The following is a 115,343-nucleotide window of genomic DNA, read 5'->3' as shown; positions in this document are numbered from 1 at the left end:
GTAGTAGCAGCAACTGATGGTCCTATGCCACAAACTCGTGAGCACATCTTATTAGGTCGCCAAGTAGGTGTTCCTTACATCATCGTGTTCTTAAACAAATGCGACATGGTAGATGACGAAGAGTTATTAGAATTAGTTGAAATGGAAGTTCGTGAACTTCTTTCTCAATATGACTTCCCGGGTGACGATACACCAATCGTACGTGGTTCTGCATTACAAGCATTAAACGGCGTAGCAGAATGGGAAGAAAAAATCCTTGAATTAGCAAGCCACTTAGATTCTTACATTCCTGAGCCTGAGCGTGCTATCGACCAACCGTTCCTTCTTCCAATCGAAGACGTGTTCTCTATCTCCGGTCGTGGTACAGTAGTAACAGGTCGTGTTGAGCGTGGTATCATCCGTACTGGTGATGAAGTTGAAATCGTAGGTATCAAACCGACTGCGAAAACTACCGTAACCGGTGTTGAAATGTTCCGTAAATTACTTGACGAAGGTCGTGCAGGTGAAAACATCGGTGCATTATTGCGTGGTACCAAACGTGAAGAAATCGAACGTGGTCAAGTATTGGCTAAACCGGGTTCAATTACTCCACACACTGATTTCGAATCTGAAGTGTACGTATTATCCAAAGAAGAAGGTGGTCGTCATACTCCATTCTTCAAAGGTTACCGTCCACAATTCTATTTCCGTACAACTGACGTAACCGGTACTATCGAGTTACCGGAAGGTGTGGAAATGGTTATGCCTGGCGATAACATCAAAATGACCGTATCCTTAATCCACCCAATCGCGATGGACCAAGGTTTACGTTTCGCTATCCGTGAAGGTGGCCGTACAGTAGGCGCCGGTGTGGTAGCTAAAATTATCAAATAATTGATAATCAACCTGATAAGAAAGGCGTATCGAATGATACGCTTTTTTTTCATCATGTTGATAAAACGAATCTGATGAAAACACAATAAAAAATGACCGCACTTTATTGTATTTAAAGTGCAGTCATGATTTTAAATATTTTTACTGAACTAGAATCTGCTATTTCTTCCAATTCTTCAGCGCATCTGCAAAGGCATTGCCCATCGCATTATTTGCTCGCGGATTGCTACGGTCTTGGCGGGCATTATCAGAACGCGGTTTTGCGGATAAAGTGCGGTCAGATTTTCCGTCATTTTTCACCGCACTTTCATCTAAACGCATGGTTAATGCAATACGACGACGCGCCACATCCACTTCCAATACTTTCACTTTTACGACATCACCTGTTTTCACCACTTGATGCGGATCTTCCACAAATTTATCGCTGAGGGAAGAAATATGAACCAAGCCGTCTTGATGTACGCCAATATCCACAAAGGCACCAAAATTAGTCACGTTGGTTACCGTACCTTCTAAGATCATACCTGCTTTCAAATCTGTGATTTCTTCCACGCCCTCAGCGAAGGTGGCGGTTTTAAATTCACCGCGCGGGTCACGTCCCGGTTTTTCCAATTCTTTAAAAATATCCTGAACGGTCGGCAAACCAAATTGCTCATCGGTAAACTGTTTTGCATCAAGCTGGAGCACTAAGCCTGCATTGCCCATTAAATCCTGAATCGATTGTTCCGTCGCTTGTAGAATTTTTTCTACCACCGGATAGGCTTCCGGGTGTACACCGGAGGCATCTAACGGATTATCGCCTGCAGCGATACGCATAAACCCAGCGCATTGCTCGAAGGCTTTAGGGCCTAAACGTGGTACTCTTTTCAGTTGTTCACGGCTGTCAAAACGCCCGTTTTCATCACGGTATGTCACAATATTCTGCGCTATCGTTTTGGTCATACCCGCCACACGAGCCAATAATGGCACAGAGGCGGTGTTTAGGTCCACGCCTACGGCGTTTACACAGTCTTCCACCACCGCATCCAATTTACGCGCTAATTGGCTTTGATTTACGTCATGTTGATACTGCCCCACGCCAATGGCTTTTGGCTCGATTTTCACCAATTCCGCCAATGGATCCTGCAAGCGACGAGCAATGGACACGGCACCACGCAAGGACACATCCAAATCTGGAAATTCCTGCGCTGCCAATTCGGAAGCGGAATAGACGGAAGCACCCGCTTCGCTCACCACCACTGTTTGTGGTTTATTTTCTTTAATTTCCTTGATCACATCTTTGGCGAAACGCTCTGTCTCGCGAGAGGCAGTCCCATTCCCGATTGCAATCAATTCCACGTTGTGTTGTTTAATTAATTGGAAAATAGACAACATCGCACGCTCCATCTGCCCGGTATGCGGATAAATGGTATCGGTTGCCAATAACTTACCGGTGTTATCCACCACAGCCACTTTCACGCCGGTACGTAGCCCCGGGTCTAACCCCATCGTGTTCTTGGCGCCTGCCGGCGCAGCCATTAAAAGTGCGGTCAGATTTCGGGCAAATACATCAATGGCTTCATCTTCCGCTTTCTCACGTAAGGTCGCCATGAGTTCCGTTTCTAAGTGCAAGGCCACTTTAATTTTCCATGTCCAAGCAATCACTTGCTCACGCCATTTATCGGCAGGTTGACCATTAAAACGAACCCCTAAATAATCACGAATAATCTCTTCACAATAGCTTTGGCGACTGCCCTCTTCCGCTTCCGGGTCCGCATTCAAACTTAATTGTAAAATGCCTTCATTGCGACCACGGAACATCGCCAAAGCACGGTGAGACGGCACATTTTTAAGCAGCTCTTGGTGATCAAAATAATCTTGGAATTTTGCGCCTTCTGTCTCTTTGCCCTCAATCACCTTAGAAACGATAAGTGCATTTTTGCTTAAATAATCACGCACTTTTGCCAACAATCCTGCGTCTTCGGCAAAACGTTCCATCAAAATATAACGGGCACCGTCTAATGCAGCCTTAACATCTGCCACGCCTTTCTCCGCATTCACATAATCAAGTGCGGTGGTTTCCGGAACTGTTTTTGGCTCGTTCCAAAGTAAATCCGCCAATGGCTCAAGCCCAGCTTCAATGGCAATTTGGCCTTTAGTACGGCGTTTCGGTTTAAACGGCAAATACAAATCTTCCAACTCGGTTTTGCTTTGTGTAGTTTGAATTTTGTCACGTAATTCATCCGTTAATTTGCCTTGTTCTTCAATGGATTTCAGAATGGTTTGGCGACGGTCTTCCAACTCGCGTAAATAAATTAAGCGGGTTTCAAAATGACGCAATTGCGTATCGTCCAAGCCTCCGGTGGCTTCTTTGCGATAGCGGGCAATAAAAGGAATCGTGTTGCCATCGTCTAATAATTGAATGGCGGCAAGAATTTGGCTATCACGCACATTCAATTCCTGCGCGATAAGTTGACTGATTTGTTGATTTAACATTCTGTGTACTTCTTAGTGGTGAAAAAAACGGACATAGAATACTGTTTTTGGACGAGAGGCTCAAATGTTTGTTCCTTTTTCGGTATAATTTTGTGGCACTTGAGGAATTTAACATGGCAAAATCAAATTACATCACCCGTCAAGGCTGGAACGTACTTGACCAAGAATTAAAATTTTTGTGGAAAGAAGAACGCCCTAAGGTAACGCAAGCGGTATCTGACGCGGCGGCATTAGGCGACCGCAGTGAAAATGCAGAATATATTTACGGCAAACGTCGCTTACGCGAAATCGATCGTCGTGTGCGTTTTCTCACCAAGCGTTTGGAAGTCTTGCAAATCGTGGATTATTCACCAAAGCAAGAAGGTAAAATCTTTTTCGGCGCTTGGGTAGAGCTGGAAAACGAAGACGGCGAAGTCAAACAATATCGGCTGGTCGGTTGCGATGAGTTTGACCCGGCAAAGAATTGGATTTCAATTGATTCTCCGGTAGCACGAGCTTTAATTGGCAAAGAGGAAGACGACGAAATTACCGTAGAAACACCTTCCGGCAAAATTCAGCTGTATGTGAATCGCATTTGGTATGAAAAGGTCTGAAATAAAAAGTGCGGTCAAAATCCACCGCACTTTTTCTTGACTAGCTCTCCTTCCCCTCTTCCTGTGCTGAAAAATCCTGCATCATTTTATGCATTTTTTTACAGTTTCGGGCAAAGGCTCGACAATACGGACAAATCGCCAAGTGCATATAAACCTGACTGTTTTTGAGCAATGAAAGCGGCTTTTCTTGGTTTTCCGAGATTAATTTGGTGACATTTTGACATTTCATGATTCCCACCTTATTTCTTATTATCAAACCAATTACGGGTTAAACAGGCTTGCAACTGTAAACGGGCGCGATATAATAACACATGTAAATTTGACGTAGATAAATCGCACTCTTGGCAAATTTGTTCACTTTTCATTTCAAAATATTCACGCATCATAAATACACGGGCTTGCTGAGCAGGCAAATGTTCCAAACAGGCTTCAAAAATTATCCAAAATTCTTTTTTGTACAGCTGCTCAGACGGCTCTTGCCACGTTGTTGGCAGAAAATTATTACGATCCCAATGACCGGTCTGATCAAAAAACACATTTGGATCCTCATCTTCATCACCATCATATACTTCCGACACAGTTAGCGTACGACGTCGATAATTAATCAAATCAATAATTTGATTCTTTAAAATAGCAAAAAACCAGGTTTTTAATGCCGCGGCACCTTTGAACGAATCGGCGTGTTGATAAGCCTTGGTTAAGGCTTCCTGAACCACATCTTCGGCTAAATCTTCATCGCGCAGTTGTAATACGGCAAACTTTAACATTTGTTGTCGGATAGTTTGTATTTGCTGCGATGAAATATTTTTAAAAGAGAATTGCATGGTATAAGTCCATTTTATGCGACACAAATAATGCGGCTATCATAGCGTTAAGTATTAGGCAAATAAATGATGCAATAGCACGAAATCAAAATAACTCTATGATTTGAGTTAAAGTTTATAAGAATTATCACAAACCCAAAACTTTGGATATGCCCATTAGACGGAACAATGCCTAAATTTCTTACAAAAAATTTTAATTTTTTAGAAGAGACATAAAACCCCAAAAAATATCCCTATGATTTGAAAGGAATTTTATAAAAGAAAGGAATAAAAAAAGTGCGATCAATTTTGACCGCACTGTTGAAGTTGGAATAAAAACACATCCAAAAAATTAAATGTGTCTTATTTTTGCAGGATTAGAATGTAATATTAAGATTTGTCCAGAAACGACGACCATCTTCTACCGTCCAACTTCCGCCGTTGGTATCCACACGCTCGCCAATTTCATTACCAATATTTAATACCGCAAAGTTAAGGGAGACATTTGGATTAAATTTGTAAGTTGTACCAAAATCTACCGTTGTATATCCACCACGGGTACGATAAGCGTTTCGACTGTCTCCATTACGCGGATTTGCCCAAATTTGTTTGCCTTTATAAGCAACTCGGGTATAGGCGCTTAAGCTATCATTCACCATCCAATTAAGTTTTCCGCTGGCTGCATGCTTAGGCGTATTATCTAATGGCAATCCTCTTAAACTCACGCCTGAAGCCGAAATGTCTTCATCAGATTTACGTTTTGAGTGCTGATATGTATAAGATAAATCGACGTTCCAATGCTCATTAAACGGAATGTGGGAACTTACCTCGACACCTTTAATATTGGCTCGACCGACATTGCTGTATTCATAAAGTTTTGCGCCGGTAAGCGGATCCTCCGGATTTCCGGTGTAATGGCTGGTGAGTTTATTCTTAAAATCCGTATTAAACAAGGTTACCGTCGCATTGGCGCCGCTATCGTGATGATAAACAACACTAATCTCTTCGTTTACGCTGGTTTCCGGTTTTAAGTTTGGATTACCGTAAATCACACCGGCACCCGCTTCTGTGGCAGTGACATAACTTTCGCTTAATTCACGAATACTTGGCGCGCGGAAAGCCTTAGCAATTCCCCCTTTTACACTAAAGTTATCATTAATATGATAAACAGCGTAGGCTCTTGGGTTCCAATGCGCACCAAATTTCTGATGATGATCTAAACGAGTACCCAATGTTAATAGGAATTTATCCGAGAAATTAATTTCATCTTCAACGAAAAACGCATACTGATGAACTTTATTTTCTGTATTTTGATAAACCGGTACCGAACGGGTTTGCGTTCTTCCATTCACCGTTCTTGTCACTCGGTTTACTTTGATAACGGAATCATCTTCCAATTTTGCATTTTGATATTGCCCGCCAAACACAAAAAAGTGATTTGCCACAGGTAACATGAACTTCGCATCAAATACGGTATTAGTAATTTCAGGTTTACGAGAATCCATCACCCCATTCGTGGTCACTTCACGTTTTGCTTTTTCTTGATATAAGCTCAATTCCGAACTCATCACATCCCAATCGGCCTGATGAGTCAAAGACCAATGATTTCTGCTGGCACGAGTTGAGCTCGGTTTATTTTGAGCCACACTGGTACCACGAGTTGTGGTAAGGGCTAAGGATTTTCCCGGAGTTTCATATTTTTCTAATAGATGGCGACCACCCTCTAAAATAAAAGTTTGTTTATCTGTTGGAGTAAAGGAAAGTTTGGCATTGATATTACGATTTTTATTACGGTTAGAACCACCGATAATATCATCTTCAGGGCGATAGTCTGCACCGCCATAAACTTGAAGACCTAACTTATCTTGAACTAATGGACCTGAGACAAAGAAATTACCATGATGTCCATTACCAAAAGTGCTCTTACCATGTGCGGTAAAACCGACAGAAGCAGAGCCTGTCCACGCTTTGGTGACATTTTTAGTAATAATGTTGACGACGCCGCCCATCGCATCAGAACCATACAGAGAAGACATCGGTCCGCGCACCACCTCAATACGCTCAATCGCATTCAGCGGCGGAATGAACGCGCCTTCAAAACCACCATTACCATTTGGACGGGACTCACGGGTATTCTGGCGGCGACCATCCACCATAATCAATGTGTAATCAGCCGGTAAACCACGAATAGAAATATCCGATTTATTCACATTACTACCGCTAACATTTACACCCGGAATATCTTGTAGCGCCTCTTCCAAACGATTAGCCGGGTGCTGTTTAAGCTGTTCCTGATTGACTATACTGATACTGGCAGGAGCATCTTTTAAATCTTGGGATGTACCGGCTGCCGTGACAACGATTGGTGCTAACGTTTCACTATTCGTTTCTTCAGCTAAGACTTGAGTCGAGAAAGCAGAAAAGATAGCAAGACTAATTGGAGAAAATTTCATATACGATTTCATAAAAAGACCCATTTTGGTATTAGTAATAATTCTCTTTTATAATATAAAAAAAGATACGATCTTTGAAGAGAGGCATATTTTCGATTTTAGAACATTTTTTCATATCACCAATCCGACAGTCATATTATTTTCAGTTGAATTATTTTCTTGATGCAGTATCATTTGCGCCCTGCATTTTTGCAGAATCACATATTCACTGGGTTCCCTAACCCCAATTTAAACTAAAAAGGTAAAACAAATGACACACTCATTTTCGATCTTTAATGATCAACAAAAACGTCGAGCGTTAGTTCTGCTCAGTTTCTTTCACATTTTTATCATTGCTGCCAGCAACTATTTCGTGCAAATTCCTTTTGAAGTTCATGTACCACTGACACTATTCGGTGCGCAGGAAGACTTCATGTTTCACAGCACCTGGGGAACACTTACTTTCCCGTTTATCTTCTTAGCCACAGATTTAACCGTGCGGGTGTTCGGTGCGAAAGAAGCGCGTTGGATTATTTTTATTGTCATGATTCCCGCGTTAATTATCAGCTACTTGGTTTCCACTCTTTTTTCCGATAGCCAATATCAGGGACTATCCGTATTAAGTGAGTTTAACTTGTTTGTTTTCCGTATTGCCCTAGCAAGCTTCTGCGCTTATGTATTTGGTCAGTTATTGGATGTGTTGGTGTTTAACCGCTTACGCCAATTGAAAACTTGGTGGATTGCACCAACCAGCTCCATGGTATTCGGTTCAATGGCGGATACCTACTTGTTCTTCGCCATTGCATTCTATGCCAGCAGCGACCCATTTATGGCGGAACATTGGATGGAAATCGGTTTTGTGGATTACCTGTTCAAACTCTTTATCGGCTTATTATTATTCGTGCCGGCTTACGGTGTAGTACTAAACATAATACTCCGTAAAATTAAAGCGCTGACGGCGTCCATGCAAACAGAGCTAGAGTTGCCACAAAATCAACAAATCTAACGGATAAACAAATGCCCTGAACAATCAGGGCATTTTGCTTTTTAAGGAAAGGTTATTTTTGTGCTAAAAGTGTGGTCGGTTTTTCAGGTGTTTCTTCCGTTGTCAAATTAGGCATCGACATGGCAGACTTTAAACCTTCTTCACGTAATTGTTGCGCCGCCGCTTTATCACCCATTTGCTCAAATACATAAGAAGCCATAGTGATGTCATTCGGCTCTAATTGGTCTTTATTAGCAATCAGGTTTTTAAATACTTCATCCGCTTTGGCAAAATCATTGTTACGCACATACAAATACCCCAATGCACGATTGGCGAGGCATTGTGCCGTCAGGTTGGCATTTTTTGCCCATTTGTTAACCACTTTCACCAATTTGCTATTGTCTTCCGGTTGCAAACGGCCAATTTGCTTGAATAACTCTTGAGCTAACGGACTGTTGTCGTCATCATCCAATTTTTTCACTAATTCCAACGTTAATTCATAGGCCGATTCATGATCATTGGCATCAATTAGACGACGAATTAACCCGAGTTTGACATAAGAATCGTTGCGACGTTTGCGTGGTTGTTCATCCCACCAATCCAATAAACCGTCCACACCGTCCTCATTCATTTTTTCATCTAACAAACCATCTTCCACCTGACGTTGCAACGTTTCAAACTCTTCGGCGGAATACAAACCGGATTTTTCCACTTGTTCAAGAATATTATCCAAGGCCTGATAGGCTTTTGATTTCAAATAAATATCCACTGCAAGCTTCAACACTTCTTTGTTACGACCGGCCATAATCAACAGACTATCTACTGAGCTACGGGCGGCTGGTAATTTATTTTGTTGCAACAAAATACGGGTGCGGGCAATTTCTAAAATCAGACTGTCTGTGCCGGCGATTTCCGTGGCTTGAATCAAATAACGGTTGGCACTGAACTCATCACCGCGCTGTTGCGCCGCCTCAGCGGCTTTAATGAAGTTCAACACCGGCTCATCGGAATGTTTGGCATTCTTGCCAATGAGTTTTTCCGCTTTGGAATAATCGCCTTCATCCATGCGCATTAAACCTTCCAAGGTTTGTTTCTGCGCTTTCACCCGCTTGCGGCGGGAGAACCAACTGTAAGTATTATTACTTAGGCGGCAAAAACGACTGATGGCTGCCTCAATGCTATACACTACCGCCATTGAAACGACGAAGAAAATCACTAAGGTTGTGAGAGACATCTCGACAATGTTATTGGCAGTTTCAATGCGAACATAACCTTGTTTGCCTGATAAATACGGCCCGGCAATTAACCCCGCCAACAATAACAACATTAAAAATAGCACTCTAATCATGGTCTATTTCTCCTATTGTTGCTCGGTTTGGTTAGGGGTGGCAGGTTCTGCACCGGGATCATTTCCCTTCGCCTCGGCATGACCTTCGGCTTTCTCTTCTGTAGCCTTATTTTCTACCGCTTTAGCATTTTCCGGATCTAAATCTTTATCGGTGGAAAGGGTTATTCTTTGTATTTCTTGTGGCTGTTTATCTAACAACTTATCTAAGGCATTTAAACTGCTTAATTGTGTCGGCACATCCACATAAATAGATTGCTCCGCCAATTCATCCAGTTTTTTCAGGAAGTTTTGCGCCACTTCCGTGCTGGTATCAAAATAGGTACGAATCCAAGACGCCACTGTTTCCAAGGATTGCTTATACAAATCATCTTGCTGACGAGGCACGGCTAAAATGGCGATTTGTAAACGCAAACGAATGTTTTCCCGTAAGTAAATATCTTGATTCGGCGCCAATAACGCTTTGCTATCGGCTTTTTTCGGCGTAATACGAATAAAATGATTTAAAAAAGAAACCGCACTTTTTTCCGCATTTTCTTTCCAATCATCTAAAGAATCCGTGAGCTTGCCGCGATTTGGATCTTCATCAAAATTCACATTGAGGACATTCAATTCATCAACATCATTAGCCAATTGAGACAACTGTTGCATAATGGCATTTTGATCCACATTACTTAGCGACAACAAGTTTTTTAAGTCAGTATGAATGGCACTGCGCACCGCCGCGACCGCAGGCAACGCCACTTTAGACAGGGTTTCATCGGCAACTTTTAATAATGACACGCTGGTATCCACATCGTGATCCAACACCAATTTACGCAATGCATTGTTCAATAAGAAATCTGCTTCGGTGAGCAACCAATCATTCGGTTGCTCAGCTTTGCTTTGGTTGGCTAAACGCTGAACTTGTTGTTGCAGTGCAGATAAATGCTGTTGTTTAGCGGCTAATTCTTGATTCAGAGCACTGATTTGGTTGCTTGCCACTTGAGAAGATTCGACTAACTTCGCCAGCTGGCTTTTTTCCGCATCAAAGTTCGGTATATCGATAGGCTCAACCACATTTTTTTGCTGAAGTTGAGTTTGAAGTGCGGTCAGTTTTTGCTGCATTTCGTCAACTTGTTGTTGTCCGAAATAATAACCGGCACCACCTAATCCAAGGGCAATCAAAATGGCTAACAAACCCAAAGCCGAACCGGTTTTCTTCACAATAACGGTTTCTTTCGGTGTAACATCGGATTCTGAGGACCTTATATTCGCTTTCTCTTCATGTTGCATGGTTGCTACTTTATCCTCTGCATTGATTTCAACTCGTTCACTTTCTGTCGCGTCTTGTTTCTCTAAATCAAGATCCTCATTGACATCAATTTTGTGTTCAATTTCCGCGTTATTTTTCGGATGATGCGATTTCTTATTAGCCATATTGATTACCTATAAAAGAGAAATGTTGGTTTAATGACATTGTAATAAAGTTTGTAGTAACGTTTGATTATCCGCACGAGGTGAAACCATCACATTCTGCCAACCTAACGCTTGGGCCAAATGGGAAATTCGTTCACTCACTGTAATAAGTTGACAACTTTTTAACCAATTATGTTCATTTTGCGGCACAAAATCCACTAATTGTGTAAGGATTTCCGCGCTGGTGACCACAATGGTTTGAATCCCCGCTCGCTTACAAAGACTGGTTTGCTCCGCACTATTATAAACGATAGGTTCCCGTCGATAACATTCGACAATATCAACGTTGGCACCACGTTTCTGCGCCTGCTCCGAGAACAACTCCCGTCCACCGTTACCGCGTAAAATTAATACTGTTTTACCTTGTAAATTTTGCATTGCGGCAAGCTGTAACAGCCCCTCGCTGTTTTCTTGGGTTGTAGGATAATGCACCGCCAAGGTTGTCGTCGCCGCAAAATGCTGTGCCGTGCTTTGCCCAACGGTGAAATATTGCAAATCATCACGCCACGCAAAGCCGGTGTTTTTTAACGCCTTATCGGCAAAATCCACCGCACTTTTTGAGACGGCGAACACATAATCACCCGCTTTCAATTGTGCAAATCTGTTCGGAAATTCATTGAGTTCCGCACCGACCTCAATATTAAACAACGGCAAATGGATAGCAACCACTCCGACCTTTGCCAACATATCCACCAACTGTTGCCCGCGTTCATCAGGGCGAGTCACCAAAACGGCCATACCGACGTCCAATACCTATGAGTAAATCGACTGCAAAATTTTGTCGGCACCTTGTGCCAAAAGCTGTTCGGCAATTTGCACACCTAAAACGTCCGCATTTTCCACCGCACTTTTGCCTTCCGCCCGAATAATTTTTGAGCCGTCAACATCACCCACTAAGGCTCTTAAATACAATTGCCCCTGTTGCAACACCGCATAACCGCCAATCGGCACTTGGCAACCACCCTGTAAATGATTGTTCATGGCGCGTTCCGCCAACACACAACAAGTGGTTTCCGCATCAGCTAACGGTGCTAATAATTGTTTTACCTGCACATCATCTGTGCGACATTCAATCCCCACAGCGCCTTGCCCGGCAGCCGGTAAGGATTGTTCGACTTCAATAAAAGAAGCGATGCGATCTGCCAAACCTAAACGAATGAGGCCGGCAGAAGCTAAAATAATCGCGTCATAATCGCCGTTATCTAACTTACTTAAACGCGTCCCCACATTACCGCGCAAAGAACGAATATCCAAATCGGGGCGTAAGGCTTTCAATTGACATTGGCGACGCAAACTCGATGTTCCCACCACTGCACCTCGTGGCAACTCAGAAAAAGTGCGGTAAGAATTAGAAACAAATGCATCACGCGGATCTTCACGTTTGCAAATTACCGCTAAGCCCAACCCTTCGGGAAATTGCATCGGCACATCTTTCATAGAGTGCACGGCAATATCCGCCTCTTTATTTAACAAGGCATTCTCTAACTCTTTGACAAATAACCCTTTACCGCCAATTTTTGCTAACGGCGAATCCAAAATGACATCGCCTTTCGTCACCATTGGTACCAATTCAACGGTTAAATCGGGATACAACTGTTGCAGAGAGTCTTTCACATAATTTGCCTGCCACAACGCCAACGGACTTTGACGGGTGGCAATTTTCAAGGTTTTTTCAAGCATGATAACAACATATTAATCTTATCTAATAGGGCCTTATCCTATCATTGTTAGCTCCAAAAGTCAGTTTCCATTTAATTTTTTTGCTTTCCATTAACACTGGTGATAGAGTAGCCGCCAACTAAGTATTACCGTCGTAAAAAACAGGATGTTACTTGAAACTTGATCTCAATAAAGCCAAAAAACGCGTGGACTATTTAGATAAGTTGCGCATTCAGCGAGCTTTATCCGACACACCTGAATCCTTTCAACAGGTTTTCAAGCTCATCCCGTTGTTGCTCCATTTTAATCATCCTGATTTACCGGGCTATGTCCCTGGTGCGCCAATCGGTATTGCTAATTTTCATCCGAATAAATTCCAACAGGAATACCTTTCGAATATTCTCGCTACCGAAAATATTAAAAACTTTCTAAAAAAACACCGCACTTTTGAGTCGGAAGCCATCCTTGGCGTCTATGTCATGGGTAGCATTGCCTCCATTGCACAAACACCACAATCCGATTTGGATATTTGGCTTTGTCATCAAGAAAACTTGAGCCTGTCGGCACGCGAACTCTTACAACAAAAAACCGAATGTATTCAACAATGGGCAAAGCGATTTAACGTGGAAATTAATTTCTATTTAATGGATCAAAAACGTTTCCGTTGCTTCCGTTATGCTGCGCCTATTAATAGTGAAAATTGCGGTTCGGCACAATACATGCTATTGCTCGATGAATTTTACCGTTCTGTGATTCGTCTTGCCGGTAAACCGTTATTATGGCTACACTTACTCATTGAAAATGAAGCGAACTACGAAGCGGAAATCGAACGCTTAACGCAAACACAACAATTGGATTTAAACGATTGGGTTGATTTCGGCGGTTTAGGCTCATTATCCGCCAATGAATATTTCGGTGCGAGCTTATGGCAGTTATATAAAGGCATTGATTATCCTTATAAATCCCTGCTCAAAATTTTGTTATTGGAAACCTACTCTTGGCATTATCCGAACACCTATTTGATTTCCCGTGAATTCAAGCAAGCTCTGCTGAACGGTGAATTAAAAGAGGAACATCAATTTGACCCGTATTTGGCTATGTTGCAACGGGTAACGGCATATTTAACCGAACAAAAAGAATATAAGCGATTGGATTTCGTACGCTGTTGTTTTTATATCAAAGTCCATGAAAATGAAGTGGAACCGGGCAAAACCAATTGGCGTTTGGATGCTTTACTCAAGCTCACTCAACAATGGGGCTGGAATTGCGGACAATTAGAATTATTAAATCTCCGTCAAAACTGGAAAATTAAACAAACCAAAAAAATGCATAATGACTTAATTAAATTCCTGATGTTAAGTTATCGCAATTTGGTAAATTTTGCCCGCAAATACCAGGTAAATGTCAGCATTATGCCACAAGATATGAGCATATTAACCCGTAAACTTTATACCGCTTTTGAAGAATTGCCGGGCAAAGTCACGTTGCTCAATCCGCAGCTTGCCGTAGATTTATCGGAACGATATCTTACCTTTATTGAAGTGCGAAATAACCGTCAATTTAAAGACGGTTGGTATGTGATTAACCAAACACCGGACATTCGTGGCTTTAGCCGTTCACGCTATACGGAATATAACGAAAGTCTCAATAAATTAATAGCTTGGGCTTATTTCAATCGTCTGCTTACCGCCAATACCGAGCTGTTTATTGCCAGTGAAAACGTTGAACTCAAAACCCTACGTCAGTTTGTCACTGACCTACGTTTAACTTTTCCCATCGAAACACAATTCGCCAGCAATTCCGATCTCAGCCATCCTTGCGAAATTCGCAGTCTTGCGGTCATCATTAATTTGACCCAAGATCCAACCCAACATTTAACGGAAATTAAGCCGAGCATTCAATCCAGTGACTTATTCAGCTTCGGGCCAAATGAAGAAAGTTTGGTCGGTAGCATTGATCTCACTTATCGCAATGTCTGGAATGAAGTGCGGACATTACATTTTGAAGGGCCAAATGCCATTTTGTTGACGTTAAAAGTACTTTCCAACAAAATTTATCGCGGAGCACCGCTACCGAAACAGGTGCAGGTGTTTTGCTATAGCCGTTATTATCGCCGTGCCTTACGTCGCATTGTGACCACCTTAATCAATAAATGCATCAGTATTCAAATCGGCGCCACCCAACCGCCAAAAAATAATTTATTGCGTGTGGCGGGAAAAAACTGGCAATTCTTCTTTGAAGAACGCGGTATTAGTCTGCAAGAAATTCATAATGCCCAGCTCACTAAAACGAGCCAACTTGACACCGCGCTTAACCATAAAGTCAACGCCACTTACCCGGCCATGGTGAAACACCATAAATACCCCCATGAAATCGATATGTTTGCCAGCGAAGGATTTTTACAATTCTTTTTTGAAGATAACCCGAACGGTAGCTTCAACGTGTATATTTTAGATGAGTTGAATCGTATCGAGATTTATCGCAACTGTGATGGCACAAAAGAGAAAAAAATTCACGAAATTAACCGAATTTATCAATCTTCAGGCTTGGATGAAAATGAGAATCCGTATAAAATCGTGCAACGTGATTTCAATTATCCGCAATTTTACCAACTGTTAACGACAAAAGAAGGGTTCACCATCGTGCCGTTCCATAGTCGCCTAGCCTTATCTTAAGGGGTCCACATGAGTGATAAATTAAAAGTATTAATTATTGATGACCATCCGTTAATGCGTCGAGGAATCAAACAACTTGTTGAGTTGGAAGAAGGTTTTGAAGTTGTCGGCGGTGCGGGAAACGGTAGCGAAGGCGTTGATTTAGCATTACAAACCGCCCCTGATCTGATTATTTTGGATCTGAATATGAAAGGGCTATCCGGCCTGGATACGCTGAAAGCGTTAAGAGCGGAAGGGGTAGATGCACGCATTGTAATTTTAACCGTATCCGATGCCAAAAATGACATATTCACCTTAATTGATGCCGGTGCCGACGGTTATTTATTAAAAGACACCGAGCCCGATACCTTGCTGTCCCAGCTTAAACGCATTGCGCAAGGTGAGGTAATTTTAAGCGACTCCATTAAAAACTTACTGCTTGAACGACAATCTTCGCAAGAGCCGATTTACTCCTTAACGGATCGTGAAATGGATGTGTTGCGCTTAATTGCCACCGGTCTTTCCAACAAGCAAATTGCCGGTCAATTATTCATTTCGGAAGAAACCGTAAAAGTACATATCCGCAATCTATTACGCAAACTTAATGTGCATTCCCGTGTGGCAGCCACCGTGTTGTATTTTGAACATAAAAACGGGTAACGCCTTTCTCCATCGAAAATAGCCGGCTTTTATTGCCGGCTATTTTTTAACAGATACCTTGACACCGACTTCAAGAAATTTTTCGGTATTATGTAGCAAATGCACAAAACGCTTGCTGAGCTTGTCGAAGCATTAGTTTTGTGTACTGGGAAGTTGAAATAACTTACACGTCGATAAACTCGGTGACCGTCATTTCAGCTTTGTGCAACGGCCACATAATTTCGAAATTTTTTGAAAATCCACCGCACTTTACATTGCAGGACTTTAGCCTAAAAGGTACACTACTGACGTTTAGTTTTGGGGTAAGTATGAAGCAATCAGGCGATAAAATAACGGGTTGGTTAGCCCGTACAGCAGTATTCTTTTGTCTTTTTTGGCAACCGTTGGCGTGGAGTGAGCATAGCGTAGATTTGCAAATTAACGGGATTAAAGACAAAAAACTCGATGAAAACGTGCGCATTTATGCGAATGCCATTGAAAAAGAAGAAAGGGACGGCTCCGAACGCTATCAGGAGTTGGTTCGTCAGGCGGTGGACAAAGGCTTACGTGCCTTTGGTTATTATGAAAGCAGTATCAACTTTACATTAAAAAATCGCACCAAGCCTAATAAACCGCAACTGATTGCCCATGTCAATGTTGGTAAACCCGTGCGAATTGCCGCCACCGACATCGTTATTGAGGGCGATGCCAAGAGCGATCCCGAATTCGTCAAATTAGAAACACAAGTACCGAAAGCCAACACCATCCTTAATCACGAAACCTACGACAATTACAAAAATAAGCTGCAGCAACTAGCCTTAACCCGAGGTTATTTCGATGCGGAATTTATCAATTCACAATTACAAGTCATGCCTTCCACTTATCAAGCATGGTGGAAACTCAATTTTGATAGCCACAAGCGTTATCACTATGGCCAAATCAACTTCCTATATGCGCAAATTCGTGAAGAATATTTACGCAATATGTTGAATATTAAACCCGGTGAAGATTATTTATTAAGTGATCTTTCCACGCTCAACAACAACTATTCCTCCACCAACTGGTTTAGCTCTGTGTTATTGCAACCGCACCTTAAAGAGGAAACTAAAACAGTTGATTTAGACGTGCTATTGTATCCGCGCAAAAAAAATATCATGAGTGTCGGGATTGGCTACTCTACCGATGTTGGCCCCCGCTTACAATGGAGTTGGACAAAGCCTTGGATTAACGATCGCGGACATAGCGTCAGAAGCAATATCTATCTTTCTTCACCGAAGCAAACCATTGAATTAACTTACAAACAACCGTTGTTAAAAAATCCGTTGAACTATTATTATGAATATTCGACAGGTTTTGAACGCGAAAACAAAAACGACACCAAAACTACCGCATCTACTTTAGCTGCCTTGCGTTATTGGAATCACCCTACCGGTTGGCAATATTCTCTCGGTTTACGGGTGCGTCATGATTCCTTTACGCAAGCCGGTATTTCCGACAAAACCTTACTACTCTATCCAACAGCGTCCTTAACCCGCACCCGTTTACGCGGCGCGTTTCCTGATTGGGGCGACTCACAACGGATTACCGTGGATTTAGGACGTAAACTGTGGTTATCGGACGTGGATTTCTTCAAAATTCAAGGTTCTACCGCCTGGATCCGAACCTATGCGCAAAACCACCGTTTTCTGACCCGTTTAGAAGTCGGCGTACTGAACACCGCCAATATCCACCGCATTCCACCCGCCTTACGTTTCTTTGCCGGCGGCGACCGTAGTGTACGTGGTTACGGATACAAAAAAATCTCACCGAAAGATCGTAACGGCAAACTCATAGGCGGTTCACGCTTGCTTACCGGATCCGTCGAGTATCAATATCAGGTTTATCAGGATTGGTGGTTGGCCACATTTGTGGATAGCGGGTTGGCGGCTAATTCTTTTACTCCGAACGAATTACGTTATGGTACCGGTGTTGGCGTGCGTTGGGCATCACCTGTCGGAGCAATTAAATTTGATATTGCCACACCGGTGCACGACAAAGACAACAGTAAAAATATTCAATTTTATATCGGGCTTGGCGCCGAAATATAAACAGGCAAACGGATAACCTCAATGACAGAACATACGGAACAAGCACCTCAAACCGAAAAACCAAAAACAAAGAAAAAATCCCTTTGGCGTCGTGTTATATGCATCATAAGTGCGGTCATTTTTTTGCCCGTTTTTACGTTGCTTGGTCTGCTCGCTACGCAAAGCGGACAACATAAACTCATCCAATGGACTGATGCCCTGCTTGATGAACTTTCTATTGAACAGGTAGAGGGAAATTTGAGCGAAGGGCTAGTGCTAAAGAATCTCCATTTCCAAACGGCCGGTGTGGACACACAGGTGACGGAAGCGCGCCTACAAATGCAACTAAGCTGTTTATGGCATTTGGATCTTTGTATTGACGATGTCACCTTACAACAACCTACCATTCAAATTGACACAGCTTCATTGCCCCCCTCGGAAGACAAGCCTAACACTGAAAATGCACCGATGAAGCGGATTCAACTGCCTATCGGCATAGCCATTCATCAGCTTGCTATTCACGATCTGAGCCTAATCATTGATAAACATAAAATGACCTTGGGCACCTTTCAAACAGCTGCATCTCTGAATAATGAAACCGGTTTAACGTTGGCACCGACAAACATTCATGATTTTGCTTTTATCAGCGCAACCGGTGATAACACAGAAAACGAAACCAAGCTGCAACCCCAAACATCAAACAAACCCATTGACTGGGCAAGCTTAGAACAAACCCTTAGCCAACCGCTTCTTACCGATTTAGGACAAATCGAGTTGCCTTTTGCTATGCATATTCAAGGTATTCACGGCAAAAATTGGCAATACCAAGCCCTTAACACAAAAGGCGAAAATGAATTAGCGATTCAAGTCACCTCCGCAGAACTCTTGGCGGATGCTACCGATGATAGAGTGCAACTGCAGTCATTTGATGTGAAAAGTTCGCTCGGCGATGTACAGGCAAACGGGCAACTACAGCTTCAAGAAGACTTTCCACTACAACTGAAGCTCAACGCCGATTTGCAAACCTTAAAACAGAAGAATACGGTGTTGTTGCCGGCAACCAAAATGAATTTGGAACTGTCAGGAATGTTAAAAAAACAGACCGCACTTTTGTTACAAACCCAAGGTGCGTTAGATGCTGAACTCCATGCAGAAGCCCAACTTGCCACCCCGAAAACGCCGTTAAACTTGAAATTAGCCATTGCTCGTGGGCAATATCCGTTTGAAGGGAAGGATCCGTTAAAAATAAAAGACGTTAACTTAGCCATAAACGGCGATCTATTAGCCTCTCAAATTCAGTTAAACGGTGCTGTCAGCGGCATGGGCATTCCTGCCAACAGTCTTGATTTACAGGCAGTCGGCCATTTATCCAACATTGAAATAAACCATTTGAAACTTAACGCCTTAGATGGTTCCGCCGAACTAAAAGGCGATGTCAATTGGCGCGACGGCTTGGGATGGGACAGCCACTTGCAGTTAGCCAAAATGAATCTAGGCACTTATTTATCGGCCTTCCCGGCAGTGCTATCAGGCCAATTAAGCTCACAAGGCAAAGCCAACCAAAACGGTTGGCAAGTGGCTGTACCCCAATTAGACATTCAAGGCTCGCTTGCACAACGTCCACTCACCTTGCAAGGAGACTTAACCGCCGATGACCAACAAGGTTTAAATATCCCGCATTTATCATTAACTTATGGTGAAAATAAGATTAATGCGCAAGGGACTATCGGCAAACTATCGGATTTCACTTTGAACATTAACGCGCCGAATTTACGCGGATTATGGTCGGATTTATCCGCAGGACTCAGCGGTAAAATAAAATTAAACGGCGATGTCACTCATCCGTTGATTGATGTGGATCTTACCGGCAATCAGATTGCTTTTCAGCATATGCATTTGAATCAGGCCGTGGTAAAAGGGCAAATCAACAGTGAAGAGCGTATTAAAGGCGAGTTGGATATTCACTTAAACGCTTTCCATTATAACGATATTAAGGTCAATCAACTTACACTTTCCGCCACGGGGGATGAACAAAAACACTCGCTACAATTGATTTCCGATGGAAATCCGCTAGCCGCAAACCTCAATTTAACCGGAAATTTTGACCGCACTTTACAGCGTTGGCAAGGCACCTTAAGCCAATTCATGATTAAATCGGAATTTGGCAATTTCCAAACAAATCATAATGTTGCGGTAACCTTTGATAATAAAACAACAGAAACGGCAATCTCCGCCCACTGCTGGATTCACAGCAACACGGATGTCTGTTTCCCACACGCCTTCAAAATGGGCGCCAACGGTGATGTACCATTTGAAATCAAACGTTTTGACTTCGCGTTAGTGAATAAAATCTTGGCACAGGAGCTACTCACAGGAAATTTGACCGGCAAAGGACGTGTGGCTTGGTTTAGCAATAAGCCACTGTCGGCGGAATTACAGCTGAACGGCAAGCATATCTCCTTTGCCAAAAAACTGGCTCGCCGCACAGTCAAATTAGATTTTCCGCAAATAAGCCTTAACGGAAATTTAGCGAATAATAATCTGACCCTGAAATCGGAAGTGAATATCCAAAACCAAGGCAAAATCAGCACCGATTTAACATTACATGATATTGCCAATGGGCGTAAATTAGGCGGTACTTTTCATATTCACAACTTGGATTTAAGTCTCGCCAATCAATTGTTAGCCAATGATGAAAGAGTCAACGGCGAACTCAAAGCCAACCTGGCATTAGGCGGTAACCTTAACGCGCCAACCTTAAACGGTAGCGTAAATTTAAATAAGCTCACGACAAAAATTCATTCACTGCCGTTCGACATTAAAGACAGCGAACTGGCATTACACTTTGCCGGCACCAGCTCTACCTTAAAAGGTTACTTACAAACGGAAGATAGCCGACTCAATCTTAGTGGCGATGCCAACTGGAAAAATATCAACGATTGGCGCACCCGCCTACACGCCCAAGCGGATCAATTTAAAGTGAATATTCCGTCCATGGCGAGATTAAAAATCAGTCCGGATGTAGAAATTAAGGCCTCACCGAAATTATTAGAATTATCCGGCAACGTGGATATCCCATGGGCTCGAATTGCGATTGAAGCTTTACCTGAAAGTGCGGTGGAGGTAAGTTCCGACGAGGTTATTTTAAATGGTAACGAGCCAAGAAAATTGCCACAAACCATCCCTTCGGAAACGCGAAGCGGCATGGAAATTAAATCGGATTTGAAAATCAAGATTGGCGATGATGTGAGCCTGAACGCTTATGGCTTAAAAACCCATCTGCACGGTTTATTATCCGTTAAGCAAGAAAAAGGCCATTTAGGATTATATGGTGAAGTTAATTTGAAAAATGGTCGCTATGCCTCTTTCGGTCAAGATTTATTGATTCGCAAAGGAGTAATCGGTTTTGTCGGCCAACCATCACAACCTTCCTTAAACATTGAAGCTATTCGTAATCCGGAAGCTATGGAAGATAACAGTGTTACCGCCGGTATCAAAGTCACCGGCATTGCCACTGCACCAAGCGTGACCATTTTTTCAGAACCCGGTATGCCACAAGATCAGGCGCTCTCCTATATTTTAACGGGTCGTTCATTGGAAAGTAGTAGTGATTCTACTTCTAGCGGTTCCGTAGGCGCGGCTCTGTTAGGCATGGGCTTGGCAAAAACCGGTAATGTTGTCGGTGGCATTGGTAAGGCATTCGGTATCAACGATCTCAACCTTGATACACAAGGGGTTGGCGATAGCTCAAAAGTAGTGGTGAGCGGTAATATTACCCCACGCTTGCAAATAAAATACGGTGTCGGCCTATTTGATGGCTTAGCCGAAGTGACATTGCGTTATCGCTTGTTACCGCAACTTTATGTACAATCTGTTTCAGGCGTCAATCAAGCCTTTGATTTACTCTATCAGTTTGAATTTTAGCAAATAACAATCTCCCGAATTATGAATAATGAAAACTTACTTAGCAAAGCCAATGAACTGCACGCCCGACGTGGTGAGGTGCGCGAAATTGCCGCCATCGATCTCGGTTCTAACAGCTTTCATATGATTGTTGCCCGCATCGTCAACGGCACGTTGCAAGTGTTATCACGTCTTAAGCAAAAAGTACAACTGGCAGAAGGTTTGGATGAAAATCAAGTGTTAAGCCAAGCAGCCATTGAACGCGGGGTAAATTGCTTGGCATTGTTTGCCGAACGTTTGCAAGGCTTCCCTGTTGCTAATGTAAGTGTAGTCGGAACTTACACGCTACGTCGTGCCATTAATAACGATGAGTTTTTGCGCCAAGCCGCCAAGGTTTTTCCCTATCCCATTAATATCATTAGCGGCAAAACCGAAGCCAAAACCATTTACGCCGGCGTTTGCCACACTCAGCCGGAAATGGGGCGAAAATTTGTCATTGATATTGGCGGTGGCTCCACAGAGATGATTATCGGTGATAATTTCACCCCTTTAATTTATGAAAGTCGCCACATGGGCTGTGTGAGTTTTGCTAAGAAATTCTTCCCTAACGGAGAGATTTCCGAAGAAAATTTCCATTTAGCCAAGCAAAGTGCGCTTAATAAAATTGAAGATCTGGCATGGGAATATCGCAATTTAGGCTGGCAGTCGGTGCTTGGTTCATCGGGCACCATCAAAACCGTGCATCAAGTCATCTGTGAAAATATCGATCCTAACGGCATCATTACTGCAGCGCGACTTGATCAGCTGATTAAACAAACCTTGCAGTTTTCTCATTTTGATCAACTGAAATTTAATGGTTTAAATCACGATCGCGCCGATGTGTTTGTCCCAGGCTTAGCGATTTTAAGAGCCATATTTGAAAATTTCCAAATCGAAAAAATGCGTTATTCCGATGGCGCGCTGCGTGAAGGCGTCATGTATAGCCTGGAAAAAAATTTTCAGGTGAATAACATTCGCGAGCGCACCGCATTAGGATTAGCAGAACAATTTAATATTGACCAAGCGCAGGCAGAACGAGTGTACCAAACAGCCTCTTTATTATTCGGTCAATATCCTCACTGGCAAAACCAAGAACTTATTGATGAAATGCAAGACGTTCTCTTTTGGGCAGCACGTTTGCATGAAGTGGGCATTGTCATCAACCACAAAAATCTGCAAAAACACTCCGCTTATATTTTATATAATACGGAATTACCGGGTTACGACAACGAGCAACATCGCCTGCTCTCCACGTTAGTACGTTATCACATGGGGAATTTTAAATTGCCGGAGATGTTCAAATTCTCCCGTTATCAGGAACAAGATGTGTTGGCGTTAATTCGGATTTTACGCTTGGCTATTATCCTCAACCGCTCCCGCCAGGCTACAGAAAAGACGGAAAAAATCACCTTAAAAATCGACCGCACTTTACACCATTGGACGTTGCAATTTACGGAAAATTATTTGCAACATAATCCGCTCATCAAAAATGAACTGACGTTTGAAAACCGCTTTTTACAAACGTTGGATCTGAGTTTATCCGCACTGTAAAACATTAAAAAAAATGACCGCACTTTATTAAAGTGCGGTCTATTTATTATGTGTTTTTAACGTTGCTAATTACGCTTTAGGACCAGCCGCAATTAATGCTTTACCTTCTGCATTTGTTGCATATTTTTCGAAGTTTTTCACGAAACGACCGGCAAGATCTTTCGCTTTAGCTTCCCATTGCGCTTTGTCTGCGTAGGTGTCACGCGGATCTAAAATCGCAGGATCTACGCCCGGTAAAGCTTTTGGAATCGCTAAATCAAAGATTGGTAACTCGCCCATTTCAGCTTTTTCGATAGAACCGTCTAAGATCGCATCGATAATACCACGGGTATCTTTAATAGAGATACGTTTACCTGTACCGTTCCAACCGGTGTTCACCAAGTAAGCTTCTGCACCTGCCGCTTGCATACGTTTAACTAACACTTCTGCATATTGAGTTGGGTGTAAGGTTAAGAATGCTGCACCGAAACAAGCTGAGAAAGTTGGTGTTGGTTCGGTAATACCACGTTCTGTACCCGCTAATTTTGCGGTAAAGCCTGATAAGAAGTAGTATTTGGTTTGTTCCGGAGTCAATTTAGAAACCGGTGGTAACACACCGAATGCGTCCGCGGTTAAGAAAATTACTTTGGTAGCATGACCTGCGCGGGAAACCGGTTTAACGATATTATCAATGTGATAAATCGGATAGGACACACGGGTATTTTCTGTTTTGGAACCGTCATCAAAGTCAACAGAACCGTCTGCACGAACAACTACGTTTTCTAATAACGCATCACGACGGATTGCGCGATAAATATCCGGTTCGTTTTCTTCAGAAAGGTGAATGGTTTTCGCGTAGCAACCACCCTCAAAGTTGAAGATACCCACATCATCCCAACCGTGCTCATCATCACCGATTAATTCACGTTTCGGATCGGTAGAAAGGGTGGTTTTACCGGTACCGGACAAGCCGAAGAACACTGCAACATCGCCATCTTTACCTACGTTAGCGGAACAGTGCATTGCACCAACACCTTTAAGCGGTAGGAAGTAGTTCATCATGGAGAACATACCTTTCTTCATTTCACCGCCGTACCAAGTACCGCCGATTAATTGAACACGTTCAGTTAAGTTGAATGCAACGAAGTTCTCAGAGTTCAAACCTTGTTCTTTCCAGTTCGGGTTGGTGCATTTAGAACCATTCATTACCACGAAGCCAGGTTTAAAATCTTTTAATTCAGCCTCTGTCGGACGGATAAACATGTTTTTCACGAAATGTGCTTGCCATGCGACTTCAGTCACGATACGTACTGCAATGCGGTCTTGCTCACTAGCACCACAGAAACCATCAATTACGAATAGACGTTTGCCGGAAAGTTGTTTAGTCACAAGACCCTTCAAGCTTGCCCAAGTTTCTTGGGTCATTGGTTTATTATCGTTTTTCGCCGCATCGGAATTCCACCAAACGGTGTCTTTTGTGGTGTCATCCAACACAATATATTTATCTTTAGGTGAACGACCTGTAAAGATACCGGTATCAACAGCCACGGCGCCGGTTGTGGTCACAGTACCTTTTTCAAAACCTTCTAAGCCCGGTTTGGTTTCTTCTTCAAATAATTGTTCATAACTTGGGTTATAAACAACTTCTTTGACATCGTGAATACCCAGTGCTTCAAGCTCTTTAATAACTTTACTTAAGTCAGTCATAAGATTACCTCTTTAGTGTTAAAAGTGTTAAAAATAAAAACTGGCTCTATTCTATAAAATTTTCTACCTAAAAACTGTTAGCTTGATCAAATATTTGAACATTACTTTATTTTTTTTCGCATTTTAAGGTAAATTATGACCGCACTTACCACGGGAACTTATCATTTTGGTCCTGTTCTAAGTAACACAATTCACTATACCACCCCAAAAGGAACAACATGAAATCAATAAAAGCCATTTTGTTGGCCGTTTTATTTTACATTCCCGGTGTTTGGGCTGCCGACCCGGCAGACTTAAACATCAAATACAGTTCTAATTATTTAATGCCTGCCTATGTACATTTTCGGTCAGACGGTTTTGAATATTCGATTAAAGCCAACATTAACGTGCCGTTATACAATATTCAGTTCACCTCCAGAGGCGCTCAAAGTAGCAATTTTTTCAATATGTTAAGTTATAAAGACATGCGCAATGACAAACCTTATGCAGAAGCGAAAATTGCCAATCGCCAAATTGAATACGGCAAAGTGAAAGACGGCTTAAAAACCGAACCTCTCACCTTGCCAACCTACGATTTATTTACTGTCGCGTTCCAACTCAGTTATTACGACAAACTGCCGAACAACTTCCAAATCACCAATGGCAAAAAACTCTATCCAATGGAGAATGTTACGCTAAACACAACCAAAAAGCAGATTAAATATAACAAACAGGACGTTACCGAAATTACCTATCAGTTTAAAACCGGCAATAAAGACATTGTGGTGAAAAAACATGAAGGAGAAAAATTCCCACGTTTTATTTCCTATAATCGTGACGGCGATGAATACGAGCTGACATTTAGTGAGTTTGTCAAAAAATAAGATTCCCACAAAAAATCAAGCCACCTTTGCAGGTGGCTTTTTGTTGCAAAAAGTGCGGTGGAAAAAACAAATGTTTTTCTGACCGCACTTTAACCTAATAATATTCGTATGAATTTTCAACAATAGTACTGCTAGGATTATTACGATTATCAAACTCTTCAATTCTCACCACATTACCATGGTTATCCAACGTATTTTTCCAGATTTTTACGGAAGATACGCTACCATCACCAAATCCATAAGGTGGAAAATCTTCAAATTGGATTTTATTTCCATTGGTATCAAAAGTCGTCACCTCTCGCCCTCCATGTACGAATTGCGTTTGTTCAACTAATTTGCCATCAATATATTTGTTGATATATTTAAAAGGTTCACCACCAAAAATCTCATTTCGGGTTTCCAGAATATTTCCATGCTCATCATAATGATGGCTATATTTGTTCATCCCATTTTCAAGTTTTTCGCAACCTTCTTCACAAGACTCATCTTCTGTTTTTTCAATGAGTAACAACCCATTTTTGTCATAGGTATTTTCAGATACGATCCGTGTTGGGGAGCCTTCCATTTTCAATGTCTGAATAACTGTTAACGTGCCATCCGGATTATTACGGTAATGATATTCGGTAAAAACATTGTCTCCTTCCTCAAAAGATTTAACCAAGCGCCCTTGTTCATCATAAATAAAGTGTAATACCTGTGTAAAACGCCCCAAAATCTCTTGTTTGGTTTTAAATCCCTGCGGATTAAAATAGGTAATCTCATGTTCATAAACCCTAGACCTATCACGTTCAATCAATTTCCTTTCCCATTTTTTAATCGGGCCCTTGAGATTTAATAAGGCTAAATCAGTTTTTTGGCTAGCAAAAAGTACGGTGGAAAACAGGGTTAAAAGGCATCCTAATAAAATGTGTCGCATAGAAGATCCGTTAGGTAAAGTAACTAAAAAAGTGCGGTGGAAAAAACAAATGTTTTTCTGACCGCACTTTAATTCTAATCTTATTATTTTAATTGCTGTTCAATAATGCCGCCGCCAAGACAAACTTCATTCAAATAGAACACGGCAGATTGTCCCGGCGTGACCGCAATTTGCGGTTCATCAAAAATGACTTTAATGCTTTCGTCATCAATAGGTTCAATGATACAAGGCACATCCGTTTGACGATAACGGGTTTTCACCGTACAACGCAACGGTTCACGAATCGGTTGACGATCGACCCAATGCAATTGTTGCGCGATTAAGCCGGTAGAAAGTAAAGCCGAATGATCATGCCCTTGCGCTACAATCAATTCATTATTCACCAGATCTTTTTCCACCACATACCATGCATCTTCGCTTGCACCTTTCACACCGCCGATGCCCAAGCCTTTGCGTTGCCCCAACGTGTGATACATCAAACCATCATGGCGACCAATAATGTCACCATCTACTGTACGAATGTTGCCCGGTTGTGCCGGCAAATAACGCGCTAAAAAATCCTTAAACTTGCGTTCGCCGATAAAACAAATACCGGTAGAATCCTTCTTCTTCGCCGTTACCAAGCCTAAATCTTCAGCAATAGCACGTACAATCGGTTTTTCAATATCGCCCACCGGAAACAGACTTTGTCCCACTTGCTTACTGCTCAATGTGTATAAAAAATAGCTCTGATCTTTGTTGGCATCCAAACCGCGCAATAATTGTGCGTTGTCATCTGCGCCGCGACGACGAACATAATGCCCGGTAGCGATATAGTTCGCGCCTAAATCTTCCGCTGCGTATTCTAAAAAGGCTTTAAATTTAATTTCTTTGTTACACAGAATATCCGGATTCGGAGTACGCCCGGCCTTATATTCGTTAAGGAAATGCTCAAATACATTATCCCAATACTCTGCCGCAAAATTGATTTTATGCAACTTAATCCCGAGCTTGTCACACACGGCCTGCGCGTCCGCTAAATCCGCGGCGGCTGTACAATAATCGGTATCGTCATCCTCTTCCCAATTCTTCATAAACAAGCCTTCCACTTGGTAGCCTTGTTGTTGAAGAATAAATGCAGAAACCGAGGAATCCACTCCGCCGGACATGCCACAAATCACTTTTTTCGTGGCATTTTGGGCAAGTTGCTCAGCAGAGAGTTTCGGGAAATGTTTTTCGTAAGTTTGTGATTTCATAGTTTAGTAATAAACGTTCCACTAAATAAATAATTGGGCATTCTACCGCAAATCAAGTAAGAGTAAAAATGCCCGACAATTTCGGGCACTTTCATACAGGTTACGACATGATCACTTCATTGAACGTCGAGAAGTTACCGTTTTCCCTCCAATCCCCCAGTTATCCATATCGACTTCCTCAATAACCACCACTGTCGTTTCAGGATTTTTGTTTAACACTTTCTGTAATAAATGGGTGACACCTTCAATTAACTCTGCTTTTTGTTTAGCTGTCGGAGCTTCTGCGCCACCGGTCACTTTAATATTGACATACGGCATACTGTTCTCTCATCACAATGTTAAATAGAACTACTTCACTTCGTAAAACTGAGCTTTCTCTTTTAGTGCGAATTTTTGTTCATATTCTGCCTTGGCGTTTTCATCGCCGGCATCCAATTTAGATTGCAACGTATCGCAAGGCTTATCGCAATCACAGGCTTTCGCAATCCCTAAAGACGATAAACCGCCACAACTGCCTTTGAGGGCTTGACGCTTAACAATGTACCCCAATGCCATGGCTAAGATAATCAGAATAAAAATTCCGAAAGTTACTAAAAATAATTTCATAATCACTCCATAAATAGTCAAAAATTTCACCGCACTTTATGGCTAAAAACGCTATTAAAGTGCGGTCGTTTTTTGCGGTGTTTATTGTTCCAATAATTTTTTAAACTCAGTAGACATTTCTGTACGATAGCCCTTGCCGTCCTTAATAATCATAAAAATCGGCAATTTTTCCTGCTCTGCCACTGCTAAAGCTTTCTGCTCACCTAATACGAATAAACCGGTGGAAAGCCCGTCAGCAGTCATAGAGCTTGGCGCTAATACGGTAATCGATGCCAATGCGTGCTGAATCGGAGAGCCCGTTTTCGGATCAATTTCATGGGAAAAACGCACGCCGTCTTGTTCAAAATAATTACGATAATCGCCTGAGGTTGCCATCGCCACATTATTTAAACCGATGATCTGCTGAGCAGCTTGCTGGCCATCAAACGTCGGGCGTTCAATAGCGATTTGCCACAGTTTATTTTCGGCATTTTTTCCTTTAGTACGAATCTCACCACCGATTTCCACCATGTAGTTTTGCACATTAATACTTTCTAAATAATCAGCCACCTGATCAACACCAAAGCCTTTGGCGATAGAAGAAAGATCCACGTAAAGTTGTGGCACGGCTTTTGTTAAGAAGGATTTACCACCCTCTTCGGTGAGTGACAACTTATCAATGCCCACCCACGCCTGACGCTCGGCAATTTGCTCGGGCGTTGGCTGTTTATCAATGCGTTTTTCCGGCCCAAACCCCCAAAGATTCACTACTGGCCCGACCGTTACATCCAGTGAGCCTTGCGTAACTTTGTTTAACCGAATGGCTTCTTTCACAACTTTAGCCAAATCGGCGGACACTTCTATCGGCGTATTGGTTTGTGTATTTTGGTTAAAGAGGCTGAGCTCCGAATCCTGAATATAAGTGGACATTTTCGCATTCACATCTTTTAGAATGGCTTCAATCTGTTCATGCGCTTGCTGTGATGGGGCGGAAACATTACCGTTACTCAAATATTTAATATGATAGGTGGTTCCCATGGTTTTACCGTTGAGGGAAATAATTTCGATTTCATTTTTCGGCGACTCCGCTTGTTGTGATGTAGTTGGTTGATCGCAGGCACTTAATGCCAATGCCATGGACGCGAGGGCTAACCCGCGGGCGAGAGAGTTAAAGATTTGCACGATACTTTCCTAATATTAAACGGATCACACGCAAACCAACTGATCAATTAGTTTGCGTATGATAAATTAAAATACAAAAATCTGGTAAATATTAACCGCACTTCGAAAAAGTGCGGTCAATTTTTAGTATGTTTTTAACCGAAGAAAGGTTAACCACCGAAGTCATCTAATAAGATATTTTCATCTTCAACACCGAGGTCTTTCAACATTTTGATTACCGCAGCATTCATGACCGGAGGTCCGCACATATAGTATTCACAATCTTCCGGCGCTTCGTGATTTTTCAAATAGTTTTCATAAAGCACGTTGTGAATAAAGCCTGTGTAACCTGTCCAATTGTCTTCCGGCAATGCATCTGAAAGCGCCACATGCCATACGAAGTTTGGATTTTCGGCTTGCAATTGGTCAAAGTCTTCTTGATAGAAGATTTCACGTTTAGAACGCGCACCATACCAGAATGACATTTTACGTTTAGAGTGTAAACGTTTTAATTGGTCGAAGATATGGGAACGCATTGGCGCCATACCCGCACCACCACCGATAAAGACCATTTCATTGTCGGTTTCTTTCGCGAAGAATTCACCGAATGGACCGGAAATGATTACCTTATCACCGGCTTTTAATGACCAAATGTAGGAAGACATTTGTCCCGGAGGTGCATCAGGTTGACGTGGCGGAGGCGTTGCAATACGCACGTTAAGCATGATGATGCCTTTCTCTTCCGGATATGATGCCATTGAGTAAGCACGGATAATATGATCATCCACTTTGGATACATAGCGCCATAAGTCGTATTTATCCCAGTCTTCATGGTACTCTTCCGGAATATCAAAATCTTTATAGTGAACCGTATGCGGTTCTGCTTCGATTTGGATATAACCACCAGCACGGAATGGTACTTCTTCGCCTTCCGGAATAGCCAATTTGAGCTCTTTGATGAAAGTGGCTTTGTTATCGTTAGAAATAACGGTACATTCCCATTTTTTCACACCAAAAATTTCTTCCGGCAATTCGATATCCATGCTGTTTTTTACATTAACTTGGCAGGATAGACGATAACCTTCTTTAGCTTCACGTTTGGTGATATGAGACAACTCAGTCGGTAAGATTTCACCGCCGCCGCTTTTCACTTTGACGATACATTGACCACAAGAGCCACCACCGCCACACGCGGAAGAGACGAAAATGCCTTTGCTGGCAAGCGCACCGAGTAACTTACCACCGGCAGGTAAAGTAATGGCTTTGCTCGGGTCATCATTAATTTTAATGGTAATGTCGCCGGAATCCACTAATTTAGATTTAGCAAATAAAATAATGGCCACAAGCACTAAAACGATAGCAGTAAAAGCTGCAACACCGAGTACAAGAATTGTTGTTTCGTTCATTTATGCACTCCTTATAACTGAATACCGGAGAATGACATAAAGCCGAGCGCCATTAAGCCTGCAGAGATAAAGGTAATTCCCAAACCTCTTAAACCGGCCGGCACATCAGAATATTTCATTTTCTCAGTTAAACCCGCTAATGCAACAATTGCCAGCATCCAACCTACACCTGCGCCGATACCATAAACGGCAGATTCAGCAAAAGTATATTCACGTTGGATGGCAAAGGATACACCACCGAAGATCGCACAGTTTACAGCAATAAGCGGAAGGAAAATCCCCAATGCGTTATACAGAGCCGGGAAGAATTTATCGAGCGTCATTTCAAGAATTTGAACGATACCCGCGATAATCCCGATAAACGTAATAAAACTTAAGAAGGATAAATCTACGCCTTCAACTAAGGCACCATCTTTTAACACATGTTCAAATACAAATTGGTTCGCCGGCACAGAAATGCCAAGCACAACTGTTACTGCAACCCCTAAGCCGAATGCTGTTGACACTTTTTTCGATACGGCAAGGAAAGTACACATCCCTAAGAAGAAAGAAAGCGCCATATTTTCAATGAAGATCGCCTTCACAAATAGGCTAATATAATGTTCCATTGATTATTTCTCCTGTTGCTCAGGTTTCCACGTTCTTAAGCCCCAAATGATAAAGCCGATAATAAAGAACGCACTTGGTGCAAGAAGGAACAAGCCGTTTGGTTGATACCAACCACCGTCTTGAATGGTTTGGAATACTGGGAAACCAAGTAAACGACCAGAACCAATTAACTCGCGTAACGTTGCAACAATTAATAAAATTGCACCGTAACCTAAACCGTTACCGATACCGTCAACAAAGCTCTCAAGCGGACGGGATTTCATCGCAAAAGCTTCTGCACGACCCATCACGATACAGTTGGTAATAATCAAGCCCACGAATACCGAGAGCTGTTTAGATAAACCATAAGCAAAAGCTTTCAATACTTGGTCAACCAAAATTACCAAAGAAGCGATAATTGCCAGTTGTACAATGATACGAATACTATTTGGAATGTAATGGCGAATCATTGAAATAAACATACTGGAAAAACCGGTTACTAAACTTACCGCAATTGCCATAACGATAGCGGTTTGTAATTGAGTTGTTACCGCTAATGCAGAACAAATACCCAAAATTTGCAGCGCAATCGGATTATTTTTTACGATCGGATCAAGCAAAAGTGCTTTTAAATTGCTTTTTGCATCAGCCATTATCTTGCCCCCGCTTTAAATTTTGCTAAGAATGGACCAAAACCATTTTGACTAAACCAATAATCAAAAGAACCTTGCACACCATTTGAGGTTAAGGTTGCACCTGATAAGGCATCAACGCCGTGTTCTTTGTTAGAAGACGCATTTTTAGCAACACGAATAGCCACACGTTGATTATCATCAAACAGTTTCTTATCTACGAAAAGTGCTTGCCAACGCGGATTGGCGATTTCACCACCAAGACCGGCGGTTTCACCTTGATCATAGTAAGTAATGCCTTTGATGGTATTGGCATCTGGGGCAACCGCAACGAAACCGTACATTGTTGACCATAAACCGCGACCGTACATCGGCAATATGACTTGATTGACCTGACCTTGTTCATCTTTTACAAGGTAAACACGTGCTTGATTCGCACGCACTTTAATACCCGCTTTATCTTGCTCAGCAGGAATTGCTTGGCTAAGTGCGGTCGATTTTACCGCTGTTTTCGGGTCAAATTTCTCAACATCTTCTTTTGAAGCCTGAATGAAATCACCACTTTGCAAATCAACTAAGCGTGGTTCGATAAATTTGTTATAGGTATCTCTAATGACGGAAGCACTATCTTCTTTCATTAAACCTGAAACGGTTAAAATATTACGTTGAACGTCAAGCGCTTTTTGCTCATCTTGCTTGGTTTTGAGGGCAACTGCAGCACCAGAAACCACGATGGAACACACAAGACTCAATAACACAACGACGGTTACGGTTCCGCCAACGCTATCTTTATTAAATTTAGCCATTTGTTCTTGCTCTCCGACGTTTGATATTTGCCTGAACAACGATATAGTCGAAAATCGGTGCGAATAAGTTAGCGAATAAAATAGCCAACATCATCCCTTCAGGATAAGCAGGGTTTACCACTCGAATTAATACGCACATAAAGCCGATTAACGCACCATACCACCATTTACCTTTATTGGTGAATGCCGCAGAGACAGGATCGGTTGCCATAAAGAACATACCTAACGCAAAACCGCCTAATACCAAGTGCCAATGCCAAGGCATGGAAAACATGTGGTTGGTGGTTGAGCCGATAAGGTTAAATAAGGTAGAAGTGGCGATCATCCCAATCATCACACCTGCAATAATGCGCCAAGAAGCAATACGTGCAAACACAATAATTGCTGCACCGATAATTAACGCAATGGTGGAAACCTCACCGATTGATCCCGGAATATTTCCTAAGAACGCATCCATCCAAGTGATTGGTTGACCGGTTACGGTGTGCTGTAACGCGTGTTGACCACCGGCAGACCACTGAGCCAATGCAGTCGCACCGGAAAAACCGTCTGCAGCCGTCCACACCAAATCACCGGAAATTTGCGCCGGATAAGCAAAGAATAAGAATGCACGGCCTGCCAATGCAGGGTTCATAAAGTTCTTACCGACACCGCCAAAAATTTCTTTTGCCACTACAACCCCGAAAGTGGTTGCTAACGCAGCTTGCCATAATGGTAAAGTAGGCGGAACGATTAAGGCTAATAAGATAGAAGTAACAAAGAAACCTTCGTTAATTTCATGTTTACGAATCATCGCAAACAACACTTCCCAGAAACCACCCACTAAAAATACCACAAGGTAAATTGGTAGGAAGAAAAGTGAGCCAAGTCCTATTTTAGATAACACGCCTGCATCTTGGGAAAGCCAACCTAACGTATTGGCTAATGCAAAGTGCCAATCATTTACCACATTTTTTGCAACATTTTGGCTAAAGACATCAGCCGCGCCTAATTGACCTAACGCAGTAAGTGATTGTGCACCAACGTTGTACATACCATAGAACATGGCAGGAAATAACGCTAACCACACTAGCACCATCATACGTTTTGAATCTAAAGCATCACGAACGTGGGACGCTTTATGCGTAACTGTACCCGGTGTATATAAGAACGTATAGGTTGCTTCAAACAACGCATACCATTTCTCCAGTTTTCCGCCGGGTAAAAACGCGGGTTCCATTTTCTCAAAAAGATGTTTTAACCCCATTTTTAACCTTCCTTCTCGATTTTATCTAAGGCTGCGCGCAATAACGAACCATATTCATTTTTACCCGGACAAACGAAGGTGCAGAGTGCTAAATCTTCTTCATCTAATTCCAAGCAGCCCAACGCCTGAGCGCTGTCTGTATCGCCCGCACTTAAATCACGTAATAATAAGGTTGGAATAATATCTAACGGCACAACACGCTCATACGCACCAATCGGTACCATAGCACGTTCGCCACCGTTAACTGCGGTAGTCATATTGAATAATTTTTTCGCAAAATGACCTAAGGTCGTACGAGAAATAGAGAATTTATTGGAACCTAATGTAATCCAACCTAAAAATTCTTTTTCGCGACCTTCTTCTAGAACGGACACTTGCAATGCATAACGACCTAAATAATCTACCGGACCTACAGCTTTCATACCACTTAATACGGAACCGGAAATCACACGGTTTTCACCATCTTTTAGTTCATTCGCTGTTAATTGGGAAAGATTTGCCCCCAAACGGGTACACACCAAACGAGGATTTTTAACTTGTGGACCGCCAATTGCGACAACGCGTTCAACACTCAATTCTCCGGTAGTAAATAATCGACCGATAGCAATTACATCCTGATAATTAACATACCAAACGGTTTTGCCAATCCCTACAGGATCGATAAAGTGAATATGGGTCCCGCTTAATCCTGCCGGATGAGGACCTGAAAATTCATTAATCACCACATTACTCGCATGAGATGCCGGGATCTTATTTTCAGGCGCCTTACACAAATGAATATTTCCTTCATGTAAACGACTTAATACGGTTAAACCATTGACGAAATCTTTCTCATATTCGGAAATAATCACCGCAGGATCCGCCGCCAATGGATTGGTATCCATGGCATTTACAAAAATGGAAGAAGGTACGCCGTCTACAGCGGGAACCTTGCTGAACGGACGGGTACGAAATGCCGTCCATAAACCGGACTCTTGTAAATTTTTACGAACCTGCTCTGATGTTAAAGAACTTAACTCGTTGGCAGCATACTTAGTGAAAGAAATGGATTCATCTCCTTCAATACGAATTACCACCGATTGCAACACACGCTTCTCACCGCGGTGAATTGCCGTGATAGTGCCACTCGCAGGTGCGGTAAAGACAACGCCAGGGTTCTTTTTATCTTCAAAAAGCACCTGACCTTTTTTCACCACATCACCTTCGCGAACCTTCATAGAAGGGCGCATTCCCACATACTCTTCACCAAGCAAAGCAACTTCGGTAACGGTGTTTCCGTCACGGATTACCTGCTCCGGTTTTCCTGCAATAGGAAGATCCAAGCCTTTTTTAATCGTAATCATACTGTTTGCACTACTTTTGTTAGATTAAAAATACAGCAATAACCCAATGGCTATTACCTCGTCTTGAGTGATGGTTGTTGAAATGACTAAGAGGAACTAAGGCAGAAACCACAAACGCCCCAAATAATCACTCTCCAACCAATTAAAATAAAACTCAAATTCTGTTTTTTTACTTTTTTAGAGCGAAATCAAAGAAAATCTAACGCCCATAAAAAAAGGTTAAAATATTGCTAAAATAAACGCCCTATTTTAACCAAATAATAACCTTCACGCCACTTTGAAAACGGCTTGTTTGCTTATTTTTCTTGAAAAACCACAGATTCTTTGCAAAAGATCAATTTTTGATTTTTTCACAACTAATCACAAAGAGGTAATCACTGACCAACACCAAGACAATTTGGTGATTTAGGAAAACTCTGCCCTAACGCCAACCATTCTTCTTTGGTATATAGGTGCAATGCCAACGCGTGAATACCGTTTTGCAAATCTTGCGCTAAAAATTGATAGATTTTGCGATGACGTGCAACTTTACTCATCCCCTCAAACACATCACTGACAATCACCACTTTAAAGTGTGAACTGTCGCCACGCCCTGAACTATGCATATGGCTTTCGTTCTCAACAGCCATAAAGTGCGGTCGAAATTCCAACGATAAGCGCGTTTCCAACTCTTGCTGTTTTGACATATTAATCACTCCTAAAATCAATTATTAAGCAGCAAATACTATACAATCCACTATAAGTTTGTAAGAATAGTCTCATTCTGTTCAAACTCATCGAGGATACTATGAAATTTAATGTTAAGACTCTAGCTATCAGCTCTATTTTGCTTTCCGGCGTATTATTAACCGGCTGTCAAAGCGAACCGAATACACTTAGTTTTACACCGGCAACACCGCAAGCCACCATGAATGTTAATCAATCTGCCGTCGTTTTCGTTAGCACGCGCGATATGCGTCAAGCACCTGAAATTTCCAGCTACGTGGCTGACGGTAAAGTAGTTAAATTATCTGCTACACCAAGCGTAACCGAATTATTCCAACAGGTTGAACAACAAAACCTCATCAGTAAAGGCTTCCGTATCGGCATGCCAAACAACTCCAACGCGGCAGTAACTGTGGATGTACAAGAATTCTTTGCCAAAGTAAATCAAGGCAATTTACGTTACGACATCGATAGCAAAATTCAATTGGCGATTCATGTTCAAGGTCGCCGTGGCCAATTTACCAAAAATATCAAGGCCACCCACAACCACTCCGGCGCCTTCTCTGCAAGAAATGCCGAGATTCAAAAAGTGTTAGGTGAAACCTTTAACGAAGTGGTCCAATCTATTTACAAAGACCAAGAAATCACTAATGCAATTAACCAATTTGCAAATTAAAAAATGCCGTTAAAAATGACCGCACTTTACCGATTTAAAGTGCGGTAAAAGTACCCTGTATTTTTAATCAATTGGCTTAACAGATAAAAATTACGCACAAATCCCCACCAAGATTTATGCGTAATTTTTTTATTTATTTTATCACTAATTATACCGGACGTTAAAAAGACGAAAGCCGCTAATTACTTAGCGGCTCTCTAGAATTTGGCTCCTCCTGCTGGACTTGAACCAGCGACATATGGATTAACAGTCCACCGTTCTACCGACTGAACTAAGGAGGAATAGTGGTGCCTCGAGGCGGAATCGAACCACCGACACGGGGATTTTCAATCCCCTGCTCTACCGACTGAGCTATCGAGGCAACTCGTCAGTGGTGCGTATTAAACGTTTTTTTCGATTTCAAGTCAACATCTATTTTTAAAAAATCCGAAATAATTGACTTGTTTGCACATTTAACAAGCGAAACGTATATAAATGCTACATTTATCGAGAATTTTTTATTTCCTATATAAAAAAACAAAGCCCGCTCAACATCCGTCAAGCGGGCAATTAATCTCACGAAAGATCTGGATTAACGTCTTACGCGATAGCTCTTTTGTGCCTTATCCACTTTCACCAGATAATTACGAGCCTGCGCAGACGGATGGCTAGTAGTCAATATGCGATAAACCTGCTCAGGATACAGTTGATTAATTTGCATAATCGCTACATCTTTATCGTCATTGAATACCCGTAACACGGCACCTGCACCACTGTTATAGGCTGAAATCATCGCAAAGCGTTTTGATGTCGGATTGCTGATACCATCTAAATATTTATTTTGTAACAACCATAAATAAGCTGCCCCGGCATCAATATTTTTCTCCGGATCAAATAAATAACTCTTGCTCGGCTGACCACTTAACCCTTTCATTTGGAAAATATCACGTCCTGCGGTATGCGGTACCACTTGCATTAAGCCCATGGCGTTAGCGTAACTAATTGCATACGGGTTAAAGCTGGATTCGGTTTGCATAATCCCGAGGATCAAACTCTCATCCAAGCCATAACGTCGAGCCACTTTACGTACAATCGGAATATATTTTTGTGCACGCACTTCCACATGGTTGGCAATCATTGGAATAACCACAAATTGCACTTGATTACCGTTCGCTAAACGGCGGGTTTGTAATTTATTCTGAATTAAATAAGTGGCAAAATTGCTGGCCGTAAATTGATTGGCAATTGAACCGCCTAAATTATCAATGACCTGCCCAACCAAGAATGGACGATTACTAATCGGCACATCACCGGAAGCAAATAAATCGATTCCATTAGCATCAGAGCCCATTAACAATGTGTGCACGATAGAATTATGCAATCGATTCAAATCCGCTTGCGTTTCAATGGTAATCAAACCTTCGTCAAAACTCACATGGCTACGGGTGTAATATTGATCGGTATATTTCACATAGTCTTTACGACTTGCTACCAATAATTCGTTTACCCCCCAAATGCGGTCAATATTATTCGCAAATTGCCCGGTTAAAATATCCAAGCCGCGCGTATCTTTCGAAAAGGCCTCGTCATAATCTAATCCCTTGTGATGAGAACTTCCGCCACCACAAGCATACAAAAACGGAATTAACGCCAGAATTAAATACTTCTTCATCTTACTTCGCTTCAGGTGGGGTATAGCCTTCAATATGAACATCTTTGCCTTCAAACAGGAAACTTACCATTTCTTGCTCTAACAATTTACGATGCTCTACGTTCATCATGTTTAATTTTTTCTCGTTAACCAACATGGTTTGTTTTTTCATCCATTCGCCCCACGCTTGTTTACTAATGGAATCGAAAATACGTTTACCCAATTCGCCCGGATATAATTGAAAATCCAAGCCTTCCGCTTCTTGTTTTAAACGTTCACAAAATACCATTCTTGCCATAACGATTCCTTACATACTGAGTTAACAAATTCTTCACCGGCGTGGCGAGGCCGATGGGATCGGGATTTTGCGGATCATACCAATATTTGACCGCACTTAATAGCGCGGATTGATATTGATTTTGCTTTTCAGCCACTTTTTTCCAATCGGAACGATCCACATCCTCGGGATTTGTTTGATCGTCAAATCGGGCATAAATCGGATAAATATCCAAATGAAAATGACTGAATGTATGGCGAAATGCCGTCCACTCTTGATATTGCTGAATTCCGTTTGATACCAGATACGCCAATAATTCCTCTTTATCGGCAAATTGCGGAAAACAATATAACCCGCCCCACAAACCGGCATTTTCCCTCTGTTCCAACGCGACTTTACCGTCTTTTTCCAATAGCAAAAAATAACTTTCCCGCTCCGGCAACGCTTTCTTCGGTTTTTTCCCCGGATACACCTGCCAATTTTGTTCGGCATTCGCTCGGCAATTTGACTGCAATGGACAAAGACCACACTTCGGTTTGGAACGGGTGCACACCATCGCGCCAAGATCCATCATTGCCTGATTAAAATCCGCCACCTGAGCATTCGGCGTTACCTCGCCCGTCAGCTGCCATAGGCGATCTTCCGTTTTCTTCTCCCCCGGCCAACCGTTCACCGCAAAATAACGGGACAGCACCCGCTTCACGTTGCCGTCCAAAATGGCATAAGGTGCATTTAAACAAGAAGACAAAATTGCACCTGCCGTGCTTCGCCCCACGCCGGGCAAAGCCAACACCTGTTCAAATTCTGTCGGAAATTTGCCACAGTATTGATCACGCATCACTTGTGCCGCTTTATGTAAATTGCGCGCCCGTGCGTAATAACCTAAGCCCGTCCATAAATGCAGCACTTCGTCTAACGGCGCATCGGCAAGTGCGGTCAAATTCGGGAACGTTTTCACAAATCGCTCAAAATAAGGAATTACCGTCGCTACTTGCGTTTGCTGCAACATAACTTCCGACAACCAAACGCCATATAAAGTTTTATTTTGTTGCCAAGGTAAATGCTTACGCCCAAACTTGTCATACCAAGTCAGTACAGCCTGCGCAAAAGGCGCATTTAGAGTTGATTGTGCCAGCATAACTTCCTAATAATTCAATAAAAGTGCGGTCGATTTTTGTTACGTTTTTTCCAAAATCCCGCCAAATCAAAATCGCCAAAGTTTAACACAAAGCCATCAGCTTGTTGATTCCTTGCCGGCAAAATTGCCAAGGGTACGGAAACAGCCTATAATCAGCCGCTACTTTTAAGTACATTCTATTTTCCGTTATCCCATAAATCACAAAATTTCATGTTAGAAAAACAATCTCAAGAACAGATTCCAACGACCTTTGCCGATCAAAAACGTAAAACCGTCGAATCTGCCGAATTTACCGCCGATGGTCGTTATAAAAGAAAAGTACGCAGTTTTGTGCTACGCACAGGTCGTTTAAGCGATTATCAAAAAAACGCTATGAACCAAAACTGGGCAACATTAGGTTTGGATTATCAACCACACCCGTTTGATTTCAAAAGTATTTATGGAAACGATAATCCCGTTATTTTGGAAATCGGCTTCGGTATGGGCAGTTCCCTTGTGGAGATGGCGGCACAAAATCCCGACAAAAATTACCTAGGTATTGAAGTACATACGCCGGGCGTCGGTGCCTGTATTGCTTACGCGGTGGAAAAAGGCGTGACGAACCTGCGCGTGATTTGTCACGATGCCACCGAAATTCTACGTGACAGCATTGCCGACCAAAGCCTTGGCGGTTTGCAACTATTCTTTCCGGATCCGTGGCACAAAGCCAGACATCACAAACGTCGTATTGTGCAGCCGCACTTTATTGACAGTCTATTGAACAAATTACACGCGGGAGCCTTCATTCACATGGCGACCGATTGGCAAGATTACGCCGAACATATGTTGGAAGTGTTACAGCAATATCCGCAGTTGCGTAACACGTCTGCCAACAACGACTATATTCCACGTCCTGATTTTCGTCCGTTAACCAAGTTTGAACAACGCGGTCATCGCCTAGGACACGGCGTGTGGGATTTATATTTCATCAAACCTTAACAAAAGGAAACTCATCATGGCTATCAAACGTAACCAAAGACAACGCAAAAAAATGCACCTTGCCGAATTCCAAGAATTAGGCTTTTTAGTGAAATGGCAATTCGCCGAAGGCACGTCCGTTGAACAAATCGACAATACCGTTGACCGCTTCATCGCCGAAGTTATTAAACCTAACGGATTGGCCTACGAAGGCAGCGGCTATTTACACTGGGAAGGCTTGGTTTGCTTAGAAAAAATCGGCAAATGTGATGCCAACCATCAAGAATTGGTGAAAAATTGGTTAAGCCAAAATGGCTTGCAACAAATTGAAATCAGCGAATTATTTGATATTTGGTGGGAATACCCGGCCGGCGCATAATTCAAAGATGCTTTTCAATATGTTGTAAAAAAAGGGCGTATGTGATTATACGCCCTTAAAAAACATTGCTAAAAACGACCGCACTTTATGGTTTTCAAATCAAAGTGCGGTCTTTTTTTTAATCCACATTCCCGCTTAAGAAACCACCGCTTTGGTGTTGCCATAATTTGGCATAGAGACCATTTTGTGCGAGTAATTCGGCATGCGTGCCTTGCTCCACGATTTGTCCGTGATCCAACACAATCAGACGATCCATCGCGGCAATCGTGGATAAACGATGAGCGATGGCGATAACGGTTTTGTTTTCCATCATTTTATCCAAACTTTCTTGAATCGCCGCTTCCACTTCGGAATCCAACGCACTGGTGGCTTCGTCCAATAACAAAATCGGCGCATCTTTTAACATCACGCGGGCGATGGCGATACGTTGGCGTTGTCCGCCGGAGAGTTTCACGCCACGTTCACCAACGTGTGCATCATACCCTTTGCGTCCCTGCGCATCGCTTAAAAACGGAATAAAATCCGCCGCTTCGGCACGTTCAGCAGCATCAAACATTTCCTGCTCGGTGGCACTTGGTCTGCCGTACACGATGTTATCACGCACGGAACGGTGCAATAACGACGTATCTTGCGTCACCAAGCCGATTTGACTGCGCAGGCTTTCCTGTTGCACGTCCATGATATTTTGCCCGTCAATGGTGATAGTGCCTTGCTGCGCTTCATAAAAGCGTAAAAGCAAATTCACAATCGTGGATTTACCCGCACCGGAACGCCCAATCAACCCCACTTTTTCACCCGGTTTAATGGTTAAATTGAAATGGCTCAACAAAGGTTTTGCCGGATCATAGGCAAAACTTAGGTCGTTAAATTTAATCTCTCCACGCGTGACATTTAACGGTGGGCAATTGGGTTTATCCAAAATGGTCTGTGGCTTGGTCAGCGTATTCATACCGTCATTTACCGTACCGATATTTTCAAACAAGCGTGCCGATTCCCACATAATCCAGCGCGATAAGCCATGAACACGCAACGCCATTGCGGTGGACGTGGCAATAGCACCGACACCGACCAGCCCTTGTTGCCATAGCAGAACACCGATGATCGCCGTACTTAAAATCAGCACGACATTATTGATGTAGGTTAAGCTGTCTAGCGAGGTTGCCAAACGCATTTGGGCGTGTACCGTGACCATAAATTCTTCCATGGAACGTTTGGCGTAACCTGCTTCACGAGCACCATGAGAAAACAATTTTACGGTGGCAATATTGGAATAGGCATCGGTGATTCGCCCCGTCATTAATGAACGGGCATCTGCCTGACGCTGAGCCGTTTTGGAAAGACGGGGAATTAACAAACGCAAAATGGTGATAAACAGCACAATCCAAACGAAGAAAGGCACGAGGAACCAACTATCCAATGATGCCAACACTAAGCCTGACGTCACAAAATACACCACCACATAAACCAACATATCGGCGATCGTCAGTACCGTATCGCGCACCGCTAAAGCTGTCTGCATGACTTTGGCAGACACCCGTCCGGCAAATTCGTCTTGGTAAAAACTTAAACTTTGCCCCAACATCAGACGATGGAAATTCCAACGCAGGCGCATTGGGAACACACCTTGTAAGGTTTGCAGACGCACGGAGGAGGCTAAAAACAACCAAATAATGCTGAAGACTAACAAGCCCCCCATTCCCATGAGTAAATGTCCTTTTTCCTGCCATAAGGTTGTCGGTGTATAAGCTCCCAACCAATCCACCAACAAGCCCATAAATTGGAACAACATAGCTTCCATCACGCCGTTGCCAATCGTCAGTACCGCTAACAGCAAAATCCAACCTTTCATGCCCTCGATGCTCGACCAAATAAAGCGGAACAAACCGTTTTCCGGCGTTTTCGGCGATTGATCGGGATAGGGGTTCAAGCGATTCTCAAACCAACTAAAAATTTTATTTAACATCACGTCTTTCCTTAAAAACAAAAGGCAACTTAGCTGTTGCCCTAAATGGACGCATTATAGCGTAAAACCTCAACATCGCCTAAACCTGTTCGGCTTTTCGATATTGGCTTGGACTAACGCCGTATAGTGCTTTAAAGGCTTTGCTGAAATGCGCCTCTGATTGATAGCCGACATCCAACGCCACCGACAACACGCTTTTTTGTGTTTTATTTAATAATAACGCGGCTTCTTGCAAGCGTAACTGGGTTAAAAATTTGCCCGGCGCCATGCCGATTTTTTGTTGAAATACCCGCATAAAATTCGCCCGCGACATCGCTGCCAGTTCTGCCAATGCGTCCATATTCCACGCTTGCTGCGGCGCATTAAATAACTGTTGTAGCACCTTGCCCAAGCGCTTATCTTGAAAAGCCGCCAATAATCCGCAATGAAGTAAATTTTCCTGCAATCCATGGCGTAAAATATAAATAAACAACACAGTAACCAAAGCATCAATCAGCGATTTTGCTCCCTGTTGATGGTTATCGGCTTCCTGTTGCATTAATTGAACGACCGATTGCACAGGCGTGCCGTTAAGCGACAAATGCAAATATTCCGGCAAGGCATCAATTAGCAAGGAAGGTTTGCTGTAATAAAACAAACCGCAGAACATTTTCAAATCTGCCGAATTCTGTCCGATGCTATACACTTTAAACAACGTAGAAGCGTTGTCTTGTTGTTGCGGTACATTATTTTCCGACAAGTTTTGGGCCTGCCCGGCGATTAAGTGCGGTCGATTTTGCGGAAGAAAAAATATATCGCCCGCCTGCAAATGAATTTGTCGTTCACCTAACGTGAGCCAGCATTCTCCTTGTTCAATCAAGTGAAATGCGCCCACATATTGGTTTTCGGTGATATTCGGTTGAATTTGCCACTGCCCTTGAAACAGGCAGCGAATGTTCACTTCACCGCTTACCTGCGCCAGCTGAATGAGTTTATCTAAACAGTCCATAATGAGATTTTATGCATAAAAGTTAAGACGAATTGGCAAGTATGATACAAGAATTTGTTTATAATTTGTCTCGAAATTTAAACCTATCCCCCAACTTATTAAGGAGAAAAATCATGTTTGCAGATTGGAAAAATGATGTTGCCCACGTAAAAAAATCTTTCGGCGAATTGGGTAAAAAATATCCGAAAATGTTACAAGCTTACGGCGCACTAGGCGCGGCCGCTGCAGAAGGCAATGTGTTAGATGCCAAAACCCGTGAATTAATCGCGCTTGCTGTGGCTGTTACTACCCGTTGTGAAAGCTGTATCGGCGTGCACGCTGCAGATGCGGTAAAAGCCGGTGCAACTGAAGAAGAAGTGGCTGCCGCATTAGCTATGTCTATCGCGTTAAACGCAGGCGCAGCTTATACTTATTCCCTTCGCGCGTTAGAAGCTTATAACGAGCAAAAATAATACGCCTAACTTTAGTTAGGACTAGAAAACATAATCGGCATCTTCCTGATGCCGATTTTTTTTGGAAAAAATACCGCCAAAACCCACCGCACTTTTCCGGAAGATTTAAGAAAACAGATTCAACGCCTTCATCTGTTCCACCACCTGCGCCACCTCAATTTGCGCCATCAAATGTTTTCCCTTTAACTTCGTTGCCCAAGGCAACTGCGCAGACGGTTTGCCAAATTCTTTTTGCACATTTTTTTCATACACCGACACCACATTGGCAAGATTCCGATAAGGACCGGTACGCAACGGGTTGTGGTAAGCATATAAACCGATAACCGGCGTGCCTTGCGTCGTTGCAATATGTGCAGGGCCGGAATCCGGTGAAAGCACCAAATCCACCTGCCGGATTAATGCCGTAAGCTGTGGAAGCGTTAACTTGCCTGCGGCATTGGTTGGAGCAAAGTCACACAACCCCTGAATTTGCTCAATCATCGCCAGTTCACGCGGCGCGGGTGAGCTGCACAAAATCACGTTGACATTATGTTGGTGGGCAATATTGGCTACTTCCGCATAACGTTCCACTAACCAGTCTTTTTCGGGCTTACTGGAACAAGGGGAAATCAGCAAATTCTTACGGGTTGGATCAATATATTGGCGCGCCGTGATCAAATCATCCTCCGCTACCGGTAAATCCCATTGCGGTTCCGTGCAAGGCACACCCAAATAGTCCACAAACGCCATAAAGCCGTCTAACACATGAGGATTGCTCGGGTCTTGAATCTTGCGATGTGTAAACAACCACTGCCCTTCGCGCGCCCGCTGTTTACCGAAACCGATACGATATTTCGCCTTAATACCCAGGGATAAAATTGACGCACGAAATGCCGTTTGCATATTTAATAACGCATCAAATCGACGATCTTTCAACTGTCGCCACAACTGACACAACCCACGCCAGCCGCTTTTTTTGTCATACACCACAAACTCCACCCCCGACACATGACGAAACAACTGCGCCTCCGTCTTTCCGATAACCCATGTTATTTGGGTGCTTGGCCAATAACGCTGAATCTGTTGCACCGCCGCCAACGCGTGGCAAACATCGCCAATGGCGGACAAACGTAAAATACAAAGGGATTGCGGAGGTTGGGTGAAAAGCGGCATAGATCTCTCGTTGATGTTGAATTTGGGAATTGCGTTATTTTAAAGTAGAATGCGCCCATCCGCTATCTCATTTTCAAGGTCGCAAAATGCTTGAATATCAACTTAAAAACGACTTTTTTCTCTTTAATTTTGAACACCCGGAACCCCATCAGGAAGACTTTTTTAACGCCGATTTTTGGCGCCGACAAAACCGCATTTTAGGATCGGCGCAAGGGCGCGGCACCACATGGTTTTTACAAACGGCGGATCTCTTCGGTGTAAACACCGCTCTGCGTCATTATTACCGTGGTGGCTTATGGGGCAAGTTCAACAAAGATCGTTACCGTTTTCAGCAGCTAAAAAGCACCCGTAGCATTTCCGAATTTAATCTGTTAAATCAATTACATCAGGCCGGCCTACCGGTACCAAAACCCATTGGGGCTCGGGTTCGCAAAGGCAACTTGGGATTCTGTTATCAAGCAGATTTGCTGAGCGAAAAAATCGAAAATGCCCAAGATCTGACCGCACTTTTGCAGACACAACGTCTTACCGCCGACCAATGGCGACAAATCGGCGGATTAATCCGTCAATTACACGATTTACAAATTTGCCACACCGATCTCAACGCACACAACATTTTGTGCCAACAACTGGAAGGCGGGACAAAATTTTGGCTCATTGATTTTGATAAGTGCGGTGAAAAATCGGGAAGTTTTTGGAAGGAAAGCAATTTGCAACGATTACAGCGTTCCTTTAACAAAGAAGTGGAACGTATGCACATTCAATTTGACGGGCAGCATTGGCAGCACTTGATGGAAGGTTATGCAAGCTGATAAATGAAAGTGCGGTGGATTTCTGCGATAAAAAACACCTAAAAAAAACACCGCACTTTTATAACTAATGACCAACAATCGCCGCGTCAACCGCTACTTTTTCGCCGTTATCAAACATCAATGTCAACGGAAAACGTTCCCCTGCGCGCAACGCCTTGGCGGAGTCAAACACCATAATATGCAAACCGCCCGGTTTTAATTGCACCTTACCTTTGGCGGGAATTTCAATGCCGGTGGTTGTGATCATTTTGCCGTTTTGCGTGCCGTGCAATACCAAATTCGCCGGCTGGCTACTATGCACCATCGCAAGATTAACCGCTTGGTTGTCGCTGTTATGAAGCTCCATAAAAATCGCGCTCGGTTCACCCGCCTGCTGGGTCGCAATAATGGTTGGATTCGTCACACTGACTTTTGCCATCACACCAAAAGGCAAAAGTGCGGTCATAAAAAATAACGTTTTGCAAATGCGTTGCATCGTTTTCTCCTTTTTCGCTTTATTGATTTCGTCGGCATTGCCGATTGCCTTTAAAATATAACAGAAAAATGCTATATTACCGCCTACTTTTTCGTATTCTTTTTATTCAATTCTCGTAAAACCTCAATGGCAAATTACTACGATATTACCCTTGCGCTCGCCGGTGTATGCCAAGCAGCAAAACTCGTGCAACAACTTGCATTAAACGGCGATGCTGATCAAGCGGCGTTGGAAACCAGTCTGAAGAGCTTACTCCAAACCGCACCGAACACCACATTGGATGTTTTTGGCGGTGATGTGCGTCATCTGAAATTGGGCTTAACCACACTTTGCGAACAACTCAACGGCAGCGAACCGGAACTAAGCCGTTATTGGTTAAGCCTTTTAGCATTAGCGGGGAAATTGAATAAAACGCCACAAGCCAAGCAGGAACTGGCCCGTCGCATTCAATATTTGCCAACGCAGTTGGAACATTACCAGCTGCTGGACGAACAAATGCTGTCTAATTTTGCCGGTATTTATGTGGATGTCATCAGTCCGTTAGGCCGCCGCATCCAAGTCACCGGAGCCACTCAATATTTACAACAGTTAAGCACACAAAACCGCATTCGTGCGGCCTTACTGGCCGGCATTCGTTCCGCCGTTTTGTGGCAACAAGTGGGCGGCACCAAATGGCAAGTGTTGTTTTTCCGTAGCAAAATCGCCGCCATGGCACAACAAATTCTTTCTTCTCTTTAATATGGAGCTTTAATTTATGCAACTGAGCGCATTAACCGCACTTTCCCCGATTGATGGTCGTTATCAAGACAAAACCGCCCGTTTACGTCATATTTTCAGCGAATTCGGATTATTAAAATTCCGCGTCACGGTGGAAGTTCGTTGGTTACAAAAATTGGCAGCGACCGCACAAATCACTGAAGTTCCTTCTTTGTCAAAAGAAGCAAACGATTACCTTAACCAAATTGTCGCTAATTTTGCTATTGAAGATGCCGAGCGCATTAAAGAAATTGAAAGAACGACCAACCACGATGTGAAAGCAGTGGAATATTTCCTTAAAGAAAAAAGCGCAGCATTGCCTGAATTGGCGGCAATCAGCGAATTTATTCACTTTGCCTGTACCTCTGAAGACATCAACAACCTTTCCCACGCCTTAATGTTAAACACCGCGCGTGAAGAAGTGTTATTACCGGAATGGCAAAATTTAATCGAAAAAATCACCGCACTTGCCGAGCAATATAAAACCATTCCATTGCTTTCCCGCACGCACGGTCAACCGGCATCGCCAACCACCGTGGGCAAAGAAATGGCCAACGTGGTGTATCGTTTAAGACGCCAATATAAACAATTACAACACATTGATATTCTTGGCAAAATCAATGGCGCAGTCGGCAACTATAACGCCCATTTATCCGCTTACCCGAATATTGATTGGCATACCTTCAGCGAAGAATTCGTGACGTCTTTGGGCATTACATGGAACCCGTACACCACCCAAATCGAACCGCATGATTACATCGCCGAATTGTTCGATTGCGTAGCGCGTTTTAACACTATCGTGATCGACTTCGACCGCGACTTGTGGGGTTACATCGCGTTAAATCACTTCAAACAACGTACCATCGCCGGAGAGATCGGCTCCTCCACCATGCCGCACAAAGTCAACCCGATCGACTTCGAAAACTCCGAAGGCAACCTCGGTTTAGCAAACGCCGTGATGGCACACTTAGGCAGCAAATTACCGATTTCCCGCTGGCAGCGCGATTTAACCGATTCCACCGTGTTGCGCAACCTTGGCGTGGGTCTAGGCTATTGCTTAATCGCCTATGCAGCGACCCAAAAAGGCATCAGCAAATTAGAAGTGAACGAAGCTCATTTGCGCGAAGAATTGGATCAAAACTGGGAAGTGCTCGCCGAACCAATTCAAACCGTGATGCGTCGTTACGGCATTGAAAAACCGTACGAAAAACTAAAAGAACTCACCCGCGGCAAACGCGTCGATGCTAAAGCGATGTTTGATTTTATTGAGAAATTAGACATTCCGGCAGAAGAAAAAGCACGCTTGCAACAACTCACCCCGGAAAGCTATATCGGTGCCGCAGTACAGTTAGTAGAAAAACTATAACGTATAAAAAACGGTCGTATCAAATACGACCGTTTTCTTTTTTATTCTTTCTCTCCCCCAAATTCACTGAAAAAATCTACCGCACTTTCTACCTTAAAAACCCAATTTTAATATTGAGAATAATTTGCGTTTATGAGAATATTCTCTTAGAATAAACGCCGTTAAAATTAAACATTTAGGAAACAATCTATTTAAATCACATCATTTAAAAAGGAGTATTTATGAAACTTAACGCATTAAAACTAGCAACACTTACCGCCGCATTGGCATTCTCTAGTGCCGCCTTCGCAGACATCACTGTGTATAATGGTCAACACAAAGAAGCGGCCAAAGCCGTCACCGAAGCATTTACCAAAGAAACCGGTATTAAAGTCACTTTAAACAGTGCTAAAAGCGAACAGCTTGCCGGTCAATTAAAAGAAGAAGGCGACAAAACCCCGGCTGATGTATTCTATAGTGAACAAGTCGCCTCCTTTGCCGGATTATCTGGCTCAGACCTACTCGAACCACTCTCTGCCGACATCATCAAACAAACCCAATACAAAGGCGTACCGGTAGCACCGAAAAAAGACTGGATTGCCTTAAGCGGTCGTTCCCGAGTGGTGGTTTATGACAAAAATAAACTCTCCGAAAAAGACATGGAAAAATCCGTGTTAGATTACGCCACGCCGAAATGGAAAGATAAAATCGGTTATGTGCCAACTTCCGGTGCATTCTTAGAACAAGTTGTCGCTATCACCAAACTAAAAGGCGAACAAGCGGCGTTAGACTGGTTAAAAGGCTTGAAAGAAAATGGCAAACTCTATGCGAAAAACAGTGTGGCATTACAAGCCGTTGAAAATGGCGAAGTACCGGCCGCGTTGATTAACAACTATTATTGGTATGCCTTAGCAAAAGAAAAAGGCGCGGATAACTTAAACACCCGCTTATACTTCATTCGTCACCAAGACCCGGGTGCATTAGTCACCTACTCCGGTGCTGCTGTGTTAAAAGGCTCTAAAAATAAAGAAGAAGCGAAAAAATTCGTCGAATTCTTAGCTAGCAAAAAAGGCCAAGAAGCCCTCGTTGCTGTTAGAGCAGAATACCCATTGCGCGCTGACGTGGTTTCTCCATTCAACATGGAACCTTACGCAAAATTAGAAGCCCCTGAAGTCACCGCAACAACGGCGCAAGACAAAGAAAAAGCCAATAAATTAATTGAGCAAGCAGGATTGAAATAATCTTGTCAGGCGGGCTTGTTATGCCGTCTCAATAAATACTATTAAAGGCACGCGCCCAAACGCGTGCCTTTGTCGTTAAAAAATCAAAAGGACAAGCCCTTGAACCGTAATCCTCCGTTTTGGCTAACCGCCTTGATTATTCTTATCAGTTTGCCGTTGATTTTGCCCTTTCTCTATGTGGTAGTTAGAGCTGTTGATGTGGGTTGGGTGCGCAGTATTGAACTGCTTTGGCGACCACGTATGTGGGACCTGTTGAGCAATACGTTGTTGTTAATGGTGTGTGTGACGACATTTTCTATCATTCTCGGCACGGTTTGCGCCTTTTTGTTAGAACGCTATCGCTTTTGGGGTAAGCCCTTTTTTCAGGTGGCGATGACATTGCCGTTGTGCATTCCAGCCTTCGTCAGTTGTTTTACCTGGATTAGCCTCACCTTTAGCGTCGAGGGCTTTTGGGGCACGATTGGCATTATGACCTTAAGCTCCTTTCCGCTTGCCTATTTGCCTGTTGCCGCCACCTTAAAACGACTGGATCGCTCATTGGAGGAAGTCAGTCTTTCCCTTGGCAAAAACCGCCGTTACACCTTTTGGCACGCCATATTTCCACAGTTAAAACCCGCCATCGGCAGCAGTGTTTTATTAATCGCGTTGCATATGTTGGTGGAATTCGGTGCCGTGTCGATTTTAAATTATCAAACCTTCACCACCGCTATTTTCCAAGAGTATGAAATGGCCTTTAACAACAATACGGCGGCATTGTTGTCGGCGGTGTTAATGGTGATTTGCGCTTTGATCGTGTTTGGCGAAATTTTCTTTCGTGGACAACAAACCCTGTACAACAGTGGCAAAGGCGTTACCCGTCCTTATCCGGTAAAAAATTTAACGGCCGGCAAGCAACTCTTGGCTGTCATTTTTTTCCTAACGATTTTTATCCTCAGCATCGGCGTACCGCTCACCATGTTGATTCACTGGATGATCGTAGGCACGTCCATTGAAAGTGCGGTGGATTTTTCCGCCTTTTTCGAAGCCTTCAGCAATTCTTTGATGGTTTCCGGTTTAGGCGCAGGGCTCACCGTGCTTTGCGCCCTGCCGCTCGTTTGGAGCGCCGTGCGTTATCGCAACCGCCTCACCGTGTGGATTGACCGCCTGCCTTATTTATTGCACGCCGTGCCGGGTTTGGTTATCGCCTTGTCGTTGGTGTATTTCACCATTAACTACGCTTATTCTTTCTACCAAACGTTCCTCATGGTGGTGGTCGCCTATTTCATGTTGTATTTGCCAATGGCGCAAACCACGTTGCGTAGCTCCTTGGAACAAATCTCCGATAACGTCGAAAAAGTGGGGCAAAGCCTTGGGCGTAGTCATTTTTATATTTTCCGCACGCTCACCATTCCCGCTATGTTGCCGGGCATTGCCGCTGCGTTTGCATTGGTATTTCTAAACCTGATGAAAGAACTCACCGCCACTTTATTACTCACCCCGAACGACATCAAAACCTTATCCATCGCCGTTTGGGAATACACCAGTGATGCCCAATATGCCGCCGCCACACCTTATGCCGTGATGTTAGTGCTATTTTCCGGCATTCCGGTGTTTTTATTGAAAAAATATGCGTTTAAATAATAAAGTTAAGCCCTATGCAAATAAATCAACCTTTATTACGACTTCATCACATCAATAAATATTTCAACCAACTTCATGTTCTGCGTGATATTTCCTTGCAGCTAAACAGCGGTGAAATCTTGTTTTTATTAGGCGCATCGGGCTGTGGCAAAACCACCTTATTGCGCACCATCGCAGGCTTTGAGCAGGCTGACCATGGCGAAATTTGGTTAAAAGAGCGGTTGATTTTCGGCGCAAATTGCAACGTGCCGACGCAACAGCGCCATTTGGGTTATGTGGTGCAGGAAGGTGTGTTATTTCCACACATGAATGTATATCGCAACATTGCTTATGGCTTGGGCGATGGCAAAGGTCGCTCCGCGGAAGAGCGAGAACGCATCGAAGAAGTGATGGCGCTCACCGGTATTACCGCACTTGCCAACCGTTTCCCGCACCAACTTTCCGGCGGACAACAACAACGTGTTGCCTTGGCGCGCGCTATCGCCCCGAATCCAGAACTGATCTTACTGGATGAACCGTTCAGTGCCTTAGACGAGCACCTGCGCCAACAAATTCGCCATGATATGTTGCAAGCACTCCGCCAAAGTGGCACCTCTGCCGTTTTCGTCACCCACGATCGCGACGAAGCCTTGCGTTATGCGGATAAAATCGCGGTGCTGCAAAATGGAGAAATCCTACAAATCGCCGATCCACGCACCCTTTATTGGTCGCCACAACACCTCAGCACGGCGACCTTTATCGGCGAAAGCATTGTGTTGCCGGCAACCTTAAATTCACCTTCAACAGCACACTGTCAATTGGGTGACATTGCCGTGATAGACAAAAGCCAAGGACAACAAACAGGCACGCTACTCCTCCGCCCGGAACAATTCTACTTGTCAAAAACACCGCAAAATTCCACCGCACTTTTTAACGCCATCGTCCGCCACGTGGAATTCAAAGGCAAAATAACGGCGATTCGAATTGAAATAAATGGCTTCGAAATTGAGTTAGAAGAACATCATGGAATTGAGTTGTGTGTAGGAGATAGGGTTGACGTTTATTTGTATGGAACGGGATTGTTTTATGGGGAATAAGAACGGTTTTGTCTCATGAGACCTTATACAGGTCTCCCATTTTTATTCCGGCTTTGTTGCTGTTTACAGAAGAAATGATGAAATAGGTAAAAAAGTGCGGTCGTTTTTAAAATCGTTTTTTTATTTTGTGATTCTGATAACGGACAATGACAATATCTATAAAACAGGCTGACTTAAAATTTTACCCTCACCTTGATTATCTTCCCCATAAATCAATCCCTTTGGCTAATGCCCAACCGGCAAAAATAAATTGCGCGGTGCCAATCAACACACCGATGATACTGGCGATAAGAAACGGGAAAAAAGGCATCTTCAGGCTTCCTGCCATAAAAGGCGTGAACTTTGACACCGGCCCTGAAATTCTGGCAAGCACCAACGTAAGAGCGCCTTTGCGTTGAATTAAACGTCTTGCACGTTGAGCGTTCAAACGTAACTTAGGACGTTTGCGGGTAAGTTGATTCAATAAGGCCATACCATAATGGCAACCGATCATATAACTAATGCAGTCGCCACCTATTGCACCAAGCCAAATAAGCAGAATAATCCAATATTGCTCATGTAGCGCAACGGCATAACCGCCCGCGACAAAAAATATTTCTCCCCAAATAAAAAGTGCGGTAGGCAAAAAGGCATCGCCAAATGAGCCAATGAGAAGAATAATCGGCAAATAGGGGGAATAGAAGCATGCCGCCAACCATGCTGGCATTATTGTTTGTCCTTATAATGGCCAAACGGATAGTCAATTTCATTATTCCGCAATTCACCTTTAAAAAAACGTCGGATATTGGCGCGCAAATACACTCCGCCAAGATGGAAAACGCCATCTTGTTTTAAACGACGCGGATTGAACTCAAAATGAATCGGCAACATTCTAAAGCGAAAAGTTTTACTGGCACGGTTAACATAATCACAGTCTTCGCAAAGCCGAATAGAGAGATCAAATCCACCGATAGTACGATGAACAGTTTTTGTACTGAAAATACAGGCGCCAGTACAGGTAGGAAAGAAAAACTGAGTTAACCACATAGTCCAATCAAAAATACCGATACCAAGGCGTGTTAAAAACGCATTGTCACTGCTACCGATACGTCCACCCGCGACCCATACCCCCGTTTTTTCCAACAAAGTAAGAGATTTTTCGAGAAAATCAGGTTGTAACCGAACATCCGCATCTAAAAACAACAAACGTTCATAACTGGCATTTTCTGCGCCGGTGTTACGCCCTAGACTCGTGCCACGCGCATCCATAACGATGGTTTTTAAATCAAGACGATCAGCAAATTTTTGTGCGGTTTCAACCGTTGCATCAGTACTGGCGCTATCAACCACGATAACTTCAAAATCTTTGTGGCTCTGCCGGCATAAATCATCAAGTAAATTGGCGATGTTCCGTTCTTCATTCAAGGTAATAATCACTATACTGCATTGTTGCTTAATCGTCATAATTTCTCCGAATTAATGTTTGGTATTAGCGCCTTTCAAGGCGGGCTATTGTTATATTTTTTATACAAAATCTCACGAAATTTAGTACGGTAAAATGTCCTCTTGCTTACAATCCATTAGATATGTTTCTCCGAAAATCGTTTTATTTTCGATATTTTAAACATAAATAATTAATATAAACTTAACGTGAAGATTGACTAATTCACATTATTAAGCAAAAAAATGTTATAGGTTCTGCGGAGTTTTTTTATAAATATAATTAAGAAGAACAAGTAAAACGTAGATTTCTCATCGAGAAAAACTCGATTTATATCAGTCAAATCAATTTAAGCCATAATAATCTAAAAGCCTTTTTAACTCTACTGCGTCATGACAACGCTTCACCACTTCAAACAAGCTCGAGGCCTCTGCATATTCACACTTCAAATACTGCAACCATTGCTTAATGCGCGCTACATGGTAAAAACCGCTATCATGGCAATTTTCCAGTGCGGCATATTTGCACAGAATTGGCATGATCTCAGACCAGTTTAACGGGGCATCGTTATGTTTTAGTACACGACTTAAATTAGGTATATTTAGCGCACCGCGACCGACCATCAGATCATCGCAGCCGGTCATTGTGAGGCATCGTTGTCCGTCTCCCCAGCGCCAAATTTCACCGTTGGCGATGACAGGAATATTGAGTTTTTGGCGGATTTCACCGACCTTTTGCCAGTTGATGCGATCAGCGCGATAGCCATCCGTTTTGGTGCGTCCATGAATGGCAATTTCGGTCGCCCCGCCTTGTTGCACCGCATCGGCAATGTCATAAGCGAATTCCGTAGAATCCCAACCTAAGCGCACTTTAACGCTGACTGCCTGTTCTTGCGGTACGGCTTGACGGATGGCTTTAGTGGCTTGGTAGATAAGTTCCGGTTGTTTTAACAAAGAAGCGCCACCGTTGCTACCGTTGACGGTTTTCGACGGACAGCCACAGTTTAAATCAACGCCGTGGGAACCTAATTGAATGGCAAGTTCGGCGTTTTCCGCCAACCATTGAGGATGTTGTCCGAGCAGTTGCACGCGCACCGGGGTGCCGCTTGGGGTAAAGCCCTGTTGGTGTAATTCAGGGCAAAGGCGATAAAACACTTTCGCCGGCAGGCGTTGATCCACCACGCGGACAAATTCGGAAATGCACAAATCATAGTCGTTCACTTCCGTTAATAATTGCCGCACCAGCGGATCAAGTACGCCCTGCATTGGGGCTAAAATGACGCGCAAAGGTTATTTCCAGCCTTTGGCTTTGCAAATTAAATCGTACGCCGCTTGAATTTGCTGCGCTTTTTCTTTCGCCATTTCCATCATTTCCGGCGGCAAACCTTTCGCCACCAATTTGTCCGGATGATTTTCATTCATTAAACGACGATAAGCACGTTTTACCGTAGGTTGATCGTCCGCTGCCGTGACGCCAAGAACTTTATAAGCATCGTCTAATGTCGGACCGGAAGACGATTGTTGGGATTGGTGTTGATAACCGCCTTGATAGCCTGAATGTTGCTGTTGATAAAAACCGCCACGGGTAAATTGACGCGCCGCCATTTCCATTGCCAACATTTGCTCAAATTGGACGCGGGATAAACCGAGTTCTTCCGCCACCACAAACAGCACACTTTTTTCATTATCATGCAATTGTCCGTCAGAAAAGGCTGCTTGGAGTTGAACCGATAAAAACGCGCGCAATAAATCGCCACGTTGACCACAACCGAGACGAAATTCACGAATCACCTGACGAAGCGGGAAATCTGTCTGTTTGCCACGATTAAATGCTTCTTGCGCTAAACGGCGACCGGCATCGTCCAATTGCATATGACTCATTAAATGGTTCGCCAGTTGAATGTCTTCTTCCGTCACACGTCCTTTGGCTTTGCTTAAATGCCCAAGCACCGCAAAGGTGGTTTGCATAAAGAGTAACTGGCGGGTAGTTTTATTTTTGAAAAAAGTGGAGCTTACCGTGCCCAGTTCATACAATTTTTTATCGGCGAGGTGGCCAAGAAAAATCCCTGCCAACATGCCGAAAAAACCGCCCAACCGAAAGCCGATAATGGCACCTAAAAATTTTCCAATAAAATTCATTGTCACTCCGTTAAGGTTAAAAAAGTGCGGTAGATTTTCCAAGTAAATTTCAAAAACATCGCTAAAAACAACCGCACTTTAGATTAGTTAGATACCGTACTGCTCACGATAAGCGCGCATGGTCGGCAAATATTGTTGGTATTCCGCCCTTGTTTCAATAAACGCCATTAAATCGGCAAAATCAATAATGGACAGTACGTTGCATTGGTAATCACGTTCTACTTCCTGAATGGCAGAAAGCTCACCGTTACCACGCTCTTGGCGGTTTAAAGCAATTAACACCGCACTTAATTGCGCGTTATTTGCCTGAATCAACTGCATGGATTCACGAATTGCCGTGCCGGCAGTGATCACATCGTCCACCAATAACACCTTGCCGCGTAACGGGCTGCCGATTAAATTGCCGCCTTCGCCGTGATCTTTGGCTTCTTTGCGGTTAAAACATACCGGTTTATCCACATTAAATTGATTAAACAACGCAACTGAAACAGCAGTGGCGATAGGAATGCCTTTGTACGCCGGGCCAAAAATCACATCGTATTGCAATCCGGCAGCTTGCAAGGCAGCGGCATAAAATCCGCCTAAACGGGCCAAGTCCGCACCGGTGTTGAATAATCCCGCGTTAAAAAAATAAGGACTGACACGGCCGGATTTCAAGGTGAATTCGCCGAATTTTAATACCTGACGGGCAAGGGCGAATTCAATAAACTGTTGTTTGTAGGCTTCCATCTTTCGTGTCCCTAATCAGCCAGTGCCGCACGTTGGGTTTGGAAAATGATGTCGCAACCTTGTTTAGCAAGATCTAATAAGGTTAATAATTCCTCGTGACTGAACGGTTCGCCTTCTGCGGTACCTTGCACTTCAATCATGCGACCATCTTCCATCATCACCACGTTCATGTCCGTTTCCGCAGCAGAATCTTCCACATATTCCAAATCACATACTGCTTCACCATCCACAATGCCGACAGAAATTGCCGCCACCAATCCTTTCAACGGATTTTTGCTTAATGTGCCATTTGCCACCAAACCATTCAATGCATCACATAACGCCACGCAAGCACCGGTAATAGAGGCTGTGCGAGTACCGCCGTCCGCTTGAATCACATCGCAGTCCAATGTGATGCAGCGCTCACCGAGGGCTTCCAAATCTACCATGGCACGTAGAGAACGGGCGATTAAGCGCTGAATTTCCAAAGTACGGCCGCCTTGCTTGCCTTTTGCCGCTTCACGTTGCATACGGCTGTGGGTGGAACGTGGCAACATACCGTATTCCGCGGTCACCCAACCTTGTCCCAACCCTTTCAAAAAGCGCGGTACGCCCTCTTCCACCGTGGCGGTACACAACACTTTGGTGTCGCCGAACTCCACCAGCACGGAACCTTCCGCATGTTTGGTGTAATGACGGGTGATTTTAATCGGGCGGGTTTGGTTATTGGCACGTTGATTCGGACGCATGAAAAATTCCTCGTTAAGCAATAAAAAATCGCGCTATTTTAGCACGCAAACTGACAGAAACGAAATTTGGCAGTACAATAGAATGCAAATTTTACGGCACAGAAATGAAGGAATTATTATGATTTATAGCATGACGGCATTCGCCAGTTTGGAAATCAAAAAAGATTGGGGAAATGCGGTTTGGGAAATTCGTTCGGTTAATCAACGTTATCTGGAAACCTTTTTCCGTCTGCCGGAACAATTTCGCAGTCTTGAAAACACCTTGCGTGAATCGCTACGCCAAAAACTCACCCGCGGCAAAATCGAATGTACCCTGCGTATTGATAATAAAAAACAAACTGCCGCCGAATTACACATTAATCAAGAACTCGCCACTCAAGTGTTGCAATCTTTGCAATGGTTGAAACAACAGGCAGGCGAAGGCGAATTCAATTTAACCGACGTATTACGCTACCCGGGTGTAGTAGAAGTGCCTGAGCAGGATGTGGATTTAATCAGTCAGGATTTATTGGTCGCCTTTGAGCAGGTCGTAAGCGAATTTATCGCCATGCGTCAACGCGAAGGAGAAAAAATCCACACGTTACTGACACAACGCCTTGACGCCATCAATGCAGAACAGCAAAAAGTGCGGTCAAAAATGCCGGAGATTTTACAATGGCAACGCGATCGCATTTTGCAACGGTTTGAAGAAGTGCAACTACAGCCGGATCCGCAACGTTTAGAGCAAGAGCTGATTATGTTGGCGCAACGCATTGATGTGGCGGAAGAATTAGATCGTTTGCAATTACACGTCAAAGAAACGCAAAACATTCTGCGCAAAGGCGGTGCAGTGGGACGCAAGTTGGATTTCATGATGCAAGAGCTCAACCGCGAATCCAACACCTTGGCATCCAAATCCATCAATGTCGATGTAACTAATTCCGCCATTGAGCTGAAAGTGTTAATTGAGCAAATGCGCGAACAAATTCAAAACCTTGAGTAATTGATTGATATTTTTTAAGGAAAGTACGATGGCATATTCCCTTTTAACGGCACAACAGGACGACATTATTTGCCCGTTAACACACTACTCGCTGATTGAAATTGCGGGCACGGATGCGGAGAAATATTTACAGGGGCAACTCACTTGCGATGTCACTAAATTGGCAGCCGGTGAATCCACTCTTACCGCCCATTGCGATCCGAAAGGCAAAATGAGCGCACTGTTCCGTTTAATTCGTCAAGATGAACAGACCTTTTATATGCTGTTAAAAAGTGCGTTATTGCCATCGGAGTTGGATCAACTGAAAAAATATTCAGTGTTTTCCAAAGTCACTTTTACTTCGTTAGATTGGCAAATTCTCGGCGCAGCCGGCACAAAAGGCATCGAAAAGTGCGGTCAATTTTCTGCGCAAATTCGCATTGATGTGAATGTGCAACAACCGCGCGTGATTTTACTCAACCCGACCCGCTTAGTCCTCGAACCTACCGTTGAAGCACTGGCTTGGGATTTGTTGGATATTCAAGATGGCGTGCCTGGTTTAGCGGCAGCAACCCAATTAGAATTTATTCCGCAAGCGTTAAACCTGCAAAGTGTCGAACAGGCAATTTCCTTCCACAAAGGGTGTTACATCGGGCAAGAAACCGTGGCGCGCGCCAAATATCGAGGCGCCAATAAACGCGCCCTCTTTATTTTCGCAGCGCAAACGGAAAGTCTGCCGGAAATCGGTTCCGCCCTAGAAATGGCACTCGGCGACAACTGGCGAGCCACAGGAACCATCACAAGTGCGGTCAATTTTCACGGCGTTTTGTGGTTGCAGGCCGTGTTAAATACGCCGTTGGAAGAAGGTCAGGCATTCCGCTTGCCGAACTGCCAAACCTTGCTCGATATGCAACCCTTGCCTTATGAGTTAAGCTGATGAAAGTCGGATTGGTATTGGAAGGCGGCGCCATGCGCGGGATGTTCACCGCCGGTGTGTTGGATGTCTTCTTGGATGAACAGATTCACATTGACGGCATCGTTAGTGTGTCTGCCGGAGCGCTGTTCGGCGTAAATTTGCCTTCCAAACAACGTGGCCGCGTGTTGCGTTACAACAAAAAATACCTCAACGACAAGCGCTACATGGGATGGCACAGCCTGTTCACCACAGGCAATATCGTCAACAAAGATTTCGCCTTTTATCAGCTACCTGTTGAATTGGACGTCTTCGATCAAGCAGCATTCGCCCGTTCGGGCATCGACTTTTACACGGTGTTAACCAACGTGGAAAGCGGCGAAGCGGAATATGTGAAAATCCACGATGCCTTTGAGCAAATGGAAACCCTGCGTGCCACCTCCGCCATGCCTTTCGTGTCAAAAATGGTGGAAATCAACGACAAAAAATATTTAGACGGCGGCATTGCGGACAGTATTCCGTTGCGTTTCTGTCAACAGTTGGGCTACGACAAAATCATCGTCGTGCTCACCCGCCCATTGGATTACCGCAAAACGCCGACCAATCCGCTACTGTTCAACGCTTTTTATCGCCGTTACCCAAAACTGGTCGAACGCCTAACCAACCGCTATGCCGACTATAACCGCACAGTGGAAGACATTATTCGTCTCAACGAACAGGGCAAGATTTTCGTCATCCGACCATCCATCACGTTACCAATTCGACGCATCGAAAAAGATGTACACAAAATTCAAGCCATGTATGATTTGGGCGTAAGCGATGCGCAATATGTCATGAAAGATTTAAAAGCGTATTTGGCGGGCTAAAAAACGTCTCCAAAAATAACCGCACTTTTTACGTTAAATCATATTAACTACAAAGTCTTATTGCAGAGAAATCGCATATTATTTAAACTAGCCAGGCAAATTCAATTTGTAATTTCAGTTATATCGCAAGTTTGTGTATAGGAAATGACAAAGCCCTTCTTTTGAACCTTTTCTCATTGTTATACCTTCCTTGTAAATCTTGCATTCAAATTCAAAGGATTAGAAAATGAACGAAGTTTTACAACAGTTCAAACAACAATATTTGGTGAAATATTGGAATCCGGTTATCGCCGTTATCGCGGCAGGATTAATTTCTGCTTATTATTTCGGTGTTACCGGCACGTATTGGGCAGTCACAGGCGAGTTTACCCGCTGGGGCGGCCATGCGTTACAAACGCTGGGCGTGGATGTATCCAATTGGAGCTATTACAAAATCATCGGTATGCAAGGCACGATTTTCACCCGTGTCGATGGCGTGATGATCTTAGGCATGTTCGCAGGTTGTATTTCCGCGGCCTTGTGGGCGAACAACGTGAAATGGCGTAATCAACCGCACAAACGCCGTATCGTGCAAGCCTTGATCGGCGGTGCGTTAGCCGGTTTCGGCGCGCGCTTGGCCATGGGTTGTAATCTCGCCTCTTTATTCACCGGTATTCCGCAATTTTCCGTTCACGCTTGGTTTTTCACCATCGCTACCGCCATCGGCACTTATGTGGGCGTAAAAGTCACCTTATTGCCTATCTTCCGTGTGAAATTGGAATTGAAAAAAGGCGCGGCAAAATTGCAGGAAAGCGACCCGAAAAAGGCTCAACGCCGTTTTTGGATTGGCATGATCATCTTCTTTGCCTATCTTATTGCTTCCCTTTATGTGATGACCAGTTCCATAAAACTCGGCTTTGCTATGCTTTGTGGCTTGGCTTTCGGTTTGCTTATTGAGCGTGCGCAAATCTGCTTCACTTCTGCCTTCCGTGATCTTTGGGTCACCGGTCGCGCTTACATGGCAAAAGCGATTATTTTCGGCATTCTTGCAGGCACCATCGGCGTGTTCAGCTACATCCAGTTAGGCGTACCGGCAAAAATCATGTGGGCAGGTCCGAATGCCATTATCGGCGGCTTATTATTCGGCTTCGGCATCGTATTGGCAGGTGGCTGTGAAACCGGCTGGATGTATCGTTCCATGGAAGGCCAAGTGCATTTCATGTGGGTGGGCGTCGGCAATGTTATCGGCTCCACTTATTTAGCCTATGCCTGGGACGATCTCGCTCCGGTATTGGCGCTTGACTACGAAAAACTCAACTTACTGAAAGAATTCGGCCCGGTAGGCGGATTATTAGTGAACTACGGTTTGTTGATTCTCTGCTTAATCGCTGTCGTATGGTGGGAAAAACGTTTCCTTGCCAAAGCAAAAGCCAAAATCGCCGCTTTCGCACAGGTGTAAAAGTGCGGTTTGATTTAACGTTATTTTTTATTTCACAGAAGGAAAACACATTATGGCATTTACTGTTGTACAAAAACTAGATAAAGATCCGAAAGACATCACTCCGGATTATACTATCGACACCGTGGGTGAACCTTGCCCGTACCCGGCAATCGTGATGTTGGAAACCATGCCACAATTACAAAAGGGTGAGATTTTGGAATTGATCAGCGACTGCGCGCAATCTATCAACAACATTCCTGTAGATACCAAAAACCACGGCTACACCTTATTAAGCGTAGAACAAGACGGCACGAGATTACGCTATTTGATTCAGCGTTAAGCTCATCTTTTCAAGGCGGAATCACATCCGCCTTTATTATTTATCGCCCTCAACCAAGTGGTATTCTTCTTAAGATTTTCTCACATCAAAAAATTCTCAAAAATCTCGTCTATTTCCGCAACAATTTTTCTAAAAAAACGCTAGAATAAGCGGCTTTTTTGACGCTTATACAATAATTTATCAGGGGGAATCTATGGAAGCGGAAGGTGCGGGAGATTTAGTCCGTATTGTGGTGTTACTTGGTGCTGCCGTGGTAGCAGTGCCGTTGTTTAAACGGATTGGTTTAGGTTCGGTGTTAGGGTATTTGGCGGCAGGGCTAATTATCGGCCCCTTCGGCTTAAAACTGGTAACCGATTCCCACGCAATTTTGCACATTGCAGAATTTGGCGTGGTGATGTTCTTATTTGTCATCGGATTAGAAATGAAACCGTCTCATTTATGGAGCTTACGTCGTCAAATATTTGGGCTGGGCAGCCTGCAAGTCATTCTTTCTGCTGTGTTAATGACCTTGGTTTCCGTACAATTCGGCATTTCTTGGGAAGTGGCGTTTGTGTCTTCTTCCGGTTTCGTACTCACCTCCACCGCCATTGTGATGCAGGTGTTGGGCGAACGTAAACAGCTTTCCACCCGCCCGGGACAAAAAATCGTTTCCATCTTGTTATTTGAAGATTTGCTCATCGTACCGTTGTTGGCCATTGTTTCCTATCTCTCTCCGTTAGAAAAAACTGCTGATGCCATGCCTTGGTGGGAGTCGGCGATTATTGCCATGCTTGCACTTGCCGTACTGGTGTTTATCGGCCGCTTTATTCTTAATCCGGTATTCCGTATTTTGGCGAATTCCAAAGCACGCGAAGTGATGACTGCCGCCGCGTTATTTGTGGTATTAGGTTCCGCATTATTAATGGAGGAAGCCGGCTTATCCATGGCGATGGGGGCATTTGTAGCCGGTGTTATGTTGTCGGAATCCGCCTTCCGCCATCAACTGGAAGCCGACATTGAACCGTTCCGCGGGCTTTTGCTCGGCCTATTCTTCCTTGGCGTGGGCATGGCGTTAAATCTAACGGTAGTAGCTGAAAATTGGTTATTAATTGGTGCAGGTGTTATCACCTTAATGTTTACCAAAGGTCTCTGTATTTACTTGGTTGCCCGTGCTGCTAAAAGTACACACAAAACCGCCATTGAACGCGCATTATTAATGGCACAAGGCGGTGAGTTTGCTTTCGTGCTCTTCTCCACGGCCTTTAATCAAGGTGTAATTGATGAAACGGTTAACGCCAATATGACTGCCGTTGTGGTACTTTCGATGGTGGTAACGCCGATAATGTTGGTGCTTTATGAAAAATTCGCGCCCAAAGCCACTGCAGAGGAATTGGAAGCTGATGAAATTGATGAACAACACCCAACCCTTATCGTCGGTATGGGGCGTTTTGGTCAAATTGTCAATGATCTTTTGCGTTTAAGCGGCTATGCCACCACTGTCGTCGATTTAAATCCGAACATGATCAAAGGCTTCAATGAATACGGTATTAAATCCTACTTCGGCGATGCCTCCCGTCGTGAGTTTTTAATTGCCGCAGGTCTTGAACAAGCGGAAGTATTAGTAATTGCCATTGATAACAAAGAGCAGGCGGAGAATATTGTGCATTTCGCCCGCGAAGTGAATCCGAACATAAAAATTATTGCTCGCGCCTATGACCGCTTCAGTACCTTTGCACTACACGAAGCGGGTGCTAATGAAATCGTTCGTGAAACCTTCGATTCCGCCGTACGAGCCGGCAAACGCGCGCTTGAGGCCTTAGGGATGGAACCTGAATTGGTAAAAAACATCGGAGATTATTATTTTGACGCAGATCGGCACGAAGTCGCCCTCATGTCACAAGTCTATGACCCGAACGTGGGCTTATTCCAAAATCCGCTAATGCGCGACATTGCACGCGAATGTGACCAAAAAATGGCAGCGGAAATTCAAGATATCATTCTACAAGCAAAGGAAAAAGCCGAGGAATAAAACACTTTAGAAAACAACCGCACTTTAGGATATAAAGTGCGGTTGTTTTTTGCGGAGAATCTGAGTGAACTAAACTAATAGAAAAAATTGAATGGCATGAGGAAAATTATTTTAAATCGAAAAACTAAAAGGATTGAGCTTTACTGCATATTACCCAATCCTTACTGTCATTTATAACTTAAGTTATAAGGTTATCCAATTGTTATTATTGGATATTTAACCTACTTTTTCTTACCTTCCGGCATTAAAGAAGAGTGATGGTGAGCAATTAACCACTCTTTGCCATCCCATTGATAGTTAAAACTATAACGTCCGCTGGCTTTTTTACCGGTCTTCTTGTAAACAAAGGAATATAAACCAACGTCAGAAGCTGTGTTACAGCCAATTTGGATATGGCTTTGATCGATGGTTCCTACAGGAGCATTTGCTAAAAAGTGATTAAAATAATCTTCTTTTTCAGCTGCTGTCAGACGAATTTTATTGGAGACAGTCGGTAATAAAACCGAATCCGCCGCATAATTAGCTACGACCTTCTTAGCATCGCCTGTTTTAAGCGAATCATTCCAACGATCAAACAACTGTGCAATTTCTTGTTCAGTAACTGCCTTACATTGCATTGTTGATGCTGCATCAGGCGATTTGGACTGAGTACATGCTGTAAGTAATGTGGTCATTGCCACCGCACTAATCCATTTTTTCATGCCATTTTCCTCTTAAATGTTAAGTTATTGCATCTATATATGATGCAAGACGCATCATATAGGGACAAAAAAATAAAAAATTGATCTGAATCAATATACATATGTTTATATGTACAGGACTGACCTCTTAAAAAATAATCTCACCCTTTCTAATGAACAACGTATCAAATACCCGAAAACTACATAACAAATTTTATCTATAATTCGTATTATATAGCTCATTCATATAAAATCCGCTGGAAACCAACCGCACTTTATGGTATAAAGCACGCCGTTATTTTGCTGTTTAAAAATAACGTTTAATTTTTAATCAATTTACTAAAACACACACATATCAGAAAGGCTAAATCGGGGTGCCAAACGGTCGATTGGCTGGATATGTGGAGGCTAAACCCCAAACAACAGGAAAATTATTATGGCACAAGTTTCTATGCGCGATATGCTTCAAGCAGGCGTTCACTTCGGTCACCAAACTCGTTACTGGAACCCAAAAATGAAACCATTCATTTTCGGACCACGCAACGGCGTTCATATCATCAACCTTGAAAAAACCGTTCCAATGTTCAACGCAGCATTAGCTGAGTTAACCCGCATTGCGAGCAACAACGGTAAAGTATTATTCGTAGGTACCAAACGCGCAGCGACCGATGCAGTGCAAGCAGCAGCATTAGACTGTCAACAATACTATGTAAACCACCGTTGGTTAGGCGGTATGTTGACCAACTGGAAAACAGTTCGTCAATCCATCAAACGTTTAAAAGATTTAGAAACGCAATCTCAAGACGGCACTTTCGACAAATTAACCAAAAAAGAAGCGTTAATGCGTACCCGTGAGATGGAAAAACTTGAATTAAGCCTTGGCGGTATCAAAGAGATGGGCGGTCTTCCGGATGCATTATTCGTGATCGGTGCAGACCACGAACATATCGCAGTGAAAGAAGCAAACAACTTGGGTATTCCAGTATTTGCTATCGTTGATACTAACTCTAGCCCGGACGGCGTAGATTTCGTTATCCCAGGTAACGATGACGCAGCACGTGCAATTCAACTTTATCTTTCTTCTGCTGTTGCAGCGATCAAAGAAGGTCGTGGTAACGAAGCAGCGGTTGCTGAAGAATTAGCGCAAGCCGCAGAATAATTCTGGCGATTGCGATAAGGCGTAAGCCCTTATTAATCAGACGATTAATTAATGAGCAGGGGGCTAAATAGCTCCCTGTATTTTTTAGAGCTAAAAGTGCGGTCTTTTTCCACCGCACTTTAACCGACAGAGGATTTTAAAATGGCTGAAATCACAGCATCATTAGTAAAAGAACTGCGTGAACGTACCGGCGCAGGCATGATGGAATGTAAAAAAGCATTAGTTGAAGCAAACGGCGACATCGAATTAGCCATCGACAACATGCGTAAATCTGGTCAAGCAAAAGCGGCGAAAAAAGCAGGTCGTGTTGCAGCTGAAGGTGTTATCCTTGCTCGCGTACAAAATTGTTTCGGTGTATTAGTTGAAATGAACTGTGAAACTGACTTCGTAGCAAAAGATGCCGGTTTCTTAGGCTTAGCCAACGAAGTAGCTGATTTTGCAGCAGCAAACAAAGGCGCAACCATCGAACAACTTCAAGCACAATTTGAAGAAAAACGTGCTGCATTAGTGGCAAAAATCGGTGAAAACATGACCATTCGTCGTGTTGCTTACATCGAAGGCGATGTTGTAGGTTCTTACTTACACGGCGCGAAAATCGGTGTATTGGTTGCTGGTAAAGGTGCTGACGATGAATTGTTAAAACACATCGCAATGCACGTTGCAGCAAGCCGTCCGGACTACGTTAACCCAAGCGACGTTCCTGCCGCAGTGGTTGAACATGAGCGCAACATCCAAGTGGATATCGCAATGCAATCCGGCAAACCACGCGAAATCGCAGAAAAAATGGTTGAAGGCCGCATGAAGAAATTCACTGGTGAAGTCTCTTTAACCGGTCAACCGTTCGTTATGGATCCGTCTAAATCTGTTGGCGATCTATTAAAAGAAAAAGGTGCTGAAATCTCTAACTTCATCCGCTTAGAAGTGGGCGAAGGTATCGAGAAAGTGGAAACCGACTTCGCTGCAGAAGTAGCGGCAATGTCTAAAGCTTAATCAATAAGTTAAGCCAAAAAAGCAGGTGTAAAAACCTGCTTTTTTATTGTCTGCCGTCCTAAATGACAATTCCGTTATACCCCATTCCCTTTTATTCTAAAATCTCCCATAAAATCCCACAAAGTACGGTGGGAAATCTGCTAAAATAAACGTAATTTTTGGTTAACGCGGAATAGAGGATCGGCTCATCGAAAATTGGCAAAGGGGTTTCGTTCTACATCGCAAATCTTACAGCGAAACCAGCTTATTAGTGGATTTATTCACGGAGGACTTTGGTCGCCTCAGCGTTTTGGCAAAAGGCGCACGGGCAAAGCGTTCCATGCTGAAAGGCGTGTTACAGCCCTTTACCCCCTTATTGCTACGCTGGAGCGGACGCGGCGATTTAAAAGTCCTGACCAAAGCAGAACCGGCGGCCATCGCATTACCTTTGCAACATGTGGCGTTATACAGCGGCTTTTATTTAAACGAGCTTATCTGTCGTGTACTGGAGCCGGAAACCGCCTATCCACAATTATTTCAACAATATTTGCATTGCTTAACCCGCTTAGCCGCCAATCAAGATGTGGAACCCGCATTACGCACCTTTGAATTTCAACTATTGCGTACGCTAGGCTACGGCATTGATTTCACCCACTGCGCGGGTTCCGGTAAAGCGGTGGAAGCGGACATGACCTATCGTTACCGCGAAGAGAAAGGCTTTATCGCCTCATTAATTAAAGATAACTTAACTTTTTATGGCCGCGAGCTACTCGCCTTTGAGCAAACCCGCTTTGAGGAGCCAACAATCTTGTTGGCGGCCAAGCGTTTTACACGCATTGCATTAAAACCTTATTTAGGCGATAAGCCACTAAAAAGCCGAGAATTATTCACACAATACAGTTTATATTCAAAATAACATGGCATTACTTTACACCCAAGGCAAACCTAAAAAAATCACGCAACCATTTACCGCTGATATTCTAGAACTAGACTATCAAGGCCTTGGCGTAGCAAAAATTAATGGCAAAACCTGGTTTATTGAAAATGCTTTACCGCAAGAAAAGGTGGATGTCCGTGTGCTTGAGGAAAAACGCCAATACGGCTTAGGCACAGCGACACGAATTCTGCATCCAAGCCCATTACGCCAACAACCACAATGTCATTATTTTAGCCAATGCGGCGGCTGTCAAAATCAACATGTTCCTATTGAGCTACAACGTTCTGCCAAACAAAAGGCCTTAATGCAACGGCTGAGTCGTTTACAAAGTACACCTATTCAATTTATGCCGTTACTACAAGGTGATGAATGGGGTTATCGGCGTCGTGTGCGTTTAAGCATCGGATTTGACGGCAAGACCCGCAAGTTACAAATCGGTTTGCGCCGTAAAAATTCTCAGCAAATCATTCCGATTGAGCGCTGTTTGGTGTTGGCACAACCGTTAAATAATTTACTGCCCAAATTGACCGCACTTTTTGCTCAGTGGTCGATGCCACAGCAGCTAGGGCATATTGAACTGGTCTCGGCGGACAACGGCGTTGCCATGTTGTTACGCCATATAAAAAACATTGCCGAAAACGACCGCACTTTATTGCTGAATTTCGCCGAACAACATGAACTCATGCTTTTTGTGCAGGAACATGATGTCATCGAGCATTGGCGGGGCGCGCAACCTTATTACGGCTTAGACGATGGTTCGCAACTGCAATTTGATATTCGGGATTTCATTCAAATCAACACCGATCTGAACCGGCAAATGATCACCACGGCATTGGATTGGTTGTCACTGAATGAACAAGATCATGTGTTGGATTTATTCTGTGGTATGGGCAATTTCACTCTGCCGCTGAGTCGCAAAGTGAAAAGTGCGGTGGGAATCGAGGGCGTTTCCGCCATGGTGGAAAAAGCACGCGCTAACGCCGAACGAAACCGCTGTGCCAATGTCCAATTTTATCAGGCGGATTTGGATCAACCGTTTATCAGTCAACCGTGGGCACAGCAACCGTTCAATAAAATTTTGCTCGACCCACCACGTACGGGCGCCGCATTTGCGTTGCAAGCGCTCTGTCAATTAGCAGCAGAAAAAATACTTTATGTTTCATGCAATCCTGCCACCTTAGTGCGAGATACGGAAATTTTGCTCAACGCAGGTTATCAGCTGGACAAAGTTGCCATGATCGATATGTTTCCACATACCGGGCATTTAGAGTCGATAAGTTTATATCAGAAAAAATAAGGATTCGTTATGGTCGCTGTGAGAGGATCTCATTTATTAAATCCTAAGGATTTTGAGATTGAAAAATGGTGCGCTAACTTGAATGTGGCGGAGAATGTCAAAGCCAACTTGATTGCGGCTTGGCGTTATTCGCAGCAGAAAATCACATCGCGTGTCGAACATCAGCAGGAAGAAGCCCACTTGCTGACTTTCGGCGTAGAAATGGTGGAAATTCTCAACAGCTTGAACATGGATGCAGATAGCTTGTTCACCGCCATGCTCTTCCCTATCGTACGCGATCAACTGGTCGATTTAGCCCAAATCGAAGAAGATTTTGGTTCCAACATCAGTAAGCTGGTGCGTGGTGTCATTGAAATGGATAACATCCGTCAGCTTAATATCACGCACTCTGCCAGTAACTTGCAAGTGGATAACGTGCGTCGAATGTTGCTCGCTATGGTAGATGATTTCCGTTGTGTGATTATCAAATTAGCGGAACGTATTGCCTTCTTGCGTGATGCAGAAAAAAATTACACGGAAGAAGAACGCGTTCTCGCCGCCAAAGAATGTGCCAATATTTATGCCCCGCTTGCCAACCGTTTAGGCATCGGACAGCTCAAATGGGAACTGGAAGATTACTGTTTCCGTTATCTACACCCTGAACAATATCGCGCTATCGCCAAGTTATTAAAAGAACGTCGTCTTGACCGCGAACAATATATCGCCGATTTTGTCTCCGAACTTTCAGGTTATTTACAAGAAAATATCCAACAGGTGGAAGTGTACGGTCGCCCGAAACATATTTATAGCATTTGGCGAAAAATGCAGAAAAAGAATTTGGAATTCAGTGACTTATATGATGTTCGTGCAGTACGTATTATCGTACAAAAATTACAAGACTGTTACACCGCACTGGGCATTGTGCACACCCATTTCAAACATCTGCCAAAAGAATTCGACGATTACGTCGCCAACCCGAAACCGAACGGCTACCAATCCATTCACACCGTGGTGCTTGGCAAAGGCGGCAAACCCATTGAAGTACAAATCCGCACCCAACAAATGCACGATGACGCCGAACTTGGCGTAGCGGCACATTGGAAATACAAAGAAGGGGCCACCGCCGGCCGCTCCGGTTATGAAGAGAAAATCGCATGGTTACGTAAACTATTGGCGTGGCAAGACGATATTACCGACTCCGGCGAAGTCATGGCGGAATTACGTAGCCAAGTATTCGACGATCGCGTGTATGTCTTTACGCCAAAAGGCGAAGTGGTAGATTTGCCGACAGGCTCCACGCCGTTGGATTTCGCCTACGCCATTCACAGCGAGATCGGCCATCGTTGTATTGGTGCCAAAGTGGGTGGGCGCATTGTGCCGTTCACCTATCAGCTTCAAATGGGCGATCAGGTGGATATCATCACTCAAAAAAATCCAAACCCAAGCCGAGACTGGCTGAACCCGAACCTCGGCTTTACCCACACGGCAAAATCCCGCGCGAAAATTCACGCGTGGTTCAAAAAACAGGATCGGGACAAAAACATTCCGGCCGGTAAAGAGTTACTGGAAAGTGAAATCAACCGCTTGGGGATCAGCTTAAAACAGGTAGAACAACAGGCATTACCGCGTTACAACCTGAAAAATCTGGATGATTTATATGCGGGCATCGGCGGCGGCGATATACGTATCGGCCCGTTACTTAGCTTCCTGCAAAGTAAATTCATCAAAACCTCCGCACAAGAAGTGGATGAAGAAATCTTACGCCACGTCAGCACCAAAAGTGCCGCCCACGCGCAACAAAAAACCAAACACAAAGATTGTGTTATCGTGGAGGGCGTAGGCAACCTTATGCACCATATTGCGCGTTGTTGCCAACCCATTCCGGGTGACTGCATTGTAGGCTACATCACGATGGGACGCGGTATTTCTATTCACCGTTGCGATTGCGAGCAATTCCTCGAGTTGCAAACCGTCCATCCGGAACGCGTGGTGGAATCCCGTTGGGGTGATAATTATTCCAGCGGTTTCCATCTTAACATTCGCATTGTCGCCTCCGATCGCAACGGCTTATTACGCGACATCACCACGGTGTTGGCAAACGATAAAATCAGCGTACTCGGCGTTTCCACACGTACCGACACTAAACGTCAATTAGCCAATATTGATATGCAAATTGAGCTTAACAATGTAGAAATTTTAAGTAAAATCCTCTCTCGTTTGGAAAAACTGGATGACGTGATTGAAGCCAAACGACTTTAACCAATAAAACTATCATAAGGAAAACCTAATGGACAAAACCACGGGCTTGACCCACTTAATCAAATCGACCCAATATTCCATGAAAGGCTTAAAAAGTGCGGTCAAATATGAAACCGCTTTTCGTCATGAGCTTTTCTGTTGCATTTTCATGATTCCACTTGCCCTATGGCTTGGTGAGGGTGCGATTGAAAAAGCACTAATGATTGGTTCTGTCTTATTAGTGTTGGTTGTGGAATTGCTCAACAGCGCCATCGAAGCTGTCGTTGATCGCATTGGTACCGAACGCCACGAACTCTCCGGTCGTGCCAAAGATCAAGGTTCTGCCGCAGTATTTGTTGCCTTGGTTATCGTGGTGGTGACATGGGGATTTATGTTGTTTAATTAGAAACGTTGTAAAAAATAACCACATTTTTACAATATTGATGGCGCGCGTTTCCCAACGCGTGCCTTGTTCTATATTGGGCTATACAGCCTAAGCGCTCAAAAGGAGACAAACATGAACGACACACAACATATCGACACTATCGTCTTTGACTTAGGCGGCGTACTGATAGATTGGAACCCACGCCATTTATACCGCAAAATTTTCAACGACGAAGTGGAAATGGAACGATTTTTAACGGAGGTATGCAATAGCGAATGGAACGAACAACAAGATGCAGGGCGACCTTGGACGGAAGGCGTTGCCGAGGCTATCAAACAACATCCACACTATGAAGCGGAAATTCGTGCCTATCATGAACGCTGGCCGGAAACCCTAAATGGCGCTATCGACGACACCGTCTCCCTGTTGGAAGCACTCAAGCGTAGCGGCATTCGCCTACTGGCACTGACTAACTGGTCTAACGAAACCTTCCATTTCGCCGAAGAACAATTTCCTTTCTTGACCCAATTTGAAGGTATTTTAGTGTCAGGTTATGAACGCCTAGCCAAACCTGATCCGCGTATTTTCAACCTGCTTATCGAACGCTATCACCTCACACCTCAGCGCACCATATTCATTGACGACAGCCTGCACAATGTAGAAGGTGCCCGTAACGTCGGCTTACACGCCTTACAATTCACCGACGCGCAAAAGCTGAAACAGGATTTAATAGCGTTGGGCGTAAAATTCGACTAAAAACACGTTAAAAAACGACCGCACTTTGCTTTAGCCATGGATAGAAAGTAGGTAGAGTTTATAAAACAAAAAATGAGCTAAAACAACGAGTAACATTTTATTAGGAGGCGAGTTAAACCGTCTCCTTTATTTTTACCTGAAGCCCTGCTATGACCTTGCATTCAGCCTCACTATGTTTACCCTTAATAGCTATGGATTGTAAAAACACTTTAATATCTTGTAATTGAGAAATTTTTTCTTCTACTAACGCCAGTTGCTTAAGCACCAACTTGTCAGCGTAATAATGATTAGCGGTGTGAAATTTAAGTGCATTGAGTTGTTTAATGTCTTCTAGAGAAAAACCGAGCCTACGACAATTTTTAATAAAAATAAGTTGTGTCACGCTTTCTTCGTTATATGATCGATAACCGTTCGCCTGCCGTTTCGGCTCCGGTAAAATACCCTGTTTTTCATAGTAACGAATGGTTTCTAAGTTAATCCCGGTACGTTTACTAAGCTCATTGACTTTCATTTCTTCCTCCGAAAACAATTTTTGCTATTCTAACAAAAAATACTTGACCCCGTAGTCCCTACGGACTTTAAGCTGTGTATATCAGATAAACAAATTAAATAAGCGAGGAAAACGATGTCACATCAGCACAAACATGGAACGCATTCACACTCCCATGCGCCAACAAATAAAAAGATTTTAAGCACCAGTTTGGCAATTATCGGTAGCTATATGATCATCGAGTTTTTAGGCGGATATTATTTTAATAGTCTCGCCCTGATGGCAGATGCCGGGCATATGGCAAACGACAGTTTGTCACTACTACTTGCTCTCATCGCCCTGTTTTTAAATACACAACAACAAAAATGGGCTGCGCTGTTAAACGGTGCTTCACTGATTGTGGTGGCAGTATGGATTTTGGTGGAAGCGACAGAACGTTGGCAATACCCAACGACAATGTTGGCGTTGCCTATGCTAGGCATTGCCATCACTGGGCTCTTGGTAAACATTTTCGTGGCTTGGCTGATGATGAAGGGCGATCATGAAAATTTAAATATTAAAGCCGCCTATTTGCATGTATTAGCTGACCTGTTTGGTTCTCTGATAGCAATTATTGCTGGGCTAAGCGCATGGTTGCTGAACTGGCAATGGGTTGACCTTGTTGCCAGTGGTATTTTAAGCCTACTAATATTACGCAGTGGTATTAACGTTGTTCGTCAGGCAGTAAAGGCATTACAAAATAATGAGGCTAAGTTTGATGTGACACCACACCGGCATTAAAAACATCAATAAAAAAGACCGCACTTTACGCCAATAAAGTGCGGTCTTTTTCGCTTGTATTTTTAGCGTCTAACCTTTCTTGTCCAACAACCGAATATATCGTGTTGCCGATAACCATGCACCGATGTAGCCCATGATGGTGCAGACAACCAACAAGAAAAGGAATTCTACGAAACCGAGACCGTTTAGGTTAAAACTCACGGCGAAGATATCGGTGACGTATTTTACGGCACCGGTGAAATAACCGATAACGAGACCGCTGAAAATCGTTGCCAAGACCCCACCTAGCACGGCGTAAATCATGCCGGTATAAAGAAACGGACGGAGGATAAATTGATCGGTGGCGCCGAGCAGTTTCATCACTTCAATATTGGCTCGGTTGCTGTAAACATCAGAGCGAATGCTGTTACCGATAACCAAAAACACCGCCAACGCCATAAGAATAGTACAGAAAATCGCAACGTGCGCGACCAACCAAGTTAGTGCGGTCAATTTTTCTAACCAATCATTATCCAAACGCACTTCCTGCACGCCTTTGATTTTATCCAACGTAGCACGCAACTCATTGCGTTTTTGCGATTCGTTAAAGACTTTAGTCGGTTTAATCATCACCACAGCCGGAAGCGGATTATCATCCAACACATTCAGTTCTTCATTAAAACCCGACCATTGACGGAATTCATTTAAACTTTCTTGACGGGAAATGTAATTTAACGATTCCACGCCTTCTTGCTGACGAATTTTTTCCACCACCAAGTTAGCATCTTCTTCGGAAAGGTTTTTATGCAAATACACAGTCAGTTCGCTTTCCGGATAAAATTGCGTGGTAGCATGATGAATATTTTTCCACAAGAGATAGCTCACGGTAGGAATCGTTAGCGATACCGCGATTACCAACACTGTGATGAGCGTGGCAAATTTGCGTTGATATAAATCGGCAAACACCGCGCGTAAGGAATACAGGGTTTGGGCGCCAAAAGGCAAACTAAAACGACGAAAACTCATGTTACCTCCTAACGCAAATAACCTTGCTCAAGCACAAGGCAAGGCTTAGGTTTTTGTTGAATAATGCCGATGTCATGGGTGGCAATCAGCACCGTCATACCTAAGCGGTTAAATTCTTCAAATAGATTAAAAATTTCCAAGGAAAGCGCGCTGTCCAAATTGCCTGTCGGCTCATCGGCCAATAATAATTGCGGCTTATGTACGATAGCGCGGGCAATATCTACCCGTTGTTGCTCACCGCCCGACAAATGCGCCGGTGCGTGATTTGCGCGGTCACGCAGACCAACTCGATCCAATGCCGCTAATGCACGGCTTTGCGCATCTTTTGGTGCCTGTCCGGCAATAATTAACGGCAACGCCACGTTATCCACCACGGAGCGATCGGACAACAGGCGATAATCTTGATGTACCATGCCGATTTGGCGACGCAAAAACGGCACTTCATGGCGTGATAAGCGGGTGATTTCATGCCCGTTAAACCAAATATGCCCGCCGTTGGCACGCTCCATACCCATAATTAATTTCAGCAAGGTACTCTTCCCTGCGCCGGAATGCCCCACAAGGTAGGTCATACTGCCTACCGGTAAATGAAAGCTCAATCCTTGTAAGGCAGGCTTCCCACCTAAATATGCCTTACTGACATTTGCAAATCGAATCATATTTAATCTCTAAAAACATTTTAATTTTTAACCGCACTTTATTCTTCTTCATGAGCAAACAAAGCTTCGATAAACTCTTCTGCGTTGAATTCGCGTAAATCTTCAATTTTTTCGCCTACGCCGATATAGCGAATCGGCAAGTTGAATTGGTCGGCAATGGCGAAAATCACACCACCTTTGGCGGTGCCATCCAATTTGGTTAGGCTAATGCCGGTGAGTCCAACGGCTTCATTAAATAGCTTGGCTTGACTAATGGCATTTTGACCGGTGCCCGCGTCTAAAGTGAGCATAATTTCATGCGGTGCGCTTTCATCATATTTTTTCATCACGCGTACGATTTTTTTCAGTTCATCCATCAAGTTATTTTTATTTTGCAGACGACCTGCGGTGTCGGCGATGAGGATGTCGATATTGCGAGCCGCTGCCGATTGCATGGCATCAAAAATCACCGACGCGGAATCGGAGCCGCTACTTTGAGCCACCACCGGAATATGATTGCGCTCGCCCCAGACCTGCAACTGCTCCACTGCCGCCGCACGGAAGGTATCGCCTGCCGCCAACATGACAGATTTGCCCTCCATTTGGAATTTACGCGCCAGCTTGCCAATGGTGGTGGTTTTACCCACGCCGTTCACGCCTACCATTAAAATCACATAAGGCTTTTTGCTGCTATCGATGCTCAACGGTTGCGCCACCGGTTTTAGGATCTCACCCATTTCCAATTTTAATTGTTGATATAAAGCATCCGCATTTTGTAATTGTTGACGGGTGGCATGTTGGGTTAAGTTATTGATAATTTTGGTGGTCGTCGGCATGCCAATGTCGGCAATCAGTAATTGTTCTTCCAATTCTTCGAATAATTCATCGTCGATTTTTTTACCGAGGAAAAAGCTGCGGAAGCCCGCACCGATATTTTGCTTGGTTTTCACCAAGCCTTTGAGCAATCGACTGAAAAAGCCGCCTTCGCTTGGTTTTTCCTGAGTTTCTACCATGTCGGCAACGGCGCTTTCTTCATGCTCTTCCGCTTCTGCGACAGATTCATCTTCAATGTCCACCGCACTTTCGACTTGTACTTCTGCTTCGCTCTCAGAAAGTGCGGTTGAATTTTCTAGCGTTTCTTCAATAGATTGAGTTGGCTCATCTGATGGCGCAAGCTCAGAAGATGGCGCAAGCTCAGAAGATGGCGCAAGCTCAGAAGATGGCGCAAGCGTCCACGCTTGTGCCGCCGGGTTTTCCTCTTGAGAGGTCTCTACTTGAACGTCATGGCTTTCAGGCACAAGCGTGGACGCTTGCGCCATTAATGTATCTTCCGTTAATGTATTTTCGGTCTCTGCTTCATCTGAAAGTGCGGTCGTTTTTTCTGCCGTTTCTTGCACTTCAGATTCATTAGGGAGCTGTTCTGTTGATTCCGGTTCTTTCGGTTCCGTTGATTCTTCCTGTTTATTTTTGCCTAATCCGAACCAAGACCAAAATCCGCCTTTTTTCTTTTCATCCGACATAAATTGCCCACTCTTATTTAAACTTGATAAAATGCCGCCCATTCTAGCAAAAAAACGCATAATTTTCCGATTTATATGAAAAAAGCAACAATGCAACAAAGCACAAAAGGCGAAGTGCGCATCATCGCCGGTTTATGGCGCGGGCGAAAACTGCCGGTATTAACTTCCCAAGGGCTACGGCCTACGGGCGACCGTGTAAAAGAAACGCTATTTAACTGGCTAATGCCCTACATCGTTGACAGTGAATGTTTAGACTGTTTCGCCGGCAGCGGTTCTCTCGGCTTTGAAGCCCTTTCACGCCAAGCGGCAAAGGTGACGTTTCTGGAATTAGAAAAAGCCGTGGCGCAGCAGTTAAGCAAGAATATTCAAACGTTGAAATGTGCCGATCGCGCGCAAGTGGTAAATCAAAATAGCCTGCAATTTTTAAATCAGCCGCAAAATCAACCGCACTTTGACTTGGTTTTTCTCGATCCGCCGTTCAATTTTGATTTAGCGGAACAAGCCATTGCCTTGTTGGACAAAAATCACTGGCTACGCCCACAAGCGTTGGTTTATGTGGAAACAGAAAAAGATAAAGGATTAAATGTGCCGCAAAGCTGGGCATTGTTGAAAGAAAAAAACAGCGGACAAGTGAGTTATCGGTTGTATCAGGTGGAGGCCTAGAATAATGCATTATTCAGGCTTTTATTTAGTCACAATTTTCTAAACTTTCTCCATATAAAATAACATTTCACCCGCAACATATTCTTTTTCATACAAATAACTCCTCCTACCTCTTGATCTCGATCACAAATTTCACACTCTCCATTTGACGGCAAATTGCAAAGGAATGCACTTACAACATTACGCAAACGTTTGCTTATCTTTAGATCTTCGGCTGAAACGTTTCAAAGAACGGTTTTATTAACAACTTTAAGGAGATTTGAATGACCCACATTATCGTTGCAACGCACGGTAAATTTTCGGAAGAAATCGTCAATTCTGCCGCTATGGTGTATGGCGAAGACGAAAATTGCCATGTGGTCACTTTCCTACCGGGCGAAGGTGGAGAGCATTTGGTTGAAAAATACAATGCGATTATCGCCACTTTGCCGGAAAACGAACCGGTGTTGTTCTTAGTGGACTTATTTGGCGGTAGCCCTTATAACGCGGCAGCGCGTGTTGCTTCAGAGCGTGGCGACAACACGGACATCGTCACCGGTATTAGCTTGCCGATGTTGTTGGAAGTGTTGGATGCCAAAGACGGTTCAAGCTTGCCTGAATTGGTGGAAACAGCCAAAGAAGTCGGCGTCGCAGCCGTGAAATCTTTCCGCCAACCGTCCGAAGAAGCGAAGCCTGTCGCACCGGCGCCGGAACCCGCCAAGCCTGCTGAACCCGTTAAAACATCTCAAAATTCCACCGCACTTTCCGGCAATATGAATATTTCTTTATTACGTATTGACGATCGATTGATTCATGGTCAAGTGGCGACATCCTGGGCGAAGGCGGTGAAATGCGAAGCCATTTTTGCGATCAGCGATGAAGTAGCGGAGGATGCATTACGTCGCGAATTGTTGTTACAAATTGCGCCCGCACATTTAAAAGCCTATGTCATTCCGGTGGAGAAAGCCATTAAAGTCTATCACAATCCGAAATACGCAGGTAAAAACATTCTCTGGCTAGTGACAAAACCGGCCGATGTAGTACGTTTAGTTGAAGGCGGTGTCAAGATAGATAAAGTGAATGTCGGCGGAATGACCTATAAAGACGGCAACAAACAACTTTCCGATGCGGTAACCGTTGGTAAGGCAGATGTCGAAGCATTCAAAAAACTGCTTGATTTAGGCATTGATTTATCTATGCAAAAAGTAGCAAGCAACCCGCGTGTGGAACTTACCAGACAAAAACTTGATGCAATTAATTTTTAATAAGGACACAACATTATGACTACAATGGAAATAATTCTCGTGACATTAGTCGCGGCGATTTGCGGTATGGGCAGTGTACTTGACGAACGTCAAACTCACCGCCCGTTGGTCGCCTGTACCTTAATCGGTTTGGTCTTAGGTGATTTACAAACCGGGATTATCGTCGGCGGTACCTTGGAATTAGTTGCTCTCGGCTGGATGAACGTAGGTGCGGCGATGGCCCCCGATGCGGCGCTCGCCAGTGTAATCGCAGCGATTTTAGTAATCAAAGGCGGTCAAGACAAAGGAAGCGCATTGGCCATTGCAATTCCTGTTGCAGCCGCCGGGCAGGTGTTAACCATTTTCGTGCGCACCCTCACCATCTTCCTGCAACACAAAGCTGATGATTACGCAGAACAAGCCAACTTCCGCGGCATTGAATTCTGTCACTTTGCCGGTCTTTCCTTACAGGCTTTACGGGTTGCCATTCCGACATTCTTCGTGGCACTCGTAGCCGGCACAGACACCGTAACTCACGCCTTGAACTCCATTCCGGAAGTGGTGACCCGCGGGTTACAAATCGCCGGGGGCTTTATCGTGGTGGTCGGTTACGCCATGGTGATCAACATGATGCGTGCCGGCGCGTTAATGCCGTTCTTCTTCCTTGGTTTCGTGATTGCCTCCTTCTCCGGCTATAACTTGGTGGGCTTAGGTATCTTAGGCACCTGCTTAGCCATCATTTACATTCAATTAAACCCTCGCTTTAACCAAGCGACTTTGCCACAAACTAGCAGCAAACGTGAATTAGCTGATGATGAACTTGAAGGACTATAAGGAATACGATCATGACTGAACAAACTAAATTAGCATTAACGAAAAAAGATATTCGCAGCACTTATTGGCGTTCCACCTTCCTTTTAGGTTCATTTAACTTTGAACGGATGCAAGCCATGGGTTTCTGTGTGTCCATGATGCCAACCATTAAACGCCTCTACAGCAAAAAAGAAGATCAAGCAGCCGCTTTAAAACGCCACTTAGAATTCTTCAACACCCAGCCTTGGGTAGCTTCTTCCATTATCGGCGTAACTGCCGCGATGGAACAAGAACGTGCCAACGGAGCAAAAGACATTGATGACTCGGCCATCAGCAGCATGAAAGTGGGTCTCATGGGGCCGCTTGCCGGTGTGGGCGACCCGATTTTCTGGGGAACACTACGTCTGGTGCTTGCAGCGCTCGGTGCCGGTTTAGCCATTACCGGTAGCCTACTAGGACCTCTATTGTTCTTTATCGGTATTAACCTTTGCCGTGCCCTAACCCGTTGGTATGGTTTCAAATACGGCTATGAAAAAGGGACAGAAATTGTTAACGACATGGGCGGCGGTCGCTTACAAAAATTGACGCAGGGAGCGTCTATCCTCGGTCTCTTTGTGATGGGCTCGTTGGTGTCGAAATGGACCACCATCAACATTCCGCTAGAATTGTCACGCTATAAAAACCAAATGGGCGAAGAAGTGGTCACGACCGTGCAAAGCGTATTAAACGACTTGCTCCCAGGCTTGGCGGCACTGCTGCTCACCTTCTTGTGTATGTATTTACTGCGCAAAAAAATCAACGCCATGTATATCATCTTCGCGCTATTCGGCGTAGGTATCGTTGGCTACCATTTTGGTATATTGGCATAATTCAACGTCACATAATCATGGCACGCGTCTTCCGATGCGTGCCTTGTTATTTAATGTTATCAAGGGCATACGTCGGGAGACGCGCCATTCATCCAAATCTTCAATCAGTGCATTTTCAATGAAACTTAAAGATCTCATAAAAGCCCCGCCTACCGAAGGCTACATCAAAAATTCATCGAATTTAGTGACCGCACTTTTCATTTTGGCAGGTATTCTTTATTACCCCACCAACGGCTACGGTTCAGTCATTGCCTTAGCGGCTGCGCTTATCGTGTTAGTCGGACAAAAAATGCTCATCGGGCAAACCAACAAAGATTTCGCCGACATGCAATTTGCCGAAAAACAATTCACGCAAACCCAAAATGCCGATTACGCACGTTTCATCCAAGCCCGCGCCACACAAATTTTAAACGACAATAAAGTGTTATCGGAAAAGGGCAAAAAAGAACTCACCCGTTTGCTTAAGTTTGCCGAAACCACTTTGGCAGAAAACACCTCGCCATCATCACCATACAAAGCCGTATTCAGCGACATCGACGGCACACTGCTCAACAGCCAACATCAAATTACACCCAAAACGGAAGAGGCGATTAAAAACATATTAAAACGAGGCATTCCGTTTATCCCCGTTTCCGCCCGCCCGCCTTATGCCATCACGCCTTACACGGAACAGCTTGGCTCGCAACATGGCATGATTTGTTACAGCGGCGCGTTAATTTTAGATAAAAATCTGACCGCACTTTATAGCGTGATTTTGGCACCGCAGGACTTACAAAAACTCAACGAACTTTTAGCCGATTTTGCGCACCTTTCCATCAGCTACTACGCCGGTTTGGATTGGTTTTGCAATGATGTAAACAATGATTGGATCAAGCAAGAAAGTGAGATCACGGGCTTAAGCGCCGAACTGCTACAAGGCAACCTCACGGAAGTACACAAAATATTAGTCATGGGCAACGCCGAAGAAATCCAAACGGTGGAACCCATGCTGAAACAAGCCCTGCCGCATTTAAGCATTCACCGTTCCAAAGACGAATATTTGGAAATCACGAACCCTGCCGCCACCAAAGCGAAAGCCATTCAATTTATGGAACAGCATTTGGGCATTAGCGCCGAGCAAGTCATCGCTTTCGGCGACAATTTTAATGACTTGGATATGTTGCAATACGCAGGCCTTAGCGTTGCTATGGGCAACGCCCCCGATGCCATAAAACAAGTGGCAAAAGAAGTCACCGCCACGAATAACGAAGACGGCATTGCATTGGTGTTAAATCGGGTGTTTGGGAAGTAAAATTTAACATGAAAAACGACCGCACTTTTAAACCCAAAGTGCGGTCTTTTTTTTGATTATTTTTGCACTCTTGCTTGGATTCGTTCCGGGATTCTTAAACCAACGAGAGCGACTAATACGAGAGTCCAAAATAAGGTGACATAGACCAAGGATGAACCTAATCCGAAGCGTTCACTTAATTTAGCGGCAATCACCGGCGCAACACCACCGCCGATAGCGGCAAAGTTATAAATAAATCCGATGCCCGTACTGCGCATTTCTGTCGGGAAGAATTTTGACATATATTTTGGCACTAACCCTGCAATACCTAAATTGGTCGCCAATAAGAAGAAAAGCAACGCACCAAGGGCCAATACGTTATTTTCCGGCAAATAAAAGACCGGGAATAAGAAGAACAGGGAGAGTAACAAACTGTAAATAAAGGTTTTCTTCTCACCTAATTTATCACCAATAAATCCGGCAATCAGCGTGCCAATTAAAATACCAAAGCCTGCCCAAAACATGAGTGATGGAACATTTTCGGCATAGCCGTTTTCTTTCAAATAAAGCGGCAACAATCCCACCACCGGCCAGTTCACGGAAAAAATGGAATAACAGACAAAGAAAATAATGAGCGTAATAGGAAGTTGCTTTTTAGTGAAGAGATCTGTGAGTGGCACTTTATTTACTTTTCCGGCGGCTTTCGCTTGTGCCCATTCTTCACTTTCAGGAGCATGACGACGTACATAAAGCACTAACCCAACCGGCAATAAACCGATAAAGAACGCCACCCGCCAACCATAACTTTGCGCCACCCAAGGAATCACTTGTGAGGCCAAAATATTACCGATAGAAAATCCGCTGACCAAAAACGCGCTAGCTTTGGTGCGTAAGTGTTGTGGCCAGCTTTCAATAGCGTAAGAGGATGAACAGGCGTACTCCCCCGCCATACCCATGCCCACAATCATTCGGAAAATAAAGAGCCAAATGTAGCCGGAAGATAACCCGCAGAGAAATGTCCCAACGGAATACACAATAATTGAGACCATCATGGCTAAACGACGACCATATTTATCGGCAAAACTGCCGAATAACGCACCGCCAAGCGGTCGGGCGACAAACGCCGCCAGAAGTAACGTCGAGGTTTCCGTTGTGGTCATACTAAATTCTCTTTGGATATCCAACAGAACATAGGTAATCAACATGTAATCGAAGCCATCAAAAACATAACCTAACCACGCGGCAAACAATGCTTTCTTTTGGGTTGGATTGACTTCTTTATACCAGGGTAATGTCGTTGCCATAGCAACCTCCTTTTGCATTTATAAATTTTGTGTGTCAGATCACAGAATTTTAAATAACAACAAATTTCTGCTTGCATAAGAAAAGATAGGATGTATGATGTCTTATGTCAACAAAAGAGAATGAGAGCTTGATCACAGTTTTACAAAATAGGTGAGAAATGAAAGGAAATAATAAGAAAGAAGCCAGTCTTGTCTTACAAGATAAGATTAAGACGCTGATAATTAAGCAGAATCTAAAATCCGGTGACTTAATGCCGACAGAAAACGAATTGATTGATCAACTTGGTGTCAGTCGTTCAAGTTTGCGCGAGGCGATTAAATCACTTGAAGCCTTACACATTTTAGATATTCGTCATGGCATCGGCACTTTCGTTAGCGAACCCTCTTTAATTCCGATGATCAGAGGATTGGGCTTTCACACACAATTAAATTTGCATAATGACTTAAATCAACTGTTCAATATTTTAGATATTCGGGAAATTCTGGAATATGGCTTTGCGCCGATGGTGTTGGCAAAAATAACGCCGGAACAGACCGCACTTTTGCAAAAGCATGTAGCCAACATGGAGAAAAACGCTCGGGAACAAAAATTTTCCCCGAAAGAAGAATATCGCATCCATTTGCAAATTTATGAACCGCTAAATAATCCGTTATTAATTCAATATTTGGATGCCTTTTGTGAGATTTATCAACAAGTTGAAAAAGGACTTCCGCCGCTGGTTTTAACCCCGGAAAAACTGGCAATGCAACACCGAGAATTAGTTGATGCCATTGAAGCCCATGATTTGGTGCGTATGCAACAGGCAATATTGCAATATTTTCAAGGAATTAGACAGCGTTTGGCACAAGGAGGAAAACATGAGTAACGGTTTAAATATCGCCCTTATCGGTTGTGGTTTTTTTGGTACGCAATTAGCCGCAGCATTTCATAAAGCCAATGCAAAATTAATTGCGACAACAGACATTAACCCGACTTTAGCGCAATCCATAGCCGAACAATATGGCGGCACAACATTCCTGAGCGTAGAAGAAATGCTTGCCGCTTGTCAGCCTGATCTGGTGATTATCGCCACCCCGAATTATGCGCATTATGCTCCTGCTGTACTTTGCCTTAATGCAAATTGCCATATTTTTATCGAAACACCATTTGCCTTAAGCGCCTCGCACTGCCAACAACTATTACATTTGGCCCAAGAAAAAAATAAGCACATTTTTGTTGGCCATTTATTACGCACATTACCCGGATTATTAAAAGTAAAAGACGCATTAGCACAACAAAAACTCGGCAAGATTACCGTTGTTCGCGCCATGAGACAGCGTTGGATTGACAATGTCCCGAATAAAGAATGGTGGAAACTGGATGCCAATTTAACCGGAGGTGAGCTCGTCCACCAAATTCACGAATTGGATTTATTGTGTTGGTTATTGGGCGACATCGAAGCGGTTTATGCTCAATCGGCTAATCGGGCGCACCAAGACACGCCGGATAGCCGAGATGTCATTCAATTATTGCTTCGTTTTAAAAACGGTATTCTCGGCTCACTGGAAATGGGCACGGCCTATCGCTTACATCAATGGGGCATTCAAATTCATGGGGAAAAAGGCGTCATTGAAGTAAACTTCTTTACCTCCACCGTTATTTTTAATTACCTCAATGAAACCATTGAACATTTTGATTTATATGAAGAATTCGAGCCTGATTTATCCTTAAGGGAAAGTGCGAAAGGCATTCAGCAGTATAACGCGACACATACCCTCTGCCCGTTATGGCTTAGTCGCGCCGCCGAAATTGAAGCAGTAAGCATCGTGGCACACTTAACAAAAGGACAAATCAGCCCGTTAAGCACCTGTTTAGCGGAAGCCATCCAAGTGGCGGAAGCCGCTAAACATTCCATGATCGTAGAAAAACAAGTTTCACTTACAAACTAAACAAGGAGTCTATCATGATTAAGTATGGCGTTGTTGGTGTAGGATATTTTGGCGCAGAATTGGCCCGTTTCATGAATGAACAGGAAGATGCGCGAATCACTATGGTGTTTGACCCTGAAAATGGCGCAACCATTGCAAAAGAATTAAATTGTGTTGCGGCAACATCATTAGAAGAATTGGTCAGTTCACCTGATGTTGATTGTGTTATCGTCGCCACCCCGAATTATTTACATAAAGAACCCGTTTTACTCGCCGCAAAAAACAAAAAACATGTTTTCTGCGAAAAACCGATTGCTTTAAGCTACCAAGATTGCGACGAAATGGTGCGCGCCTGTGAAGAAAACGGCGTGACGTTTATGGCAGGCCATGTGATGAATTTCTTTAATGGTGTTCATCATGCCAAAGAACTGATCAACCAAGGCGTTATCGGTAAAGTGCTTTATTGCCACACTGCACGTAACGGTTGGGAAGAAGAACAACCAACCATTTCATGGAAAAAAATTCGTGAAAAATCCGGCGGTCATTTATACCATCACATTCATGAATTGGATTGCGTGCAGTTCATTATGGGGGGCATGCCAAAAACCGTTACCATGACAGCGGCTAACGTCGCCCATAAAGGGGAAAAATTTGGCGATGAAGATGACATGATCTTCGTCAATATGGAATTTGATGACAATCGTTTCGCCGTTTTAGAATGGGGTTCTGCCTTCCGTTGGGGCGAGCATTATGTGCTTATTCAAGGAGAAAAAGGCGCCATCAAACTTGATATGTACAACACTAAAGGCACACTGCGTGTCGATGGCAAAGACACCTATTTCCTCATTCACGAAAGCCAAGAAGAAGACGACGACCGTACCCGCATTTATAACAGCACGGAAATGGACGGCGCCATTCAATACGGCAAACCGGGCAAACGCACGCCAATGTGGTTGAGCTCCATCATGAAAAAAGAAATGAAATACCTCAACGACATTATGCACGGTATGAAACCAACCAAAGAATTTGAAAAATTACTCACCGGTGAAGCCGCCCGTGCCGCCATCGCTACAGCAGATGCCTGCACCCGCTCCCGTTATGAAAACAGAAAGGTGGCCTTATCCGAAATTCTGAACTAATTTTAGAACAACAAAAATACGTTTAAATCACCTTGTGATTTTCTTACCCTGCTAGGGTTGTCAACATGGCTGACATTAAAAACACACTTTTTAGTGACCGCACTTCCACTCCAAGTGCGGTTATTTTTTTGTGTATTTTTACTTTCCTTATAAAAAGTGTGGCGAAATGACATTTTTTCGTTGGAAAAAGTGTGTTAGTTGCACATTTTTTCCTTAGAAAAAATGTAAAGGCTACGTTAGAATAACGAGAAATTGAATGGGAGGATCAATGATGAAACGCTATATTTTAGATTTATTGCAGCAATGGAAAACTAAGCCAAATCGCAAACCATTAATTATTCAAGGCGCACGGCAAGTAGGTAAAACTTGGGTAATGAAGCATTTCGGTGAGCACGCCTTTGACCAAGTTGCTTATATCAACTTCGATAATAATCCACGCATGAAAACGCTATTCGAAGGCGACTACAATATCGACCGTCTCATCCTCGGCTTAAAAATCGAAAGTGGAGTAGATATTCAGGCAGAAAACACGCTGATCATTTTTGATGAAGTCCAAGAAGTTCCACAAGCGCTTTCCTCCCTCAAATATTTTTATGAAAACGCACCACACTTTTATATTGTTGCTGCCGGCTCATTGCTTGGAGTCTCTCTCCATCATCAAGCTTCCTTCCCTGTGGGGAAAGTGGATTTTATGCCCATTTATCCTATGGATTTCCGCGAGTTTTTACTTGCTATGGGAAAACAGGATCTCGTGCAATTACTGGAAATGCGGGATTGGGCGTTAATCAACGCAATGAAATCCACTTACATAGATTTACTGCGCCAGTATTATTTCGTGGGCGGTATGCCGGAGGCAGTGAAAACCTTTGTGGAAACGCAAAATCTAAATGATGTACGCCAAGTACAGCGTAATTTATTAATGGCATACGAACAGGACATTTCCAAACATATTCGTGATGGCCAAACTGTGCAACGGGTACGTGCACTGTGGAACAACATTCCGGAACAACTGGCGAAAGAAAATAAAAAATTCGTCTATTCCCAACTGCAAAAAGGCGCGCGTAGCAAGGATTATGAAATTGCTCTGCAATGGCTGAAAGACAGCGGTTTGGTACACGCCGTGCCACGCATTAAAAAACCACATTTACCGCTCACTGCCTACCAAGACAACGCCTTCAAATTATTCAGCTTGGATGTGGGCTTACTCGCAGCGCAAAGCTACTTAGATCCAACCGTGTTATTGGAAGGCAACCGCCTATTCACCGAATTCAAAGGTGCCCTCACAGAGCAATATATTCTGCAACAACTCTTAGTGCTACAAAATAATCCCGTATTCTACTGGGCCACGGAAAAAGGCACTGCAGAAGTGGATTTTGTGCTACAACAAGGACAAGACGTCACCCCAATCGAAGTCAAAGCCGAAGAAAATTTGAAAGCGAAGAGTTTAAAAGTCTATGTGGATCAATTTCAACCGAAACGCGCCTTACGGTTTTCCATGGCGGATTATAAGGAACAGGATTGGGTGGTGAATGTACCGTTGTATGGAGTAAATATTATTCATGATAATCCTAATATGAGTAAGTGACTTACTAACTATAATGATTTACATAAATAAACTTAAGGAAAAACTATGAATAGTAAAAGTTATATAAAAAGACTCTTAGATAAATACAAACTTGAACTCACTAAATTAAAGCAATGGTTATTAACTCTGTCCTCAGATATAAAATACTTCTGTAAAAAAACTAATAATGCAGTAAAAGTTTTGCTAACATCCTGTATCTCATTAATTATCCTGCTAAATGTAAAAGGATTTATATCACTACTTCAATTAGATGAAGATAAACTCATAAGCTCAAGTGGTTTCTGGACGCTGTTTACATTAGTTATCTCATCTCCTATCGCTTTTATAATTTGGTACTTTAGGGATAAAAATTCGTCCCATCAGATAGAAAATGCTAGAAAAGACACAAATCTTAAAGAGTTCCAAAAACTTGCAGAATGGATCAGTGGAAGTCATCTGATTGAAAGTAAAGTTATTATAAAAGAAAAATCATCTTTATCTAGTTCAGAAAAAGAAACTGAAAAAACTCTAGAATATACCGAGCCTCAAAATTTATTATTAACAACACATAGTAAACAAGAGGGAGCGGTAGGATTGCAAATAGCAGCAATTTATAACTTACTGCCATTTTATAGAGGAGAAAGAGGCGTTGATTTTAGGCTACCTGCTTTTAATCTATTAATTTCATCTTGGTTAGCACTACAACAAAAACTTATAAAAGAACTTTATAGTATAGGAATTGAAAGCCACTACTTTCAACTTAACCAAGATACTAATAGAGATAAAATCCGTTTTAAAGAAATATTGAATAAGTTAAAAGAAAATGGACATAGTAACCTAGGTATTGCTATAACCTATGTATTACTATCAGATGGTGGAGATAATTTAATTAAACATATCAATAGTACAAATGAATTATGTTTAGCCGGCATGGATTTTAATCTCATCGGTCTAGATAAAAATAAGTTAAAATGTTTATTCTTAAGAAAAAATAATGGTGAAAAATTAAATCTATCAGGCTTAAAACTGCAAGCAGCAAACTTAGATCACTTTATATTTAATAAACTAGAATTGGATAATGTAAATTTCTGGGGAGCATCGTTAAGAGAGGCGAATTTCCAAGAATGCATAATGTCAATGGATAGCTTAGTTGAAGCAGATGTAACATGTGCAAATTTAGTTGATACGGATTTTTCTCAAATGATTTATGGAAAACTAGGAACTGTAGAGTATCCAGATAATCTATGGAGTGGATGTTGTTTTTGTGCATTTATCGTTCAAAGCGAACATATAGAAGTAACATTAGGTGCAAATCAAGAGTTTCTCAAAAATAACTGGATTGTTTCCTTAATTGCAACAAAAACAACTAATAATATACGCTATAAAATATATTTTGAACAAAACTACGGTAGCTTATACAGCTTTGAAAATGATATTTATGGTTACGAAATTGATATTGATAAAACCAATGAATTTAACCCTCATTGGACTATATCTTTAGAAAAATATGATTAGCTCTTGGTATAAATACTAGCCTAGGCAGTGGCGCGATCAACGACATTAATACTTCACCCAAAAATCTCACCGCACTTTCCCTCAAAAGTGCGGTCATTTTTTCTAGCGTTTCTACGGTGACAGTCTCACTTTCTTCCATTCCCCGTTTTCTAACAAATAACAAATTCTGTCATGTAGGCGGCTGGGTCTGCCTTGCCAGAATTCGATGCGGTCGGGGGTGACGAGGTAGCCGCCCCAGTGAGGTGGGCGGGGGACGTTGAGCGGATGTTGGGCGGCGATAAGTGCGGCTTTGGCGATTAACGATTTGTAGCCGGAAATGACCGCACTTTGTTCACTTGCCCAAGCGCCGATGCGACTGGTGTATGGCCGACTGGCGAAGTAGGCATCGGATTGTTCGGCAGGGATTTTTTCCGCCTTGCCTTCAATGCGCACGGAGCGTTCCAATTCCGGCCAGAAGAAGGTTAAGGCGACAAAAGGATGTTGTTCAATAGCCAGTCCCTTGCGGCTGTGATAGTTGGTAAAAAATACAAAACCTTGCGCGTTTACTTCTTTTAATAACACCATGCGACTGCTCGGTCGCCCGTTTTCGTTGATGGTGGCAAGGTTCATGCCGGTAGGTTCGTTAACCTGCGCTTTGATGGCGTCATCCAGCCAATGTTCAAATTGTATGATAGGATTAACGTTGCATTCCTGTTGGGAAAGCACTTTCTTGCGATATTCTTCACGAATGTTATGTAAGTCCATTGTGTCTCCTTAACTCATTATCTGCCAGCATGAATAGGTTAACTATAGCAAAATCTCAATAAATGCATATAAACAACTTATTCATCTGCAAATAATACCGCTTTCTAGGTGTTTGTTGAGCTATGTCACCTTTTTTGTATTTATTTTGCACTATACTCGCAAAATCGATTTTGTTACTTAAATCATAGAAGAGAGGAGAAAACAATGGGCATTTTTAGTATCCCACCGGATTTACCGGTAACGAAAAGCAAAGAGGAAATTGACAAAACATATCGTTATTGGCGTATGCACCTGATGATTACCAGTTACATCGGTTATGCGATATTTTATTTTACGCGAAAGAGTTTTAACTTCGTGATGCCGGCGATGTTGACGGATTTGGGGTTGCAAAAATCCGACATCGGGATCATGGGCACGGCGTTTTATTTGACTTACGGTGTTTCTAAATTCTTATCGGGCGTATTAGGCGACCGCTCAAACCCGCGCTACTTTATGGGGATCGGTTTGATGATGACCGGTGTGGTGAATATCCTATTCGGTTTGAGTTCCTCGGTGTTTGTGTTCATTACCCTTTGGATGATTAATGCCTTCTTCCAAGGCTGGGGGTGGCCACCTTGTTCTAAGATTCTAAACACATGGTATTCACGCAATGAGCGGGGCCTATGGTGGGCGATTTGGAACACCTCACACAACCTCGGCGGTGCGTTGATTCCGTTGCTCGCCGGTGCAATAACGCTCTATTGGGGTTGGCGCTACGGTATGATCGTGCCGGGAATCATCGCCTGTGTGGTCGGTTTCGCCCTGTGCTTCCTGTTGCGCGACCGTCCTGCTTCCATGGGCTTACCGACTGTTGGCGAATGGCGTAACGACATTGCCGAAAAAGAGCACGAAAGCGAAGGCGTTGGCTTATCAAGCTGGGAAATTTTGAAAACCTATGTGTTCAAAAACGGCATAATTTGGGCGCTTGCGTTCTCTTGGTGCTTTATTTACATTATCCGTACGGGCATTAACGACTGGGGTAATTTATATTTAACCGAAACCCACGGCTATGATTTATTAAAAGCCAATGTGGCAGTTAGCTTCTTTGAAGTGGGCGGTTTCTTGGGTGCATTATTTGCCGGTTGGGGCTCCGATAAGTTTTTCCAAGGCAACCGTACTCAAATGAACATTATTTATGTGTTAGGTATTATCTCCGTGTCTCTCGCCTTGTGGTTTGTCCCAAGCGATAATCCTATTATTATCAATGGTCTGTTCTTCTTAATGGGTTTCTTTATTTTCGGACCGCAATTCCTAATTGCGATGGCAGCCGCTGAAAACTCCCACAAATATGCTTCCGGTTCCTCCACCGGGTTTGTGAGCTTATTTGCCTATATCGGTGCAGCCGCGGCCGGTGCGCCGTTGGCATGGATTATTCAATCCTTCCACTGGAACGGTTTCTTCGGTAGCTTATTTATCGTCTCTTTAGGCTGTGCGTTATTATTGGTCTTAGTCTATTTCTTACAACGTCGTAAGAATAAATTGAAAGGATAAATTAGGATAAAGGGCGGTCAAAAGAACCGCCCTTAAAAATTCAAATGCTGAGCCAATTGTGGCACAGAAGTGCGGTAGATTTTGGCTAAGTTTTCTAGGGTCAATAGCCGTTCCTGCGAGTCCTGTTGGAAACCATATTCTTGATCAAGCAATAAAATATTTTCTGCCAAATACATGGCCTGTTGTGGATTATGGGTAGTAATGAGCAAGGCGATATTTTGCACTTGCAGCTGTTTGATTTTTTCCAACACACGAATTTGGTTGCCAAAATCGAGGCTTGCGGTAGGCTCATCCATCACCAACAATTTGGCTTGCTGTGCAATAGCACGAGCAATGAGCACAAGTTGTTTCTCTCCCCCGCTCAATTCAGGATAATAACGATTGGCAAGATGTTCGATTTGTAAATCGGCAAGCGCTGACAGTGCCAATTCTTTATCTTCCGCTTTTGGCGTTTGATACCACTTCAAAAAGGCTGAGCGCCCCATCAACACCATGTCCTGCACTAAAAACGGGAACAAATGTTGGTGCGCTTGTGGCACATAGGCAATATTGCGCGCCAATTCCGCCGGTGTATAAGCAGAAAGCGGCTCTTGTTGCCAATAAACTTCGCCTTGTAATGCCGGTTGCAAACCAAGCAAGGTTTTCAAAAAGGTACTCTTTCCTGCCCCATTAGCCCCCAATAAACAACAAATTTGTTTTTCCTTTAGACAGAAATTGATGTTATTTATTAAAACGTTGTTGCCGTAACCAATGGCTAAATCATGGGTTTCGATCAAATTCATCGTCTGCCCCGCAATAACAAATAAAGAAAGAACGGCGCGCCACACGCAGAAGTGAGAATACCAAGAGGCAGTTCAATGCCGGCAATGGTACGAGCCAAGGTGTCCGTTAATAACAGAAAACTTGCACCAAGCAACAAAGAGGTTGGCAACAGCAAAATAAAATTCGCCCCCACCAACAAGCGGGCAATGTGTGGCACGAGCAATCCGACCCAACCGATAATGCCTGTAATCGACACCGCACTTGCGGTGCAAATGGTGGTGAAAATAATCAAAATGTAACGGGTAGCTTTAATCGGCACACCTAAACTGCGCGCCTCTTCCTCTTCCAACGAAAGCAAATTTAAACGCCAACGCAATAAAAATAACGGTGCCATGCCAAGCATTAAAATCGGTGCCAGTTGCAGCACATCTTTCGGTGTGATGGCGGTTAAACTGCCGAGCAACCAAAACGTGATGGAAGGCAGTTGAGTAAACGGATCGGCGAGGATTTTTAATAATGAAATGCCCGCACCAAGCAAAGAGCCAATGGCAATGCCGGCAAGGACTAAAACCAAAATCGGGTCTTGATCTTTACTGCGAGAAGCAATGAGCGAGACACAAAAGACCGCAGAAATACCACCAAGAAAAGCAAAAAGCTGAATGTAAAACATCGGCAAACTGTAAAAAATCGCTAAGGATGCGCCCAATCCTGCTCCCGCAGATACACCCAAAATATCCGGTGAAACTAATGGATTTTTAAACATGCCTTGATAGGTTGCCCCCGCACAAGCCAACGCCGCCCCCACTAAACATGCCACCACAATGCGCGGAGAACGAATTTGCCATAACACGGTGTGAATCGGTGAATCGGCGTTACATTGCGAATCCCATGAACAGACTACTGTTTGCCATAATTGGCTTGGTGAAATGGGAAATTTACCCACATTCAAGGCAAACAAAATACTGCCGATTAACAGTGCAATCAGTAGCAAAAAGAAAATTCGTGGGGAACGTTGGATAAATTGTTGCATTATTGTCCTTGTTTCAGCAGTTGTTCTGCCTGTGCTGTTGTCAAATCAATGTGGTAGAACAATTTATAAAAACGCTGCACTTCCGGCGCGAAGTCTGCCATCGGCTTGTTGCTTAGCAAATGTTGTAACCAACGCACGCCAAGCAAGCGATTCAAACTTGGCGGTGAATCGAGCCAACCGAACGGCTGGTTAGGAATGAAAAAAACGCGCTGATTTTTCACCGCACTTAATTGGCTCCATTGCGGATTATTTTTGATGGTTTGGAAAAATTCGGCGTATTGCGTCAGAATGATGTCGGGATTCCAAAGCAACAACTGCTCCATAGACACTTGCGTTAAGCCTTTGTATTCCCCTTCCACTACATTCCGCAACCCCACCAACTCCATGGCTTCAGTATGAATAGACCCTTTTTGCCCGGTTTGTAAGCCATCGGCGCTGCGCGCCAAGTAAGCAGTTTGTTGTAAAACAGCGGAAAAATCGACCGCACTTTTTAAGGTTTCTTCCGCATATTGTGCTTGCTGTTCCGTTAATTGTTCCACGCCCAACCATTTTCCCAATTCACGCAAGGTATTTGGCGTGGTAGAAAGTCTGCCGTCTAATAATAGATAAGGTACGCCGGTCTGGGCAAAAATACGCTTAGCTTGGTCAATATAATTCGGCGTGACATTCCCCACATCAATAATCAAATTCGGCTGCAACGCCACGATTTTTTCCGCAGAAAGCGTGCTACCCTTGCCGGCAATTTTGCCTATTGTCGGCAACGCTTGTTGTTCAGCAGGAAATAACTTGCCACCTTGCGATGCCATGTTAAAGCCTGCCAGTCCCACCATTTTCTGTGGCGCGACCGATAGCAATAACACGTCACTCGGATTACCCGCGCTTAAGACTTTGTCAATCTTTTGCACAGGCGGAAGCTCTCCCGCCCAAAATATCGTAGGCGTATTTTCTGCCAACACAGAATGAGCAAAAAAGAGAGCAAGAAATAACCCAAACCATTTTTTCATCATCAATCCTTAAAAGTGCGGTCATAAAAAATAACGTTTTGAATTCTACTAAAACCCGATATATTTTTGAATATATAACCTGAAATTTGCTAGAATAATTACGCTATAGCTATCAATATATATCGTTATATTTTCCCTTAACTCTATTGGATAAAGATCATGAAGTTTGAGGTTATTTACAAATTTTTGCTGTTGTGCGTGCTAATTATCAGTTTGCTGTGTGTGGTGATAAGTGGCGTGGGGCTACTTTGGGGTTGGCCGATAGACTCATTACTTAACGTTCATATTAGCTTTGCCCTATTGCTGGTTGCCGGTTTGTTATTACACATGCTAAACCGTAAAAATAAACTGGTGAAAATCAATACACAATTTGCCGATTTGGTGCTACGCAATCGCTATCCGAGTTATTGCAATTTAGATCGTCTGATCATGACCTTTGAGCATTTTTCCATTGTGCAAATTGCCGAGCAATTAAACCTGAATTTAGCCACGCTACAACAAGAATTGGTGGCAGGGAAAATAAACGTAAAAAATATTCACCGCACTTTGCGGCAAAATTTTCCGCATAACGACGAGAAGATTTTTGCTGCCGCTACGATTGCGCTGAAACTTCGCTTTACGCCACCCCTATCGAATCTAAACTTAAAAGGACATTAAGATGAAAAAAACATTACTTTGCACTGCCATTGCCATTGCCATGGCTTGCACAACCGCGTATGCCGAAGAGGTTTTTACGCTTGGGCAAATTGAGGTGATTGCCGATAAATCGACGGATTTAAGCACCACCCGTATTAATCAGACGGACTTACAAAAAAACAACCAAATTCGCGTTTCTGATGTGGCGAAAACCACACCGGGCGTATTTTTAGAACGTAGCGGGGCGCGCAGTGAACATAATTTGTTAGTACGTGGTTTTGATGCCCGCCGTGTACCAATCTTTATCGACGGTGTTCCGGTGTATGTGCCTTATGACGGCAATATGGACATCGGTCGTTTTACTACCTTTGATTTGTCCCGCATGGATATTTCCAAAGGCGCAAGTTCCGTCTTATATGGTGCCAATACGTTGGGCGGTGCGGTAAACCTGATTACCCAGAAACCAACTCAACTCTTTGAAGGCACAATCGGTTACGGTTTCGCTCATGGTCGCAGCGGTGATACCGGTACAAACCAAACTTATTTTAACTTAGGCACAAAACAAGAATATTTCTACGCACAATTAAGTGGCTCTTTTGTAGAAAAACAAGGTTTACAGCTTTCTAAACATTATCATCAAATCAATCCCAAAGGCGATGATGGCGGCCGTGCGGAAAACTCGGTACAACGGGATAAAAAACTCAGCTTAAAAATGGCATTTACCCCAAATACGACCGATGAATATGCATTGGTACTTTCCACCCAAAAAGGCAATAAACAGCAACCCTTATATTCCGGTGCAAATAAAAATTCCCAAGATCGTTACTGGCGTTGGCCGGAATGGAATAAAGACAGCATTTATTTCTTATCCCATACGCAATTTGATTCCCACAACTTGTATCTGAATACAAAAGTGTTCTACGACACATTTAAAAATAAACTTTCTAGCTTTGACGATGCGACATTTAGCACACAAACATTAAACATTAGACCCAGAAAATCCATTAAAAATGGAGACAGCTATTACAGAGATTATTCTTATGGTGTAGGCATTGAATTAGGCGGTAATTTAACCGAAAAAGATCTGATTAAATTCTCCTCTATTGCAAAATTCGATGTGCATCGTGGTCACACCGAATATCCTAAATACAATCGCTTTGATCCGGTTGAAACAAGCAAAGACAGAACATACAGCTTCGGATTAGAAAACACGCATACCTTCTCGGAGCAAACCAAACTGATTACAGGTGTCAGTTTTGATCACCGTGAAGCAAAACGTGCGGAAAGTTATGAAAGTGAAAATCGATGTGAGAGCCTAGGCACCACCAATGCGCTTTGCCCATTTAATGTTGGTAATAAAAATGCGTTCAACTACCAACTCAAATTAGTACATAGTTTCGATCAAAATGACGAATTCACCCTTGGTTTCGCTAAAAAAACGCGTTTCCCAACCATGAAAGATCGTTATTCACGTCGATTTGGCTCTACCGAACCGAATCCATACCTAGGCCCTGAAGCGGCATATCACTATGAAACCAGTTATATGCGAACTTTTGGTGATTGGCTACGATTAGATGGTGCTTTATTCTATTCTGAAGTCAAAGATGCCATTGAACCGGTGAAACAAAAAAACGGTATGGAAAAAAATGTCAACTATGGCAAAGAAGTCTTTAAAGGCGTAGAACTTGCGGCGACTATTTTTGCGACAGATAACTTAACGTTCGGTGCGAATTACACCTACACTCGTGCGAAAAACAAAATGAACACAAACTACAGCATTCGCAATATTCCAAAACATAAATTCTTTGCTTATGTGGATTGGAAAGTCATGCCAAACCTATCCCTCTATGTCAGCCAAGAAGCGGAACATGGTCGTTATAGCACCGATGGCATCGGCAAAAAAGCCGAATTAGTCAAACTTTCCGCCTTTGGTGTCACCAATGCAAAAGTGATCTATGATGTAACGAAACAATTCAGTGTGGAGGCAGGAGTGTCTAATCTGTTTGATAAAAACTATTACTATCAGGCGGGTTATCCGGAAGAAGGGCGTGTATATTTCTCTAACTTGAAATATAGCTTCTGATTTTAGAAATTAATAACAAAAGTGCGGTTAAAAATTTAATTATTTTTTTAACCGCACTTTTTTGTTTTTATTTTCTCTCTTTCTGACGTCTTCCCTTAGAAATTATCGACCAGAAAAATGTGGCCACCACAAGTACAATGGCGGCGAGGAACATAAGGCCAACCACGTCGTGGAAAAAAAATTCCTCTAAGATCGGACGGGTAAAAATACCTTTTGCATACTTGATAATAAACGCAATACTGTATATCCATAATCCCCAAGTCAGCAGATCCAAAATAAAGTTTTTGGCAAGCATTTTAAAGGAGAGGTGATTACTTTTATCAATCACCATGGATTTTTGTAATTCATCTGACGAAGACATATCTATACTCCTCTGTCCGGGCTTGTCCATACGGCAAATTTAGATTTATTTCTAAAAATTGCCTTCGGAATACCTACCAACAATGTCACCGTATTTAATAGCCAATAAACGTAAGGATACCAAATACAGGATAGCCCATAACGCAACAGGTCCCTTTCATATCTTGAGTCGATATATAAACTTAAAATACATTGTAAAAAGAAAGCAAAAAACATAATTGAAATGTTAGTTTCAAACAGTCTCATGTTTTGAATGTCAATGCCGAAAATAAATTTTTGTCCCAAAGTAAAGATCGCAAATAATACCCAAAGCACTGCCCAGATAGCCGTGACAAAGTATTCAATATACATGGGCCATAAGCGGCGATTTTTCCAATGCCAAATTTTCGGGAAATATTTAATGATAGTTTCAGCCCCACCTTGCGCCCAACGTAAGCGTTGTTTGTATAACCCTTTCATGCTTTCCGGCATTAACACCCAACAAAGTGCACGCGGTTCGTACATGATGTTGTAACCCGCAATCTGGATTTTCCAACTGATATCAATGTCCTCAGTGATCATGTTGGTACTCCACCCGCCGATTTCTTCCATAACATCTTTACGGAATAAGCAACAGACGCCGGAAACGGTGAAGATGGTTCCCATTAAACCTTGCGCGCGTTTAATTAAACCAATGATGGAACTAAATTCGGACACCTGTAAGCGTCCAAGGATCGTACTACGATTACGCACACGCGGATTGCCCGTAGTCGCAGCATATTTTGGATCTTTCTCTAAGGCTTGCACCATGTAATCCAATGCGTAGTAATCCAACACAGCATCCCCGTCAATACAGGCAACGTATTTCCCCTTGGCAATGGTTAAACCATGGTTTAACGCACTCGCTTTGCCCTGATTTTCTTGGTGTAATGCAGTGATTTTCTTTTCTTTCGCCGCCCATCGGTCAATGATTTCACCGGTGTTATCTTTACTACCGTCATTAATAAAAATTAGCTCGTAGTTCGGATATCTCAGTTGTAACAAGTGTGGGATCGATTCATCTAAGTTGTCACCTTCGTTATAACAAGGCACCATAAGACTGATCATCGGCACATCATGTTCAGGCATATAGCGGGAAATCGGTTCATTTAGCTTGCCTTCCTTTAATAGGTAATAACAAGCACCGGCCATAAACCAATAAACTGCCATACCGGCCGGGTACATGAAAACAAATATACTTAATGTGTCAAATACGCTCATTATCTATCCTTAGGGTTTACCTGCTTTGGTATTAACCGACATATAAGGACGCATTTGTTGAATGCTTGGCTGATCTTTCAAGAAGTTATCCGGATAATAGCCATAACTATAAATGTTGTGTTTCTGTAATAACTGAATCCAACTAATTAACTCACTTTCCGGAATTGCTTTTTGTGTGTGCCCATTCACAGTTTGGAACTCAAAGAGTACTTTATCCAATGGTACTTGTGCTTTCACATTATTAATCAAGGTTTCAAACCATGCTTTTGCTTCTCTCTCGGAAATATCTTGTTCATGTTCCGTGTAAGGCATCGCCATAATGACCGTCGTGTCATAGTGTTTGGATAAGACGCTAAGATTTTGTGCGAACAACGCCTCTGCTTTCGGCTCAGTAATCACCGAGGCATATATATTACGCGCAGTTCTTAAGGCATTTGTACCAAACAAGAAATACGGTTTTACCCCTTCCACCAACTGATCAGTTACCTTAATTAAATCATCGGTTTTCTGTTTAGTTGCAAAATTAACCGCACTTTGATTACCGTGACTCGACATGCCTTCAAAATCACTAAGGAAGGCATCATCACTGAATAAAATGCCATCAAATTTGGCGTGGAACGATAAGTCGTTATAAATAGACTTAATCATTTCAATATTCTTACGGCTATAAGGAGAAAGTCGTGGTTGATTAGTGCGGCTATTCACCATATACTCGGCATCTTTTACGCTATTTCGCAAATCAAACGCCAATATCGGCATCCAAGCATATACCTTAACTTCAGCGCGAGTTCTTAATTGCCATGAAATTTGACTGAAAATATCGTCTCTAATCGGCAAATAGCTATTTGGGAAATACAACGCATCTGCTACGCCATCGCCATCAGCATCGGAATAGGCTTGCAAATAAACGGTCGTAATGCCGTAGCGGTAAATCCGTTCAATTAAGACGTCTAAATTTTTGGCTTGCTGTTTTTTATCGACGTTGTAAATGTCATCTAACTTAATATGCACAACACGTGGCATTTTTACTTCATCACTCACACCGTCAAGATAATGTTTAATAGTCGAAAAGCCAGTTTCCGTGTCAATTAACAAACGCCCGATATATTTATCGCCCACTTTGTTAATCAGTTTTTCACCTAACGAAAAGTGATGGCTCATGCCGACTTCGCGAGCAACGTCGACTGCAGTATTGTTAAACTGACCATAGGGCCAAACCATAATGCGTGGTTTCTTGCCGACTTCACGTTGAATGCTTTGAGAAGAAAGCGTGAAATCACGTACTAAACGATTTCGGTATTCAGCCTTAGTCTCATATTTATTATTTTTATATTCCGGAGAAATAACTGCCGGAAGTTGACTACCTGCAGGATTAGCGCGCACCCCATGATGGGAGTCATGAGTATGTGAAGCAATTTCCACTAAACCGCTTTTTTCCATTTCACTCACTTGTTCCCAAGTCACAAAAACGCTACGAGGAAGATACGTATTTGCATAAGGAATTTTCTTCGTTACCGGTGTATTTAACCAGCTGGAAACCGGTGCAAATACGGCAGGATAGTTATAGGCTTTTAAGATCGGGTAAATCACGTTATACATGGTGGCATAACCATCATCAAAAGAGAGCAATACGGCATGATCCGGCAAAGTACCTTTGCCATTTTCCGCGTCAATAATTTGCTGCCAACTTACCACGTTATAACCGTTATCTTTCAACCAATTAAAATGACTAATTAACAAATTTGTGGAAATAGTTTGCGGGAAATAATATTTTTCTTCTTTTGACGCCGTATCATCTACTACTGAATGATAGGCCAACACAGCGTAACGATCTTGCGCAAACACCGTTCCGGTTAAAAAAACTAATGTAAAAATAATAAATTGTGTTAATTTTTGTAAAATTTTCATGAATCCCACCGAAAATTAGTAATACAGTGAAAAGGCTAAATTGCCGAAGTTATTAAATTCGGGGTTACCGTCATAAATATTCTTTTTACGCCCGATCTCATAAGAAAGGCTGTATTTCTTCGCAATTCGCCACTCATGTCCATAAGCAATTGACCATGTTTTGGCACGATCTTGGGTTTGTTGTTTATAAGCCCCCAAAGAGCCTTTTAAATGATGTGTTAGGATGATTTTGTGATCCCATGGTTGATAATACGCAAGATCTGCGCCGGCCTCATACCCCACTGCTTTAGACGGATTATAATAATCAGCCGATGCAATGGTTTTGTTTTTCATGTAATCCACACGGAAATTATTGGTCAGCGTCCAACGATCGTGTTTAAAGGTTTGGGTATTCAACCATAAATTCGCATCGCGTCTTAAGTTACCATCGCTAAAATCAGAGAAATAAGCGCCGGCGCCTAAAATGAACCAATCGGAATAGGTATATGTGGAGGACAGTCCGCCGCCTTTGGTATACACATTCTGCGCCGCTGCTCTCACAGGCACTTGGCTACCATTTAGGTGGCCACTTAAGTTAAATTTCCAACGTTGGTTTAATTCATAACTTAAATCAGATGTGACATAAGTTCGTTTGTTTAGCTTAATGCCTTGCCCTACCTCAAGATTCATATTAAAAGGATAGAAATTCAGCTCGGAACCAACGCCAACAAATTGTGCATTCAAGTCACTACGCCCCACCGGTGAATGGGTTTCTAAATAACGTACATACACATCATGTCCATTGTTAGTTTTTGGTGTGTAAATCGCATAATTTTGCAAAAATTCATTGTGTTGTTTGATTGGTGCAGACGTACGGTGTTGCAAGTTAATATTGCCGACAATGCGACCGCTATGTGCCAAATCATAGCGTTCAATCAATGATTGAGCCTCTTCCTTTTCTTTGTTACTCATCTCATTAATTAAGCGTGTGGCCGTTGGTAAGTCATTTTGTCTTAGTGCCGTTTCAATTAACGAATAACGCACAAATTTCTTATCCTCGTCCCCAGGGAAGAAAACCTCGGCTTTGTGCGCCCAGATTTTGGCATCATCAAAATTATGACGGCCACGTTCTAAATCGGCTTTTTGCAATAATACCCAAGGATCGCCGGGCGTTTTATCCAATGCCCGCGCATCCACTAATGCTTGTGCCAACCGAGTATTGCCACGCCATAACGCTAAACGTGCCAAGCCAAAATAACGCTCATCGTAAGATGGATTTACCACGCGAGAAGTACGTGTATAGTCATTCACGTAAGGCGTATCTTTCACTTTTTCCAAATATTGTTGGGCTAAAGCAAACTTTCCTGCGTCACTGGCAGCTAAAGACATTTTCAAGAACAATCCGTCGCTAATCGGCTGCTTCTTTTCCGTATATTGTTGAACAATCGCTTCGTATGTTGCTAAGGCTTGATGCGGCGAACCTTGAGCCAAACGATAATCCCCCAAGGCTTCCTGCAAATAAATCGGCGAGTTTGGTAAATCTTTTAACGTATTATAATCACGTTCAATTTCATCAAATTTATGAAGTCGTACACCCAACACAAATCGGTCAAGCTGTGTTTGTTGATAAAGCGGATGTGCCGGCTCAATTTTTTGTAAAAGTGCGGTCAATTCTGCAAATGATTTTTTTAAATATTCCCGCTCGCCTGCCGCATTCTTGGCAGAAGAAACCGCTTTATCATGCTCAAACCAAAGTTGATCTTTTTGGCCGAATAAATCCGGATAATCACGTTGTAATTTTTCTTGCAACGGATGCATGTTATATCTGGATGCTAAACGATATAAATTCGTAGCAAGAGTGGTATTTTTCGGATTTTTTTCCAATTCTTTTTGCCAACGTCCTAATTTCACCATATCGGATTCAGTAAAATCCAATAAATAGCTTTGTGCATCAAGATATCCCGCATCTGTCCCAAAACGTTTTTTATAACGAATAAGCGCATCTTTTGCGATGGCATAATTTTTTAATTCAGTAGCCACCAAAGCAGAACCTAATAAACCATTCGGGTTTTTCGGATATTTGCGGTTTAATTGAGAGTACAATTCAAAAGAGCGTTGGAATTGTTTTTCATTCCGGGCAGCTTTACCAAGATTCTCCAATTCACTTTCGGAAAATTGGCTTGGAACACAATCCTTACATACGCTTAGCGCCTGTGCTGATTGATTGCTACGGAGATAAAGGGCGATTAAATCATCGCGAACTTTTAAATCTTTGGTGCGTTGAAATAAGGTCTCTAATTTCGGAATGGCTTGTTTTAATTCAGCTTCGCTCTGTCTGGAAAAAATAATAATTTTTTCACGTTCGACATCAATTGGAGTTTGGTTGGCGTATGTTAGTGGTATTGTGGAAAGCGAAATACCACTCATAAATGCTATCTTGAACAGATAAGGTGAGTTCTTCATTTTGTGTTCCATTGGTTATTATAAATATTAAATTATTCTAAAAATTGACTGTCAGACAAATAACCAAAAACTTAGTTCAACAATTATTTATCTACTTTTTAAAATAGTTCTTAAAAAGATTTTGAATGTTATATTTTTTACTTTTCTTATAAAAAAAGCAAATACAAAGTAAAAAAATATCCTTTGTATTTGCTAATATTTTTAACTGTACTTTTTACGTTAAAAATAACTATGCGCTAACATTACTCAGCCTTATCATCAATTAAAACAGCTTCTAAAGCCACTTTGATCATTTCGTTAAAGGTTAACTGACGTTCTTCTGCGGTAGTTAGTTCATGGGTGCGAATGTGATCGGATACGGTGCAAATGGTTAATGCACGTACGCCATATTCCGCTGCAACACCATAAATCCCGGCAGCTTCCATTTCCACGCCAAGAATGCCGTATTTTTCCATGACATCGAACATTGTTACGTCCGGGGTATAGAATAAATCGGCGGAGAATAAATTACCAACGCGTACTTTTACACCCAACTCTTTTGCTGCTTGCACTGCCGCATAGGTTAAACCAAAATCGGCTATAGCCGCAAAGTCGTTATCTTTAAAACGAATACGGTTGACTTTGGAATCGGTACAAGCACCCGCACCGATAACCACATCACGCAATTTCACATCCATTCGCACAGCACCGCAAGAACCGATGCGAATCATTTTTTTGACGCCGTATTCGGTGATTAACTCTTTAGCATAGATAGAGCAGGACGGAATCCCCATACCGTGTGCCATCACGGAAATACGACGACCTTTATAAGTGCCGGTGAAACCTAACATATTGCGTACGTTAGTCACTTCCTGCACGTTTTCCAAAAAAGTTTCCGCAATATATTTAGCACGAAGCGGATCGCCCGGCATTAATACGGCATCGGCAAATGCACCGGCTGGCGCATTAATATGTGGAGTCATAGTCTTTTCCTCTTATTGACATGGTGAAGCAAACGTTTCCGTTGCTTAGAAACGACAACACCACGAACAGGTCGTGGTGTCATCATAAAAAAACATGGCGAAATCATACCGCACTTTATAACACGGCACCACTTAAACCGATAAATAAACCGGCAATCGTTGCACTCATTAAGTTGGATAATGAACCGGCAACTACCGCTTTTAACCCTAAGCGGGCAACATCACTACGGCGATTCGGTGCCATACCGCCCAATCCACCGATTAAGATAGCAATGGAACTGAAGTTAGCAAAACCACAAAGGGCGAAAGTGATAATTGCTTTGCTTTTCTCACTTAATACCATAGTAGTATCAGGTTGCAAATATTTGGCGAATTCCAAATAACCAACGAATTCATTCACCGCCAATTTCAAACCAATCATTTGACCGGCAATGGCAGACTCTTCCCAAGGAATCCCGATTAAGTATGCCAACGGTTTAAAAATCCAACCTAAAATTACTTGTAAAGTGAGATCCGGCTGCCCGAAAGGTGTACCAAAGCTACTTAAAATCCAGTTGATTAACGCAATCACAGAAACGAAGGCAATTAACATCGCACCCACGTTCATTGCCAAGTGCATACCGTCACGCGCACCATTTGCCAATGCTTCAATGGCGTTAGACGGTTTTTCAACATCTGTACTTTCTTTTAAAGAGTCATCCGGTTTTTCCGTTTGTGGGAACATGATTTTAGCGAATAACAAACCACCCGGAGCTGCCATGAAAGATGCCGCGATTAAATAAGGCAATGGAACCCCCATACCTGCATAACCGGCCATTACGGAACCTGCGATAGAGGCTACGCCACCGACCATTACGGCAAATAATTCGGATTGTGTCATACGACCGATAAACGGTTTTACGATTAACGGTGCTTCAGTTTGCCCAACGAAAATATTCGCAGCAGCAGACATGGACTCCGCTTTTGACGTACCTAATAATTTTTGTAATCCACCGCCGATCAGCTTGATTATCACTTGCATCACACCGATGTAGTAAAGCAAGGAAATTAACGCAGAGAAGAAGATGATGACAGGTAATACTTTGATAGCGAAGATAAAACCGAAACTTTGGCTTGGATCCGTTAAACCGCCGAACACGAAACTAATCCCTTCGTTACCAAAACTGATAATCTTACCGACAAAATCGGAAGCTGCCTGTAAAGCTGTGCGGCCTGCCGGTACATAAAGCACGAAAGCGCCGATCGCAATTTGAATGGTCAATGCACCGAACACGGTACGAAAGTTTATCGCTCTGCGGTTGTTAGAGAATAAAAGGGCAATCCCTAACAGCACGAAAATCCCGATAATGCTAATTAAAATGTCCATAAGAACCTCAAAAGTAAGTGAATTAAAAGTCTGTCTATTCTACTTGTTTTCCATCAAAAAAACGTGAATGAATTTCGTTAGTGATGTCACAATTAGCTAATAAATCGTTACCATGTTTTGAATACCGCAACGTCTGCCATAATCTGCTAATTTATCCGTTTCTTCAATCGTCGGAATAAAAGGGGCTAGTCCCTCCTTATCACGCGCGCCTTTGTTATGCATGCGAATGATCTTAAACAACACCCGCGGATGAGACTTGAGAAGTTCGGCTACGCATCGAACCAGTAGTTCTGCGTTGAAAAAATCCTTCACAAAAACTAACCGCACTTCCTCCACTTTATCCAAATCCAACAAGCGTTGCAAATTGTTTAAATTGCGCTGTAAGTTTTCCGTCTTAATTTGTTGTCGTAAAGGAATCAATTGCGTAGGCACTTTTCCTGTACGATTTTGCCGATCAAAACACAAGGATTGCAAACCTATTCCTTCGCCTTTTAAATCGAACAAAAACTTATCCGTCACCTCAATCAACGGTTTGATTTTATCGAATTCAAAAAAACCGCTACTATCCAAATAACAGGTTAACCCTTGCTCACGCAATGCAACAAATAATGGCACCAACTTGCGATGATGAATGGTGGGTTCACCGCCAGAAAAGGTCACACCGCGAATAAACGGCACGGCACTCATCACCTGTTCATATAAATACTGCAAGCTCACATCTTTGCTTTCTTGCGTATAACGCGCAATGGTTTCCGGATTATGGCAATACAAGCAATTCAACTTACAACCTTGCAGAAAAATGCTTGTTCGATTTCCCTGCCCTTCCACGTTGGAAAAAGGAATAATGCGATGTAGAGGAACAAAAATCTGCGAAAGTGCGGTCATTTTTTACAACGTTTTTTAAGTGCTAAGCCGCCTTCACATCCTGCTCATCGCGCAATTGGCGATCAAACACCTTGGCACAATCATCCGTACCGGAACCGTACCATGTAGTATCTCGCAACACCGCTTCGCCTTTGCGGAAACGCTCCACTTCGCTTTTCTTCACCAAATAACCGGTGACGCGGATTAAATCGGTATTTTTCAAATAAGTAGTGATATAGCGATAGCCTAATGCAAAAGCACCATCAATAATGTCCACCACAGCATCTAAGTGTTCAGTATAAGTTTGGTCAAAAGCGAACAAATCGCCGGTGCCGGACGGGAAATATTTATGATATGGCGCCGATTGTTTCAAATGCGCTAACAAGGTCGGCTCTTCGCCAACCCGAATGCGATGTGCCGGTGTATTTTGGCGATCTTCCGCGTGATTGCTGGCACCGACTTGTGCATGTAGTAAATAACGATTATTGGTACGCGCCACATATAATCCTTGATGCGCGTCATTAATTTCCTGCAACTTATCCATAATCGCCGTGGCAATTTCCTCTCCGCGCGCACTTTGCCCGAAAGTTTCTTGAATGCCTTCTTGTTGTAACAAATGATTGGTTGCATCCGCCAACCCAACAATGGCAATCATGCTAGTGAAATTATCAGCTTTAATAAAACCTTCTTTCACCAAAAAATCCGTATTAAAGAAGTTGCTTTCTTCCACTAAAAATTTATGTCGTTTGTCCATGGTGGAAAGCGCCAATTTCGCCACTTTCGGTAATAAATGATTCACCATTTCGTCAGTGCTTTGGCAGGCGCGGGCAATCGTGCCTAAACGCAAGCGGGTTAAGGTGTAAGCACCACCACATTCAGGCAATGCGTTATAGCAACTGGCAATACCATATTGTTCGCCCAAGTCGGAAATATAATACGCATCATTGGCGAAAGAGGGTTTGGAAACCAATAAGCAGGCTTTCGCCGCCAATTCGGCAAATGCGCTTGACGTTTTCTTTTTGTCGTAACGAATGGTCATATTCGGTGTCGGGTTTTCTAACTCGATTACCGCTTGTAAAATCAGACGACCGGCCTTGGTGTCATAAGGCCCAATATTGGCATGGCAGAAGGAATCAGGAATGGTTTTATCAATGTGATTCAAAAAGCGTTTGATTTTGACATAATCTTGTTGTTCATCGGTAATAAAAGGATCCAACAACACATCAAGGCGACCGATATACACCGGATAAGTCGTAATGGAAGGGACATGGGAATATAAAATCAATAAACCGTCCAATGCCTCATCCAAGTCTTTCGGTGCCGGCAAATCAAGAAACTGGCAACCGTTTTTAATATAAACATCGTAATCCGGCAAAATATAACGTGGACGATAAATGGCATAACCCTCGTTCAAGTCGCAAATCATTTGATTTTCGATGTATTGCCATTCTTCATCGGTGTAATCTAGTAATTCGCGTGGGTCAATCAAACGCTCGGCAATGTTGCCTAAAATCATCAGTTTCTGTTGGCAAGTCAACGCATCAGATTTCACAGTAGCTAGAATATCTTGAATCGTTGATTGCATACGGCAGCTCCTGAATATATAAAAGAAAATTATCTATTGAGCGGTCATTGTAAAAACTTATGGAGTGAAACTCAATTCTACGGGGAAGATAACGTGATCTCCGTCACAAAATTAGGCCTCAATAATAGAGAATTATTTAGACAGAATGGTGAAAGATTGGGATAATGCCCTCCATTTGACACAAATTCCATTCTCACAGGTTACGCATTACATGAAAAAACCTCACGTTTTTCCACACACCACTTGGGCCGCCAAATCGCTATGGTCGATTGAATTCAAATCGCTCAGCGTTTTGCTATGCTCCTTGACGGTCATTGGATTCGGCGAGGGGTTGTTATTGTTGTCGGATTTAGGCTCTGCACCTTGGACGGTGTTGTCCCAAGGGGTGGCAACACAAGGCCAATTCAGCGTAGGTTGGGCCTCTTGGATCATCAGCATGATTGTCATGTTGGCGTGGTTTCCATTAAGGCTCAAACCTGGGTTGGCAACGGTAATGAATATTTTCGTGATCGCCTTCTTCTTGGGGTTAACCACCTATTTACTGCAAAAACCGACCGCACTTTATGCCCGTTTTGCTTATGCTATTGTCGGCATTTTATTGTTCGGCATCGGCACCGCCTTTTATTTAACCTGCCATCAAGGCCCCGGCCCGCGTGACGGCTTAATGGTCGGCTTATGCCAACATTTTCATTGGAAAATCGGCATCGTTCGCACGTCTATTGAAGTGTTGGTCTGTGTATTCGGTTTCCTACTTGGCGGCGTATTAGGCATCGGCACGCTCATGTTTGCCTTCGGCATTGGCTGGGTAGTGCAATATACGCTATTTTTTATCAACCGCATTCCACACTTTCGCGATAAAGCGAATAACTTCATCTAACTTTTCATCAATCCTAATTTGACTCAAATCCGTTTGACTGGCTTTATCATTAGGCGGACAGAACGCTAAATGCTTATCGGCATCATTAATCGGCTGCCAACGCAAAGGGGTGGCAGAACGACGACTTGGGTAAAATCCGATGGTCGGCACGTTTAACGCGCCACTTAAGTGCAACGGTCCGGTTGAACCGGCGATAAATAAATCGGCACAGGCTAAAGAAAGCGCAAAATCCACCAACCCATTATTTTTGTCATAAATCACCACCCGAGGATCCTGCACCAGTCCTGCCAATTCACGGGCTTTTTCACTTTCATTTGGACCGGCGGTTAAAATCACATAGACATCCAAATGGCGCAAGAGACCTTGGATTAATTGAGCGTATTGCGTAAGCGATAAATTATTGGCGGAGCCGCCAGAACCGCTGTGTAGAAAAATCCATTTTTTCGAGGTATCGATCTTGAGTTGGTCGCACAAAAATTCACGCTGAAAATCCACCGCACTTTGCTCAAAGGAAAAATACGGTGTGTGCGGTTCAACCACAGGGATCTTGTGATCGCGTAAAAACGCACGGGCCAAATCCAAGTTATATTCAAATTCCGGCTTGGCGGATTGGGAGCGGCGTTGCGTTAAACGATGATTATAAAAAAATTGCACCCATTTGGTGGCCGGCGCCAAGCGATAAGGAATACGGCATTTCCACGCTAATTTAGCGTTATGTGTATTGGAAAAAAAGCTGATCATAGCGTCAAACTGCTGTGCTTTGATCTCGTTTACGACACGCTGAAATGCGGCCTTATCATCTTTTGGCGCGTCAATAATGACATTATCCAAATAAGGACAGGCACGGGCGATATCTGCCGTGTAGGCAGGCACAAGTGCGGTCAGTTTTAGCGATGGATCGGAGGCTTTGAGCATGGCGAACGATGGCCACGCCAACATAAAATCACCCAATTTATCATTACGAATAACCAATACATTTTTCATCATCTCTTCTTCCTATTCCAAATTCCTTAGTAAAATGTTCCTTGGAAAAATTTAGCGCTTATTCTAGCCCGACCCACGCCTATTAAAAAGCAACAAATAAAAAATCAGCGCCCTAATCCCTTAAGACGCTGATTTTAACCTAAATAAACAAGTTACCTCTTCGACTATTTATTTGGCGATTTGTTCACTAAATTCACTTATTTAACTTAGCTTTGTAAGTCGGATTCATCAAGTTTTCTACGGAAAGGATGTCATCCAACTGTTCTTTGGTTAACAAGCCTTTTTCCAAGACCACTTCACGCACACCTTTACCGGTTTGCGCACAGATTTTACCCACTAAGTCACCGTTGTGGTGGCCGATGAATGGGTTCAAGTAAGTCACGATACCGATAGAGTTGTAAACGTAGTTTTCACAGGTTTCTTTGTTGACAGTGATGCCATCAACACATTTATCGCGTAAGTTCACACATGCGTTGCCTAAAATCTCAATGGATTCAAACATAGCTTGTACAATCACCGGCTCCATTACGTTTAATTGTAATTGACCTGCTTCCGAAGCGAAGGTGACGGTGGTGTCGTTACCAATCACTTTGAAGCACACTTGGTTAACCACTTCCGGCACAACCGGGTTCACTTTTGCCGGCATGATGGAGGAACCGGCTTGTAATTCAGGCAAGTTGATTTCTTTAATGCCTGCACGAGGACCGGAAGACAGTAAACGTAAGTCGTTACAGATTTTTGACAATTTCACCGCAGTACGTTTTAACGCGCCATGCACGGAAACATAATCACCGCAGTCTGAGGTTGCTTCAATTAAGTTCTCTGAGCCGGTGCAATGTAATCCGGTAACATCGGATAAATGTTTCACAATAGAAGGCACATAACCTTGCGGAGTATTTAAACCGGTACCGATTGCGGTCGCGCCCATGTTCACTTCAAGCAAGTGTGCCGCTGCCGCTTTTAAGTGTTTCACTTCTTCAGCCATTAACACCGCAAATGCTTTGAATTCTTGACCAACGGTCATCGGCACCGCATCTTGTAATTGGGTACGACCCATTTTCAAGACTTTCTCGAATTCTTTCGCTTTATTTTCAAAACCTTGTTGTAAATAAGCGACTTTTTCGAGAAGTTTGAGCACGCTGTTGTACACAGCGATATGGAAACCGGTAGGATAGGCATCATTGGTCGATTGGCTGGCGTTCACATGATCCATCGGGTCAAGGTACTTATATTCGCCTTTTTTGTGACCTAAAATCTCTAACGCTAAGTTGGCAATCACTTCATTGGTGTTCATATTGACGGAAGTGCCTGCACCGCCTTGGTAAATATCAGATGGGAATTGATCCAAACATTTGCCGTTCACCAACACTTCATCACAAGCTTTTACAATTGCTTCTGCAATATTTTGTGGAATGGCGCCTAGTTCACCATTCGCCAATGCTGCTGCTTTTTTCACCATCACCATACCACGAATAAATTCCGGTACATCAGAAATGGTGACATTCGAAATGTTAAAATTTTCTACCGCTCTTAATGTATGAATACCCCAGTAAGCATCTGCAGGAACTTCACGTTCACCTAATAAATCCACTTCTTTTCTATATTGTGTCATTTGGGCTCTCCTTTTATACATAACACGTTGCTTTGAAACATTTAGATTATAGAAAATTAGACCAAAATTTAATTGATCTAAGTCACAGATTTTTATGCCTATTTACGACTTATTTTTATTTTTCAGATTAGTTTTTTTAACCTGAAAGATGTATTTATGAATAATGATTGCGCCACAAAATAAAGTAGGTAAGATCCACCTTTAACTCATTAGGCAAGGAGCCATTATGCCGTTTATTATTTTTATCTTCGCCGCCTTTTTGTTTATTTACGTAGAACTCAGTCTATTGGTTTGGGTTGGTAGTCAACTTGGGATTATCATGCTGATTTTATTATTAATTGGTTCCTCCATGCTAGGTATTGTGTTAATTCGTGCACGCGGTTGGTTCATGTTAACTAACACCCGAAAACAATTGGCCCAAGGCGAAATTCCCACTGAAACACTTTTTAAATCCGCCATATGGTTCATTGCCGGCGTGTTGTTTGTTATCCCGGGATTTGTCACTGACATTCTAGCCTGCATTCTGTTAAGTCCATTAGGCAGTCAACTTCTCAAAAGATTCTTTAGCAACAAAATCATGTTGTTTCGCCAAAACATGTTCAAAACTGACCGCACTTTTTATAACCAGCACAGCTATCACGGCAAAGATGATGACATTATTGACGCGGAATTTGAAAAAGAAGTCGATGAGCATAAACGGTTAAAATAATTTCGACACTCCCTTGAAAGCCGAAAAATGATTCCCATATAAGAAAAACTTTTTTAATTAACTAAAAATAGAGGAAATTTCAGATGAAGATTCGTCCATTACACGACAAAGTCATTTTAAAACGTGAAGATGTAGAAACCCGCTCTGCCGGCGGTATCGTATTGACAGGCTCCGCCGCAACCAAATCCACCCGCGCGAAAGTATTAGCGGTAGGCCAAGGACGCATTTTAGAAAACGGCTCCGTTCATCCAATGCACGTTAAAGTCGGCGACACCGTAATTTTCAACGATGGCTATGGCGTAAAAACAGAAAAAATCGATGGTGAGGAAGTGCTCATCATTTCCGAAGGCGATATTTTGGCGATTGTTGAAGAATAAAAAACGCACGAAAATCTGACCGCACTTTGAACTAATATAGGACGGGATTTATCCCGCCACTTAATGTCGTTATATATCATGGTGGGATAAATCCCACTCTACGAAATAAAAGGAAATTAAACATGGCAGCAAAAGACGTAAAATTCGGCAATGATGCTCGAGTAAAAATGTTAAAAGGCGTAAATATTTTAGCCGACGCAGTAAAAGTCACTCTTGGTCCAAAAGGCCGTAACGTAGTGTTAGACAAATCGTTCGGCGCACCAACCATCACCAAAGACGGGGTGTCTGTGGCACGCGAAATCGAATTAGAAGATAAATTTGAGAACATGGGCGCACAAATGGTGAAAGAAGTTGCTTCTAAAGCCAATGATGCCGCCGGTGACGGTACAACCACTGCAACGGTATTAGCGCAAGCCATCGTGAACGAAGGCTTAAAAGCCGTAGTGGCGGGCATGAACCCAATGGATTTAAAACGCGGTATCGACAAAGCAGTTACTGCCGTGGTTGCCGAGCTTAAATCCCTTTCCAAACCTTGCGAAACCTCTAAAGAAATCGAACAGGTGGGTACCATTTCCGCAAACTCCGACAGCATTGTGGGTCAATTAATCGCACAAGCCATGGAAAAGGTGGGTAAAGAAGGCGTCATCACCGTAGAAGACGGTACCGGCTTAGAAGACGAGTTGGATGTGGTTGAAGGGATGCAATTTGATCGCGGTTACCTTTCCCCATACTTCATCAACAAACCTGAAACTGCGACCGTAGAATTAGATAACCCATTCATTTTATTAGTAGATAAAAAAATCTCGAATATTCGTGAATTATTACCGGTACTAGAAGGCGTCGCAAAAGCAGGTAAACCATTATTAATCATTGCTGAAGACGTAGAAGGCGAAGCGTTAGCAACATTGGTAGTGAACACCATGCGCGGTATCGTAAAAGTGGCTGCGGTGAAAGCACCGGGCTTTGGTGACCGTCGTAAAGCAATGTTACAAGACATTGCGATTTTAACTGCCGGCACGGTGATTTCTGAAGAAATCGGTATGGAGTTAGAAAAAGCCACTCTTGAAGATCTTGGTCAAGCGAAACGCGTTGTCATTAACAAAGACAACACCACAATTATCGATGGTATCGGCGATGAAGCGCAAATCCAAGGTCGTGTGGCACAAATTCGTCAACAAATCGAAGAATCCACTTCCGACTACGACAAAGAAAAATTACAAGAACGCGTGGCGAAACTCGCCGGCGGTGTTGCGGTAATTAAAGTCGGCGCAGCAACGGAAGTAGAAATGAAAGAGAAAAAAGCCCGCGTGGAAGATGCGCTACACGCAACTCGTGCAGCAGTGGAAGAAGGCGTGGTTGCCGGTGGTGGTGTGGCGTTAATTCGCGCAGCCAGCAAAGTAGCAGACTTACGTGGTGACAACGAAGAACAAAACGTTGGTATTAAACTTGCCCTTCGCGCCATGGAAGCCCCATTACGTCAAATCGTCGCAAACGCGGGTGAAGAAGCCTCTGTGGTCGCAAGTGCGGTGAAAAACGGCGAAGGAAACTTTGGTTATAACGCAGGTACCGAGCAATACGGCGATATGATCGCAATGGGTATTTTGGATCCGACTAAAGTGACTCGTTCCGCATTGCAATTCGCGGCTTCTGTCGCCGGTTTAATGATCACTACCGAGTGCATGATCACCGAATTGCCGAAAGACGACAAAGCCGATTTAGGCGCTGCCGGTATGGGTGGCATGGGAGGCATGGGCGGAATGATGTAATTCTTCCCTTGTCGAAAAAAAGCCCTTGAGTCAAATCAAGGGCTTTTTTTGTAAGTCTAAAAAACGTTATTTTTTATAACCGCACTTTTACACTAAATTTTCATGCTTTTCATAAGCGGAAAGGGTATTTTGCATCAACATTGCCACCGTCATCGGGCCAACGCCACCTGGAACCGGCGTAATATAAGCTGCACGCTCGGCTGCAATCTCAAATTCCACATCACCAACCAATTTGCCATCAATGCGGTTAATGCCCACATCGACAACAACTGCACCTTCTTTAATCCATTCACCC

Annotated in this window: 105 protein-coding genes and 2 tRNA genes (2 of these 107 running past the window's edge); 50 read left to right on the top strand and 57 right to left on the bottom strand. The window is 43.2% G+C overall.

Annotated features, from left to right (window positions below):
• A protein-coding gene (gene tuf, locus DK428_RS06520) for an elongation factor Tu (protein WP_109092129.1) crosses the window boundary here: on the top strand, positions 1-873 show its 3' portion. Its footprint begins 312 nt before the window's first position; 873 of the gene's 1,185 nt are visible here — the last part of the coding sequence; the start codon falls outside the window, past its left edge; the stop codon is at positions 871-873.
• 159 nt (positions 874-1,032) lie between these two features.
• Here tuf and DK428_RS06515 read toward each other — a convergent pair whose 3' ends face one another.
• Positions 1,033-3,348, bottom strand: a complete 2,316-nt coding sequence (locus DK428_RS06515) for a Tex family protein (protein WP_109092128.1) — start codon at positions 3,346-3,348, stop codon at positions 1,033-1,035.
• Between the two features lie 113 nt (positions 3,349-3,461).
• On the opposite strand from DK428_RS06515, the gene greB reads away from it, so the two are divergent.
• Positions 3,462-3,941, top strand: a complete 480-nt coding sequence (greB, locus tag DK428_RS06510; RefSeq protein ID WP_050692533.1) for a transcription elongation factor GreB — start codon at positions 3,462-3,464, stop codon at positions 3,939-3,941.
• A gap of 40 nt (positions 3,942-3,981) precedes the next feature.
• Here greB and DK428_RS06505 read toward each other — a convergent pair whose 3' ends face one another.
• The 3 genes from DK428_RS06505 to DK428_RS06495 all read right to left on the bottom strand — a co-directional run bounded on the left by DK428_RS06505 (position 3,982) and on the right by DK428_RS06495 (position 7,209).
• Positions 3,982-4,170, bottom strand: coding sequence for an anti-sigma factor family protein (locus DK428_RS06505; protein ID WP_050692534.1), 189 nt, complete (start codon positions 4,168-4,170; stop codon positions 3,982-3,984).
• Between the two features lie 10 nt (positions 4,171-4,180).
• The gene (locus DK428_RS06500; RefSeq protein WP_109064497.1) at positions 4,181-4,765 is read right to left on the bottom strand and encodes a sigma-70 family RNA polymerase sigma factor; all 585 of its coding nucleotides are present in this window, start codon (positions 4,763-4,765) and stop codon (positions 4,181-4,183) included.
• A gap of 356 nt (positions 4,766-5,121) precedes the next feature.
• A complete protein-coding gene (locus tag DK428_RS06495) occupies positions 5,122-7,209 on the bottom strand; it encodes a TonB-dependent receptor domain-containing protein (protein ID WP_109090070.1) in 2,088 nt (695 codons plus the stop codon).
• Between the two features lie 238 nt (positions 7,210-7,447).
• On the opposite strand from DK428_RS06495, the gene DK428_RS06490 reads away from it, so the two are divergent.
• Positions 7,448-8,182: a 7-cyano-7-deazaguanine/7-aminomethyl-7-deazaguanine transporter gene (locus tag DK428_RS06490; protein WP_109064498.1), complete on the top strand. Its 735-nt coding sequence runs from the start codon at positions 7,448-7,450 to the stop codon at positions 8,180-8,182.
• Between the two features lie 52 nt (positions 8,183-8,234).
• On the opposite strand, the gene DK428_RS06485 is transcribed toward DK428_RS06490, so the two are convergent.
• The 4 genes from DK428_RS06485 to hemC are packed head-to-tail and all read right to left on the bottom strand — an operon-like array spanning position 8,235 to position 12,644.
• Positions 8,235-9,509, bottom strand: coding sequence for a heme biosynthesis protein HemY (locus tag DK428_RS06485; protein WP_109064499.1), 1,275 nt, complete (start codon positions 9,507-9,509; stop codon positions 8,235-8,237).
• A gap of 12 nt (positions 9,510-9,521) precedes the next feature.
• Positions 9,522-10,925: a uroporphyrinogen-III C-methyltransferase gene (locus DK428_RS06480; protein ID WP_109064500.1), complete on the bottom strand. Its 1,404-nt coding sequence runs from the start codon at positions 10,923-10,925 to the stop codon at positions 9,522-9,524.
• 30 nt (positions 10,926-10,955) lie between these two features.
• Positions 10,956-11,702, bottom strand: coding sequence for a uroporphyrinogen-III synthase (locus tag DK428_RS06475; RefSeq protein WP_109064501.1), 747 nt, complete (start codon positions 11,700-11,702; stop codon positions 10,956-10,958).
• 15 nt (positions 11,703-11,717) lie between these two features.
• Positions 11,718-12,644 carry a hydroxymethylbilane synthase gene (hemC, locus tag DK428_RS06470; protein WP_109064502.1) on the bottom strand — a complete coding sequence of 309 codons (927 nt, stop codon included), beginning with the start codon at positions 12,642-12,644 and terminating at the stop codon, positions 11,718-11,720.
• A gap of 152 nt (positions 12,645-12,796) precedes the next feature.
• On the opposite strand from hemC, the gene DK428_RS06465 reads away from it, so the two are divergent.
• The 5 genes from DK428_RS06465 (at position 12,797) to ppx (ending at position 23,475) form a co-directional block, all read left to right on the top strand.
• Complete coding sequence (locus DK428_RS06465; RefSeq protein WP_109064503.1) at positions 12,797-15,298, top strand: class I adenylate cyclase; 2,502 nt, start codon at positions 12,797-12,799, stop codon at positions 15,296-15,298.
• Positions 15,299-15,307: 9 nt separating this feature from the next.
• Positions 15,308-15,937, top strand: a complete 630-nt coding sequence (gene narL / locus DK428_RS06460; protein ID WP_109064504.1) for a two-component system response regulator NarL — start codon at positions 15,308-15,310, stop codon at positions 15,935-15,937.
• Positions 15,938-16,245: 308 nt separating this feature from the next.
• The gene (gene tamA, locus DK428_RS06455) at positions 16,246-18,003 is read left to right on the top strand and encodes an autotransporter assembly complex protein TamA (RefSeq protein ID WP_239493779.1); all 1,758 of its coding nucleotides are present in this window, start codon (positions 16,246-16,248) and stop codon (positions 18,001-18,003) included.
• A gap of 21 nt (positions 18,004-18,024) precedes the next feature.
• Positions 18,025-21,906 (top strand): autotransporter assembly complex protein TamB, encoded by a 3,882-nt coding sequence (gene tamB, locus DK428_RS06450; RefSeq protein WP_109064505.1) that lies wholly within the window; start codon positions 18,025-18,027, stop codon positions 21,904-21,906.
• A gap of 21 nt (positions 21,907-21,927) precedes the next feature.
• Positions 21,928-23,475, top strand: a complete 1,548-nt coding sequence (ppx, locus tag DK428_RS06445; protein ID WP_109064506.1) for an exopolyphosphatase — start codon at positions 21,928-21,930, stop codon at positions 23,473-23,475.
• A 69-nt stretch (positions 23,476-23,544) separates the two neighbouring features.
• Here the strand turns inward: ppx and pckA are convergent, their stop codons facing one another.
• Positions 23,545-25,161, bottom strand: a complete 1,617-nt coding sequence (gene pckA / locus DK428_RS06440; RefSeq protein ID WP_109064507.1) for a phosphoenolpyruvate carboxykinase (ATP) — start codon at positions 25,159-25,161, stop codon at positions 23,545-23,547.
• A gap of 218 nt (positions 25,162-25,379) precedes the next feature.
• On the opposite strand from pckA, the gene DK428_RS06435 reads away from it, so the two are divergent.
• On the top strand, positions 25,380-26,024 hold the full coding sequence (locus DK428_RS06435; RefSeq protein ID WP_109064508.1) for a hypothetical protein: 645 nt from the start codon (positions 25,380-25,382) through the stop codon (positions 26,022-26,024).
• Between the two features lie 94 nt (positions 26,025-26,118).
• Here the strand turns inward: DK428_RS06435 and DK428_RS06430 are convergent, their stop codons facing one another.
• The 12 genes from DK428_RS06430 to DK428_RS06375 form a co-directional block, all read right to left on the bottom strand.
• The gene (locus DK428_RS06430; RefSeq protein WP_109064509.1) at positions 26,119-26,940 is read right to left on the bottom strand and encodes a hypothetical protein; all 822 of its coding nucleotides are present in this window, start codon (positions 26,938-26,940) and stop codon (positions 26,119-26,121) included.
• A gap of 83 nt (positions 26,941-27,023) precedes the next feature.
• Positions 27,024-28,175: a tRNA 2-thiouridine(34) synthase MnmA gene (gene mnmA, locus DK428_RS06425; RefSeq protein ID WP_109064510.1), complete on the bottom strand. Its 1,152-nt coding sequence runs from the start codon at positions 28,173-28,175 to the stop codon at positions 27,024-27,026.
• A 111-nt stretch (positions 28,176-28,286) separates the two neighbouring features.
• Positions 28,287-28,493, bottom strand: a complete 207-nt coding sequence (locus tag DK428_RS06420) for a tautomerase family protein (RefSeq protein WP_109064511.1) — start codon at positions 28,491-28,493, stop codon at positions 28,287-28,289.
• 30 nt (positions 28,494-28,523) lie between these two features.
• Positions 28,524-28,781, bottom strand: coding sequence for a (Na+)-NQR maturation NqrM (gene nqrM / locus DK428_RS06415; RefSeq protein WP_109064512.1), 258 nt, complete (start codon positions 28,779-28,781; stop codon positions 28,524-28,526).
• Between the two features lie 81 nt (positions 28,782-28,862).
• Entirely contained in the window at positions 28,863-29,897 is a 1,035-nt protein-coding gene (locus DK428_RS06410) for an FAD:protein FMN transferase (protein WP_109064616.1), read from the bottom strand.
• Between the two features lie 194 nt (positions 29,898-30,091).
• Entirely contained in the window at positions 30,092-31,327 is a 1,236-nt protein-coding gene (nqrF, locus tag DK428_RS06405) for an NADH:ubiquinone reductase (Na(+)-transporting) subunit F (RefSeq protein ID WP_109064513.1), read from the bottom strand.
• An 11-nt stretch (positions 31,328-31,338) separates the two neighbouring features.
• Positions 31,339-31,935, bottom strand: a complete 597-nt coding sequence (gene nqrE, locus DK428_RS06400; protein ID WP_109064514.1) for an NADH:ubiquinone reductase (Na(+)-transporting) subunit E — start codon at positions 31,933-31,935, stop codon at positions 31,339-31,341.
• A 3-nt stretch (positions 31,936-31,938) separates the two neighbouring features.
• Entirely contained in the window at positions 31,939-32,568 is a 630-nt protein-coding gene (locus DK428_RS06395; RefSeq protein WP_005633380.1) for an NADH:ubiquinone reductase (Na(+)-transporting) subunit D, read from the bottom strand.
• Entirely contained in the window at positions 32,568-33,353 is a 786-nt protein-coding gene (locus tag DK428_RS06390; RefSeq protein ID WP_109064515.1) for a Na(+)-translocating NADH-quinone reductase subunit C, read from the bottom strand. The genes DK428_RS06395 and DK428_RS06390 overlap by 1 nt, the downstream gene beginning before the upstream one ends.
• Positions 33,346-34,599 carry an NADH:ubiquinone reductase (Na(+)-transporting) subunit B gene (locus DK428_RS06385; protein ID WP_109064516.1) on the bottom strand — a complete coding sequence of 418 codons (1,254 nt, stop codon included), beginning with the start codon at positions 34,597-34,599 and terminating at the stop codon, positions 33,346-33,348. The genes DK428_RS06390 and DK428_RS06385 overlap by 8 nt, the downstream gene beginning before the upstream one ends.
• A gap of 2 nt (positions 34,600-34,601) precedes the next feature.
• Complete coding sequence (locus DK428_RS06380) at positions 34,602-35,942, bottom strand: Na(+)-translocating NADH-quinone reductase subunit A (RefSeq protein ID WP_109064517.1); 1,341 nt, start codon at positions 35,940-35,942, stop codon at positions 34,602-34,604.
• A 374-nt stretch (positions 35,943-36,316) separates the two neighbouring features.
• The gene (locus DK428_RS06375) at positions 36,317-36,628 is read right to left on the bottom strand and encodes a BolA family protein (RefSeq protein ID WP_109064518.1); all 312 of its coding nucleotides are present in this window, start codon (positions 36,626-36,628) and stop codon (positions 36,317-36,319) included.
• A gap of 101 nt (positions 36,629-36,729) precedes the next feature.
• Here DK428_RS06375 and DK428_RS06370 point away from each other — a divergent pair, with 101 nt between their 5' ends.
• A complete protein-coding gene (locus tag DK428_RS06370) occupies positions 36,730-37,323 on the top strand; it encodes a YajG family lipoprotein (RefSeq protein WP_109064519.1) in 594 nt (197 codons plus the stop codon).
• A gap of 205 nt (positions 37,324-37,528) precedes the next feature.
• Here the strand turns inward: DK428_RS06370 and DK428_RS06365 are convergent.
• The 5 genes from DK428_RS06365 to mutY form a co-directional block, all read right to left on the bottom strand.
• Positions 37,529-37,604: transfer RNA gene (locus DK428_RS06365), tRNA-Asn, on the bottom strand.
• 4 nt (positions 37,605-37,608) lie between these two features.
• Positions 37,609-37,684 (bottom strand) — tRNA-Phe (locus DK428_RS06360).
• Positions 37,685-37,894: 210 nt separating this feature from the next.
• Positions 37,895-38,974 carry a membrane-bound lytic murein transglycosylase MltC gene (gene mltC, locus DK428_RS06355; RefSeq protein WP_109064520.1) on the bottom strand — a complete coding sequence of 360 codons (1,080 nt, stop codon included), beginning with the start codon at positions 38,972-38,974 and terminating at the stop codon, positions 37,895-37,897.
• A gap of 1 nt (position 38,975) precedes the next feature.
• Positions 38,976-39,251 (bottom strand): oxidative damage protection protein, encoded by a 276-nt coding sequence (locus DK428_RS06350; RefSeq protein WP_005702246.1) that lies wholly within the window; start codon positions 39,249-39,251, stop codon positions 38,976-38,978.
• Positions 39,229-40,368, bottom strand: a complete 1,140-nt coding sequence (gene mutY / locus DK428_RS06345) for an A/G-specific adenine glycosylase (RefSeq protein ID WP_109064521.1) — start codon at positions 40,366-40,368, stop codon at positions 39,229-39,231. Before mutY ends, DK428_RS06350 begins: the two co-directional genes overlap by 23 nt.
• A 210-nt stretch (positions 40,369-40,578) precedes the next feature.
• On the opposite strand from mutY, the gene trmB reads away from it, so the two are divergent.
• Together trmB and DK428_RS06335 are read left to right on the top strand one after the other, a co-directional pair.
• Positions 40,579-41,346 (top strand): tRNA (guanosine(46)-N7)-methyltransferase TrmB, encoded by a 768-nt coding sequence (trmB, locus tag DK428_RS06340; RefSeq protein ID WP_083014533.1) that lies wholly within the window; start codon positions 40,579-40,581, stop codon positions 41,344-41,346.
• 16 nt (positions 41,347-41,362) lie between these two features.
• Positions 41,363-41,704 (top strand): YggL family protein, encoded by a 342-nt coding sequence (locus DK428_RS06335; RefSeq protein WP_050692562.1) that lies wholly within the window; start codon positions 41,363-41,365, stop codon positions 41,702-41,704.
• A 118-nt stretch (positions 41,705-41,822) separates the two neighbouring features.
• Here DK428_RS06335 and DK428_RS06330 read toward each other — a convergent pair whose 3' ends face one another.
• Positions 41,823-43,667, bottom strand: a complete 1,845-nt coding sequence (locus tag DK428_RS06330) for an ABC transporter ATP-binding protein (protein ID WP_109064522.1) — start codon at positions 43,665-43,667, stop codon at positions 41,823-41,825.
• Between the two features lie 79 nt (positions 43,668-43,746).
• Complete coding sequence (locus tag DK428_RS06325) at positions 43,747-44,655, bottom strand: cupin domain-containing protein (RefSeq protein WP_109064523.1); 909 nt, start codon at positions 44,653-44,655, stop codon at positions 43,747-43,749.
• A 113-nt stretch (positions 44,656-44,768) separates the two neighbouring features.
• On the opposite strand from DK428_RS06325, the gene DK428_RS06320 reads away from it, so the two are divergent.
• Positions 44,769-45,107, top strand: coding sequence for a carboxymuconolactone decarboxylase family protein (locus DK428_RS06320; RefSeq protein ID WP_005702240.1), 339 nt, complete (start codon positions 44,769-44,771; stop codon positions 45,105-45,107).
• A gap of 105 nt (positions 45,108-45,212) precedes the next feature.
• Here the strand turns inward: DK428_RS06320 and DK428_RS06315 are convergent, their stop codons facing one another.
• Complete coding sequence (locus DK428_RS06315) at positions 45,213-46,259, bottom strand: glycosyltransferase family 9 protein (protein WP_109064524.1); 1,047 nt, start codon at positions 46,257-46,259, stop codon at positions 45,213-45,215.
• An 86-nt stretch (positions 46,260-46,345) separates the two neighbouring features.
• On the opposite strand from DK428_RS06315, the gene DK428_RS06310 reads away from it, so the two are divergent.
• Complete coding sequence (locus tag DK428_RS06310) at positions 46,346-47,071, top strand: 3-deoxy-D-manno-octulosonic acid kinase (RefSeq protein WP_109064525.1); 726 nt, start codon at positions 46,346-46,348, stop codon at positions 47,069-47,071.
• 64 nt (positions 47,072-47,135) lie between these two features.
• On the opposite strand, the gene DK428_RS06305 is transcribed toward DK428_RS06310, so the two are convergent.
• Positions 47,136-47,546: a copper chaperone PCu(A)C gene (locus DK428_RS06305; RefSeq protein ID WP_050332646.1), complete on the bottom strand. Its 411-nt coding sequence runs from the start codon at positions 47,544-47,546 to the stop codon at positions 47,136-47,138.
• 126 nt (positions 47,547-47,672) lie between these two features.
• Here DK428_RS06305 and hflD point away from each other — a divergent pair, with 126 nt between their 5' ends.
• The 5 genes from hflD to DK428_RS06280 all read left to right on the top strand — a co-directional run bounded on the left by hflD (position 47,673) and on the right by DK428_RS06280 (position 53,584).
• Positions 47,673-48,284 (top strand): high frequency lysogenization protein HflD, encoded by a 612-nt coding sequence (hflD, locus tag DK428_RS06300; RefSeq protein WP_109064526.1) that lies wholly within the window; start codon positions 47,673-47,675, stop codon positions 48,282-48,284.
• Positions 48,285-48,300: 16 nt separating this feature from the next.
• The gene (gene purB, locus DK428_RS06295; RefSeq protein WP_109064527.1) at positions 48,301-49,668 is read left to right on the top strand and encodes an adenylosuccinate lyase; all 1,368 of its coding nucleotides are present in this window, start codon (positions 48,301-48,303) and stop codon (positions 49,666-49,668) included.
• 221 nt (positions 49,669-49,889) lie between these two features.
• A complete protein-coding gene (locus DK428_RS06290; RefSeq protein ID WP_109064528.1) occupies positions 49,890-50,888 on the top strand; it encodes an iron ABC transporter substrate-binding protein in 999 nt (332 codons plus the stop codon).
• A gap of 99 nt (positions 50,889-50,987) precedes the next feature.
• Complete coding sequence (locus DK428_RS06285) at positions 50,988-52,508, top strand: ABC transporter permease (protein ID WP_109064529.1); 1,521 nt, start codon at positions 50,988-50,990, stop codon at positions 52,506-52,508.
• Positions 52,509-52,522: 14 nt separating this feature from the next.
• The gene (locus DK428_RS06280; protein WP_109064530.1) at positions 52,523-53,584 is read left to right on the top strand and encodes an ABC transporter ATP-binding protein; all 1,062 of its coding nucleotides are present in this window, start codon (positions 52,523-52,525) and stop codon (positions 53,582-53,584) included.
• A 196-nt stretch (positions 53,585-53,780) separates the two neighbouring features.
• Here DK428_RS06280 and DK428_RS06275 read toward each other — a convergent pair whose 3' ends face one another.
• From DK428_RS06275 to rph, 6 genes are all read right to left on the bottom strand, one after another.
• On the bottom strand, positions 53,781-54,290 hold the full coding sequence (locus DK428_RS06275; protein ID WP_204352443.1) for a DedA family protein: 510 nt from the start codon (positions 54,288-54,290) through the stop codon (positions 53,781-53,783).
• Positions 54,290-55,027 carry a glycosyltransferase family 2 protein gene (locus DK428_RS06270; protein WP_109064532.1) on the bottom strand — a complete coding sequence of 246 codons (738 nt, stop codon included), beginning with the start codon at positions 55,025-55,027 and terminating at the stop codon, positions 54,290-54,292. Before DK428_RS06270 ends, DK428_RS06275 begins: the two co-directional genes overlap by 1 nt.
• A gap of 321 nt (positions 55,028-55,348) precedes the next feature.
• The gene (dusC, locus tag DK428_RS06265; RefSeq protein WP_109064533.1) at positions 55,349-56,290 is read right to left on the bottom strand and encodes a tRNA dihydrouridine(16) synthase DusC; all 942 of its coding nucleotides are present in this window, start codon (positions 56,288-56,290) and stop codon (positions 55,349-55,351) included.
• Between the two features lie 3 nt (positions 56,291-56,293).
• Positions 56,294-57,142: a co-chaperone DjlA gene (djlA, locus tag DK428_RS06260; protein ID WP_109064534.1), complete on the bottom strand. Its 849-nt coding sequence runs from the start codon at positions 57,140-57,142 to the stop codon at positions 56,294-56,296.
• Positions 57,143-57,229: 87 nt separating this feature from the next.
• Positions 57,230-57,871 carry an orotate phosphoribosyltransferase gene (gene pyrE, locus DK428_RS06255; protein WP_109064535.1) on the bottom strand — a complete coding sequence of 214 codons (642 nt, stop codon included), beginning with the start codon at positions 57,869-57,871 and terminating at the stop codon, positions 57,230-57,232.
• A gap of 11 nt (positions 57,872-57,882) precedes the next feature.
• Complete coding sequence (gene rph, locus DK428_RS06250; RefSeq protein ID WP_005702222.1) at positions 57,883-58,599, bottom strand: ribonuclease PH; 717 nt, start codon at positions 58,597-58,599, stop codon at positions 57,883-57,885.
• 118 nt (positions 58,600-58,717) lie between these two features.
• On the opposite strand from rph, the gene DK428_RS06245 reads away from it, so the two are divergent.
• The 6 genes from DK428_RS06245 to DK428_RS06220 all read left to right on the top strand — a co-directional run bounded on the left by DK428_RS06245 (position 58,718) and on the right by DK428_RS06220 (position 65,107).
• Positions 58,718-59,581, top strand: a complete 864-nt coding sequence (locus tag DK428_RS06245) for a YicC/YloC family endoribonuclease (protein ID WP_109064536.1) — start codon at positions 58,718-58,720, stop codon at positions 59,579-59,581.
• A 28-nt stretch (positions 59,582-59,609) separates the two neighbouring features.
• Positions 59,610-60,497, top strand: coding sequence for a CAF17-like 4Fe-4S cluster assembly/insertion protein YgfZ (ygfZ, locus tag DK428_RS06240; RefSeq protein WP_109064537.1), 888 nt, complete (start codon positions 59,610-59,612; stop codon positions 60,495-60,497).
• Positions 60,497-61,339, top strand: a complete 843-nt coding sequence (locus DK428_RS06235) for a patatin-like phospholipase family protein (RefSeq protein WP_109064538.1) — start codon at positions 60,497-60,499, stop codon at positions 61,337-61,339. The genes ygfZ and DK428_RS06235 overlap by 1 nt, the downstream gene beginning before the upstream one ends.
• A gap of 226 nt (positions 61,340-61,565) precedes the next feature.
• Entirely contained in the window at positions 61,566-62,777 is a 1,212-nt protein-coding gene (gene yedE, locus DK428_RS06230; protein WP_109064539.1) for a selenium metabolism membrane protein YedE/FdhT, read from the top strand.
• 52 nt (positions 62,778-62,829) lie between these two features.
• Positions 62,830-63,099 (top strand): sulfurtransferase-like selenium metabolism protein YedF, encoded by a 270-nt coding sequence (gene yedF, locus DK428_RS06225; RefSeq protein WP_050692582.1) that lies wholly within the window; start codon positions 62,830-62,832, stop codon positions 63,097-63,099.
• 193 nt (positions 63,100-63,292) lie between these two features.
• On the top strand, positions 63,293-65,107 hold the full coding sequence (locus tag DK428_RS06220; RefSeq protein WP_109064540.1) for a monovalent cation:proton antiporter-2 (CPA2) family protein: 1,815 nt from the start codon (positions 63,293-63,295) through the stop codon (positions 65,105-65,107).
• 221 nt (positions 65,108-65,328) lie between these two features.
• On the opposite strand, the gene DK428_RS06215 is transcribed toward DK428_RS06220, so the two are convergent.
• Positions 65,329-65,808: an SgcJ/EcaC family oxidoreductase gene (locus DK428_RS06215; protein WP_065295665.1), complete on the bottom strand. Its 480-nt coding sequence runs from the start codon at positions 65,806-65,808 to the stop codon at positions 65,329-65,331.
• 415 nt (positions 65,809-66,223) lie between these two features.
• Here DK428_RS06215 and rpsB point away from each other — a divergent pair, with 415 nt between their 5' ends.
• From rpsB to DK428_RS06180, 7 genes are all read left to right on the top strand, one after another.
• Entirely contained in the window at positions 66,224-66,946 is a 723-nt protein-coding gene (rpsB, locus tag DK428_RS06205) for a 30S ribosomal protein S2 (RefSeq protein ID WP_048750720.1), read from the top strand.
• A 141-nt stretch (positions 66,947-67,087) separates the two neighbouring features.
• A complete protein-coding gene (gene tsf / locus DK428_RS06200; protein ID WP_109090071.1) occupies positions 67,088-67,936 on the top strand; it encodes a translation elongation factor Ts in 849 nt (282 codons plus the stop codon).
• Between the two features lie 172 nt (positions 67,937-68,108).
• On the top strand, positions 68,109-68,831 hold the full coding sequence (recO, locus tag DK428_RS06195) for a DNA repair protein RecO (RefSeq protein ID WP_109064542.1): 723 nt from the start codon (positions 68,109-68,111) through the stop codon (positions 68,829-68,831).
• 1 nt (position 68,832) lies between these two features.
• Positions 68,833-70,149 carry a 23S rRNA (uracil(1939)-C(5))-methyltransferase RlmD gene (gene rlmD / locus DK428_RS11700; RefSeq protein WP_109064543.1) on the top strand — a complete coding sequence of 439 codons (1,317 nt, stop codon included), beginning with the start codon at positions 68,833-68,835 and terminating at the stop codon, positions 70,147-70,149.
• Positions 70,150-70,158: 9 nt separating this feature from the next.
• Entirely contained in the window at positions 70,159-72,387 is a 2,229-nt protein-coding gene (relA, locus tag DK428_RS11695) for a GTP diphosphokinase (protein ID WP_109064544.1), read from the top strand.
• A 28-nt stretch (positions 72,388-72,415) separates the two neighbouring features.
• Positions 72,416-72,772: a diacylglycerol kinase gene (locus DK428_RS06185; protein ID WP_050692590.1), complete on the top strand. Its 357-nt coding sequence runs from the start codon at positions 72,416-72,418 to the stop codon at positions 72,770-72,772.
• A 111-nt stretch (positions 72,773-72,883) separates the two neighbouring features.
• The gene (locus tag DK428_RS06180; protein WP_005702882.1) at positions 72,884-73,507 is read left to right on the top strand and encodes an HAD family hydrolase; all 624 of its coding nucleotides are present in this window, start codon (positions 72,884-72,886) and stop codon (positions 73,505-73,507) included.
• Positions 73,508-73,619: 112 nt separating this feature from the next.
• On the opposite strand, the gene DK428_RS06175 is transcribed toward DK428_RS06180, so the two are convergent.
• Positions 73,620-74,018, bottom strand: coding sequence for a MerR family transcriptional regulator (locus DK428_RS06175; protein ID WP_109064545.1), 399 nt, complete (start codon positions 74,016-74,018; stop codon positions 73,620-73,622).
• A gap of 114 nt (positions 74,019-74,132) precedes the next feature.
• On the opposite strand from DK428_RS06175, the gene DK428_RS06170 reads away from it, so the two are divergent.
• Positions 74,133-74,777, top strand: a complete 645-nt coding sequence (locus tag DK428_RS06170; RefSeq protein WP_109064546.1) for a cation diffusion facilitator family transporter — start codon at positions 74,133-74,135, stop codon at positions 74,775-74,777.
• Between the two features lie 69 nt (positions 74,778-74,846).
• Here DK428_RS06170 and ftsX read toward each other — a convergent pair whose 3' ends face one another.
• Genes ftsX through ftsY form a run of 3 tightly spaced genes read right to left on the bottom strand, consistent with a single transcriptional unit; the run spans position 74,847 to position 77,940 of the window.
• Positions 74,847-75,782 carry a permease-like cell division protein FtsX gene (gene ftsX, locus DK428_RS06165; protein ID WP_109064547.1) on the bottom strand — a complete coding sequence of 312 codons (936 nt, stop codon included), beginning with the start codon at positions 75,780-75,782 and terminating at the stop codon, positions 74,847-74,849.
• 8 nt (positions 75,783-75,790) lie between these two features.
• Positions 75,791-76,441, bottom strand: a complete 651-nt coding sequence (gene ftsE, locus DK428_RS06160; protein ID WP_012771777.1) for a cell division ATP-binding protein FtsE — start codon at positions 76,439-76,441, stop codon at positions 75,791-75,793.
• A gap of 38 nt (positions 76,442-76,479) precedes the next feature.
• Complete coding sequence (ftsY, locus tag DK428_RS06155) at positions 76,480-77,940, bottom strand: signal recognition particle-docking protein FtsY (RefSeq protein WP_109092182.1); 1,461 nt, start codon at positions 77,938-77,940, stop codon at positions 76,480-76,482.
• A gap of 75 nt (positions 77,941-78,015) precedes the next feature.
• Between ftsY and rsmD the strand changes: the two genes are divergently transcribed.
• The 5 genes from rsmD to DK428_RS06130 all read left to right on the top strand — a co-directional run bounded on the left by rsmD (position 78,016) and on the right by DK428_RS06130 (position 82,799).
• Positions 78,016-78,603: a 16S rRNA (guanine(966)-N(2))-methyltransferase RsmD gene (gene rsmD / locus DK428_RS06150; RefSeq protein WP_109064548.1), complete on the top strand. Its 588-nt coding sequence runs from the start codon at positions 78,016-78,018 to the stop codon at positions 78,601-78,603.
• Between the two features lie 263 nt (positions 78,604-78,866).
• On the top strand, positions 78,867-79,847 hold the full coding sequence (locus tag DK428_RS06145) for a mannose/fructose/sorbose PTS transporter subunit IIB (protein ID WP_109064549.1): 981 nt from the start codon (positions 78,867-78,869) through the stop codon (positions 79,845-79,847).
• 15 nt (positions 79,848-79,862) lie between these two features.
• Positions 79,863-80,660, top strand: a complete 798-nt coding sequence (locus DK428_RS06140) for a PTS mannose/fructose/sorbose transporter subunit IIC (RefSeq protein ID WP_109064550.1) — start codon at positions 79,863-79,865, stop codon at positions 80,658-80,660.
• Between the two features lie 11 nt (positions 80,661-80,671).
• Entirely contained in the window at positions 80,672-81,508 is an 837-nt protein-coding gene (gene manZ / locus DK428_RS06135) for a PTS mannose transporter subunit IID (RefSeq protein WP_109064551.1), read from the top strand.
• A gap of 118 nt (positions 81,509-81,626) precedes the next feature.
• Complete coding sequence (locus DK428_RS06130; protein WP_109064552.1) at positions 81,627-82,799, top strand: Cof-type HAD-IIB family hydrolase; 1,173 nt, start codon at positions 81,627-81,629, stop codon at positions 82,797-82,799.
• 56 nt (positions 82,800-82,855) lie between these two features.
• On the opposite strand, the gene DK428_RS06125 is transcribed toward DK428_RS06130, so the two are convergent.
• Complete coding sequence (locus DK428_RS06125; RefSeq protein WP_109064553.1) at positions 82,856-84,082, bottom strand: MFS transporter; 1,227 nt, start codon at positions 84,080-84,082, stop codon at positions 82,856-82,858.
• Between the two features lie 158 nt (positions 84,083-84,240).
• Here DK428_RS06125 and DK428_RS06120 point away from each other — a divergent pair, with 158 nt between their 5' ends.
• From DK428_RS06120 to DK428_RS06100, 5 genes are all read left to right on the top strand, one after another.
• Positions 84,241-84,948 (top strand): FadR/GntR family transcriptional regulator, encoded by a 708-nt coding sequence (locus tag DK428_RS06120; protein WP_109064554.1) that lies wholly within the window; start codon positions 84,241-84,243, stop codon positions 84,946-84,948.
• Entirely contained in the window at positions 84,941-86,011 is a 1,071-nt protein-coding gene (locus DK428_RS06115) for a Gfo/Idh/MocA family protein (protein ID WP_109064555.1), read from the top strand. The genes DK428_RS06120 and DK428_RS06115 overlap by 8 nt, the downstream gene beginning before the upstream one ends.
• 14 nt (positions 86,012-86,025) lie before the next feature.
• Positions 86,026-87,129 (top strand): Gfo/Idh/MocA family protein, encoded by a 1,104-nt coding sequence (locus tag DK428_RS06110; protein ID WP_050692603.1) that lies wholly within the window; start codon positions 86,026-86,028, stop codon positions 87,127-87,129.
• Between the two features lie 271 nt (positions 87,130-87,400).
• On the top strand, positions 87,401-88,714 hold the full coding sequence (locus DK428_RS06105; protein WP_109064556.1) for an ATP-binding protein: 1,314 nt from the start codon (positions 87,401-87,403) through the stop codon (positions 88,712-88,714).
• Positions 88,715-88,759: 45 nt separating this feature from the next.
• Complete coding sequence (locus tag DK428_RS06100; RefSeq protein ID WP_109064557.1) at positions 88,760-90,208, top strand: pentapeptide repeat-containing protein; 1,449 nt, start codon at positions 88,760-88,762, stop codon at positions 90,206-90,208.
• A 111-nt stretch (positions 90,209-90,319) separates the two neighbouring features.
• Here the strand turns inward: DK428_RS06100 and pdxH are convergent, their stop codons facing one another.
• A complete protein-coding gene (gene pdxH / locus DK428_RS06095; protein ID WP_109064558.1) occupies positions 90,320-90,952 on the bottom strand; it encodes a pyridoxamine 5'-phosphate oxidase in 633 nt (210 codons plus the stop codon).
• Positions 90,953-91,156: 204 nt separating this feature from the next.
• On the opposite strand from pdxH, the gene uhpC reads away from it, so the two are divergent.
• The gene (gene uhpC, locus DK428_RS06090; RefSeq protein ID WP_109064559.1) at positions 91,157-92,482 is read left to right on the top strand and encodes an MFS transporter family glucose-6-phosphate receptor UhpC; all 1,326 of its coding nucleotides are present in this window, start codon (positions 91,157-91,159) and stop codon (positions 92,480-92,482) included.
• Positions 92,483-92,514: 32 nt separating this feature from the next.
• Here the strand turns inward: uhpC and DK428_RS06085 are convergent, their stop codons facing one another.
• Genes DK428_RS06085 through DK428_RS06075 form a run of 3 tightly spaced genes read right to left on the bottom strand, consistent with a single transcriptional unit; the run spans position 92,515 to position 95,278 of the window.
• Entirely contained in the window at positions 92,515-93,264 is a 750-nt protein-coding gene (locus tag DK428_RS06085; protein ID WP_109064560.1) for an ABC transporter ATP-binding protein, read from the bottom strand.
• Positions 93,261-94,274, bottom strand: a complete 1,014-nt coding sequence (locus tag DK428_RS06080) for a FecCD family ABC transporter permease (RefSeq protein ID WP_109064561.1) — start codon at positions 94,272-94,274, stop codon at positions 93,261-93,263. The genes DK428_RS06085 and DK428_RS06080 overlap by 4 nt, the downstream gene beginning before the upstream one ends.
• Positions 94,274-95,278 carry an iron ABC transporter substrate-binding protein gene (locus DK428_RS06075; protein WP_109064562.1) on the bottom strand — a complete coding sequence of 335 codons (1,005 nt, stop codon included), beginning with the start codon at positions 95,276-95,278 and terminating at the stop codon, positions 94,274-94,276. The genes DK428_RS06080 and DK428_RS06075 overlap by 1 nt, the downstream gene beginning before the upstream one ends.
• A 159-nt stretch (positions 95,279-95,437) precedes the next feature.
• Between DK428_RS06075 and DK428_RS06070 the strand changes: the two genes are divergently transcribed.
• Positions 95,438-95,935 carry a hypothetical protein gene (locus DK428_RS06070; RefSeq protein WP_109064563.1) on the top strand — a complete coding sequence of 166 codons (498 nt, stop codon included), beginning with the start codon at positions 95,438-95,440 and terminating at the stop codon, positions 95,933-95,935.
• Between the two features lies 1 nt (position 95,936).
• Positions 95,937-97,997, top strand: coding sequence for a TonB-dependent receptor plug domain-containing protein (locus DK428_RS06065; RefSeq protein WP_109064564.1), 2,061 nt, complete (start codon positions 95,937-95,939; stop codon positions 97,995-97,997).
• 67 nt (positions 97,998-98,064) lie between these two features.
• Here DK428_RS06065 and DK428_RS06060 read toward each other — a convergent pair whose 3' ends face one another.
• From DK428_RS06060 to DK428_RS06025, 8 genes are all read right to left on the bottom strand, one after another.
• On the bottom strand, positions 98,065-98,358 hold the full coding sequence (locus DK428_RS06060; RefSeq protein WP_109064565.1) for an HmsD: 294 nt from the start codon (positions 98,356-98,358) through the stop codon (positions 98,065-98,067).
• Positions 98,359-98,360: 2 nt separating this feature from the next.
• Entirely contained in the window at positions 98,361-99,596 is a 1,236-nt protein-coding gene (pgaC, locus tag DK428_RS06055; protein WP_109064566.1) for a poly-beta-1,6-N-acetyl-D-glucosamine synthase, read from the bottom strand.
• A gap of 9 nt (positions 99,597-99,605) precedes the next feature.
• Positions 99,606-101,504 carry a poly-beta-1,6-N-acetyl-D-glucosamine N-deacetylase PgaB gene (pgaB, locus tag DK428_RS06050; protein ID WP_109064567.1) on the bottom strand — a complete coding sequence of 633 codons (1,899 nt, stop codon included), beginning with the start codon at positions 101,502-101,504 and terminating at the stop codon, positions 99,606-99,608.
• Between the two features lie 15 nt (positions 101,505-101,519).
• Complete coding sequence (gene pgaA, locus DK428_RS06045; protein ID WP_165819763.1) at positions 101,520-103,910, bottom strand: poly-beta-1,6 N-acetyl-D-glucosamine export porin PgaA; 2,391 nt, start codon at positions 103,908-103,910, stop codon at positions 101,520-101,522.
• A gap of 278 nt (positions 103,911-104,188) precedes the next feature.
• Entirely contained in the window at positions 104,189-104,908 is a 720-nt protein-coding gene (gene deoD / locus DK428_RS06040) for a purine-nucleoside phosphorylase (RefSeq protein ID WP_109064569.1), read from the bottom strand.
• A 115-nt stretch (positions 104,909-105,023) separates the two neighbouring features.
• Positions 105,024-106,274: a NupC/NupG family nucleoside CNT transporter gene (locus tag DK428_RS06035; protein WP_109064570.1), complete on the bottom strand. Its 1,251-nt coding sequence runs from the start codon at positions 106,272-106,274 to the stop codon at positions 105,024-105,026.
• A gap of 96 nt (positions 106,275-106,370) precedes the next feature.
• A complete protein-coding gene (locus tag DK428_RS06030; RefSeq protein ID WP_109064571.1) occupies positions 106,371-107,159 on the bottom strand; it encodes a 4Fe-4S cluster-binding domain-containing protein in 789 nt (262 codons plus the stop codon).
• A gap of 22 nt (positions 107,160-107,181) precedes the next feature.
• Positions 107,182-108,723, bottom strand: coding sequence for a YjjI family glycine radical enzyme (locus tag DK428_RS06025; protein WP_109064572.1), 1,542 nt, complete (start codon positions 108,721-108,723; stop codon positions 107,182-107,184).
• A gap of 211 nt (positions 108,724-108,934) precedes the next feature.
• Between DK428_RS06025 and yczE the strand changes: the two genes are divergently transcribed.
• Positions 108,935-109,600 carry a membrane protein YczE gene (yczE, locus tag DK428_RS06020; RefSeq protein WP_109064619.1) on the top strand — a complete coding sequence of 222 codons (666 nt, stop codon included), beginning with the start codon at positions 108,935-108,937 and terminating at the stop codon, positions 109,598-109,600.
• Here yczE and DK428_RS06015 read toward each other — a convergent pair.
• Both DK428_RS06015 and aspA read right to left on the bottom strand, forming a co-directional pair.
• The gene (locus DK428_RS06015) at positions 109,544-110,584 is read right to left on the bottom strand and encodes a glycosyltransferase family 9 protein (protein ID WP_109090078.1); all 1,041 of its coding nucleotides are present in this window, start codon (positions 110,582-110,584) and stop codon (positions 109,544-109,546) included. The genes yczE and DK428_RS06015 overlap by 57 nt on opposite strands.
• Positions 110,585-110,777: 193 nt before the next feature.
• Positions 110,778-112,196, bottom strand: a complete 1,419-nt coding sequence (gene aspA / locus DK428_RS06010; protein ID WP_109090072.1) for an aspartate ammonia-lyase — start codon at positions 112,194-112,196, stop codon at positions 110,778-110,780.
• A gap of 226 nt (positions 112,197-112,422) precedes the next feature.
• Here aspA and DK428_RS06005 point away from each other — a divergent pair, with 226 nt between their 5' ends.
• The 3 genes from DK428_RS06005 to groL all read left to right on the top strand — a co-directional run bounded on the left by DK428_RS06005 (position 112,423) and on the right by groL (position 115,048).
• Positions 112,423-112,905: an FxsA family protein gene (locus DK428_RS06005; protein ID WP_065295692.1), complete on the top strand. Its 483-nt coding sequence runs from the start codon at positions 112,423-112,425 to the stop codon at positions 112,903-112,905.
• Between the two features lie 83 nt (positions 112,906-112,988).
• Positions 112,989-113,282 (top strand): co-chaperone GroES, encoded by a 294-nt coding sequence (locus DK428_RS06000; protein ID WP_050692621.1) that lies wholly within the window; start codon positions 112,989-112,991, stop codon positions 113,280-113,282.
• Positions 113,283-113,404: 122 nt separating this feature from the next.
• Positions 113,405-115,048, top strand: coding sequence for a chaperonin GroEL (gene groL / locus DK428_RS05995; protein WP_109064574.1), 1,644 nt, complete (start codon positions 113,405-113,407; stop codon positions 115,046-115,048).
• 87 nt (positions 115,049-115,135) lie between these two features.
• On the opposite strand, the gene folD is transcribed toward groL, so the two are convergent.
• Positions 115,136-115,343, bottom strand: the end of a protein-coding gene (folD, locus tag DK428_RS05990) for a bifunctional methylenetetrahydrofolate dehydrogenase/methenyltetrahydrofolate cyclohydrolase FolD (protein WP_109064575.1). 650 nt of this gene lie beyond the right edge of the window; only the last 208 of its 858 coding nucleotides appear in the window; its start codon lies off the right edge, out of view; its stop codon occupies positions 115,136-115,138.

The sequence above is a fragment of the Aggregatibacter kilianii genome (assembly GCF_003130255.1).
Lineage (GTDB): Bacteria > Pseudomonadota > Gammaproteobacteria > Enterobacterales > Pasteurellaceae > Aggregatibacter > Aggregatibacter kilianii.
This window is presented reverse-complemented; position numbering and strand designations above follow the sequence as displayed.

Coding starts and splice junctions, on each gene's coding strand:
- DK428_RS06515 (WP_109092128.1), bottom strand. CDS start 3,348: ATGTTAAATCAACAAATCAGTCAACTTATCGCGCAGGAATTGAATGTG.
- greB (WP_050692533.1), top strand. CDS start 3,462: ATGGCAAAATCAAATTACATCACCCGTCAAGGCTGGAACGTACTTGAC.
- DK428_RS06505 (WP_050692534.1), bottom strand. CDS start 4,170: ATGAAATGTCAAAATGTCACCAAATTAATCTCGGAAAACCAAGAAAAG.
- DK428_RS06500 (WP_109064497.1), bottom strand. CDS start 4,765: ATGCAATTCTCTTTTAAAAATATTTCATCGCAGCAAATACAAACTATC.
- DK428_RS06495 (WP_109090070.1), bottom strand. CDS start 7,209: ATGAAATCGTATATGAAATTTTCTCCAATTAGTCTTGCTATCTTTTCT.
- DK428_RS06490 (WP_109064498.1), top strand. CDS start 7,448: ATGACACACTCATTTTCGATCTTTAATGATCAACAAAAACGTCGAGCG.
- DK428_RS06485 (WP_109064499.1), bottom strand. CDS start 9,509: ATGATTAGAGTGCTATTTTTAATGTTGTTATTGTTGGCGGGGTTAATT.
- DK428_RS06480 (WP_109064500.1), bottom strand. CDS start 10,925: ATGGCTAATAAGAAATCGCATCATCCGAAAAATAACGCGGAAATTGAA.
- DK428_RS06475 (WP_109064501.1), bottom strand. CDS start 11,702: ATGGCCGTTTTGGTGACTCGCCCTGATGAACGCGGGCAACAGTTGGTG.
- hemC (WP_109064502.1), bottom strand. CDS start 12,644: ATGCTTGAAAAAACCTTGAAAATTGCCACCCGTCAAAGTCCGTTGGCG.
- narL (WP_109064504.1), top strand. CDS start 15,308: ATGAGTGATAAATTAAAAGTATTAATTATTGATGACCATCCGTTAATG.
- tamA (WP_239493779.1), top strand. CDS start 16,246: ATGAAGCAATCAGGCGATAAAATAACGGGTTGGTTAGCCCGTACAGCA.
- tamB (WP_109064505.1), top strand. CDS start 18,025: ATGACAGAACATACGGAACAAGCACCTCAAACCGAAAAACCAAAAACA.
- ppx (WP_109064506.1), top strand. CDS start 21,928: ATGAATAATGAAAACTTACTTAGCAAAGCCAATGAACTGCACGCCCGA.
- pckA (WP_109064507.1), bottom strand. CDS start 25,161: ATGACTGACTTAAGTAAAGTTATTAAAGAGCTTGAAGCACTGGGTATT.
- DK428_RS06435 (WP_109064508.1), top strand. CDS start 25,380: ATGAAATCAATAAAAGCCATTTTGTTGGCCGTTTTATTTTACATTCCC.
- DK428_RS06430 (WP_109064509.1), bottom strand. CDS start 26,940: ATGCGACACATTTTATTAGGATGCCTTTTAACCCTGTTTTCCACCGTA.
- mnmA (WP_109064510.1), bottom strand. CDS start 28,175: ATGAAATCACAAACTTACGAAAAACATTTCCCGAAACTCTCTGCTGAG.
- DK428_RS06420 (WP_109064511.1), bottom strand. CDS start 28,493: ATGCCGTATGTCAATATTAAAGTGACCGGTGGCGCAGAAGCTCCGACA.
- nqrM (WP_109064512.1), bottom strand. CDS start 28,781: ATGAAATTATTTTTAGTAACTTTCGGAATTTTTATTCTGATTATCTTA.
- DK428_RS06410 (WP_109064616.1), bottom strand. CDS start 29,897: ATGGCATTGGCATTAAGTGCCTGCGATCAACCAACTACATCACAACAA.
- nqrF (WP_109064513.1), bottom strand. CDS start 31,327: ATGAACGAAACAACAATTCTTGTACTCGGTGTTGCAGCTTTTACTGCT.
- nqrE (WP_109064514.1), bottom strand. CDS start 31,935: ATGGAACATTATATTAGCCTATTTGTGAAGGCGATCTTCATTGAAAAT.
- DK428_RS06395 (WP_005633380.1), bottom strand. CDS start 32,568: ATGGCTGATGCAAAAAGCAATTTAAAAGCACTTTTGCTTGATCCGATC.
- DK428_RS06390 (WP_109064515.1), bottom strand. CDS start 33,353: ATGGCTAAATTTAATAAAGATAGCGTTGGCGGAACCGTAACCGTCGTT.
- DK428_RS06385 (WP_109064516.1), bottom strand. CDS start 34,599: ATGGGGTTAAAACATCTTTTTGAGAAAATGGAACCCGCGTTTTTACCC.
- DK428_RS06380 (WP_109064517.1), bottom strand. CDS start 35,942: ATGATTACGATTAAAAAAGGCTTGGATCTTCCTATTGCAGGAAAACCG.
- DK428_RS06375 (WP_109064518.1), bottom strand. CDS start 36,628: ATGTCAAAACAGCAAGAGTTGGAAACGCGCTTATCGTTGGAATTTCGA.
- DK428_RS06370 (WP_109064519.1), top strand. CDS start 36,730: ATGAAATTTAATGTTAAGACTCTAGCTATCAGCTCTATTTTGCTTTCC.
- mltC (WP_109064520.1), bottom strand. CDS start 38,974: ATGAAGAAGTATTTAATTCTGGCGTTAATTCCGTTTTTGTATGCTTGT.
- DK428_RS06350 (WP_005702246.1), bottom strand. CDS start 39,251: ATGGCAAGAATGGTATTTTGTGAACGTTTAAAACAAGAAGCGGAAGGC.
- mutY (WP_109064521.1), bottom strand. CDS start 40,368: ATGCTGGCACAATCAACTCTAAATGCGCCTTTTGCGCAGGCTGTACTG.
- trmB (WP_083014533.1), top strand. CDS start 40,579: ATGTTAGAAAAACAATCTCAAGAACAGATTCCAACGACCTTTGCCGAT.
- DK428_RS06335 (WP_050692562.1), top strand. CDS start 41,363: ATGGCTATCAAACGTAACCAAAGACAACGCAAAAAAATGCACCTTGCC.
- DK428_RS06330 (WP_109064522.1), bottom strand. CDS start 43,667: ATGTTAAATAAAATTTTTAGTTGGTTTGAGAATCGCTTGAACCCCTAT.
- DK428_RS06325 (WP_109064523.1), bottom strand. CDS start 44,655: ATGGACTGTTTAGATAAACTCATTCAGCTGGCGCAGGTAAGCGGTGAA.
- DK428_RS06320 (WP_005702240.1), top strand. CDS start 44,769: ATGTTTGCAGATTGGAAAAATGATGTTGCCCACGTAAAAAAATCTTTC.
- DK428_RS06315 (WP_109064524.1), bottom strand. CDS start 46,259: ATGCCGCTTTTCACCCAACCTCCGCAATCCCTTTGTATTTTACGTTTG.
- DK428_RS06310 (WP_109064525.1), top strand. CDS start 46,346: ATGCTTGAATATCAACTTAAAAACGACTTTTTTCTCTTTAATTTTGAA.
- DK428_RS06305 (WP_050332646.1), bottom strand. CDS start 47,546: ATGCAACGCATTTGCAAAACGTTATTTTTTATGACCGCACTTTTGCCT.
- hflD (WP_109064526.1), top strand. CDS start 47,673: ATGGCAAATTACTACGATATTACCCTTGCGCTCGCCGGTGTATGCCAA.
- purB (WP_109064527.1), top strand. CDS start 48,301: ATGCAACTGAGCGCATTAACCGCACTTTCCCCGATTGATGGTCGTTAT.
- DK428_RS06290 (WP_109064528.1), top strand. CDS start 49,890: ATGAAACTTAACGCATTAAAACTAGCAACACTTACCGCCGCATTGGCA.
- DK428_RS06280 (WP_109064530.1), top strand. CDS start 52,523: ATGCAAATAAATCAACCTTTATTACGACTTCATCACATCAATAAATAT.
- DK428_RS06275 (WP_204352443.1), bottom strand. CDS start 54,290: ATGCCAGCATGGTTGGCGGCATGCTTCTATTCCCCCTATTTGCCGATT.
- DK428_RS06270 (WP_109064532.1), bottom strand. CDS start 55,027: ATGACGATTAAGCAACAATGCAGTATAGTGATTATTACCTTGAATGAA.
- djlA (WP_109064534.1), bottom strand. CDS start 57,142: ATGAATTTTATTGGAAAATTTTTAGGTGCCATTATCGGCTTTCGGTTG.
- pyrE (WP_109064535.1), bottom strand. CDS start 57,871: ATGGAAGCCTACAAACAACAGTTTATTGAATTCGCCCTTGCCCGTCAG.
- rph (WP_005702222.1), bottom strand. CDS start 58,599: ATGCGTCCGAATCAACGTGCCAATAACCAAACCCGCCCGATTAAAATC.
- DK428_RS06245 (WP_109064536.1), top strand. CDS start 58,718: ATGATTTATAGCATGACGGCATTCGCCAGTTTGGAAATCAAAAAAGAT.
- ygfZ (WP_109064537.1), top strand. CDS start 59,610: ATGGCATATTCCCTTTTAACGGCACAACAGGACGACATTATTTGCCCG.
- DK428_RS06235 (WP_109064538.1), top strand. CDS start 60,497: ATGAAAGTCGGATTGGTATTGGAAGGCGGCGCCATGCGCGGGATGTTC.
- yedE (WP_109064539.1), top strand. CDS start 61,566: ATGAACGAAGTTTTACAACAGTTCAAACAACAATATTTGGTGAAATAT.
- yedF (WP_050692582.1), top strand. CDS start 62,830: ATGGCATTTACTGTTGTACAAAAACTAGATAAAGATCCGAAAGACATC.
- DK428_RS06220 (WP_109064540.1), top strand. CDS start 63,293: ATGGAAGCGGAAGGTGCGGGAGATTTAGTCCGTATTGTGGTGTTACTT.
- DK428_RS06215 (WP_065295665.1), bottom strand. CDS start 65,808: ATGAAAAAATGGATTAGTGCGGTGGCAATGACCACATTACTTACAGCA.
- rpsB (WP_048750720.1), top strand. CDS start 66,224: ATGGCACAAGTTTCTATGCGCGATATGCTTCAAGCAGGCGTTCACTTC.
- tsf (WP_109090071.1), top strand. CDS start 67,088: ATGGCTGAAATCACAGCATCATTAGTAAAAGAACTGCGTGAACGTACC.
- rlmD (WP_109064543.1), top strand. CDS start 68,833: ATGGCATTACTTTACACCCAAGGCAAACCTAAAAAAATCACGCAACCA.
- relA (WP_109064544.1), top strand. CDS start 70,159: ATGGTCGCTGTGAGAGGATCTCATTTATTAAATCCTAAGGATTTTGAG.
- DK428_RS06185 (WP_050692590.1), top strand. CDS start 72,416: ATGGACAAAACCACGGGCTTGACCCACTTAATCAAATCGACCCAATAT.
- DK428_RS06180 (WP_005702882.1), top strand. CDS start 72,884: ATGAACGACACACAACATATCGACACTATCGTCTTTGACTTAGGCGGC.
- DK428_RS06175 (WP_109064545.1), bottom strand. CDS start 74,018: ATGAAAGTCAATGAGCTTAGTAAACGTACCGGGATTAACTTAGAAACC.
- DK428_RS06170 (WP_109064546.1), top strand. CDS start 74,133: ATGTCACATCAGCACAAACATGGAACGCATTCACACTCCCATGCGCCA.
- ftsX (WP_109064547.1), bottom strand. CDS start 75,782: ATGAGTTTTCGTCGTTTTAGTTTGCCTTTTGGCGCCCAAACCCTGTAT.
- ftsE (WP_012771777.1), bottom strand. CDS start 76,441: ATGATTCGATTTGCAAATGTCAGTAAGGCATATTTAGGTGGGAAGCCT.
- ftsY (WP_109092182.1), bottom strand. CDS start 77,940: ATGTCGGATGAAAAGAAAAAAGGCGGATTTTGGTCTTGGTTCGGATTA.
- rsmD (WP_109064548.1), top strand. CDS start 78,016: ATGAAAAAAGCAACAATGCAACAAAGCACAAAAGGCGAAGTGCGCATC.
- DK428_RS06145 (WP_109064549.1), top strand. CDS start 78,867: ATGACCCACATTATCGTTGCAACGCACGGTAAATTTTCGGAAGAAATC.
- DK428_RS06140 (WP_109064550.1), top strand. CDS start 79,863: ATGACTACAATGGAAATAATTCTCGTGACATTAGTCGCGGCGATTTGC.
- manZ (WP_109064551.1), top strand. CDS start 80,672: ATGACTGAACAAACTAAATTAGCATTAACGAAAAAAGATATTCGCAGC.
- DK428_RS06130 (WP_109064552.1), top strand. CDS start 81,627: ATGAAACTTAAAGATCTCATAAAAGCCCCGCCTACCGAAGGCTACATC.
- DK428_RS06125 (WP_109064553.1), bottom strand. CDS start 84,082: ATGGCAACGACATTACCCTGGTATAAAGAAGTCAATCCAACCCAAAAG.
- DK428_RS06120 (WP_109064554.1), top strand. CDS start 84,241: ATGAAAGGAAATAATAAGAAAGAAGCCAGTCTTGTCTTACAAGATAAG.
- DK428_RS06115 (WP_109064555.1), top strand. CDS start 84,941: ATGAGTAACGGTTTAAATATCGCCCTTATCGGTTGTGGTTTTTTTGGT.
- DK428_RS06110 (WP_050692603.1), top strand. CDS start 86,026: ATGATTAAGTATGGCGTTGTTGGTGTAGGATATTTTGGCGCAGAATTG.
- DK428_RS06105 (WP_109064556.1), top strand. CDS start 87,401: ATGAAACGCTATATTTTAGATTTATTGCAGCAATGGAAAACTAAGCCA.
- DK428_RS06100 (WP_109064557.1), top strand. CDS start 88,760: ATGAATAGTAAAAGTTATATAAAAAGACTCTTAGATAAATACAAACTT.
- pdxH (WP_109064558.1), bottom strand. CDS start 90,952: ATGGACTTACATAACATTCGTGAAGAATATCGCAAGAAAGTGCTTTCC.
- uhpC (WP_109064559.1), top strand. CDS start 91,157: ATGGGCATTTTTAGTATCCCACCGGATTTACCGGTAACGAAAAGCAAA.
- DK428_RS06085 (WP_109064560.1), bottom strand. CDS start 93,264: ATGAATTTGATCGAAACCCATGATTTAGCCATTGGTTACGGCAACAAC.
- DK428_RS06080 (WP_109064561.1), bottom strand. CDS start 94,274: ATGCAACAATTTATCCAACGTTCCCCACGAATTTTCTTTTTGCTACTG.
- DK428_RS06075 (WP_109064562.1), bottom strand. CDS start 95,278: ATGAAAAAATGGTTTGGGTTATTTCTTGCTCTCTTTTTTGCTCATTCT.
- DK428_RS06070 (WP_109064563.1), top strand. CDS start 95,438: ATGAAGTTTGAGGTTATTTACAAATTTTTGCTGTTGTGCGTGCTAATT.
- DK428_RS06065 (WP_109064564.1), top strand. CDS start 95,937: ATGAAAAAAACATTACTTTGCACTGCCATTGCCATTGCCATGGCTTGC.
- DK428_RS06060 (WP_109064565.1), bottom strand. CDS start 98,358: ATGTCTTCGTCAGATGAATTACAAAAATCCATGGTGATTGATAAAAGT.
- pgaC (WP_109064566.1), bottom strand. CDS start 99,596: ATGAGCGTATTTGACACATTAAGTATATTTGTTTTCATGTACCCGGCC.
- pgaB (WP_109064567.1), bottom strand. CDS start 101,504: ATGAAAATTTTACAAAAATTAACACAATTTATTATTTTTACATTAGTT.
- pgaA (WP_165819763.1), bottom strand. CDS start 103,910: ATGAGTGGTATTTCGCTTTCCACAATACCACTAACATACGCCAACCAA.
- deoD (WP_109064569.1), bottom strand. CDS start 104,908: ATGACTCCACATATTAATGCGCCAGCCGGTGCATTTGCCGATGCCGTA.
- DK428_RS06035 (WP_109064570.1), bottom strand. CDS start 106,274: ATGGACATTTTAATTAGCATTATCGGGATTTTCGTGCTGTTAGGGATT.
- DK428_RS06030 (WP_109064571.1), bottom strand. CDS start 107,159: ATGACCGCACTTTCGCAGATTTTTGTTCCTCTACATCGCATTATTCCT.
- DK428_RS06025 (WP_109064572.1), bottom strand. CDS start 108,723: ATGCAATCAACGATTCAAGATATTCTAGCTACTGTGAAATCTGATGCG.
- yczE (WP_109064619.1), top strand. CDS start 108,935: ATGAAAAAACCTCACGTTTTTCCACACACCACTTGGGCCGCCAAATCG.
- DK428_RS06015 (WP_109090078.1), bottom strand. CDS start 110,584: ATGAAAAATGTATTGGTTATTCGTAATGATAAATTGGGTGATTTTATG.
- aspA (WP_109090072.1), bottom strand. CDS start 112,196: ATGACACAATATAGAAAAGAAGTGGATTTATTAGGTGAACGTGAAGTT.
- DK428_RS06005 (WP_065295692.1), top strand. CDS start 112,423: ATGCCGTTTATTATTTTTATCTTCGCCGCCTTTTTGTTTATTTACGTA.
- DK428_RS06000 (WP_050692621.1), top strand. CDS start 112,989: ATGAAGATTCGTCCATTACACGACAAAGTCATTTTAAAACGTGAAGAT.
- groL (WP_109064574.1), top strand. CDS start 113,405: ATGGCAGCAAAAGACGTAAAATTCGGCAATGATGCTCGAGTAAAAATG.